The sequence below is a fragment of the Nonomuraea sp. NPDC003709 genome (assembly GCF_040610775.1).
GTDB classification, from domain to species: Bacteria; Actinomycetota; Actinomycetes; order Streptosporangiales; family Streptosporangiaceae; genus Nonomuraea; species Nonomuraea angiospora_A.
The window spans coordinates 57,098-148,517 of the sequence record NZ_JBEXMW010000029.1 but is presented as its reverse complement, the minus strand read 5'-3'; the positions used below and the strand labels follow the sequence as shown (position 1 = coordinate 148,517).

Genomic DNA, 91,420 nt, shown 5'->3' with positions numbered 1-91,420 from the left:
ATGGACGCGGGCGCCACGGCGGTGGCGGCGATCGAGGCGTTCGAGGACGCGGGCGTGCCGGTGCCGCCGATCAACGGCGAGGACCAGCAGGACTTCCTGCAGAAGTGGAAGGACGCCAACCTCACCGCCGTTGCGCCCACGTACCCGACCTACCAGTGGCGCACCCCGATCATCGCCGCGCTGAAGATCCTCAAGGGCGAGGAAGTGCCCAAGATGTGGAACCTGCCGCAACCGAAGGTCACCAGCGAGAACCTGTCGGCCTACCTCAAGCCCAACATGCCGCCGCTGCACTACGCGCTCTGCGGCTGCGAGACCCTGCCCGGGTTCCCCGAGAACTGGGGCGGGAAGAAGAACTGATCGACACCGACCGCGAAGAGGGGCGCATGTACTCCATCGGCGTGAACACCTGGGTCTGGGTCTCCCCGCTGACCGACGACGACCTGGCGCGCCTCGCGCCCCGCATCGCCGGGTGGGGCTTCGACGTCATCGAACTGCCCGTCGAGCAACCCGGCGACTGGAACCCGGACAAGGCCGCCGCGGTGCTGGCCGAGCACGGGCTGGCCGCATCCGTGGTGCTCGTCATGCCGCCGGGGCGCGAGCTCGTGGCCGCCTCCCCACAGACGATTCGCGACACCCAGGACTATCTGCGGCACTGCGTCGACGTGGCGGTGACCGTCGGCTCCCCCGTGATCGGGGGGCCGGCGTACGCCTCGGTCGGCCGTACATGGCGGCTGTCACCCGAAGAGCGCCGCGCCGCCTACGCCGAACTGCGTGAGAACCTGCGGCCCGTCCTGGACTATGCGGCCGAGCGCGGGATCAAGCTCGCGGTCGAGCCGCTCAACCGGTACGAGACCAGCCTCATCAACACCGTCGAACAGGCCCTCGACGCGCTGCCCGAGGACTGCCACCTGGCACTCGACACCTACCACATGAACATCGAGGAGAAAGACCCCGCCCAGGCGGTGCGGGTCGCGGCGGACCGGATCGCGCACGTGCAGGTGTGCGGCACCGATCGCGGCACGCCGGGGGCCGACCGCTTCGACTGGCCCGGCTTCACCCGGGCCCTGCGCGACGTCGGCTATCGAGGGCCGCTCGTCATCGAGTCCTTCACCGCGCACAACCAGACCATCGCCACCGCGGCCTCCATCTGGCGGCCCCTCGCGCAAAGCCAGGACGCGCTCGCCGTGGACGGCCTCGCCTACCTGCGCACCCTCTGATCAAGGTGGTGCTTGAAAGTTTCATACTTATTGATGGGCTTTTCTAGTATCGGTGAGACAGAGCGGCACCGGCGACGCCGCTCACACCTGCGGATATCCAGTAAAGGCAGCAGGACCCCGGCCCAGCGGAAGCGAAAGGTGGTCTTGGATCCGCCGGAATAAGCATGCTTGACACTTAAGATTGGCCCGACCTATTTTCCTTCCGAATCGATTCGATATCGCATGGTCAGGCACCGCCGCCCGGATCGATGGGTGGGCCACTGCTGCTTCCCACCCTTCAACTCCGACCGTAGCCGGTAACCCCCCAGGAGATCCTTCATGCGAACATCCCGCCTGCTTCCCGCCCTCGTCGCAGCCTTATTAGGGCTGTGGCTGTCCGCGGTGCCGTTGGTGGCGCACGCGGCCGCCCCGCAGTTCAAGGTGCTGCTGTTCACCAAGACCGCCAGCGGCGCCTACCGGCACGACTCCATCCCCGCCGGTGTCGCGATGTTCCAGCAGATGGCGACCGACAACAACTTCCAGCTCGACCAGAGCGAGGACTCCGCCGTCTTCACGACCGCGACCCTGAACACCTACGACGCGGTGATCATGTTGCAGACCAGCGGCATGGTCTGGGACAACGACGCCCAGCGTCAGGCCTTCCAGGCGTACGTCCGCAGCGGCCACGGCGTCGTCGCGATCCACAACGCCACCGACATGAACATCGAGGCGCAGTTTCCCTGGTGGGACCAGGTTGCCCTGGCCGGCGCGCACATGACCGCGCATTCGGCGATCCTGCAGGGCACCGCCAAGGTGGCCGACAAGGTTCACCCCTCCACGAAGGGGCTGCCGGATCGGTGGGTGCGCTCGGAGGAGTGGTACAACTTCGACAAGAACATGCGGGGCTCGGTGCACGTGCTGGTGAGCGCGGACGAGACCACCTATGACGCGGGGCCGAACAAGATGGGTGCCGACCACCCGATCTCCTGGTGTCACAACCCGGAGGGCGGCCGGGTGTGGGCCACCGCGATGGGCCACCAGGCGTCCTCCTATTCGGAGTCGTCGTTCAAGCAGCACCTGCTGGGCGGGGTGAAGTGGGCGGCGGGCGCGGCGGCGGGCGACTGCGGCGGCACCGTCGCGGCCCGGTTCCAGAAGGTGACCCTCGACGGCGCACCGGACCAGCCGATGGAACTCGACGTGGCCGGCGACGGCAGGGTCTTCTACATTTCACGCTCGGGCAAGGTGAATCTGATCCCCGCCAACGGCGGGGGCACGCGCGTCATCGCCACCCTGTCGGTGTACGACGGCGGCGAGGACGGTGGCGTCGGGCTGGCGCTGGATCCGAACTTCGCCACCAACGGCTGGATCTACGTCAACTACTCGCCGTCCAACGGCGGCGAGGTGAACCGGGTGTCGAGGTTCACCTTCAACGGCACCAGCCTCGACCTGGCGAGCGAGAAGAAGATCATCGAGGTTCCGGCGTACCGCAACGTCGACGAGCCCGGCCACACCGGCGGCTACCTCGCGTTCGGGCCGGGCGGGAACCTGTACATCGGCCCGGGTGACGACACCAATCCCAACGGGTCCAGCGGCTACGCCCCGATCGACGAGCGGCCGGGCCGGGAGCATTACGACGCCCAGCGGTCCGCGGCCAACACCAACGACCTGCGCGGCAAGATCCTGCGCATCCACCCCGAGGCCGACGGCACGTACACGGTTCCATCGGGCAACCTGTTCGCGCCCGGCACCGCCAAGACGCGGCCGGAGATCTACGCGATGGGCTTCCGCAACGCGTTCCGCTTCTCGGTCGACAAGGTCACGGGCTGGATCTCGGCGGGTGACTACGGCCCCGACGCCGGCGCCGCGAACCCCAACCGCGGTCCCGAGGGCACCGTCGAGTGGAACCTGATCAAGCAGCCGGGCTTCTACGGCTGGCCGTACTGCGTCGGCAACAACATCCCGTTCAACGACTTCAACTTCGCCACCAACACCTCCGGCGCGAAGTTCAACTGCTCGGCACCGGTCAACGACTCGCCCAACAACACCGGCCTGACCAATCTGCCCGCGGCCAAGCCCGCGACCGTCTGGTACAACTACCACGCCTCGGCCGAGTTCCCCGAGATCGACTGCTGCGGCGGTGCCGCCCCGATGGGCGGCCCCTTCTACCGGTACGACGCCGCCGGCGGCTCCGACCGCAAGTTCCCCGAGTATTTCGACGGCACGCCGTTCCTCTACGAATGGAGCCGCAACTTCGTCAAGGAGTTCCGCCTGGACTCCTCGGGCAACCTCCTGAAGATCAACCCCTTCGTGGCACAGCTCGCCCCGCATGCGCCGATCGACATGAAGTTCGGTCCGGACGGCGCCCTGTACATGGCCGACTGGGGCAACGGCTTCGGCCACTCGAACACCGATGACAGCGTCTACCGGGTCGACTACGTAGCCGGAAACCGCGCGCCCCTGGCCAAGGCGAGCGCCAACCCCGACTCGGGCGCGGCGCCGCTGACGGTGGCGTTCTCCTCGGCCGGCTCGTCCGACCCCGACGGCGACGCGATCACCTACGCGTGGGACTTCGGTGACGGCGGGACCTCCACCAGCGCCAACCCGTCCCACACCTACAACGCCAACGGAACCTACACGGCCAAGCTGACCGTACGGGACTCCGGCGGGAAGACGGGCAGCGTCACATTGCCCATCGCCGTCGGCAACACCCGTCCCAAGGTCGTCTTCTCGGCTCCGCCCGACGGCGGGTTCATCAATTTCGGCGACCAGGTGGCCTACACGGTGAACGTCACGGACCCCGAGGACGGCGCCGTCGACTGCACCAAGGTCAACGTGATCACGGCGCTCGGCCATGACCAGCACGCCCACGACACCGGCCAGTACACCGGTTGCTCCGGAACGGTCACGACCACCGCGTCCGGCCATGACGAGGCCGCCAACGTCTACTACGCCCTGTCCGCCGACTACACCGACAAGGGCGGCCTGAAGGGCAGCGCCGGCATCACCCTGCAGCCCAAGCACAAGCAGGCCGAGCACTTCACCGGCTCGTCCGGAATCCGGATCGTCGACGAGTCCGGAGCCGAAGGCGGCAGGCGCCTCGGCGACATCTCCAACAACGACTGGATCTCCTTCAGCCCGATCAGCCTGTCCGGGATCGACACGGTGTCCTTCCGCGTCTCGGCACCGTCCAACACCGGGGCGTCCATCGAGTTGCACGCCGACTCGCCGACGGGGGCCCTCATCGCCTCCAGCCCCGTCCCGTCCACCGGGGGATGGAACACCTACGTGTCCCTGCCCGCGGTGCAGGTCACCGATCCCGGTGGCACCCACAATGTCTACGTCGTGTTCAAGGCGCCGTCCGCGAACTCGTTCGACGTGGACTCGTTCACCGTCAACGGCAAGGGCGTCGGGCAGGGTGACGGCTCGCCCCCTGGCAGCACCAGCGCGGTGCGGGGTGTGGGATCGAACCGGTGCCTCAACGGCGCCTCGCAGACGAACGGCACACAGGTGCAGATCTTGGACTGCAACGGGCAGCCCGGCCAGCAGTGGACGTCGACCGCCGCGGGTGAGCTGCGGGCGTACGGCAACAAGTGCCTGGACGTGAACGGGGGCGGGACGGCGGACGGCACCGCCTTGATCATCTGGGACTGCAACGGGCGGGACAACCAGAAATGGCGGTTCAACGCCGATGGCAGCATCACTGCCGTCGGAGCGAACAAGTGCGTGGACGTCAGCGGCGCCGGCACCGCCAACGGCACCAAGGTGCAGATCTGGACGTGCAACGGCCAGAACAACCAGAAGTGGACCCGCGTCTGAACGTCATGTGACGTCCGGACCCTGGAGCCGGCCCGCTCTCCTGCGGCGGCTCCAGCGGTCCGGACGGCCGCTCATTTCAGGCGGTCGAGCCGAAGCGGAACGCCGCGAGCCGAACGTCGCCGTGCACGTTCACCTGCAGATCATGGACGCCGTCCGGCGACGTCGTCAGGTCGCCGGTCACGGTCGTCCATGCGTAGCGGCTCCCGGTGGCCGGCACCGACATCTCCGCCAGCAGCCGGTCACCTGCCAGGAACTCCAGCTTCCCTGGACACACACCGGCGACCTCGGCCTCGACCCGGACCGCGCCGGACAGCTCGACGGAGCGGAACAGCAGGGTCGCGGGCTGCTCGTGCTTCGCGGGAGCGACCGCGTCGCCGGTGGTACGGGTGGCGTCGACCAGGGTGATGGCCGCGTGGTCGTCGAAGTCGACGGCCGACGTGCGCCTGTCGACGACGACGCGCGGCCCGGGGGCGGGACCGCTCACTGTGATCGGCGCCGTCAGGGTGATGTCACCGGCGGAGCGGCCCACCAGCACCTCATAGTCGCCGGGGTCAACGGTGAAGGCCCCGCCGGCCACGTCCCAATGGGCCAGGTGCTCGGCTGACAGCCGGAACGTGAGATCCAGCCTGTCGCCCGGAGACAGCGCGACCTTGCGGAAGTCGGCGAGCCGGAGCGAAGGGGCCTCGTAGCGGGCGTTCAACGCCCGGACGTAGAGCTGCACCACCTCAGATCCCTGCCGGGTTCCGGCGTTGGTCAGCGTGAGCGAGACCTCAACCGTACCGTCCTGGGGCACAGTTCCCGAGGACAGCCGCAGGTCGCCGTAGACAAACTCCGTGTAGGAGAGCCCGTGGCCGAAGGGATACAGCGGAGCGGCCCGGTGGTACTGGTAGGTCCAGCCCGCCTTGATGATGTCGTAGTCCAGGGGGTGCGGAAGCTCGTCGTCGCCGCGATACCAGGTCTGCGGCAACCGCCCGCTCGGTTCGGCCTCGCCGAGCAGGACGGCAGCCACCGCCCGGCCGGTTTCCTGCCCGCCGTGGGACGTCCACACCATGGCGGGCAGGTGCTCATCGGCCCAGTCCAGGGCGTAGGGGTAGCTGCTCATGGTGACGAGCACGGTTTCGGGGCGCACCTCGGCGACCGCGCGCAGCAGCGCTTCCTGCCCCTCGGGCAGCGCGAGGTCCCGGCGATCTTCCGTCTCGCGGCCGTTGATGAGCGGGTGGTTGCCGAGCACCACGACGGCGACGTCTGCGGCCTCGGCCGCGGACCGGGCCGCTGCCGTACCGTCATGGAGCAGTTCCCGCTCCCAGCACTCGGCGTCGGCGGGAGTTTCGGCGGTGACGCTGACCCGCCCGTCAACGGGGTCGACGACGGCGTACCGGCCGGTGCGAACGTTGCGCAGCACCACGCCATCGGCGACCGCTTCAAGGTAGAAAGTTTCGTTGATGTCCCAGGTCTTGAGCACCTCCCGATCTGCGGCGAGCGAGCCGTCCGCCTGGAGGCTGAGGTAGCGGCCGTTGGCGGCGTCACGCAGCGTGAACGCACCGCCGCCCCAGTCGACGACGTCGAAGGAGGACTTGCCCAGCAGCTCACCGGTGGAGCGTGAACGCAGGGCGATCCGGTCGGCGCCCTCCACGCGGACGACCTCGCCGAGCGCCGCCTCCAGCCCGGCGGCGACGCTGATCTGGTACGGCATGGTGCCGCTGTACCAGTCCTCGAACAACGTGTCCGCGAGCGGTCCGATGACGGCGACCCGCGGGTTGCGCTCCAAGGGCAGCAGGCCGTCGTTCTTGAGCAGCACCACCGACTCGGTCGCGGCGCGCAGGGCGAGAGCCCGGTGTTCGGCGCAGTCGATCACTTCGGGGCCGATGGCGGCGTACGGGTCGAGGTCCGGATCGAACTCCCCGAGCCGGAAGCGCACCGAAAGTTGCCGTCGCACCGCGCGGTCGATGTCGTCCTCGTCGATCAGTCCTCGATCCAGCGCCTCGCGCAGCCTGCCGACCGGAGTCCCGCTGTCCTCGCCGTGGTCGGTGAAACTGTCGATCCCGGCCTTGAGCGCGGCGGCATGGGATTCGGCGTGATCGTCGAAGTAATGCTCCAGGTCGACCAGGTTGGACGGCGCCTCCGCGTCGCTGACCACGAACAGCTCGTGTCCGGTCGGCTCGGCCCAGCGCCGCAGCTCCGTCTCGATGAGCGGGCTGACGTGGCAGGGACGGCCGTTGACCAGGTTGTACGCGGCCATCGCGCCGGTGGCCAGGCCCGAGGCGACCACTGGCCGGAACGCTGCCAGATCGTATTCGTGCAGCACCCGGGGACGGACGCCGGAGGAGGTGACGCATCGGTCGTCCTCGTTGTTGTACGCGAGGAAGTGCTTGAGCACCGGGGCCGCACGAAGGAAGGCCGGATGATCGCCGGCCAGGCCCTGGCAGTAGGCCACGCCGAGCCGTGCGGTGTGCACCGGGTCCTCGGAGTAGCCCTCCTCGTTGCGCCCCCAGCGCGGGTCGCGCAACGGGTTCACCACGGGAGCCCACGCCTGCAGGCTGTTGGCGCCGGAGCCGATCACGGGCGGGCGGTGGCGGTGGAAGGCGCGCAGCTCGACCGAGACGGCCTCGGCGACCAGCCGCACCAACTCCTCGTCCCACGTCGCACCCAGGCCAACTGCCTGCGGAAATACCGTCGCCACCCCCAGCCACGCCACGCCGTGCAGGGCTTCGCTCCCGGTGCGGAACAAGGCGATGCCCAGACGCGGTACGGCAGGCGCGTACTGGTGCAGCATCGCGATTCTTTCGTCGAATGTTAACCGTCCGAGTAGGTCATCGACGCGCTTGCGCATCGGCAGAGCGTGGTCCCTGAAGGGAAACGCGTCGGCTGCGGACGGAGACGGGGAACTCACGTGTCAGACCTCTAAGCAGGCTCGATGGGAGGGCGGTCAGCGAAGCGCATCGACGCTGTCACGAGCCTGCTGGAGTGTCAATGCTTCACAGGAGAGAAACTTTCGTTTAACAACTTCCCTTGTGCTGCCGGAAACATGTCATTAGTCTCGCGGCAACATAGAAGCGCTTCGACGACTTCGAAGGGTAACCCCCCCCATGACCCCCGAGTTGAACCGCAGAGCCTTCATCGGCGCCGCGGCGATGGTTCCCCTCCTCGCCGCCTGCAGCAACGCGCCCCAGCGGAAGATCGGCACGAACACCAAGACCGGGCTCCAGGCGGCGCTTCCGTCGTACGTGCCGAGCACCGCCGTCAAGGCGGACATCCCGTCCGTGCCAGGGCTGGCCGGGGCGACCGACCCCGCCTTTCTGGTCTACCCGTCCCCGTCCACTGCGGTAAAGACCGTCTCGGCGGTGCCGGGCAAGGGTGGCAGCTACACCGCCGTCACTCCGCTCTGGGGCACGGTCCCGCCGGCAAGGAACTCCTTCTACGAGGCCATGAACAAGGCCCTGGGCGTCACCCTCACCATGAAGCCGGCGGACGGCAACAACTACAACACCATCGTCCCGCCGATGGCGGCCGCCAAGCGCCTCCCCGACTGGATCCAGCTGCCGACCTGGTGGAACACCGCGTTCAACATCGGCGGGCTGGTCGGGACCCAGCTCGCCGACCTGACCCCCTACCTGGCCGGCGACAAGATCAAGAAGTATCCCAACCTCGCCGCCATCCCCACCGGCGCCTGGCAGGCCGGCGCGTGGGGCGACAAGCTGTACGGCATCCCCTCGTTCTCCAGCAACTTCGTCGTCGCCGGGTGCATCTACTACCGGCGGGACATCCTGGAGGCGCGAGGAATCACCGCCGACCAGGTGAAGACCGTCGATGACATGATGAACCTGGGCAAGGAGCTGACCGACGCCAAGCGCGGCGTGTGGGCCTTCGACGACGTGTTCACCTACCTCTTCACCGCCTGGGACATCCCGTCCAACTGGAAGGTCGAGGGGGGCAAGCTGCTCCACAAGTACGAGCTGCCGCAGTTCCTCGAGGCGCTCGACTGGCACTACCGGCTGGCGAAGGCCGGCTACCTCCACCCGGACACGATCGCAGGCCAGAACGCCTCCGGCGCCACCCGCTTCTACTCGGGCAAGGTGCTGATCCAGGGCGGCGGCACCGGCGGCTGGAACCTCACCGACCACGAGTCGGGCACCGCCGCCGACAAAAATTACCGGCGCGCCGCGTTCAACTACTTCACCCACGACGGCGCGGGCAAGCCGCAGGTCTTCATGGGCGCCTCCACGAACGTCTTCAGCTATCTCAACGCCGGCCTGAAGCCCCAGCAGATCGAGGAGTTGCTCGCGGTCGCCAACTATCTGGCCGCACCGTACGGGTCCGCCGAGTACACGATGGTCACCTTCGGGGTGGAGGGCGTCCACTACACGATGAAGGACGGGGTGCCGACCGCGAACGAGGACGGCAAGAAGTTCGTCCAGCCGCAGACCTTCCCGTTTCTGGCCGCGCCGCCCGGCGTGATCAGTAATCCCGGCGCCGACCAGGTCACGAAGGACTACGCGGCCTGGCAGGCCGCAAATGTTAACGCTCTCTACAAGCCGGTGTTCTGGAACATGAACATCAGCATGCCGCAGCAGCTGTCCATGGCCAACGCGCCGCAGTCCCTCGACGACGCCATCAAGGACTGCTACCACGGCAAGAAGAAGGTCTCCGAGGTCCAGGAGGTCATCGACACCTGGAAGAAGAGCAGCCTGGACCGGCTCAAGGGGTGGATGACCGAGAACGTGCTGAACAAGTACGGCACAGGCCAGTGAACGAGCGCCTGACCTGGTGGGGCAGGCTGCGCCGCGACCGGTCGCTGTTGATCATGGTGGCGCCCGCGGTCGGCCTGCTCCTGATCTTCAACTACGCCCCGATGGTCGGGGTCATCACCGCCTTCCAGTACTACGACCCGCTGGTGGGGATCTGGAGCAGTGACTGGGCAGGACTCGACCAGTTCAGCCAGCTCTTCACCGACCCGCTGTTCTGGGGCGCGCTGAAAAACACGCTCTACCTGAGTTTCGTCCAGCTCGTCCTGTTTTTCCCCGTCCCGATCGCGCTGGCGATGCTCCTCAACTCGGTGCTCAGCGAGCGGGTGCGCAACTTCGTCCAGTCGGTCGTCTACCTGCCGCACTTCTTCTCGTGGGTCCTGGTCATCACGATCTTCCAGCAGATGCTGGGCGGCGCGGGCGCGCTCAACCAGTTCCTGCGCTCGCATGACCTCCAGACCTGGGACGTGATGACCAACCCGGACACTTTCGCGCTCCTGGTCACCTTCCAGGGGGTGTGGAAGGAGGCCGGCTGGGGGATCATCGTCTTCCTGGCCGCGCTGGCCGCCATCAACCCCGGCCTCTATGAGGCGGCGGCCGCGGACGGCGCAGGGCCCTTCCGGCGGATGTGGCACATCACCCTGCCGGGCCTGCGGGGAGTCATCGTGCTGATGCTGGTGCTCCGGCTCGGCGGAGCGCTCTCCGTCGGGTTCGAGCAGTTCCTCATCCAGCGGGACGCGGTCGGCCACGAGAGCGCGGAGGTGCTCGACACCTACGCCTTCTACTACGGCGTCGCCACGGCCAACTACAGCTTCGGCGCGGCGGCCGGGCTCTTCAAGAGCGTGATCTCGCTCCTGCTCATCTGGGGCGCCAACAGGTTGGCGCACTCCTTCGGCGAGGACGGGTTGTACCGGAAATGACCAAGGTATTCACCATCGGAGGCGCCAGGCGCGCGGTGCGGGCACCGCGAGCGCGGCGGGCGACACGCCCGAGCTGGCAGGAACCGCCGACTGTCGCCGGTCAGTCGGCCAAGGGCATCACCCTCGGCGGTGTGCTGCTGGTCGTGCTGGTCCCCCTGTGGATCATCGTGGTGACCAGCCTGTCCACCAAGGGTGCCATCGGCCGGGCCGGCGGCCTGGTGATCTGGCCGGATGGCCTGACCTTCCAGGCATATGAGGAGATGCTGACCGACTCGACCGTACGTACCGCGCTGCTGGTGAGCCTCGGCATCACCGTCGTCGGCACGGCGCTGTCCATGGTGGTGTCGGTCCTGTGCGCGTACGGCCTGTCGCGGCCGCGTTCGTTCGGGCACCGCTTCATCCTGGTGCTGCTGATCGTCACGATGTTCGTGGGCGGCGGCCTCATCCCGACCTTCCTGGTGGTGACCGGGCTTGGGGGCTACGGCCAGTGGTGGGCGCTGATCCTCCCGAGCGCGGTCTCGGTCTTCAACATCCTGGTGCTCCGCTCCTTCTACTCCAGCACCGCGGGTGAGCTGATCGACGCGGCGCGGATGGACGGCGCGTCGGACTGGCGGATCCTCTTGTCCGTCGTCCTGCCCACCTCGCGGGCGGTGACCGCAGTGATCGCACTCTTCTACGCCGTCGGCTACTGGAACTCCTTCTTCAACGTCATGCTCTACATGCCGACAGAGAGCGAGAAGTGGCCGCTGCAGTACGTGCTGCTGACCTACGTCAACCGCGGAGTCGGCATGCCCGGCTCGGTCAACGCCGGCTTCGGCATGGCGCACGCGCAGACCGCCCCCCTGTCGCTGCAGATGGCCGTGGTGGTCCTCACCCTGGTGCCGCTCGTGATCGTCTACCCGTTCGTTCAGAAGCACTTCCGGACCGGTGTCCTGACCGGCGCAATCAAGGGTTGAACCGATGGTGACCATCGCCGATGTGGCCAGGGCGGCGGGCGTCTCCCCGAGCACGGTCAGCTATACGCTCAGCGGCAAGCGCCGCGTCTCCGCCGAGACCCGGCGGCGCGTCGAGCGCTGTGTGATCGAGCTCGGGTACCACCCGAACGCGGGCGCCCGGGCGCTGGCGGGCAAGCGCTCGCACATCCTCGCTCTGGCAGTGCCGCTCCGCAGCGACGTGTACGTGCCGATCATGATGGAGATCGCCACCTCCGTCACCGTGGCCGCCCGCAAGCACAGCTACGACGTCCTGCTGATCACCAATGACGAGGGCCCCGACGGTATCCGCCGCCTCGCCGCCAGCGGCCTGGCCGACGGCGTCATCCTCATGGACGTCGAGCTGGACGACAAACGCATCTCGACGCTGGGGGACCTGCGTACCCAGGCGGCGCTCATCGGCCTGCCCGAGGATCCCCGCGGGCTGTCCTGCGTCGACCACGACTTCTCCGCCGCCGGCGCGCTGTGCGCGGATCATCTGGCCGACCAGGGCCACCGCGACATCGCCTTCATCGGCTACGGCTCCGGCATCTACCGGCGGCACGCAGGATACGCCGAGCGCACCCTGGCGGGGTTCCGCGCGCGTGCGGAGGAACGCGGTCTGCGCTTCCTGCACCGTCCATGCGAGGGCACCTATGAGAGCACGGCCGGTGCGCTCGGACGGATCCTGTCGGACAGGCCCGACACCACTGGCTTCGTGGTGCAGAACGAGGGAGCCATCGGGCCGCTGCTCGACCTCCTGCGCACCAGCGGGCGGACGGTTCCCGAGGACGCGTCGGTGATCGCCCTGTGCCCCGAACATCTGCCCGAACGGTACGCGCCCGCCCTCACCGCGGTAACCGGCCCCGCGAAGGAGCTCGGCCGGATCGCCGTCGAGCAGGTCATGTCACGGATCACCGCGTCCATGCGCGGCGAGCAGCCCACCGACGAACTGGTGCTGCTCGCCCCCACCCTGACCATCCGCGAGAGCACCGGCCCGGCCCCCCGGCACAGCCTCATCTAGGAGCACTCCATATGTCCCCCCATTTTCGCGACCCCGAGGCCTGGCGCATCGAGGACGCTTTCCTGCGCGACGGAGCGCGGCTCCCGATCAGGGCGGAGGAAGCGTGATGTTCTTCGGCGGCGACTACAACCCCGAGCAGTGGGACGAAGCGGTCTGGAAGGAAGACGACGCGCTGATGCGCCGCGCCAGGGTCAACCTGGCGACGGTCGGCGTCTTCTCCTGGGCGCTGCTGGAGCCGGAGGAGGGCCGCTACGACTTCGCCTGGCTCGACGCACACCTCGACCGGCTCCACGCCAACGGCGTCTCGGTGGACCTGGCGACTCCCACGGCCTCCCCGCCACCGTGGTTCACCCTGGCCCATCCCGACGCCATGCCCGTCACACGAGACGGCGCCCGGCACATTCACGGCAGCCGGGACACCTACTGCCTGGCCTCCCCCGCCTACCGCACTGCTGCGCGAAACATCGCAAGAGCACTCGCGGAGCGGTACGGCGAGCATCCGGCGGTCGTGATGTGGCACGTGCACAACGAGTACGTCACGCTCTGCTGGTGCGACCACACCGCCGCCGCGTTCCGCGACTGGTTGCGTGACCGTCACGGGTCGCTCGAGGCGCTCAACGAGGCGTGGGGGACGGCGTTCTGGAGTCAGCGGTACGGCTCCTGGGAGCAGGTGCTGCCGCCGCGTGCCACCAACTGGCACCAGAACCCGGGCCAGCACCTGGACTTCCGGCGGTTCTGGTCCGACCTGGTGCTGGCGGCCTTCCGGGAGCAGCGCGACGCGATTCGCGAGCACAGCGACCGGCCGGTGACGACCAACATGATGCTTCCCGGCTACCAGAACGTGGACCTGTGGGCCCTGGGCCGCGAGGTGGACGTGATCTCCATCGACCACTACCCGGACGCGCCGGGCCTGGACGCCGCCGCGGACACCGCCTTCGCCGCCGACCGCGCCCGCTCCTTCGCGGGCGGGCGCCCCTGGCTGCTGATGGAACAGGGCGCCAACACCGTCTACGACGGCGACCGGATCCTTGGCAAGGAGCCCGGCGAGATCCTGCGCCACACGATCGGCCACATCGCCCGTGGCTCGGAGGGCGCCCTGTTCTTCCAGTGGCGTCAGTCCCGCGCCGGGGCCGAGCAGTGGCACTCGGCGATGGTTCCGCACGCGGGAGCCGACAGCCGGATCTTCCGCGAGGTCCAGGCGGTGGGCGAGGCCGTCGAGCGGCTCGGCGAGGTCGAGGGTTCGACGGTCACCGCTGAGGTGGCCGTGCTGCACGACGCGGACGCCTGGTGGGCGATGGAGGTCGATGGCCTGCCCTCGGCGGACCTCGACTATCACGGCAGCCTGCGCCGCGCCCACCGCGCGCTGTGGGAGGCCGGAGTCACGGTCGACTTCGCCCACCCCGAGCACGACCTGAGCCGGTACCGATTCATCGTCGCTCCGGCCCTCTTCCTGCTCTCCGACGCCGGGGCGGCGAACCTGCGCCGCTACGTCTCCGGCGGCGGGACGCTGCTCGTCCAGCACTTCACCGGCTTCGTCGACGAGTACCTCCACGCCCGCCTGGGCGGCTACCCCGCGACGCCGCTGCGCGAGGCGCTGGGCATCCGGGTCGAGGAGCACCGTCCGCTGCGGCGAGGCGAGCACATCGTCCTGTCGGACGGCACCCGAGCCACGGTCTGGAGCGAACTGCTGCGCAGCGAGGGCGCCGAGACGGTCCTCACCTACACCCACGGCATGCTCACCGGGCACCCCGCCCTCACCCGGCACCGGTTCGGCCAGGGCGAGGGCTGGTACCTGTCGACGCGGCTCGACGACCCCGGTTACGCCGCCCTGATCACCCGTATCCTCGGGGTCGGCACGGAGCCGCCCGGCGTCGAATCCGTCACCCGGCATGCCACGGACGGCCGCAGCTGGGAGTTCCTCCTCAACCACACCGCCACAACCATCAGCCTCCCCGAAAGCGCCCACGATCTGCTGACCGGCGCTCCCGTGAGCGAGCTGCCGCCAGGCGGCTGCGCCGTACTGAGGAAGAACCGATGATCACCTGGGGCCACGACGCCCTGCGACTCGAGATCAGTGACGCTCGCCTGGTCTACCTCGGCCCGCCCGGCGGCGAGCTGTACCAGGCGGCGCTCCCGCTGGTCGAGGTGACCGCGACCGGGCACGGCCGCCATTGGTCGACCCACCGGCTCGTCGACACCACCATCGGTGCGCGGATGCGCTACCGGCGACACCACGCCACCGCGGACGTGCTCACCGTCGAACTTCACGACCCGCAAACGGGGCTCGCCGCGGAGGTGATCTACCGGTCGCCGGAGGGCCTGCCCGTGCTCCGCAGTGAGGTGATCCTCCGCAACGAGGGTGAGGAGACGCTGCTGCTGGAGTCGGTCACCTCCCTGACGGTCGGCGGGCTCACCGCCGACGTGGACAGCGCCGACGTGCTGTGGGCCGACAACGACTGGCTCGCCGAGTACAGATGGCAGCGCCGGCCGCTGCGAGTCACCTCCCCCCAGCTCAACGGCCGGGTCAGGTACGGCAACGGCAAGTGCTGCTTCACCCTGGCCGGGCAGGGGGTCTGGTCGAGCTGCGGCAACCTCCCGATGGGCGGCCTGGCCGACCGCGAGACCGGCCGCACATGGCTGTGGCAGATCGAGCACAACGGCGGTGGCTGGCGCTGGGAGTGCGGAGAGCGCGAAGGCGCCGCCTATGTGGCGCTGTCCGGTCCCAGCGACGCCCACCACGGCTGGCGTCACCCGCTGGCGCCCGGCGAGGTCTTCCGCTCCGTGCCCGTCGCGCTCGCCGTGGGCGACCACGACGGAGCCTTCGCCGCGCTGACCCGATATCGCCGGGCCATCCGCCGCCCGCACCCGGACCACCAGTGGCTGCCCGTCATCTTCAACGACTACATGAACTGCCTGATGGGCGATCCCACGACGGAGAAACTGCTTCCCCTGATCGACGCGGCGGCGGAAGCCGGGACGGAGTACTTCGTCATCGACGCCGGCTGGTACGCCGACGCCGACGAGGACTGGTGGGGCTCGGTCGGGGCGTGGGAGCCGTCCGCCTCGCGCTTCCCAGGTGATCGGGGCATCCACGAGGTCCTGGATCGCATCAGGCTACGCGGCATGGCCCCCGGCCTGTGGCTGGAACCTGAGGTGATCGGCGTCCGCAGCCCACTGGCGAAGTCCCTGCCCGACGAGGCGTTCTTCCGCCGCGACGGCGTCCGTGTCACCGAGAACCTCCGGCACCACCTGGACCTGCGCCACCCGGCGGCCCGCGGACACCTCGACCGGGTGGTGGACCGCCTGGTCAGCGAGTGGGGCATCGGCTACCTCAAGCTGGACCACAACATCGACCCCGGCTCCGGAACGAGCAGCCATGACGGCGAGGCCCCCGCCGCCGGGCTGCTCGGCCACAACCGCGCCCAGCTCGACTGGCTCGACGGCATCCTGGACCGGCACCCGCACCTGGTGCTGGAGAACTGCGCCTCCGGTGGCATGCGCTCCGACAACGCCCTGCTCTCCCGGCTCCAACTGCAGTCCACCAGCGACCAGCAGAACCTCCAGCTCTACGCGCCCATCGCGGCCTCGGCCCCCACCGCCGTCCCGCCCGAGCAGGGCGCCGTCTGGGCCTATCCGCAGCCTGGGGACTCCCCGGACGAGGTGGCGTTCACCATGGCCGGCGCGCTGCTCGGCCGGATCCACCTGTCCGGCCTGATCACGGAACTCGGCCCCGAAGCCCGCGACCTCGTCCACGAGGCCGTGACCGTCTACAAGGGCCTCCGGGCCGACCTGCCGCAGGCCGTACCCGCCTGGCCGCTCGGCCTGCCGGCCTGGGACGACCCGTGGATCGTGCTGGCCATGCACGCCCCGACCGCCACCTATCTCACCCTCTGGCGACGCGGCGGCGAAGAAACCCTCTGCCTGCCGTACCCGAACAGAGCAGAACTGCTCTATCCCGCCGGCGGCAAGGCCGCGATCAGAGAGGGTCGGCAGCTCACCGTGACCCTGCCCACCGCTCCGTCCGCAGCGTTGCTCCGCCTCCGATGAAAGGACCGCGCGGCGTGTCCGATCCTCATCCGGTTATCGCCGGATTCCATCCCGACCCCAGCATCTGCCGCGTCGGCGACGACTACTACCTCGTCTGCTCCAGCTTCGAATATTTCCCCGGCGTGCCCGTCTTCCACAGCCGCGACCTCGTGCGCTGGACGCAGATCGGCAACGCGCTGGAACGGCCGAGCCAGTTGCGCCTGTCCGCCGACACCCCCTCGTCGGGCGGGGTCTACGCGCCCACGCTCCGCCACCACGACGGCCGGTTCTGGCTGATCGTCACCGTCGTGGCCGATGGCGGTGGCAACATGCTGTTCACCGCCACCGACCCGGCGGGGCCGTGGTCCGACCCGATCCGGCTGCCCGGCGTCCCCGGCATCGACCCCGATCTGGCCTGGGACGACGACGGCACCTGCTGGTGTACGGTCGCCGGGATCGCGCAGGTGCGTATCGACCCGCGGACGGGGGAGACGTTCGGGGAGCCGCACAAGCTCTGGTCGGGCACGCCGGGCGCCGCCGCCCCGGAGGCGCCGCATCTCTACCGGATCGGTGACCACTGGTACCTGCTCATCGCCGAGGGCGGCACCGAGCGGGGCCACGGCGTGTCGATCGCCCGCGGGCCCGCGCCCGACGGGCCGTTCGAGCCGTGCCCGGCCAACCCGATCCTGACGCACCGCAGCACCGGCCATCCGGTCCAGAACACCGGCCACGCGGATCTCGTCCAGGCTCCCGACGGCTCCTGGTGGATGGCCTTTCTCGGCGTACGGCCCGGCGGAGGCACCCCCGGCTGGCATGTCCTCGGCCGTGAAACCTTCCTCGCCCCGGTGACCTGGGAGGAGGGCTGGCCGGTCGTCGGCGAGATCGTCTCCGGCTCGCCGTCCGGATCGTTCATGGACGACTTCGACCTGGCTGAGCTTCAGGCTTGCTGGATCTCGATGCGGAGCCGCCCGGCGGACCTGTACACCACCAAGGAGCGGGCCGGATCGCTGACGCTCCGCGCCGACGGCGCCTCCCTCGACGAGCACGACGTGACCTTCCTCGGCCGCCGCGCGCAGCACCTGAGGTGGCGGGCCAGGACCCTGATCGACTCCGCGCAGGGGCGCGGCGGCCTGGCGGTCCGGCTCGACGAGCACCACCACTACGAGATCGAGGCGGGCGACGGCCGGGTCCAGGTCATCGCCCGCATCGGCTCGGTACGGAGCGTGGTCGCGGAACAGGCCGTCCCCGCCGGTCCGCTGGTGCTCACGGTCCAGGCCGCCGAGCCGCGGTCTCCCGGTTATCCGCGCTCAGCGCCCGACACGCTCTCGTTCGGCATCGAGGGCTCCACCGTGCTCGCCTCCCTCGACGGCCGCTACCTGTCCACCGAGGTGGCGGGCGGCTTCACCGGCCGGGTGATCGGCATGTACGCCGCGACCGGCACTGTCCACTTCGACTGGTTCGACTACGAGGTCACGCCATGAACTCCCTGCCGGCGTCGGCCGCCTGATCCTCACGCACCGCATCCACACCACGGCGCAGCAGGCGCAGTGGCGACTCATGGAAGGGAAGAAATGAGGAGAACCCCCCTCTCGCGCGCGGCGAGCCTTCTCATCGCGCTGATCACCGTACTGGGGCTGGCCAGCAGTCCCACCGCGGCCTCGACCGACAAGGGCGTCCGCAGCGCGATGGATGTCGTGGCGGCCATGCAGCCCGGCTGGAACCTGGGCAACACGCTGGACGCGATCCCCGACGAGACCTCATGGGGTAACCCGCGGGCCACCAAGGCTCTGTTCGAAACGATCCGTGCCCAGGGCTTCCGCAGCGTCCGCATCCCCGTCACCTGGACCGACCACCAGTCCGCCACCGCGCCGTACACCATCGACGCGAAGTGGATGAACCGGGTCAAGGAGGTCGTCGACCTGGCGCTCGCCTCCGACCTCTATGTCCTGATCAACGTCCACCACGACTCGTGGCAGTGGATCGCCAAGATGGCCACCGACCGCGACCAGGTGGTCGCCCGCTTCAACGCCTCCTGGACCCAGATCGCCGCCGCGTTCCGCGATGCGCCGCGCAAGGTGCTCTTCGAGAGCGTCAACGAACCCCAGTTCGACAACACCACCGAGGAGGAGGCGACCAAGCTCCTGGCCGAGCTCAACCGCTCCTTCCACGGCATCGTCCGCGCCTCCGGCGGCCAGAACGCCGACCGCATCCTGGTGCTGCCGACCCTCCACACCAACGCGTCCCAGAATCTCCTGGACGCCCTGAACGGTGAGATCACCTCGCTGAACGACAAGAACCTGGCCGTGACCATCCACCACTACGGCTACTGGCCGTTCAGCGTGAACATCGCCGGAGTCACCACCTTCAACGAAGAGTCCCAGCAGGAACTCATCGGCTACTACGACAGGACGGCCCAGACTTTCATCTCCCGCGGCATCCCGGCGATCCTCGGTGAGTACGGCCTGCTCAGCTTCGACGTGGACGTGAACGCCGTCCAGCGGGGTGAGAAGCTGAAGTTCTTCGAACTGCTGGGCTACCAGGCGCGGATCAAGAAGCTGACCACGATGTGGTGGGACAACGGCCAGCACCTCAACCGGGAGACCCTGCAGTGGAAGGACCCGGGGCTGTTCGCCCAGATCAAGTCCAGCTTCACCACCCGTTCCGGTACGGCTTCCACTGATTCGATCTTCGTGTCGAAGTCGGGCGCGATCGAGGCCCAGTCGCTCACCCTGAATCCGAACGGGACCTCGTTCCGTGGACTCTGGCATGGCGATGCCAGGCTCGCCCCGGGCCGGGACTACACGGTGTCCGGCGACAAGCTCACGCTCACGGCAGCCGCCCTCACCCGGCTGGCGGGCGATCGCGCCCACGGCGTCAACGCGACGATCCAGGCCCGGTTCTCCCAGGGCATCCCGTGGCAGATCAACGTGATCAGCTACGAGACGCCGGTGTTGTCGGGCGCGGCCGGCACCACTGAGTCCCTGACCGTCCCGGCCCAGTTCCGGGGTGACCGGGTGGCCACGATGGAGGCCAAGTACGCCGACGGCACCAACGCCGCTCCCCACGAGTGGACGTCCTACAAGGAGTACGGCAGGACCTTCTCTCCCGACTACGCCGGCAACTCCATCCGCCTCCTCAAGGACTTCCTCGGCGTCATGCGCGAGGGCGCGCCGCTGACGCTCACCTTCCACTTCTGGAGTGGCGCCAAGGTCACCTACCAGGTGACCAGGTCCGGCGACACGGTCACCGGCACCGCGTCGTGACTCTTCTGATCTGACGCCACCGCCCCGCGCATACGCGGGGCGGTGGCTCTTTGTTCAGGACGTCGGCGACAGGATGAAGGCGAAGTCGGCGGCCCTGACGCCGAGCCGGTACCGGGGGAGCGACCGGGCGGCGAGACCGAACCCCGGTGACGGCGTCCGGTCCGGGAACATGAGGCCGTCGCAGATGAAGTTCCCGCCATGCGGGTCCTCCCCGAAATCGCCGCCGTAAGCGAAGAACTCGCGGCCAAGGGCGTCGTCCAGTCGCCGTTCAGGTCGAGCTACGGGGCGTCTGAAGCGAGGACGGCGCGGTGCCGGCTTGCCGTAGCCGGGTGAGAAGTCTTCGAAAGAGCGAGGGGGCATGCCTTTTTCAGCGCAGCGCGAAAGTTTCTCGCGAAACCGTACTGTCGAACATCTCGTGCGGGAAGCCCTGCCGGTACCAGCGATGACAGCCATGCCTGGCTCTGCATGCCGACCGCGGCGACGCTCGCCCGCATGGTGCGCAAGGCGAAACCACCGTTTGCCGTCAGTGACGGAGTCCTGGCAGCAGGAAAGTTTTCGTCGGACTTGCTCTATAGTTTCCTTGGTGTAAGTGATGATTCCTGGCCTGCCGACCCGCCGTGGCGGACCCGCCGCTGATGAGGAAGGGTGAACGTGACGGACAACCGACCGGGCGAACCAGCGGCCGACGAGCAGAGCGCGGCAGGTGACGGACCGGCGTCGGTCACCATCGCGTACATCGCCGAGTCCGCGGGCGTCTCGATCCCCACTGTGTCGAAAGTGCTCAACGGACGTTCGGGAGTCTCGGAGCAGACTCGTGCCCGTGTCGAAGAGCTGATCAACCGGCACGGATACCGCAGGCCCTCAGCCAGTCGGAGCAATGTCGTGGAACTCGTGTTCCGCGAGCTTGAGCACATGTGGGCCGTGGAGATCATCCGCGGTGTGGAGCAGGTGGCGCGAAAGAGCCGCGCCGGGGTCATGGTTTCGGAGTTCGGCCTCCACGGCACGCCTACGATGTCCATCGACGACACGGTCGGCCGGCGGCCTAGCTGCGTCTTGTCAGTGGCCCAGCTCTCGCCGTCCGAGCGTGACAAGTTGAAGGCGAAAGGCATCCCGTTCGTCGTCTTCGACCCGATCGAGGAGTTGCCGGACGGCGTTCCCTTCGTGGGCGCCACCAACTGGAGGGGTGGCCAGACGGCGACCCGGCACCTGCTCGAACTGGGGCACCGCCGCATCGCCATGATCAGCGGTCCGGATCATGCCTTCTGCCGCGCCAGAGTGGCCGGCTACCTCTCCGCGCTGGCTGAAGCCGACGTGCCCGCGGATCCCGAACTCCTGGTCAGGACCCTTCTCACCCGCGATGACGGCTGCGCCGCGGCGCGCGAGCTCCTGTCCAGGCCTGACCGGCCGACCGCGATCTTCACCGCGAACGACATGCAGGCGCTCGGCGTCTACCAAGCCGCTCGCGAGCTCGGGCTGTCCATCCCCGGGGACCTGAGCGTGGTGGGCTTCGACGATGTTCCGGTCGTGGCCTGGGTCGACCCGCCTCTGACCACGGTCCACCAGCCGCTGAGCGAGATGGCGGTCGCCGCCACCGAACTGGCGCTGGCCATCGGCCGCGGGGAGTCGGTCCCCCAAGCGGGGCTGGAGCTCGCGACAACTCTCACGATCCGCGAGAGCACAGCACCGCCGAGGGGCTGAGCTGTTTCGGTGGAGCAGATTTACCAAGGCGTCCACGTCCGGGGGGACGACCTGCTCGGGGCGCCTGCTGGTGAACTCGGCCCGTTGACCCTTGGATGCCGCGCTCCGGCTCAGGCAGGCGGGAGCATGGGAGGCCCGGTGCTCTCGCGTACGACGAGTTCGGTGGCCAGCTCGACGCGGCTCTGCGGCAGTTGCTCGCCATGGGCCAGTGTCAGCAGCATCGAGGTTGCCGCGGCGGCCATCTCGGTGAGGGGCTGGCGGATGGTGGTCAGCGGTGGAACGGCCCACCGCACCGACGGCATGTCATCGAAGCCGATCACGCTGAGATCATCCGGGATGCGCAGGCCGAGCCGATGGGCCGCGTGGTAGACGCCGATGGCCTGGCCGTCGTTCGTGGCGAAGATCGCGGTTGGCCGGTCGGGCAGGCGCAGCATGCGGTGCGCCTGGGCCAGACCGCCCTCGATGAAGAAGTCCCCCCGGCCGATCAGCTCCGGGTCGACAGGCACGCCGGCCATGTCGAGGGCGGTGCGGTAGCCGTCGAGACGGGCCCGGCTGGACAGCGCGGAGTCGGGCCCCGTGATGATGGCGATACGGCGATGCCCGAGCTCCAGGAGGTGGTGGGTGGCCGTGAGCCCGCCGTTCCAGTTGCCGGCGCCGACCGATGGGATGTTCCGCGCGGGAGTGTCGGCCGGATCCAGCAGGACCAGCGGGATCTCGCGGCGGGCGAGTTGTTCGTGCTGGGTCTCGGTCAGGCCGGAGAACACCGCGATCACGCCGCTCGGGCGGCGCCGCAGCACGCTCTCCAGCCAGGCGTCTCCGGCGGTGTGGTCACGGTGCAGGTCCGATATCCCCACCATGAGGTCGTGCTGACGGGCGACCTCCGCCACACCTTTGGTGATCTCGACGGGATAGTCGCCCTCCAGAGCGTGGAAGACGAGCTCCACCAGGGCCGTCGGCATGGAGCGGCGGCGCTGGCGGCGGTAGCCGTGCCGGCGGATCAGCTCCTCCACGGCGGCGCGGGTTTCGGACGACACCTGGGAACGACCGTTCACGACCTTGGAGACCGTCGCGGTGGAAACTCCGGCCAGCTCGGCGAGCTGAGCGAGGGTGAGAGGAGACGACTCCGTGGGCATGGCGGCAGTTTAGTCACGGAGTGCGGGGAGACGGGCAGCCGCTGACGGAGGGGCGGCCCGGATCGCCGGGCCGCCCCGAAACGGTGTTCCTAGCCGGAGGGCCGTCTCGCGGAAGGGCGCGAGCAGGGCGGCCCTGCCACGCCGGCTCCGACCGGACCCGTGTCACGTCATCAGCGCTGCAGTGTCAGCAGACCGGGCCGGTAGGGCAGGAGGCCGTAGTCGCCGCCGGAGTTGGGGTTGCGTCCCTGGTAGAGCAGCTGCAGGTTGCAGGGATCGACGGTCATGGTCTGATCGGCGCTGGCACGGACCAGCTCGCCGTGGCTGATGTCGTTGGTCCAGGTGGCGCCGCTGTTGGCCTTGCCGGCGAAGGGGTTGCTCTCGGTCGCGGCCTGCGGTGTCCACGAACCGTTCAGACTGGTGGCGGTGAACGAGCGGAAGTAGCGGCCCTGCGAGCCGATCGCCTCGACGAGCATGAGGTATTTGTTCTGGCCCTGGAGCTTGTAGACCTGAACGGCTTCGAACAGGTTGTTCGTCGTGTCGCTCATGATCACCGTCGAGGTCGAGCCGAAACTGCCCGGGAAGTTCCCGATGGGCATGCCGGCCCGGTAGATCTTGCCGTTGTCCCCGGCGAAGAACAGGTACATGTTCGTGCTGTCACCGATGACCGTCTGGTCGATGGGGCCTGTTCCGGAGCCGGAGATGCTTCCGGAGAAGAGCACCTGCTGCGATGACCAGCCGTTCGGATTGGTGGGGTCGCTGGAGGTTCGGTAGGAGAAGGCGGTCCCGCCCCACTGGTAGGCGAGCACCCAGATGTTCTTCGGGGCGAAGTAGAAGAGCGTGGGCGCGACAGTGGAGGAGGACATCGTGTTCTGGCTGGCCGAGGCCATGTCGGACCAGTTGGTGAAGAGGCCGAAGTTCATCGAACCCCAGCTCGTCCCCGTGTCGTGCGTCGTGGCGTAGACGAGGTGCTTGCCGTTGTAGGGGGCGACGGTGAAGTCCTTGAGCGAGACCCACCCCGACTTCGGGTTCGCCAGCGCGCCGGTCGATGTCCAGCGGTACGTCGACGGAAGATCGCACTGACCGGGGTTGCCGCCGCCGTCCACCCGGACGAGCTGCCACTGCTGGTTGTTGCCGCCCCAGTCGTCGTACTGGACGATGTTGGCGCCGTCGGCGGTGGAGGCGCCCTGGACCTCCAGGGCCTTGTTGCTGTGGCGCGAGATGAACCTGACATAGCCGTCCGAGCTGTCGGCCAGTCGCCACTGCTGGTTGGTGCCGTTGCCGTCGGCCCATTGCACGATCGCGCCGCCGTTGGCGGTGGAGAAGTTGTAGACGTCGAGCACCTTGCCGGAGTGGCGGGACTTGATGCGGTAGTAGCCGCCGCCGGAGTCGACGAACTGCCATTGCTGCTGGTTCTGGTTGTTCCTGGTCCACTGGGTGATGCGGCCGCCGTCGGCGGTCGAGAGGTTGTAGACGTCCAGGGCCTTGCCGCTGTTGCGGTTGACCAGGACGTACCAGGCGTTGGTGTCGACGGTGGCCGCGTTGGCGGACTGAGTCTGAAGGGCGACGAACAGGCTCGCCAGTAAGGTGACCACCGTCGCGAGGACGGATAGCGATCTGAATTTCATGATGTGCTCCGATTTATCCGACTTGGGCGAGTTGCCATTGCTGGTGGGTGCCTTCCCGTGTCGACGTGTGCGTCAGGGGGTGGTGAGGTCGAAGCGGCGTACGGTGACCGCGCCGCCGAGGGACTGGGTGGCGTAGTTGAAGATCCCGAAGCGGTAGCCCATGAAGAACTGCCAGGCGTTGTTCAGGGTGAAGGCCGGGCCGAGGCCGACGAAGTTGCTGCCGTCGGTGCTGTAGGAGAAGCGGGCCTGCCTACCGGAGCCGGGCCTGATGTCGGCGTTGACCCGCAACCAGATCCGGCCGCCTGAGATGTTGGCGCCGGCCGCCTCGGTGCCGGTGCCGGTGGTCTGCCAGGAGCTGTTCATGGTCAGCCCGTTGGTCATCACGACCCGGTTGACGCCGTTGTCGCGTTTGACGCCGATCCAGGCCGACTGGTCGCGCAGCATCGCCAGCCCGGCGCGGTCGCCGTTGGCCAGCTGCGAGTAGTCGAGCTCGATCGTCGCCGTCGACGACGGGCCCTGGATGCGGTGGGTCAAAGTATTCCGGGCGTTGTAGAGGTCGTTGGTGACCGTCGCGGTCTGCAGGCGCAGGCCGTTGCCGGTGGAGAAGCGGCTGGTGTCAGGGTTGTGGTTCCACTCCCAGCGGTGGCCAAGGCTGCCTGAGGTGAAGGTGTCGGGGCCGATCATGGAGGCCACGGTCCGGCTGGTCTGGATGTCCGGCTTCGGGTAGTTGACGCCCCACCCGCCGTTGACGGTCTGGATGGTCGGCCAGTCGTCGGTCCAGGTGATCGGCGCGAGCGCCGGGACCCGGCCGCCGGGGTAGGCGTCGACGAACGACATGTAGTACCAGGCGCCGTTCTGGGTCTGGACGAGCCCGCCCTGGTGGGGCACGCCGCCGCCGGAGATGGGCCCGGGCATGTTGAGCAGGACCTGGCGCATCTCGTACGGGCCCCATGGCGAGGTGGAGCGGAGCACGTACTGGCCGTTGGCGGGGCGGGTCAGCCAGATGTAGTAGTAGCCGTTGCGCTTGTAGAAGCGGGAGCCCTCCAGGGTGCCGACGTTGCTCGGGGTCTGGAACACCTGCTGGGAGCGCACCTGGCTGAGCCCGTCGGCCGAGAGCTGGGCCACGCTGATGGTGCTGTTGCCGTAGGCGACGTACATGGTGTCGTTGGTGTCGATCAGCAGGCCGGCGTCGTAGTAGCAGTTGTTGATCTGGGAGCGCTTGGTCCACGTGCCGTCGACGGCTGAGGCGGTGTAGACGTAGGTCCGGTTGAACTCGACGCAGCCGATCCAGTAGTAGGTGCTGTTGCTGGGCCGGTAGTTCAGGGTCGAGGCCCAGATGCCCTTCACGTACGCCCGGCCGCCGTTGAGGTCGTAGGCGGCGGAGTTGAAGTCGAGCCTCGGGACCGAATGTCCGGCGTACTCCCAGTCGACCAGGTTGTAGGAGCGCAGGATCGGCGCGCCCGGCGAGTAGTGCATCGTCGAGGCCGAGTAGTAGTAGGCGTCGCCGACCCGGATGATGTCGCCGTCGGCGAAGTCCTGCCAGACGACCGGGTTGGTGTAGTCGCCGCCCGGGTTCGGGTCGCTGCCGATCGGGACGAGCTGCCACTGCTGGTTGTCGCCGCCCCAGTCGTCGTACTGGACGATGCCGGCGTTGTCGGCGGTGGAGGCGCCCTGGACCTCCAGGGCCTTGGCGCTGTTGCGGTTGATCAGGCGTACGTAGCCGCCCGCCGAGTCGGCCAGGCGCCACTGCTGGTTGGTGCCGTTGTGGTCGGCCCACTGGACGATCGCGCCGCCGTTGGCGGTGGAGGAGTTGCTGACGTCCAGGACCTTGCCGCTGTTACGGGACTTGAGGCGGTAGTAGCCGCCGCCGGAGTCGACGAACTGCCATTGCTGCTGGTTCTGGTTGTTACGGGTCCACTGGGTGATCCGGCCGCCGTCGGCGGTGGATGCGTTGTAGACGTCCAGGGCCTTGCCGCTGTTGCGGTTGACCAGGACGTACCACGCGTTGGTGTCGACCGTGGCGGCCGACGCCGTGGGCGTGAGGAGCACGCCTACGAGAAGCAGAGACGAGAGCACCGCGAGCACGCGCCTCACAGGAACCTCCAGAGGTTGTTGTTCGAGCCGTTGTCGTCGGCGAGCACGACCTGCGAGCCCTGGGACGTCCCACCGAGCCCGAGGACCCGGCCGCCGTTGGCGCACTGGACGCGGAAGGCGGCACCCGACCCGTAGCGCAGCCGCCAGCGGTGGTCGTCGGTGCCGCTGTCGGCCCACTGCGTGACGCGCGAGCCGGAGGCGGTGCCGCTGTTCTCCACACTCAGCACCTTCTGGCTGTTGGAGTTGCGCAGCCGCAGGTAGCCGCCGGTGTCGACGATTGCCGTCCACAGGTGGTCGGCGGTGCCGGTGTCGCCCCACTGGACGACGAGCGCGCCGTCGGCCGTGGACATGCCGGTGACGCCGAGCACCATCCCGGTGCCCACGTTCTGGATACGCCGCGCACCGTTCGGCACGAACCGCCACTGGTTGTCCGCGCTGCCGTTGTCGGAGTCCTGGACCACCGGGGCCCCGTTGGCGGTCGAGCCGTTCTGGATGCCGAGCAGCTTGGAGCTGTGGACATTACGGATCTTGACGGAGCCGTCGCCGACGTCGCTGATCGTCCAGCGGTGGTCGGCCGTGCCGGTGTCACCCCACTGGAGCACCCGGGCGTTGTCGGCGGTCGACATGTTCTCGACGCCGAGCACCTTGCCACTGTGCACGTTGCGGAACCGCAGGCCGTCACCGTCGACGACCGGGACCCAGTCGTGGTCGGCGGTGCCGTTGTCGGTCCACTGGAGGGCCAGGCCGCCGTCGGCGGTGGACATGTTCTGGATGCCGAGGGCCAGCCCGCTGGCCGCATTGAGCAGCCGGAAGCTCGCCGCGCCGGTACCGCCCTGACCACCGGTGTTCCAGTAGACGACGTAGTTGTGGTCATGGGCGTCGTAGAACGGCCCCAGCTGCACCGACGCCCCGTTGGCCGTGGCCGTGAAGGCCAGGGACGAGGTGCTGGTCCGGGTGATCGATGAGGACGTCAGGGTCGGGGCCGACGAAAGGCTGGTGTTGCCGTAGTTGCCCGACAACACGACCGGCCCGTAGGTGACGGCTTGCACGCCGGGGTTGTCGTTGGCGGCCTTCGTGACCACCCGCATGGGCAGCCGCACGGTCACGGTGTCGCCCGACGTCCACGAGCGGGTGAGGTCGGCGTAGGTGCCTGGCGTGGTGGCGATGGTCTGCTGGACTCCGTTGACGCTGACCGTCGCGCCCTGGGTCCAGGCCGGGATGCGGATGCGCATCGCCCACGATCCGCTCACGTTGCCGGTGACCTGCAGCGACGTGGTGTCGTCGACCGGGTAGGACGTCGTCTGGGTGACCGTGATGCCGCGTTGGCTCCAGTTGAGCGTGGAGGGCGCGAACAGGTTCACGAACAGCGTGGTGCCGTTGTGGAAGTAGATCGAGTCCATCAGCTTGGTGTTGGTCTCGATGCCGGTGCCCTGGCAGCACCAGAAGGAGTTGTAGTCCGTGCTCCAGGTGCCGCCGCCCCAGGCCGGGCCGACGCCCCGGCGTCCGCTGGGGTTGAGCGGGGTGAAGTAGGTGACGTGCCCGCGTGCGTCAGCCGGGTTCTGCTGCCCGACCAGGTGGTTGAGCAGGGCGTTCTCGTAGTAGTCGAAGTAGTCGGCCCGGGTCGGCGACAGCAGCCACAGCTCCCGGGTGAGCTTGAGCATGTTGTAGGTGTTGCACGCCTCGCCGGTGTCTCTGGTCAGGTGGGCGGCGATCGCGTTGGGGGCGCGGAAGTGCTCGGCCTGGCTGTTGGAGCCGTTGGCGTACGTGTGCGCGCCGACGGTGATGGACCAGGCGTTGGCGGCGATGTCGCGGTAGCGGGTCGTGCCCGTGGCCTTGTACTCGCGGGCCGCCCCGATCCACTTGGGCACCTGCGTGTTGGCGTGCAACCCGTTGAGCTGGTCCTGGCCGGCGGCCAGCGGGTTGAACACGGCCGCGTGGTCGAACCGCTGGGCCGTGGTCAGCCAGCGGGAGTCGCCGGTCATCTGGTACACGTCCGTCAGCACGGCGTTCATGCCGCCGAACTCGGTGCCGAGCATGGCCTGCATCTGGCTCGAGCTGAGCCGCGACGTGCGGGTGTCCACCCACGCGGCCAGGGCCAGCAGCACGGTCCGGGCCTGGGTGTTGCCGATCAGCCGCCACACGTCCAGCAGCCCGGCCAGGGTCTTGTGGATGCAGTAGTACGGCACGTTGCCATTGGTCAGGGTGCGGTTCTCCACGGCCGTGATGTCCGACTCGGGAAAACCGGACAGGTAGCCGCTGGTGAATCCGGCAGCGCCGTTGTTGGCCTGGCATTTGGCCAGTTCCGCCACCATGTAATTGGCCTTGTCCCGGCAGGTGGTGTCGCCGAGCACCGCGTAGGCCTGCGCCCACGCCGTCAGGAAATGGCCCTGCATGTGGGACCGGAACGGGAAGCTGGGCGCGTCCCAGCCGCCGTTGGCCGCCGCGCCGTTGGTGGACAGGCGATGGTTGGCCCGGAAGACGTACAGCAGCCGGTCGACATCGACGAAGCGCAGGTAGCTCAGGGTGCGGTTCTGGTTGTCCAGCCAGCGGCCGGTGGTCAGCCGGACCTGGCCGAGGTCGAACTCGTAGGCCGAGACGCCGATGTCGGATCTGGCCCAGGGGAGTGCGGCCAGAGCGGAGGGCGTGCCGATTACCTGGCCGGCGGCCGAGAACGCGACGGTCGCGCCCGCGGCCTGTAAGAGCCGGCGACGGCTCAAGGACATGGGGGCTCCTTGGAGGTGGGGGGCGGTGACCGGCGTCCGCCGGTCACGTGTTCACCAGGTCAGGCCCTCGAAGGCCGTTCTTGGGCGATGTGTTAGCGTTAACACATCGCTGGTGAGCGAACCGTAGCCGTCATGGCTCCTGTGTCGTCGTGGGGGACGAGAGGGGACATCCAGGCCTCCGTTACCGAATCGCAGAGGGCAACCTGTTAGCGCTAACAGTCGATCCTTGGCCTACTCCGTTGAGCGCGTTGTCGCGGAGTACATCCGACGGTCAGGCCCGGCGTCAACGAGGGGCGCCCTCGCCGACCTGGGCGTTGCCGTCGGAATGCCTTCCCGCCTGGAGTTTTGCCTCCAGGGAGATCGCGCCGTCCTGCTCGTTCATGTGAAAGTTTCACAGAAGTTACGCGTTGGCAATAGGGTAACTTGCGGCAGATCGCGAATTAAGTTACTGACCTGGAGTCGAGGCGCGGACGATCGCCTTGGGCCTGGCGCTGCGCTCAGGTCGCCGCTCATCGGCAACATGCTGCCGGCCTATGGCTGCGCTACCGGCGCGCCCGGCACCCTAAGTGATCTTAGTTAAGTTTCGTCCCTGAGCGGTTCGCGACCACCGGGAACCCGCAGTTCTCGGTGCTGCCCGCGGCGATGGCGGTGCCGAAGTAACGGCCGCTCTGCGCGGCTGCCGCGCCGGGCGGGGCTCCGCAGCCTCCATAGGCAGATCATCGGACAGGAGCGTGCGGGAACACCCGCAGGACACGACGTCACGTTCACGGGGAACGTGCACCACAAGGGCGTCGTTACAGCGCCCCCTGTCGCGCACCACCGATCTGACAGGGAAATCGCCTCGGGAACTCAGTGTGGGAATCTCGCCGAAACTTGTCAATCGAACGGTGAAAATTTTCGGCGACGCCGTTCGACGCTTATGCCCCTTGTAGTGGTACTACGGTCGATCAGGTAGACCTGAAAGTTTCGGCCTAACCGGCCGTGCGAGACCTCAGCTGAAAGTTTCATGGCGACGCCCTCGTCGATCGACTGCGGCCTTGCCCGGGAAACGCCAGGTGAGCGCGCTCGGCCTCCGTCTCCTTTGATCCGCTGCCGGCCCGGAGGCTCTTGACATTACCTTTCTGTCTCGTATTTGCTCCGTGAGGCCACCACCTCCCACCGGCCCTCCGAGGAGGAGTTCGACGAGCAAGCTGCTTGTTAGCGCTAACAACTGGCATTGGCCGAGCGGGCGCTAACGACCGCAGCCGAGCGAGATCCGCGCAGGCACCACACACCAGGCCGCCGGACGCTCCGTGGCCGCTCCCCGTCCCGTATCGGCGCAGTCGGCTCGCGAGCGTCGGCGACTCGGAAGTACGGGCCCGTCCGACGCGTCTCCGCCAGGACGGCAGCCCCACAGAGAGGCCGAACACGTGAAGAGAAGGGCAGCGAATGAAACCGCGTCCTAAGGCGTACGCCACCATAGGAGCCGGCGTGGCGGCTCTGGTCGCTGTCGTGGCCGCCGCACTGTCCATGTTCCTCACCGTTGCGCCGCGAGCGTCGGCGGCGGCCCTGACCGAAGTGACGAACTTCGGAGCCAACCCCGGCGGCCTGCGGATGTACCTCTACGTCCCCGACAGAGTGGCCGCCCGGCCCGGCGTGCTGGTGGCGATGCACGGCTGCAACGGCTGGGCCCCGGGCTTCCACCAGGGCACCGAGTTCGCCTCGCTCGCCGACCGGTACGGTTTCATCGTCATCTACCCGCAGGCGAACAAGAGCGCCAACGGCATGTCGAACTGCTTCGACGTGTGGTCGAACGAGGCCCTGCGCCACGGTGGCGGCAGTGATCCGGTGTCGATCGTCTCCATGACGGCCTACGTGCTGCAGCGCTACAACGGTGACCCGGAGCGGGTGTTCGCCACCGGCTTCTCCTCCGGCGCGATGGAGACCAACAACCTGCTCGCCACGTATCCGGACGTGTTCAAGGCCGGCGCGCCGTTCTCCGGAGTTCCTTACGGCTGCCTCGGGCCCGCGGGATGCGGGGACAAGACGCCGCAGCAGTGGGGGGACCTGGTCAGGAACGCCTACCCCGGCTACACCGGGCCCCGGCCGCGCGTGATGGCCTGGCACGGCACCGCCGACTCCGTGCTGCCGTACACGATGCTGCAGGAAGAGGTCGACCAGTGGATTAACGTGCACGGACTGCCCCAGACTCCGGCCTCCACTGACAGCCCGCAATCCGGATGGACCCGGCGAGTCTTCGGCTCCGGGCAGGTCGAGGCGTACACCATCACCGGCGCCGGCCACGATCTGCCGCACGCCGGGATGGCCGTCTACGCCATCCGCTTCTTCGGGCTGGACGGCGGCTCGTCCACTCCGACGTCGACTCCCACCGTGCCCGGTGACGGCACCGGGCCGATCAGGGGAGTGGGTTCCGGACGTTGCCTGGACGTTCCGAACGCTGCCACCGCGGATGGCACCGCAGTGCAGTTGTGGGACTGCAACGGGCGGGACAACCAGCAATGGACCGCCACTTCGGCCGGCGAGATCAGGGTCTATGGCAACAAGTGCCTCGACGCGGCCGGGACCGGCAACGGTGCCAGGATCCAGATCTACTCCTGCTGGGGCGGCGACAACCAGAAGTGGCGCGTGAACTCCGACGGTTCCATCACCGGTGTGCAGTCCGGGCTGTGCCTGGACGCCGTGGGTCAGGGCACCGCGAACGGCACCCGGCTCCAGCTCTACACCTGCCACGGCGGCGCCAACCAGCGCTGGACCCGTACCTGACGCGCCGCGGTCCGCAATCCGGAAGGTGATCATGAAACTTCGGTTCGAAGTCTTACCCGGGCGCGGCGCGCTTGTGATCATGGCGCTGCTCTGCCTCGTGACGATGATCCCTGGCACGGCCAGGGCGGACAACCCGATCGTCCAGACCATCTACACCGCCGACCCCGCTCCGCTGGTGCACAACGGCCGGGTGTATCTCTACACGGGACACGACGAGGACGGCTCGACGTACTTCACCATGAAGGAGTGGCGGGTCTGGTCGTCCGCGGACATGGTGAACTGGACCGACCACGGCTCGCCGATGAAGGTCGCCACCTTCAGCTGGGCGAGCGCGGACGCGTGGGCCGGCCAGGCCGTCTACAGAAACGGCAAGTTCTACTGGTACGTACCGGTGAAAGACCGGGCGAGCGGTCAGATGGCCATCGGCGTCGGGGTCTCGAACAGCCCCACCGGGCCTTTCACCGACGCCATCGGGCGCCCGCTGGTCAGGAACGGTGAGATCGACCCCACCGTCTTCATCGATGACAACGGGCAGGCCTATCTGTATTGGGGCAATCCCAACCTGTGGTACGTCAGGCTCAACCCGGACATGATCTCGTACTCGGGCAGCCCCACGCAGATCCCCCTCACCACCGCGGGCTTCGGCACCCGTACCGGCAACACGAGCCGACCGACCCTGTACGAAGAGGGACCCTGGGTCTACAAGCGCAACGGCCTGTACTACAACGTCTTCGCGGCGAAATGCTGCTCAGAGTTCATCGGTTACTCGACGGCCCCCGGCCCCACCGGGCCCTGGACCTACCGCGGGACGGTCATGCCCACGCAGGGCAGCAGTTTCACCAACCACCCCGGAATCATCGACTTCAACGGCGGGTCGTACTTCTTCTACCACAACGGTGCCCTGCCGGGCGGCGGCGGCTTCACCCGCTCGGTCGCCGTGGAGAAATTCACCTACAACGCCGACGGCACCATCCCCACGATCAACATGACCACGACCGGAGCACCCCAGGTGGGCACGCTGAACCCCTACGTCCGCCAGGAGGCCGAGACGATCGCCGGGGAGTCAGGCGTGGAGACCGAGCCCTCCAGCGAGGGCGGCATGAACGTCGGCTGGATCGAGAACGGCGACCACATCAAGGTCAAGGGCGTCGCCTTCGGCTCCGGCGCGACGTCCTTCACCGCGCGGGTGGCCTCCGCGACCAGCGGCGGCCGGATCGAGCTCCACCTCGACGGTGTCAACGGCACGCTGGTGGGGACCTGCACCGTGCCGGGAACCGGCGGCTGGCAGACGTGGACGACCGTCACCTGCCCGGTGAACGGCGCGACGGGCACCCATGACCTGTACTTCAAGTACACCGGCGGGAGCGGCAATCTCTTCAACGTCAACTGGTGGCAGTTCACCGGCGGTACTGCTGCCGGCGGGAACCTGCTGACCAACGGCGACATGGAGAGCGGCACGACGGGCTGGGGCGCGTCCGGCGGAGCCCTGTCGTCTGTCACCGGCGGAGGAGGTGCGGCGCAAGGCCCGGCACCCGCCAGGACTTCAATCCCACGGTGACCGTGGCCGAGTGGATGCAGGAGTTTCTGCGGCGGAAGCGGAAGCCGCCCGCGCCGGCGGCGACCCCGAGGAGCAAGCCAAGGTCCGGTGCCGGCGGCCGGTGTCGCCAATCGAGCTCAAGCCAGTGGGGGTCCGCACTCGGATCCCGCTCGCCCCAGGGCACGCCGCCGCCCTCAACTCACGCCCGCGGAAGGCAACATGGTCGTCTTGTGGAGCCCGGGTCGAATCCACCTGGGTCACTTCGACCATGTCACCGTGCGCGGCCACCTTCGCCGCGAGCGGCGGGCCGAAGGGTGGTGTGCCCACCCAGGCCTGCCGCTCCCGGCAGGGTCAGCCCCGTCACACCCGCGATCGCGAGCAGTCGGGTCAGCACCTATGTCGGCATTTCACTCACTGACCGAGAACCCTCGTGACCGCGAGCGCGTGGATCGAACCGTCGTCGGTGAGCGCGAACAGCAGGTCGCCGCTCACCGACAGCGCTGACGCCACGCCGCCGCCCAGGTTGTACTCGGACAGCTTGCGGCCGGTCGCCCGGTCGATCGCTACCACGCGCCCGTCCCAGGTCGTCGCGTAGACCACGGTCTCGGTCACCAGCGTGTGCATCGCCGGCGACCCGGGCCCCGCCGCGGTGCACCCGGCGGCGACCCGCCACTTGTCGTCCATCGGGCTCTCGCCTGGAAGATAGCCGAGAGGTGTCTCCCAGACGGGCGTGGCGGGAGTGGCGGTGGCGGTGTCGTATGCCCTGACAACGCCGTCCACGCTCGCGACGTACGCCATCGAGCCCCTGGTCGCGGGGCTCGTCACCGGCGGCGGCCCCGGCTCACAGGCGCTCGCCGTGCCGAGCTTGGCGTGCCAGCTGACCTTGGCCCCGTCCTGCAGGTCATGTCCGCGGACGCCGGAGGAGGTCGCGGTCACCAGCCCCGTGTCGGTGAAAGCGGGCGAGGACTGGGTGAACAGGTCGCCTCCCGTGTCCACGGTGGACAGCTGCTTGCAGGTGGTCAGATCCATGGCGATCAGGGACTGGCTCGATCCCGAGTGCAGGTAGGCGGTGGTGGAACCGGGCCGCCGTACGGCGACACTGTGGAACTCGCCCCAGCCCGCAGGGGCGCCGAACCCGCCGGGCAGGGCGTCACCGGTCTTCGCGTCCCGGCAGAGCACCTTGTCCCACGCCTGGTAGACCGCCACCATACGGTCCGGCAGGTCGAAGACGCTGACCGGGCCGCCCGCCCGGCCGTAGCGCCGTACGGTCGATCCCGCGACATGCTCGTCGTCGATCGTCTCCCACACCACCTTGCCCGTTCTCGTGTCGAGGGCGTAGACGCGGCCGACGCCCGTGGTGAGATACACCTTGCCGGCGTGCACGGTGGGGAAGGACTCGGCGTCACCGTCCAGGTAGGTGCGCCACACCTCCGTGCCGGTCGCCGCGTCGTAGGCGAGCATCATGCTGTACGGCGAGTCGAACGCCTGCGAGGCGACGATCACCTTGCCGCCTGACACGGCGGCGCCGTTGAGGTGGAACTGCTCACCGGTGCTTGCCGCCCAGCGCAGGCCGAGCCGGGCGCCCGGGTCGCTCTGGGCCGATGAGCGGGCCTCCTCGTCGCCACCCTGCCTGGTCCAGTCCTGGCCGAGCCGGGGCTGGTTGAGCCGGGCGTCGGCGACCACGTCGAAGGCCGTCTTGACCGTCGGCCAAGGCTTGCCCGCTGTGTCCACGACGGCGAGCTCGGCTGCGTATGAGCCGGGGTGCAGCCCGGTGATCCTGGAGCTGACCCTCGTCCAGGACACGTGTGCCTGGGGGCATGGCTCGGTGGAGCCGCCCGGCGGCGTGTAGCAGTTGACGCGGCCATTGGGCTTGGTTTCTCGGCCGAACTCGAGGTCTCGCCCGCGCCAGGCCACCTTGCCGTTCTTGCCGCGGACGATCAGCTCCGCCGTGGCCGGGGTGCGGCCGTCGTCCTCGGCGTAGATCTCAAGGGGGACGCCGCCCTTCGCCCCGTGCACGCTGCCATCGGCCGGGCTGACCAGTGCGACGTCGTCGTCCACCTCGAACTGACGGTGCGTGCCGGCGACATAGCCGACGTCCTCGTTGCGCCGGGTGTCAGGGTCGTCGGTGATTCCGCGGAAGTCGAGGATCTTGTAGTCGGGCCTGGCGGAGTCGATGCCGTAGACGCCCATGTTGTTGACCTCGACCGACCTGGCGAACGCGCCCCTTCTGTATTCGGCCTGCTGGTTGTGGCCGGCGGCGAACATCCGCACGTCATACTTGGCCAGCTCGTCGACGATGGGCTGCATGCCCGCGCCGGGTCCCCAGCGGGTGAACAGCGAGCGGTGGGCGAACACCAGCACCTGCTTGCCTGTCGCGTGCCTGCGCAGGTCCTCGCGCAACCACTCCAGCTGCGGGGTCAGTCCTCCGGCGTCGTAGTTGTCCTCCAAGACGACGATGTGGCGTCCGTTGCGGTCGAAGCTGTACCACTCCGGGCCGAGGTTCCTGCGCCAGTACTCCAGGCTGCCGCCGTACCCGGTGGAGGTCGCCGTGCCGCCGACGTCGTGGTTGCCGATGACGGGATAGTACGGGTGGCCGAGACCGCCCTTGCGAAGGCCCTCGCGCAGAATGTCGTAGCCACCCTGGCGGCGTGGTTCGGCCGCGTAGTCGGTCACCGTCAGGTCGCCCGTGGTGATGGTCATCGTGGCGCCCTGCACCTCCGCCATCGCCTCGACCTGGCCCTGCCAGCGCGGCAGCGCGCTCTTCGCCTCGTCGTCGCTGCGGTTGCCCACCTCGACGTCGGAGACCATCAGCCACTTCTCCGCGGGGTCGGCGGCGTTGGAGTCGGGGACCAGCGCGAAGTCGAGCCCCTTCAACGGTCCCTGCCCGGCAGGAACCTTACGGAAGAAGGCCGGCACGAAGTCGTCGCGCAGGACCGGTGTGTAGCCATTCGGGGAGACGACGCTGACCAGGTCCGTCTCCCTGCGGTTACGGTCGACGGGCAGAGTGTAGCCTCCGTCCGCTCCCGTGGTCGCCCAACGGGCGCCGTCAGTGACGGACACGCCGGGCAGTCCCTTCTCATCGGCGTCCCGGACGCCGTCGCCGTCCTGGTCGGTGAAGACCGTCCCTTCGACGGTCACGACGTCGGAGCCGGCTCCGGCCAGGGTGAACGTGACCGGGGCGGTCAGGGGTACGTAGCCGTCGTCGGCCAGGAAGTACGCGGTCCACGAGCCCTCTCCCAGAGCGCCGGTGCCCAGCGTGACGGTTCCCTCGGCGAGCGGCGCGTACACCCAGGTCTTCGAGGCGACGGAGCCCGGCTTGTCATCGGCGCCGTAGATGCCCACCCAGTTGCGTGCGTTCGGCTTGTCCGTGGTGTAGCGGAAGGTGATGGGTTGGCCGGTCTTCGGATCGGTGGTGGTGAGAGCGAGGCTGCCGACCGAGGCGTTCACGCTCTGTGCCTGCGGGCCGTCCGTGGCGGCCTGCGCGGTGCTCGGGGCGAGTGCCGCGATCACGGTTGCCGCCGCCACGGCTCCCGCCCATCTCGTACGACGGCGCAGCCACACGAGTCCGAAGATTGCCGGCGCCAGGCCGAGCACCGTCAGCATGACGGGCAGCGACGGCAGGGGCGGCCAGGTCAGGGCCGGCGCGTGTGAACCGGTGCCGTCGACAATGGGTCGCGCGGGGGTCACGGTCGACGTCACGACGTCGAACTCGGCGAGGATCTGCGACAGCCCGCCCGCGCGCAGCAGTGGGCCCAAATCCATCCGATCCACCGGGCACGACCATGCCAGTTCGATGACCACGCCTTCTGGGATGCCGCTGTTCTCGCCTGACACGCCATGTGCGCTGACGGGGCAATTGCCTCCAAGCAGACCGGCCGCCCATGCGCCGGCACGGTCGGGGGAGATGACCTCTCTGTGCACAACCAAGCGACCGCTTGTCTTCCCGTCGCTGGTGCTCAGGACCAACTCGCCGTGGGTGGGAATCGGATGGGAAGAGGCTGGACCAGCGCAGACTCCTAAGGTGAAGGCCAGTGCTGCGGCGAATGCGGCGATGGCGCGGACGTATCGCGATAAGGAAAGAGACATAAGGGACATGTAAGAAAACTAGACAAGTTGCTCCTCGAGAATCGACCCTCGGCGCAGATGTTCACCCCTTTCATCCCATGGGTTCACTGGCGAACACCGGACGTCGGCCTCACCCGCGGGCGACCCGGCTCGCCTGCCTACTTGAGGGTCTTGTGCAAGAAGGTGCCGACGGTCGCGGCCGTGACCAGTCCGCCGACCGGATCGACGGCGAGTCCCATGGGGACCTGGCCACCAAGGGATTGGTGGCTGCGGGCCGTCCGGAATGTCCCTGGGCCAGGGCGGGTTGAAGCACGTGTGAAAAAGATCGGGTTTCTGAGCTTCGGGCACTGGTCGTCCTCGCCGTACTCGAAGGCGCGCAGCGCGTCCGACACCCTGCTGCAGTCGATCGAGTTGGCCGTGGCCGCCGAGGAGCTCGGTGCCGACGGCGCCTACTTCCGGGTCCACCACTTCGCCCAGCAGCTCGGGAGCCCGTTCCCCCTGCTGGCGGCAGTTGGCGCGAGAACGAGCCGGATCGAGATCGGCACGGGCGTCATTGACATGCGGTACGAGAACCCCCTCTATATGGCCGAGGACGCCGGCGCGGCCGATCTCATCGCGGAAGGCCGGCTGCAGCTCGGCATCAGCCGCGGGTCACCCGAGCAGGTGATCGACGGCTGGCGCTACTTCGGCTACGAGCCGGCCGAGGGCGAGACCGACGCGGACATGGCGCGCAGGCACGCCGAGGTCTTCCTCAAGGTGCTGGACGGCGAGGGATTCGCCAAGCCGAACCCGCGGCCGATGTTTCCCAACCCGCCCGGCCTCCTGCGCGTCGAGCCGCACTCGGAAGGGCTGCGCGAGCGGATCTGGTGGGGTTCCAGCTCGAACGCGACCGCGAAGTGGGCCGCCGGGCTGGGCATGCACCTGATGAGCTCCACCCTCAAGGACGACGAGAACGGCAAGCCGTTCCACGTCCAGCAGGCCGAGCAGATCGCGGCCTACCGGCAGGCATGGAAGGAGGCCGGTCACGAGGGTGAGCCGCGGGTCTCGGTGAGCCGCTCGATCATGCCGATCGTCAACGACACCGACCGCGCCTACTTCGGTCACGAGAGCGGCAGCTCCGACCAGGTCGGCTTCATCGACGCCACCACCAGGGCCATCTTCGGCCGCACGTACGCCGCCGAGCCCGACGTCCTTGTCAAGGACCTGGCCGCCGACGAGGCGATCGCCGCGGCCGACACGCTGCTGCTGACGGTGCCCAGCCAGCTCGGCGTGGACTACAACGCCCATCTCCTCGAATCGGTCCTGACCCACGTCGCCCCCGCGATCGGCTGGCGTTGACCTTCAGCCATTTGACGCTGACGGCGGACAACCTTCCGTGCGACACCAGCTGGGCCTTCCGTTACGTCACCGAGGAGGACGTTTTCCTAGAAGGGATGTCCGACCGGCACCGCGGCCGGGGCGTCTCCCTTGGGGTCAGAACTGGATCGGCGAGGTCGAGACGAACCGGGCGGTCAGGTGCGGGGGAGCATATGCCACCCACAGCGACGCCGGCCGGGCGAGACTGGCAAAGTCGTCGCGGCGTACGGCGCACCGCCACACGTGCAGCCACAGCCCGTTGGCACAGTCGAGCACCCCGCCAGGTCACCGGCGCCCACGGCGTGCTCGATGTCGTCCAGAGTGGCCGGCAGCGAGTCCGGACGGCGCCATCCGTATGCCCTACGGCCTCCACAGTGAGGAGACCGCCTTCCCCCACCTAGTCAGTCCCTAGCCGCCAAAGTCCTGAAATAAGGGCTGATCCAGTGGTTTACGCAGAGTTTGGCTGTTCGTCAGCTCCGGGTAAATCACGATCTTTAGATTGCCCGGGTTGGGGAATCAAGCAAAGGGGACCGACATGGCGGCGATTCCCCCCGCGGTCCGGGCCCGCGGGATCATCAAGACCTTCGGCGAAGTGCTGGCCCTTGACCATGTCGACCTCTTCGTGATGGGTGGGCAGATCCACGGGCTCGTCGGGCCCAACGGCGCGGGGAAGACCACGCTCCTTGGCCTGCTGCTCGGCCTGACGGTCGCCGACGGCGGCAGACTGGAGATCCTCGGTGCGCCGGTGGGGCGGACGCTGGCCGTACCCGATGGTGTTGCGGGTTTCGTCGACGGGCCTGGGCTGTATCCCTCGCTCACGGCTCGCCAGAACCTGACGGCGCTGGCCTCGCTGCGGGAGAGCGCCGTCGACGCGAGTGAGGCGCTGGAGCAGGTCGGGCTCACCGACGTCGCCGACGACCGGGTCCGTGGCTTCTCGCTGGGCATGCGTCAGCGGCTGGGGCTGGCCGCCGCGCTGCTCACCCGGCCGCGGCTGCTCGTCCTGGACGAACCGGCCAACGGCCTCGATCCCGCCGGCAAGCGGCACGTTCACCGGGTCATCAGCGCGCTGGCCGCCGACGGAACCGCGGTGGTCCTGTCCAGCCATCGGATGGACGACCTGGCCGCGCTGTGTTCGGAGGTGACCATCCTCGCCACCGGGCGGGCCGTGTTCTCCGGTCCGGTAAGCAAGTTGGCCGCGGAGAGCGGCGACCTGGACTATCGGCTGGTCACCACCGACCCCGATGCCGCCAGGGAGCACGCGGCGCAGACGCCCGGGCTCCGCCTCGTGCCGGGCCAGAACACCGACGTCGTCGTGCACGGATCGACGTCCTCCCTGGACGAGTTGATCGCCCGCCTGGTGACAGCCGGGGTCGCGCTCAGGGAGCTGGGACCGGTGGTGCCACCGCTCGAGGCCGCCTTCCTGAGGCTCACGGAAACGGACCCTTCATGACAGCGACCGTCGCAGAACCCCGGGCCGCCGGCCCCGCTCCCTTACGGAACGGTTACCGGTTCGAGCTGGTCAAGTTGCTCTCCCAATGGCGGATCCGGCTGCTGCTCCTGGTCTGCTGGCTCGGCCCCGCGGCGTTCGTGGCCGTGGTGAGCCTGCAGAGCTCACTCCCCACCGACACGGTCTTCGGCCGCTGGATGAACGCCACCGGCTGGGCGGGATCACTGGTCGTCCTGGACTTCGCCTGCACGTGGGCGCTCCCGCTGCTGACCTCGCTGGTCGCCGGCGACGTGTTCGCCGTGGAGGACCGGCTCGGCACCTGGCGCCACCTGCTGGTGGCCGTACGGTCCCCGCGCCGCATCTTCGTGGCCAAGAGCTTGGCCAGCCTCACCGTCATCCTGCTCCTGGTGATCGGGCTGACCGCCTCCGGCATCGCGGGCGGTCTGGCCGCCGTCGGCAACGGGCAGCTCGTCGGCCTGGACGGCCGCATCATCGCCCCGGGGGACGCGGCAAGCACGGTCCTGCTCGCCTGGGCCTGCGCGCTGGCGCCCACGCTCGCGTTCGCCGCGGTCGGTCTCCTTGGCTCGATCGTCCTCGGCCGCTCTCCCATGGGCCTGCTGATGCCCGCGCTGCTTGCCCTGGTGCTCCAGCTCGCGCAGTTGCTCCCGCTGCCCGCGGCGGTACGGCTGGCGCTGCCGAGCGAGGGCTTCCTGGCCTGGCGCGGACTCTTCACCGCCCCTGTGCAGACCGGCCCCCTCCTCATCGGCCTGGCGGTGAGCCTAGCCTGGGCGGTTGTCGCCACCGCCCTGGCGTACCGGCTGTTCCTGCGCCGGGACTTCACCGACCTGAACTACGACGGGTCGGCCAGGAACATCCTGTCCGGGGTCCTGCCGCTGACCGCGCTGACCGTCCTCGCCTACGGCGTGATCGTCGTGGCGACCCCGGCCACCGGCTCGGGTATCGAGCAGGCCAAGGTGCAGGACTCGCTCGCCACGGCCTTCGCCCACCTCTACCGGCTGCAAACCCGCGAGCTCGGCCGCCCCGACGTCACCGAGGCACAGCTCCAGGCATCTGCCTCCTGCGACAAGGGCGGCTCGCGGGTCGCGGACGAAGGGCCAGGCAACGACTGGCGGTGCGTCGTGTCCTGGCACCTGCCGGGCGCCACAGCCCTCGGCAACGCCATCTACCAGCTCGACATCACCTCGGACGGCCGCTTCATCGCAGACGGTGACGGCCCCAAAGAGGTCAACGGCTATTTCCAGGTCCGCACTCCCATCGGGGACGCTCCCAACCCCCTGTGGCAGTTCGACGTGAACATCGATCTGCTCACAAGCACCGTGAAGGGCTGATGAACCATGCACGTCACACGTCGGCGCATCACCAAGAGCCACCGCCGGCTCTTGGCGTGGCGTTCCAGCCGCCGGGCCCGCGTCGCAGTCGCGGGCTCCGTAGCCATCGCCGTCACCGGCGGCGGCATGGCCTACGCCTCCACCGAGGGGTTCGACTCCAACCTGGTCGGCACCACGTACAAGGACGGCCTGCAGCTCGCCAGTGACCAGATCGTGAAGTCGATCGGCCGCCGCCTGCTCGTGGACAACGGCAAACTGCTGGCCTCGACCATCAGTCCGGACGGCCGCTTCCTCGCCGCCCTCACCAACGACCGCTCGATCGCGCTGACCATCGTCGACCTGCGGGCGTACAAGGTGCTGCAGCAGGCGGGCACCGCCACGACCGCCGGGGTGCGCATCTCCGGCAACGACGTCGGCCAGGAAGGTCCCGCGTACTCTCCCGACGGTAAGACCCTGTGGTTGCCGCAGATCAACGGCTTCAACCGCTTCCCTGTCAACGCCGATGGAACCCTGGGCCAGCCGACGTTCATCACCATCGCCGCGCAGGGCGCCATGAAGGCGCTGCCCGCACAGGCGGTCTTCTCCACCGACGGCACGACCGTGTACGTCGCCGTCAACGGCCAGAACCGCGTCGTGGCCATGGACGCGGCCACCGGCGCGATCCAGCGGAGCTGGACAGTGGGCACGGCGCCACGCGGCCTGGCCATGGTCGGCGGCAAGCTGTACGTCAGCAACGAGGGCGGCCGCCCGGCCAAGCCCGGCGAGGCGACGATGAACTCCTACGGCACCCAGGTGCCTGCCGACCTCGTCACCGGCGCGACCACCACCGGCACCGTCAGCGTGATCAACATCGCCGATCCCGCGGCCGCGGTCACCTCCATCGACGTGGGACTGCACCCGACCGCGCTGCACGCCGCCCGCGGCGCCCTGTTCGTCACCAACACCTTCGACGACACGGTCTCGGTCATCGACACCGCCCGCGACCGGGTCGTCCAGACGATCGCCACCCAGCCGTGGCCGCAGTCGCAGGTCGGCTACGCCCCCAGCGGAGTGACCCTGACCAGGGACGGTCACCTGCTCGTCACTCTCGGCCGGGCCAACGCGGTCGCCGTCTACCGCTACAGTCGCGCGCAGGAGCCCGTCAGGTACGTCGGCCTGCTCCCGATGGATTACTACCCGGCGGAGGTGACCACCGTCGGCGACGAGGTGATCGTCACCAACATGCGCGGCATCGGCGAGCGCGGCCCGACCCGCACCATCGACAAGGGGCCGGGCACCGTCCCGGCGACCGGCCACAACACCCACGACTCCACCGGCACGCTGCTCCGCTTCAGGCTGCCCGACGACCGGGCGATCGCCAGGTCCACGGCCACGGTTTTCGCCCAGAACGGCTGGGGCGCGCACGATGTCAGGCAGGCCGAGGCGAACAAGCAGCATCCCGTCCCCGTCCCCAAGCGCCTGGGCGACCCCTCGACGATCAAGTACGTCTGGCTGATCGTCAAGGAGAACCGGACCTACGACCAGATGTTCGGCGACGATCCGCGCGGCAACGGCGACCCGTCGCTGGCGCAGTTCGGCGAGAAGGTCACGCCGAACCAGCACGCCATGGTCCGCCAGTTCGGCCTCTACGACAACACCTACGCCATCGGCACCAACTCCGCCGAGGGCCACAACTGGCTCATGCAGGCGGACAACCCCGAGTACACCGAGTCCAGCGCCGGGCTGTACCAGCGCAGCTACGACACCGAGGACGACGCGCTCGGCCACCAGCGGTCCGGCTTCCTGTGGACCGGCGCCCAGGCCGCAGGCAAGACGGTGCGCAACTTCGGCGAGTTCACCATGTTCGAGACCGTTCCTCCGGGCGCGACGTGGCAGGGTTTCTACTGCGACGCCAAGAACATGGCGGCCACCGGCCAGGACACCACCATGAAGACCGACACCCAGTCGCCGATCCCGTCGCTCAACGCGGTCACGGTGCACGAGTATCCGAAGTACGACCTGAACATCCCCGACGTCTACCGGTACGAGATCTGGAAGCGCGACTTCCAGACCAACGGCCCCGCCAACCTCAACATGATGTGGCTGTCCAGCGACCACACCGGCGGACCGCCGAACTCGGTGGCCTCGGTCGCCGACAGCGACCTGGCCACCGGCAGGATCGTCGACACCATCTCGCACAGCCCGTACTGGAAGGAGTCCGCGATCTTCGTGATCGAGGACGACACGCAGAACGGCGTCGACCACGTCGACGGCGCTCGCGGACCCGTGCAGATCATCAGCCCCTGGGCGCAGCACGGCAAGGTGGACAGCACCTACTACACGCAGATCACCGTGATCCGCACCATCGAGCAGATCCTCGGGATCCAGCCGATGAACCAGAAGGACAGCGCCGCCACCCCGATGAGCCGGGCCTTCACCAAGAAGGCCGACTACACCCCGTTCAACGTCGTGCCCAACCAGGTGCCGCTCACCGACGGCCTGGCGACCCCACCGGCCTGCGGCAACGACAATGGGACCCCCACCGCGGCGACTGCTGTGTCCTCCGACAAGCAGGACGCCATCGATAAGTGGACTGCCTGGCAGAAGGACCAGCACTTCACCGGGCCGAAGGCGATCCCCGACTACGCCAGCCCCGCGCTCATGGACCACTTCACCTGGTACCAGGCACATAACTGGGACACCCCCTACCCCGGCGAGACCAGAATCCTCACCCCGGTCGAGGTACCAGGCGGCTTCCTGCCATCACCCGAACGCGACGGTTGACCTACGCCGAACGGCGACAGCCTTGCCACCCGCAGCGGCGGGTACGGCTTCGGCCCCAAGGACAAGCAGGGCTGTCGCCAGGTCTCCCAGGAGCGTCAGCGTTCTCGATCGATGACGTCGTGGAAGACAGCCCAGGGATGGGGGATCTTGTTGCCTCGGTCGCGGTATCGGGTGACCGGGGTGGAGGCGATATCGAACAGTTCGATCCCGTCCGCCGTGGGTCTACGCCACCGGCCGGTGTGGTCGGTGAGGCGTTGGCGGACGTCGGTCCACCTCCAACGGAAGGTGAAGATCATCGACGTGGATCAGCGGAAGGTGACACGCACCCTTTTCCGGCTGTGGCATGACCCTCTACGTGCCCGTGCTGACCCGCCCCCCACCAGCACGATCAAGACCCTCGCTGTCACCCCGGACGGCTCGGCGGTCCTCGCCCTCGACGGCAGGGGCCGCCTGCGCACCCATGTGCGCTCAATTCGGCCCGCTGTCCGAAGCAGACCGGAAGGACCTTCGTTGCTGTCGGCGGGCGCCTCAATCCTCACCCCAGGTCCAGCAAGCGCACAAAGTGACCGCGATCAGGCGCGCCCGTCCGGCGTCGCGGGCGGCCAGGACCAGCGGCTCGACCTCTTCGGCGAAGAACGTCTGGAAGGCACGCATCCATGGCGGGCCGCTCGATACGAGATCGGCTCCAATCATCTTGGCCAAGGCTTCGGGCCGGCGAGGGAGCGCGGCAAGATTACACCGTCGAGACCCTGGGCCCAGGCTGCGCAACATGCTGGGAGAGGCGGTGAACGTGTCACACGTGAAAGAAGAGATCATCTTGCTCTGACCTGCAGGACAAGGCCGCCAACCCACGATAGCAATCGCAGGTGGTGGAAAGCTTGATTCTCACCTGTCGGGGTGTGCTGCAGGACCCCCGTGTCCACCGGACGGTGGACGGCAGGTACGACCGGACGGTGCTGTCGCCCGCGCACCCTGCCGGACCAGGCTTGACGCATGAGCGAACTACCCGTGCGGGCCGCGTTGTGGAGCGCCCGGCACCCCTGGCGCGCGATCGTCGGCTGGCTGATGTTCGTGGTCCTCTGCCTGGGCGTCGGCATGACGCTCGGCACCCGCGCCGCCGCCACCGAGGATTACCGGGTTGGCGAGGCCGGCCGCGCCGAGACCATGGCCGCCGAAGGAGGGCTGCAACGCAGGCCCGAGGAACAGGTGCTGATCACCGGCCGCGACGGCGCCCGGCTCGACGCCGCCGCGCGGGAGGTCAGGGCCAGGATGGAGCGGCTGCCCCAGGTGGAGGGCGTGGCGGCGCCCGCACGCTCCGCGGACGGCGGGTCGGTCATGGTCCGGGTGACGATGCGGGGCGCCGAGCTGGACGCCCAGAAACACGTCGATCCGTTGGCCGCGCAGACGGCGGCGGTCCAGGCCGCCTTCCCGGACCTGCGCGTCGAGGAGACCGGCGCCCCCTCCATCAGCAAGGGCGTCAACGCCCAGCGCGGCGCCGACCTGGCGCTGTCCGAGGCGATCACCTTCCCGGTGACGCTGGTCGTCCTGCTGCTGGTGTTCGGCTCGGTGGTCGCCGCGTCGGTGCCGCTGCTGCTCGCGCTCTCGTCGATCGCGGCGGCGATGGGGTTGTCGATGGCGGCCTCGCACGTCTTCCCCGACGCCGGCGTGGGCAACAACGTGATCATCCTGATCGGCATGGCCGTCGGCGTCGACTACTCGCTGTTCTACCTCAAACGGGAGCAGGAGGAACGCGCCCGCTCCGGTGGCGGGCTCGCCCCCGAGGCGCTGGTGAAGCTGGCGGCGGCCACCTCGGGACGGGCCGTCGTCGGCTCCGGGCTGGCCGTGATCGTGTGCGGCGCGACCCTCTACCTGGCCGGGGACGTCATCTTCTCCTCCCTGGCGACCGGCACGATCGTGGTCACGCTGGTGGCCGTGACCAGCTCACTGACCGTGTTGCCCGCGCTGGTGGTGGTCATCGGACGGCGGCGGGAGCGGCGGCGGGAACGTCGCCGCGGGCCGGACCGCTCCCGAGCGCGGCAGGGCCGTGTCCTGGGCGTGCTGCTGGGGTCCGCGAGCAGGCGTCCAGCGATCACGCTGGCCGTCTCGGCCGGGGCGCTGCTCGCCCTCGCTGCCCCGCTGCTGGGCCTGAGACTGTCGGACATCAGCCTGGAATCGCACTCGCGGGAGATCCCGGCCATGCGGGTGCGTGACCGGCTCGTCGCCGCGTTCCCCGAGACGAGGGTCACGCACCAGGTCGTCGTGCGCGCCGGCACCGAGCAGGCCGCGCAGGTGCGCCAGGCGCTCGGCGAGGTGGCGCGGCGGACGCGGGCCGACCGGCTGTTCGCCGGCGAGCCCCGGCTGCGCGTCTCGGCCGACCGCCGCGTCAGCGTGCTCGCCCTGTCCGTCCCGTATCGCAACGACTCACCGCAGGGGCGCGCGTCGCTGGCGCAGCTCAGGGACGGCTACCTGCCCGCCGCCCTCGGGCGGGTGTCCGGTGCGGAATGGGCGGTCTCGGGCGACGTGGCGCGGCTCACGGACTACGCCGCGCACCAGAAGAGCAAGCTGCCGCTGGTGCTCGTGGCGCTGCTGCTGGTCACGTTCGCGATGACCGTGGTCCTGTTCCGGTCGTTGGTGCTCGGCCTGCTCGGCATCGTGCTGAACCTGCTGTCGGCGGGTTCCGCGCTCGGGCTGCTCGTCCTGGTCTTCCAGGGGGCGTGGGCCGAGGGTCTGCTGGGGTTCGAGTCCACCGGGACGATCGGTTCGCGCGTGCCGCTGTTCCTGCTGGTGATCCTCTTCGGGCTGTCGATGGACTACCAGGTGTTCGTGCTGAGCCGGATCAGGGAGGCCGCGCTGCGCGGCGTGCCCGCGCGGACAGCGGTCCTCGACGGGGTCGCGGGCTCGGCGGGCGTGGTGACCAGCGCCGCCGCGGTGATGGTGACGGTGTTCGCCAGCTTCGTCTTCCTGCACTTGATCGAGATGAAGCAGATCGGGTTCGTGCTGGCGGCCGGCGTGCTGCTGGACGCCTTCGTCATCCGCGTGCTGGTGCTGCCGTCGGCGATGCTGCTGCTGGGCGAGGCGAGCTGGTGGCCGTCGCGGCGGGTCCGCTCCGCGGCTGGGGACGTGCGGGGGAGCGCGCCCGCCCGCGTAGGTTGAACCCTATGCCGCCTTCCTTGACGGGCCCGTTCTGGGAGAGGACCCTACAGCGCTGGAACGCCGTCTGCTGGGCGCTGTACGGCCTGCTCGCCGCAGCCATCGTGGCGCTCGACCCGCCCGGAGAGGCCAAGATCTGGTCGCTGGTGCTGATGGGCGCGGTCGCCGGCTCGTATGCGGTGGTGGTGCGCTTCCCGAGGGTGCTGCGTCCGCACGCGTACCTGGGGGTGCTGGTCGTGGCCCTGAGCGGGCTGGCCTACCTGCGCCCCGGGTACGCGGCGCTGTTCATGGTGACGCTGCCGCACTTCTGGATCTTCGCCGGGTCGTGGCGCGCTTCGGTCGTCTTCAGCGGCGCGGGCGCCGTGGGCACGCTGGCCACCAGCGTCCTGCGGGCCGGGTGGAGCGCGGAGTTCTTCACCTCCAACGTGGTCTCCACGCTGATCGTGTACGCAGCGAGCGTTCTGATCGGCATCTGGGTGCACCGGGTGGTCGAGGAGAGCCACGAGCGCGCCCGGCTGCTCGCCGAGCTGGAGCGCGCCCAGGCCGAGCTGTCGCGGGCGCACCAGCGCCAGGGCGCGGCCGACGAGCGCGAGCGGATGGCGCGCGAGATCCACGACACGCTCGCGCAGGGCTTCGCCTCGATCATCGTGCTGGCCGAGGCCGCGCGCTCCGGGCTCGGCCGGGCCGACGGCCGCAGCGCCCAGCAGTTGCGCTCCATCGAGTCGACGGCGCGCGAGAACCTAGCCGAGGCCCGCGACCTCGTCGGCTCGGCGCGGCAGTACGGCGGGGCGGCCGCCGGGTCCGTGGCGGCGACGTTGCGCCGCACCCTCGACCGCTTCACCGAGGACACCGGGCTCGCCGTCACCGCGGAGCTGGCCGAGATCGACTGCGACCAGCAAACCCGCATCGCGCTCCTGCGGTGCACCCAGGAGTCCCTGGCCAACGTGCGCAAGCACGCGCGGGCGTCCACGGTTGGCGTCGTGCTGGCGCAGCAGCCGTACGGGGTCGAGCTGGAGATCACCGACGACGGCGTCGGCTTCGAGACCGGGCGGTCGCGCGGCTTCGGCCTGGACGGGATGCGCAAGCGGCTGGCCGAGCTGGGCGGCGAGCTGGCCGTGACGAGCTCGCTCGGCGACGGCACGCGCGTCTGGGCGATGATTCCCCTAGAGAGCGAGCCCCTGACATGACAGCCCGTGACGTGACAAGGACATCTGTGGTGCGCGTCGTCGTGGTGGACGACCACGCGGTCATGCGGGCCGGGGTCGTCGCCCTGCTGGCCGCCGAGCCGAGCATCAAGATCGTCGGCGAGGCGGGCGACGGGCGGGCCGCTCTGGAGCTGGTAGAACGGCACGACCCGGACGTGGCGCTGCTCGACCTGCGCATGCCGGTCCTGGACGGCGTGGCGACCACGACGGAGATCGTCGCCGGACATGCGAGCACCCGTGTGCTGATCCTGACCACGTACGACACCGATGAGGAGATCGAGCGCGCCGTGGAGGCCGGCGCCATCGGCTACCTGCTCAAGGACACCACCCGTCAGCAGCTCGTGGACGCCATCCACGCGGCGGCCCGCGGCGAGACGGTGCTGGCGCCGAGGGTCGCCGAGAAGCTGATCGCCAAGCTGCGCAGACCCGCGCACGTCGCGCTGACCTCCCGCGAGGCTGAGGTGCTCAACGGGGTCGCCGACGGCCTGACCAACGCCGAGATCGGCGACCGGCTGGTGATCGCGGAGGCGACGGTGAAGACGCACCTGCTGCGGTTGTTCGCCAAGCTGGACGTCAACGACCGCACCCGGGCCGTGGTCGTCGCGCTGGAACGCGGCCTGCTGCGCCGCCCCCCGCACTGACGGGCTTGGATTCTCCGCGATTACTACCGGGACCCCAAACAGCCAACTCGGCCAGCCCGAGCCTGTGGGAAGCAGGACGCTTCAAGCCGGGCCGACAGGGAACAACACGCGCGGCTCCAAATCCACCAGTCCGCCGAGGTCGAGCAGGTGCTTGCTCTGGCGGTAGCCGACGATGTACTCGTCGTACGCCTGCAGCAGCCGCACCGACGGGGCCGGAACGAGGGCGTTCCCCGGCGCGGACCAGTAGATGACGTCGTCGACGCGGACGCGCGCCGACCACCTCCTGGTGCTCACCGCGCTTGAGGGACAGGACCGCGAACCTCGCGCTTATGGCTGCCCGGTTCAGCGCCGGGCCTTACCTGCCTGACAAGATCATCTCGCTCTGACCTGCGAGAAGGGGCCAAGAACCCAAGATAGCGATTGTTCGGTGGCCGACGGCGGCGTCGGTTCGCCATGTGACTTCGCGTTCGTACGACGGCTGTTCGTGGCGCGCGCGCTGCCAGGAGAGCATCGCCACTGAAGCCCGCTCCCGCCTCCTAGGAAATCTACTTTGTAAAGGGCGCCGGTTGGGACAGAACAATATCGGGAGGATCCAAAGGCACGGGCTTCGCCCGTACGTCATCCAAAATCAAGAGTTGCCCGGGCGGTCGCGCCGAACGACGGTCGTCCACGGTGTCCCCGTTGACGACCCGGCGCGTTGTCCGGCGAGAGATCCGGCTATTCCCGCCGCCCTCGGGGGCATCCAGTTCCCTTTGCTAGGCTGACTTTAGGTCTAAACTCCAAGGAGGGATGAACATGACACGCACGACAGTGGTCACCGGCGGGGGCACCGGCATCGGCAAGGCGGTGGCAGCGCGCTTCGCTGCCGACGGCGACCGAGTCGTGATCATCGGCCGCCGCGCCGACACGCTGGAGCAGGCAGCCAAGGAGATCGGCGCCACCGCGCTGCCGGCCGACCTGAGCGAGCCGGCGCAGGTCGAGCGCGTGCGCGCCGACCTGACCGAACGCTTCGCCACGATCGACGTGCTGGTCAACAACGCGGGCGGCAACGTCGAGACGCACGGCGGTTCCGACGGCCTCGCGGAGCGGTGGACGGGCAACTTCCGGGCCAACGTGCTGACGTCGGTGCTGGCGACCGAGGCGTTCCGCGAGCTGCTCAACCCGTCCGGGCGGATCGTGTTCATCAGCTCGATCGCGGCCTTGCGGGGTTCGGGCGGCACCTCCTACGGCCCGATGAAGGCGGCCCTGCACCCGTACGCGTTCGACCTGGCCACCGCTCTCGGGCCGCGCGGCATCACGGTGAACGTGGTCGCCCCGGGGTTCATCGAGGACACCGAGTTCTTCGGCGGCACCCTGGACGACGGACGCCGCGCGACGCTCGTCGCGCAGACCCACACCGGTAGGCCCGGCACGCCGCAGGACATCGCCGGGACCGTGCACTGGCTCGCCTCGCCCGACGCCGGGCACGTCACCGCGCAGATCATCCAGGTGAACGGCGGCGCCGAACGTGGCCGCTGACCCGCCGCGCGACGGCGCCGACGCCATCCAGGACGCCTGGCGGCGCGAGCTGCCGGGCGTCCCGGTGGAGTCGATCGGGGTCATCACCCGGATCTGGTGGGCGGCCAAGGTCTTCGGCGACGAGCGCCGCCGCCTCCTGGCGAAGCTGGGCGTGGACGTCGCGACGCTGGATCTGCTGTCCACGCTGCGGCGTAGCGGCCCGCCGTACCGGATGAGAGCGGGCGAGCTGGCCGAGGCGTGCATGGTGACGCGCGGCGCGATCACCCAGCGCGTGGAGCGGGCGGCCCGGGCCGGGCTGGTCGAACGGACCACCGCCGGGTCGGGCTACCACGCGCGCGCGGTCACCCTCACCGACGCGGGCAACGCCCTGCTCGACCGCGTCGTCGCCGACCTGCTCGCCACCGAGGACCGCCTCATCGGCCACCTCGCGCCCGAACGCCGCGACCAGCTCGCTGACCTGCTGCGCGACCTGCTCGCCGGACTGGACGGCACGACTGTGACCGGGCAGGTCGGGGACTGAACCCCACGTTCCGAACGTGGCCTCGATCCGTCGTATCAGCCGGCCGGCTGCTTGACCCTTATCGCGACGGCGCGACGGGCTGAGGGTGAGAAGGTCCCCTCAGCTGTGCGTGGCCCAGTAGCGGCAGTGATGTTGTGCTGCGACATCTCCGGGGGTGTGGACATCGTTCGCGCTGTTACTGGTCAGCGGCTTCCAGCGGGGCAGGCCGGGACCGTTCGGGTTGCCCGTGGCGGCGAAGTTGGTCCAGTAGCCGATCATCTGGTCGGCCAGCCGGCGCTGGCCGGATGAGGGACGGGTGTCGATGGCGGCTCCCAATCCGTCGAAGAGATAGGACAGTTCGGCGCCGTGGTAGGCACCCAGGGGAAAGGTGCGGGGGACGGGGAAACCGGCCGGTCTGGGGGCGTCGCTGTCGGCGAACTCGTACTGATAGACGGCGGTCTTGCGGGCGAGCAGGCGAGCCGTGGACGCCGGCCGGATACCTTGCCGACACCCGCTTCGCGGCCCGGCCGTAGGCGGTGCGCAGGAACTGCTGGTAGGCCTCCTGGTTCAGCGGCCGGCCTGGCCCGTCGAAATACATGGCGACGAAATACCTGGCCTCGTGCGCGGTGGTGCCGGCCATGAGCGGTACGCGGTGGAAGCTTCCCTCGGCCACCGCCCGGCCCGGCTCCTGCGGCAGTGTGTCCGTTCCGTAGGAGGGTGCCCAGGTGGCGGGCACCTTCTGCTGCGCGGCGAGCAGTCGTGAGGTGGGCACGCGGCGCAGGCAGGGCATCGTCCGCGTCGCGTCTGCGCGTCGAACAGATCCGCACCGAGGACGATCTCCAGAGCGCGGTTGCGGCCCGCCCGGGCCAGCAGGTACTGCGTGCCGCCGCCACCGGGCACGATGCCGCCCAGCACCTCCATCTGGCCGAGCCCGGCCCGGCCGATCGCCGCGAAAGTCATGTCGGCCGCCGCGACGAACTCGGCCCCTCCGCCACGAGCCATCCCGGCCAGCTTGACGATCGTCACTTGGGGCTGGGTGCGCAGGGCCTCGCCGAGCGCCTGGAAGACGTTGAGCCCGGCCGGCGCCCCGGCGGTCGGATCGGCGGTGGCGTCCTCGTCGTCCACGAGCGTCATGTCGACGTGGGCGATGAAGAACTCCGGGTCGGCGCTCTCGAACACGACAACCTTGGCCGTCTCGTCCTGCCGCAATGTGGTCAGCAGCGTCATCAGGTCGGCCATCATCGCCAGGCTGAGAACGTTCACGGGAGGGTTGTCGATGACGGCCTTGACGACGCCGCGGTCGCGCGTCACGTGCAGGGTGGAGAAGGTGGGCTGGCTCACGCCGGGGACTCCTGTCCGGAGACGGCGACGGCAATGCGACAGTGGCTGCCACGCCGCTAGGTATCTGATGTATACCTATGGTTGGGTGATCGCCCGGGGGCGTCAATAACGCACTTTTGGCATCTCAAGCATCGCGGAGGATATCTAGGTGACCGATACCAGCGAGCCGGACTGGGTCTTCCGCGCCGACTGCCCGACCCGTCCGATCCTCGACCAGATCGCGGACAAGTGGTCGATGATGACGATGGCGGTGTTGGCCGAGCCGAAACGGTTCAACCAGATCAAGCGCCGGCTCGAGGGAGTCACCCAGCGCGTGCTCACCCAGACCCTGCGTCGTCTGGAACGCAACGGCATGATCGAACGCGGTGTCCTGCCGACCTCGCCCGTAGGGGTGGAGTACTCGCTCACGCCACTCGGCGAGTCGCTGCGTGAGCCGTTCTTGCACCTCTACACCTGGGCGGTCGAACACGCCGACGACATCGGCGCCCGGCAGGGGGCCTACGACGCGCGCTCCGTAAGTGCCCACTCCAGTGATGGTTTGAGCGCTCATCGTCCGTGATCGGCACGGCGGCAGTTTGCGGTCTCGGGCTGTTTGGACAACCGTCGGTCGGCGGGCCGCCCAGGCAAGGCATTCCGGCTCCTTCGTCGAGCTGGTCGCGCCACACGTCTTCGTTCTCCTCCAAGTAGCGAGTGATCTCGCCGGGGTCGTCGGCGATGCTCTCGGGGACAACAATGCGCAGGTCCATGGCGGATTCGGCTTCGACGTACAGCTCGAACGACACATTGATGGCGGTCTCGCCGGGCTCAATCGTTATCCTGGGCTCTTGGCCCCTTCTCGCAGGTCAGAGCGAGATGATCTTGTCAGGCGTGTAAGGCACGGTGCTGAACCGGGCAGCCATAAGCGCAAGGTCGCGGCCAGACCAGACCAGCGAGGTGCGACGCAGGAGACCGGGGGAAGGGCGCCGTCCGCGAAGCGGCCATGGTGGCGGGTGCAACGCCTCTATGCCATGGTGACGGCATGTCCGAAGATCAGATCCCCACGCCGGTCCCGCTTCCCCCGCCCATGCGCTACCTGACTGAAGACGAGAATAACCACGTCAAGAAGACCGCCTCCGAACAAACCCAGAATTATGAGGTGGATGAGACAGTGGCCATGGCAGTCGCCTACGCTGCTCTGGGCGCTATAGGCCTGTTCGCGACGCAGTCGATTCTTGCGGAAAGCAACGACGAGCACTGCAACGCGCTGAGACTGGCATGGGACGCCACACGGTCAGAGGAGAGGAAGTATCTCGGGTCGTGGTGGCAGTGCGTGGGATATCCCGGCCACTACGGCCGCCACTTCGCCTACAGCATAGTTGAGTGGTCTGACGGCGAGCCCGGCACTGTGCCCGCCACCAGGACGGCCTGACGGCCTCACGGCGCGGTGCGCACCGGTGAAAGGGGCAGTGTCCCCTGGTCGGCCCGGAACTCCAAGAGCTGCAGCGAGCCGCCACTCAACCTGGTCCGCTGCGCCCGCCCCCCTTGGCCGGAGCGCCTTCCGTTCTACCGCAAAGGGGGATTGGGGTGTCGAAGGTGATCGCTACCATCGCTGAGGGCGGAGTGACGTCCAGCCGGCTGCGCTGCCAGAACTCTCCAGCCTCCAGGTATGAAGGTCCAACTGAGGCGCAATTGAAAGGACAACCGTGGGCGAAGACTATGCATCCGAAGCCACACAGTTCATCGAGTCCTATTACTCAACGTTCGATACAAATTTCAAAGATATCGGGAGCATGTACCGGGAGAGCTCGGTTCTGATCTATACAGAAAACAGGATCGACGGTTCAGGCGACCCGGCCGTAGGCGTGCGCAGCATCGTACAGAAGCTCCAGGACATCCAGTCCTGGCCCGGCGCGGCCACGGTCAAGCACGACGTCGACCTGCCCATCGACGTGCTGCCCATGGCAGACGGCTCCCTACTCGTTGTGGCGCAAGGGGAGTTCAGGCCAAGTGGTGAACTGTCACTGAACTTCGCCGACACGTTCGTGCTCATGCAGGATGGCGGCGCGTACTACATCGGCTATGCCATCATCAATATGGTTGATTTCATAGTTGATTGATAGTTGTTGCCTGAATTCTACTCCTGGTGAGTTCAGTTCCTCCTCAGGGCAGGGCCGCGCGGCAGTTAGTGGCTCTGAGGCTGTGCGGGCCAGCTATGCCATGTTGGTGAGGTTGGGAGCCACCTCGGTGGTCGCGGTGGGAATATCGGTGCGCCACTCCAAGCGAGGGAGTGCCGGTGACGCGGGCGATGTTCAGGGCCAAGCTCTACGCGGAGATTCGCCATGCGTCCCGAGCCGGGTTGCCGGGTCGTGAGATCGCGGCGAAGTTCAAGGTGAGCCGCGACACCGTCGCCAGAGCGCTGGCGGGCCGATGGCCCGTGCAGCCGCTGCTCGTCGGTGACGTCCACCGCACGATGCCCCTTTCGTCTGTCATGGCCCCAGGGGCATCGTGCTCGCGATCGACTTGGTGGTCTCCTTGAGCCACCCCATCGTTCCTCGCGGTCAGCGGACGACGCGGTAGGAGAGGTGGGTCGCCGCCGGGGTCGCCATCACCTGGGTGCGTTCGAGGGTGATCGAGGAGTCGAGCGTGCCGAACAACGGCGTACCGCCGCCGACCAGGACCGGGACCACGTGCACGCGGATTTCGTCGACCAGCCCGAGCGGGAGCGCCTGCTGCATGACGGTCGCGCCGTGCAGCCCGACGACCTTGTCTCCCGCCGCTTTCCTGGCCTGCTCGATCGCGCCGGCCACTCCGTCGGTGACGAAGGTGAACACAGGCGGGTACGACCTGGTCGGCTTGTGGTGAGTGACCACAAAGCACGGGACCTCACCCATTGGGCCACCCTCGCCCCAGCCGCCCTCCCCCTCGTTCTTCTCAAACGACTTGCGGCCCATCACCACCGCACCCCAGTCTTCGATCACCTGCTCCAGGATGGCCCGATCCTCGTCGGTCGCCTGGGCGGACATCCACTTGTGCAGCATCCAGGCACCGTCGCCGAACGGGTTCTCACGGCTGTCGTTCGGGCCGGTGACGTACCCGTCGAGCGAGATAGACATGTCACAGATCACCTGTGCCATAAGTAACGCCTCTCTCTGTCGCATCCGGAAACACGGTCGCGGTTGTGTATCGTGACCTCCTTGTTCGACCGTGTGCCGCCAGTCTGGCGGATGGCACGCATCTGGACATCCGTGCTGAGCACTGAGCCGCTACTGGGCCGCTACGGAACGGTCACTGACGTACGCCATTCTGGTAGGCGTGGATCCGGTGGCCGAGCTGGCGTGTCCGGGCGCCTTGCGCACCTCCAGGTCCTCGGGTCGGGGAATGTGGAGCCGCGCCACGGCAGCCCGCCGGGTCGCGGCCGGGCGGCGGTCGTAGCGGGCGGTGGTCGTCGGGCTCGCGTGTCCACTCGTTATCTTCGGTTCTTGGCCTCTTCTCGCAGGTCAGAGCGATATGATCTTGTCAGACATGTAAGGCACGGTGCTGAACCGGGCAGCCGCCGGCCGGTCAAGGCACTGATCGTGCGGATGGCGCGGGAGAATCCGACCCGGGGGCATCGGCGGATCCAAGGCGAGTTGGCCCGCCTGGGCTACAGGATCGCGGCCTCCACGGTGTGGGAGATTCTGCACGCCGGCGGGAACAGCCCCGGACGGGCTGTTCCCGCGTACGATGTCTCGCCGGGGCCCGATGAGGCACGGACATCGGCAGGGAGGCGCCTGCCGGCTCAGCCGGTGCGCCAGCCGTGCTTGATCAAGAGGTTGCGCGCGTCGTCGGCGATGGCCACGTCGGCCACGACAGCGTAGCGAGCGGCTACCAGCGACTGGTTGGTCAACAGGTCGCCTCGGCCGCGCGCGGCCCAGCACGCGGTCACGCCGAAGGCGGCGCCGAGCAGCGCGCCGAAGGCCATCCCCGCCAGCAGCGCCGCCCACGGGCCCGTGACCAGTAGGACCATCAGGCTGGAAGGCAGGCCAAACCAGGCGCCGAGCGCAGCGCCCATGCCCGCCGCACGGGGAGTGGTCATCCGGCCCAGAACGTTCTCCATCAGGCGCAGGTTCTCCCCGACGATGCTCACTCGGTGCGCCGGAATACCGTTGTCGGCCAGGAAGGCGACCGCCTCACGGGCCTGTTCGCAGGCTGTCGTAGGAGCCGACCACCGGCCGGTCGCCGCCCGCGGCCGCAGATGCGATCGGCGGAGCGGTCTCGATCATGACAGGGTGCCTCCCTTCTAGGTGAGTCGCTTCAGGGCCGCACGCAGTTCGCGGACTTCCTGCTCCAGTTCGAGGATGCGGCGGATGGCGTTGAGCGTCATTCCCTGGCCGGTCATCGTGGTGACGTGCTGCAGCAGCCCGATGTCGTGGCGGGAGTAGCGGCGCTGCCGGCCGGGGGAACGGTGCGGGCTGACCACGTCGTGCTGGTCGAGCCGGCGCAGGAAGGCCTGCTGCACCTGCAGCATCTCCGCGACCTGACCCAGGGAGTACAGCGGAGCGTGCTCATCGTCGAACGGCATGCCGGCCATCCGGACCTCCTCTCGAATGGCAAGGGCGGGCCCGTCGGCACCCGCCCTTGCCATGGACGTGCGTATCAAGCCCGGATGGCCTTGACGTCGCCCTGCTGGATCTCGACCTTGCGGGGCTTGGCCCGCTCGAGCACGGGGATGCGGACCTTCAGCACGCCGTTGGCGTACCCAGCGTCGATCTTGTCGCTGTCGAGGTACTCCGACAGGTAGACGCGACGGGTGAAGGTGCCCATGGGGCGTTCGCGGACGAAGACCCGCTCGCCCTCGGGGATCTCCTCCTCGCGGCGAGCGCTGACGCTCAGCACTCCGCGGTCGACGGTGACCTCGATGGACTCGGGGTCGATGCCGGGCAGGTCGAACGTCAGCAGCACGTCGTCGTCGCGGCGCAGGCCGTCCATCGGCATGAGGGCGCCAGTGCCGGTGCCGAAGGTCCGGCGGGCCAGCTGGTCGAACTGGCGCTCGAACTCCTGGATGAACGGGTCGAGGGACGTGAGCAGCATGTCCAGCTCCCTTCGCGAGCTCTCCGAGAAGAACCTCCAACTTGGTTTGTATGTTAACTCCACCTATGAATGGATTCAAGCTGCCGAAAGACGTTGAGGTGCCTCGGATGGGCCGGGCGAGAAGAAGGGTTTGACACGAGCATCAGGCCCCGGCCATGGGAGACCTGCTTTCACATCGATCATGTGGCGTGGCGGCGGGCTCTTGCCTCAAAAGCGAAAGAAAATCTGTAGTCGCCACGGTAGACATTCGCCTTGTGGGCGGCTAGAGTTCCTGACATCGCAAGGGACGGATCCACGAGGGCAGCACGAGCACCACGATGGGGCTGCCCGGACGGACGTGGACAGCAGTACAGAACACAGCAGTACAGAACGAGGTAGAGGGCAGAAGGTCGGACTGCCGCGGCCAGTGTGGTTGAGCAAGAGGGCCGGGGCGGTGGACGCGCTGCCGCTTGCAGGAAGTCGGCGCCAGCGTTCGGGGTGCCGAGGTACGGATAACTGGAAGGGAGTGTTGAACGCCATCAGGATCGCCCGTCGCCGGCCACATGTCGCCGCACGGGTACCGCAGCTCCACGAAAAGGACGGTGGTCTACGGTCACGCTTACGCGATCCCCGCACCCCCGCATCGGGCGGCTGGTGCGGCATAAGTGAACCGCCCTGCAGCACACAGGCAGGGCCGGTCGATGGTGTTAACCTCTGGGCCCCGGCGCATCATGACGCCGGGGCCCCTGTTCGCATTCGGGAAGGTTGAATGGATCAAACACCTCAGGCAACGGTCACCGCCTCCAGTCAGGAGCGGCCCCGCCCCACCGGCGCTCACCCAGCCGATCACCCGGTCCAGGCGGTCGAAGCGGCCGGCAGTCTCGGGCAGCGGCTCGATGACGAGGACTATCCCGCCTACAGCATGGGCCGGGCCGCTGAGATCCTCGGCGTCACCCCGGCGTTCCTGCGCAGCCTCGGCGCCGCCAAGCTGATCGAGCCGCTACGCAGCGAGGGCGGGCACCGCCGCTTCTCCCGCTACCAGCTGCGCCTGGCCGCCCGCGCCCGCGAACTCGTCGACGCCGGCACCCAGCTGGAAGCGGCCTGCCGCATCATCATCTTGGAAGACCAGCTCGCCGAGGCGCTGCGCATCAACGAAGAACTCCGCCAGCGCCACTGACCGCTTTCGGCCCCCGGCCACACCCGGGGGCATCAGGACCGGCCGCGCCCGAAACGCCGGGCAGCCCCACGACAGCGAGGCCCGCGCGGCGTCGGCCGTTGAAGCTGACCGCCCTTCTCCGAGAAAGACGTCCCGTGACCGAGGACCACGGCTCCCCGAGCGCTTCACCGTCTCCATCGCCGTGCACGAGGACTACAACGTGGCGCGCGCGGCCGGCGAACTCGACTACCAATTCGCCGACCTGCTGCACCACCTGGTCAAAGACTCCTGTCAGTGCGTCTGCCGATAACGCCCTGCGTCACCAGATCACCGTCCTCGAACGACAACTCGGCGTCGGCACAAGGGTGAGGTTCGCCCCGGAGGGCCGGGCCTCCTCGCCGCCCTCCTGGCACCGCTGCCCCGCGACGTCCTGCGCCTGGTCCGGGAGAACCCGTCCTAGGGCTACCGGCGGGTCCACGGAGAGCTCACCACGCTCGGCATCACGATCGCTCCGTCCACGGTCTGGGAGATCCTCAAGCAGGAAGGCATTGATTCGGCAGCCGATCGGGCGTCCACCGCATGGGCCGACTTCCTGCGCTCCCAAGCCGAAGCTCTACTGGCATGCGACTTCATCGAGACCGTCACCCTTGGTGGGCGGCGTCAGTACACCCGGGCCGTCATCGAGCACGCAACCAGACGCATCCGCGTACCGCGCACCCGACCGCGAACTGGGTCGCCCAGGCCGTTAAGAACCTGGTGATGGATCTGTAGGACGCCGGTTGCCGGCTCCGCTATCTGATCCGTGACCGGGACGGGAAATTCCCGGAGCTCATGGACGAGATCCAGACCGTGCTCACCGGCATCCGGATGCCGCGGATGAGCGCGATCATGGAGCGGTGGGTGCAATCGTGCCGCCATGAGCTTCTCGACCGCTGCCTGCTGTGGAACGAACGCCACCTGCAGCACGCCCTGCGCGAGTACGAACAGTTCTACAACCGGCACCGAGCCCACCAAGCCCTGGCCCAGGCCGCCCCGCTACGTCCCGTTCGGCAGGCGCAGGGTCCTGTGCGGTGGCAGCTCGTTCGCGTCGCCGCTCACCGCGTACGTGGTGGTGCGCGGTGACGGTGGGCACTGGTCGCCGCGCGTGCCGATCGCCTGGCGGTCCTGCGGACTGGTGTGATCAGGGGCGTAGGCCATCGAGCGTGATCGGCGAACACGGGTACGCGGCCATGGGCGGCCTCTCCTTCCGGCGGGCCGCCCAGCCGCCCTGATCCCCGCAGATCGCCCCCCGGGGGTGGAGCGTATCGTTGACAAGTGAGACCTCCCCCCGCGAGGCCGCGGTTCTTGCCGTGCCGGAAACGAGGGGTTATGGCTCATGACGCGACTCACCGGAGTCCCGCACCGACGATCGTGCGGGTCGCGGTGACCTTGACCGTAAACGGCGTCGATCATCGGCTCGACTTGGACTCCCGCGTGACCCTGCTGGACGCCTTGCGCGACGGGCTGGGGCTGACCGGCACCAAGAAGGGCTGTGACCAGGGCGCCTGCGGCGCGTGCACCGTGATGGTGGACGGCAAGCGGGTCCTGTCCTGCCTGACATTGGCCGCGCAGTGCGAGGGCCGGGCGATCACCACCGTCGAAGGCCTCGCGGCCGACGGCGTCCTGCATCCGGTGCAGGAGGCGTTCGTCCGTCACGACGCCTTCCAGTGCGGCTACTGCACCTCCGGGCAGATCATGTCGGCGGTGTGCCTGCTGGCGGAGGGGCGCGCGGGTTCGGATGCGGAGATCCGCGAGTTCATGAGCGGCAACCTGTGCCGGTGCGGCGCCTACCCCAACATCGTCAAGGCGATCCGCGAGGTCCGCGACCGGATGGGGGCGGGTGGCCGCGATGCGTGAGTTCGAGTACGTCAGGGCGGGCGAGGTGGGCCAGGCCGTGGCGACGGTGACCGCCGATCCCGACGCGTCCTATCTGGCCGGCGGCACGACTCAGATCGACCTGATGAAGGACGGCGTCCTGGAGCCGGACCGGCTGGTCGACATCACCCGGTTGCCGCTCGCCGGCGTCGCGCGCGACGGCGACGTGCTGCGGGTGGGGGCGCTGACCACGATGGAGGAGCTGGCCGCCGACCCCACGGTGACCGTGCGCCTGCCGTTCCTGCGTGAGGCGCTGCTGCTGGGTGCGTCCGTCCAACTGCGGAACATGGCGACGATCGGCGGGAACCTGTTGCAGCGCACCCGCTGCCGCTACTTCCGCGACCCCACCGTCCCCGCGTGCAACAAGCGGCACCGTGGTTCCGGGTGCGCCGCGGTGCAGGGGGCCGCCAGGATGCACGCGATCCTGGGCGCGAGCGAGCACTGCATCGCCGTGCACGCCTCGGACATGGCAGTGCCGCTCGTGGCGCTGCACGCGGTCGTGCACCTGCGCGGGACGGGCGGGGAGCGCTCGGTCCCGCTGACGGAGTTCTACCGCGTGCCGGGGGACACGCCCGACGTGGAGAATGTGCTCACCCACGGTGAGCTGATCACAGCTGTGGACATCCCGCTGCTCCCGCCGGACGCGCACTCCACGTACCTCAAGATCCGCGACCGGGTCTCGTACGAGTTCGCGCTCACCTCCGCCGCGGTGGCCCTGCGATTCGACGGCGGCGTGATCGGCGAGGCACACGTCGCCCTGGGCGGCGTCGGGACGATTCCCTGGCACGCGCCCGAGGCCGAGCAGGCCCTGCGGGGGCTGCCCCCGAGCCTGGAGGTCTTCACCGCGGCGGCCGAGGCCGCGGTCCGGGACCCGTTCACCGTGGAGGGCACCGCCTTCAAGGTCGAGCTGGCCAAGCGCACCCTGGTGCGCGCCCTGCGAACCGCCGCCGGAGGTGCGTCATGACGATCGTCGAGCAGATCGACCTGGTCGGTGAGGGAGTGGACAGGGTCGACGGTCCCTTGAAGGTCACCGGCGCCGCGCACTACCCCAACGACTTCAGCTTCCCCGACCTGGCGCACGCCGCGCTCGTGCGCAGCACCGTGGCCGCCGGGCGGATCAGCCGGCTCGACACGAGCGCCGCTCAGGCCTCGCCCGGCGTGCTGGCGGTCATCACCCACCAGAACGCGCCCTCGCTGGGGCGCGCGTCCGACACGGTGATCCTGTCGGCCCCGCCGCCGCCGTTGCAGGGGGACCGGATCCTGCACTACGGCCAGTACGTGGCCGTGGTCGTGGCGGGCACCGCCGAGGAGGCGACGGCCGCGGCCCGCCGGGTCGAGGCGGAGTACGAGGCGACCGAGCCGCGCCTCGACCTTCATGACCCCAGGGCGGAGGTGCTCACCGACCCGTTCGAGATGGACTCCAGCCGCGGCGACGTCGGGGCCGCCCTGGCCTCGGCCGAGGTGACGTTCGAGGCGACGTACACCACGGTCGACAACACCAACAACCCGCTGGGCCTCTTCACCACCGTGGCCGCCTGGGACGGCGAGGCCCTCACCGTCCACGACTCCACCCAGTGGCCCGACGCTCTGCGCACGGCGCTCGCGCAGGTGTTCGGCGTCCCGGAGAGCGGTGTGCGGGTGCTGGTCCCGTTCGTCGGCGGCGGCTTCGGGGCGGGGCTGCGCGTGTGGCCGCATGTCATGCTCGCGGCCCTGGCCGCGCGCACGGTGGGCCGGCCGGTCAAGCTTGTGCTGACCCGCCCGGAGATGTTCACCGGGGTCGGTCACCGCACGGCCACGGAGCAGCGTATCAAGATCGGCGCCACCCGCGACGGACGGCTGGCCGCGATCGACCACGAGAGCACCATGACGCTGCAGATGGAGGGGGACAACTTCGAACCGTGCGCCTCCGGCACGGCATACGCCTACGCCTGCCCCAACGTCTCCACGCGTGACCGGCAGGTCCGGCTGAACGTCACCTGGTGCAACTCGATGCGCGCCCCCGGCGAGGCACAGGGCAACTTCGCGCTGGAGTCGGCCATGGACGAGCTGGCCTACGAGCTCGGCATCGACCCGCTCGAGCTCCGGCTGCGCAACTACGCCGAGAGCCAACCGCAACTCGGCCTCCCGTGGTCGAGCAAGGCCCTGCGCGAGTGCTACGAGGTCGGTGCCGAACGGTTCGGCTGGTCGCGCCGCCTACCCGAGCCCCGCTCGATGCGCGACGGCGACTGGCTGATCGGGTACGGCCTGGCCGGCGTCTCGTTCTTCTGGTTCCAGAAGCCGTGCGAGGCGACCGCGACGCTGCGCAGGGACGGGACGGCCCTGGTGCGCAGCGCGGTAACCGACATCGGAACCGGCACCTACACCGTGATGGCCCAGCTGTCGGCCGAGCTGCTCGGGCTGGACCTGCCGCGCGTCACCTTCGAACTCGGCGACACCGACCTGCCGCCGGGGGTCGTGGAGGGCGGCTCGGGCCTGACGGCCAGCCTCGGCAGCGCGATCCACGCCGCCTGCCGCAATCTCGTGCAGGCCTTCCTGGACACCGTCCGCGACGATCCCACCTCTCCGCTGGCGGGGTGCGCCGTCGACGAGGTCAGCATCGGCCGCGGTCGCATCCACCGGACGGGATCGCCCGAGCGCGGCGAGGCATACACCGACATCCTCGTCGCGCATGGGCTGACGGAGCTCAGCGCCCACGGCGCCAGCACCCCGGCCGACTCGCGGGAGCTGGGCCTGGCGCCCGCGGGACCCTTCGGCGCGAAGTTCGTGGAGGTGCGGGTCGACCCGGATCTCGGACTGCTGCGGGTGGCCAGGGTCGTCTCGGTGATCGACGCAGGCCGCATCCTGAACGAGAAGACAGCCACCAGCCAGATCATCGGCGGCACGGTCGGCGGCATCGGCATGGCCATGTTCGAGGAGACGGTCACCGATCCGGGATCCGGGCGCATCGCCAACGCCACCTTCGGCGACTATCTGATCCCCGTCAACGCCGACATCCCCGACATGCAGGTGAGCTTCGTCGGCCGGCCCGACAGGTTCAACCCCGTCGGAGTCAAAGGCGTCGGCGAGATCGGCCTCGTCGGTATGGGTGCCGCCATCGCCAACGCGGTCCACCACGCCACCGGTAGGCGCATCCGCTCGCTGCCCATCACGATCGACAAGCTCTTCTGACAGGACGCCCTGACACTGAGCCCCTGCCGACCGGCGGCGCGCCGGCATGGTGTCCCGCTCGGAAACACGGCGCCGGACTCGGCATGGCGGCGGCCGTACGGTGGGTCGCGCGAACGAGAGCCCCGCTCGGTCGCGCCGCCCACGCGGTGCCTTGTCCAAAGGGTCCATACGCCGCTCCAGGTCGGACGGGGGGTGGCTGGGTGATGTCGTGCGCGCTTCTGTCGGGCAGCGGGGCTATCGACTGGTCCATACTACGTTGAATGTAGTATTGTTCCCGTCGGCGAAACCCATGGGGCGCCTGAGACGACGACAGACTCGGAAGGACGAAGGATGCAGATGCGCACGAAACTTGCTGCCCTGGTAAGCGCGGCCACGGTCGCTGCCTCTCTGATGGCGGGGGCCACGCCGGCCAGCGCGGCCGGTCCTTGCGGCAGTGGGTACACCAGGGTCGGCGTCTACGCCATCCCGGCGACCGGTACGCGGGTGGGCACTCTGGAGGTCCACTACAACTCCAGCTCGCGCAAGAACTGTGCCCTCACCTACGGCTACGGCTCCACGGCGGGTACCACCACCAGGAAGTCGGTGAAGATCATGGTTTCTGGTGGTGGCTGGTGGAACGACGTCGACGAGGGGAATTATGCGGAGTACGCCGGGCCGGTGTACGTCTCGGCGGCCGACAAATGCATCGATGTTGAGGCGGGCGTCAAGGGTGAATCCCGCCTCTTGTCTGGTGTGCACTGCGGCTGATGATGCCCTGGGCGGGACCGCTGACGATCGCAAGCGGTCCCGCCCGCATGTCTTATGTGTCCGGCGTACTCCCGGTCGCCAGGTCCAGGTGAATGGCGTCGGCTCGCCTGATGCCGCCGTAGCCTCATCGAGCGCGTCACCAGCACCCTCAACGAGATGAGGGCGCCCGTACCCAAGCGAGGCTGTGCCCAAGCCCGTCCGGCTTCGCGCCGAATCGGACGGACGCTCCCCAGCGACGGCGCGCCTCGTGGACGACGCCGCGGCGTTCGTACTCCAGCACCATTTCGACGTTCATCGACATCTGCGTGCCGTACGCGCGTTGAGTCAGCCACAGCGCCAGTTCCAGACCGCTGGTGACACCGGCCGAGGTGACCAGATCTCCGTCATCGACCACTCGCGCGAACTCCTTGCGGGCGATCGAGTGGGGGTTGCCGGCCTCGAAGATGGTGGCGCGGTGCATCTCCTTCATCGACGTCATCGCGGCTCGTGCGGCGGACATAGCGGCGCGGGCCAGGACGTCCTCCCAGGCAGCGCGGCAGACGATCAACCGCTCGGCGCCGGGGACGGTGACCACGACCGCGCCGCAGTCCAGGCGGCGCAGATGCCCGGTCCGGACGGTGGCCACCTCTCCAGCGGCCAGTCCGCAACCGTAAGCGAGCGCCATCAACGCCAGCGCGTCGCCTCCGGCCTGGCCGGGCAGGCGTTCTGCCCAACCGCGAAGACGGCCGAGCTGATCCGGCGGGGCTACCCGGCGAGCGGAGGGCCTTCTATGGACGCCGGTAGCCGGGGTGGACTCCGGGCGTGAGGCCCTGCTGGGCGGCCACGGCCTTGAGCATTGTGGCAAGCCTGGCGCGCTCGGACGGGTCCAACGCGGCCAGGAGATCGTCCTCGTGTGTGGCCCCAAGATCGCGTACGGCGCTCATCATCCGCGTGCCCTCCTCGGTCAGGTAGAGCGCGTAGTTGCGCCGGTCGGCGGGGTTGCGACGGCGCTCGACCAGGCCCTTGTCCTGCAGTCCGTCCAGCAGTGTGACGACCCGGCTGGGCACCACTCCCAGTTCCTCGGCCAGGGACTGCTGGCTGCGGCCGGGGGACATGAGGATCATGCGCAGGACGCCGACGTCCGAGGGTGCCACACCCAGGTCGGCGACGCGCTCGGCGAAGCGCCGGGCCGCATGCGCTCCCACCTGTGCCAGGAGGAACGCCGCGCCTGACGGAACGCTGTGGTCGGTGGGGTCCGTGGCCTGCATACGGAGACAATATCGGGATGGTATATAGTTCTCTAGCGTGAATGGTTCACCTGAGAGAACTATTGTGGAGCGCTTGCTGCGCTTTCAGCATCCCGAGAAGGTCCTGGGCTACCTGGGCCCGTTGTCCGCAGATCGCCTCGGTCCGCTGTTCGGGCTCTCCTCCGACGAGTACGAGCAGATCCGGGGACAGTACGCCGAGCAGGCCCGCCAGATCGCCGCCGATCTGCTGGCCGACCAGGAGGTCGCCGAAGCGGTGGACCGGCTGCCTTTCGCACCGGGTGCGCACGTCGCGGCCGTCGGCGAGAGCACCACCGCCGACCTGCTGTCCTGGTTCGAGATCCTGCGCCACCTGCTGGGCCTACGCCGCCCCCACGACCGGATCACCCTGGTCAACCTGGCCGTCACCGGCCAGACCACCACCCAGGCCCTGGCCGGTCTGCCCGCCCTGACCGCGCAGCCGCCCGACTGGGTGCTGTGCATGCTGGGCGGCAACGACGCCACCCGCTTCGGCGGCTCGGACACCACGCGGGTCAGCCTCGGCGAGACCGAACGCAACCTGCGCCTGCTGCGCGGGGCCTGCGCCGCCGGCTGGGCCTGGATCGCCCCGACCCCTGTGGACGAGGCGCGGATCGCCGCGTACCAGCCTTTCCAGCGGGCGGGCCTGCGCTGGGCCAACGACGACGTGGCCGCTATCGCCTCCATCCTGGCGGACATGCCGGAACCGACCGTCGCTCTCACCACTCCCGCCCACGAGGACGACGGCCTGCACCTGTCGGCCGCCGGTCAGCGGGCGTTGGCCGAGGTCGTGGTCAAAGCCCTGGCAGAGGAGACGTCGTGAGGCTGCTGCTGTTCGGCGCGACACCGGGCACCTCCGGCGCTCACGTGCTCAGCCAGGCTGTGGAGGCCGGGCACGACGTCACCGTGGTCGCCCGCACTCCGGAGGCCGTGCCCCACCGGGACGTCGTCCGGGGGGACGTCCTGCACCCGGAAACCTGGCGGGCCGAGGTCGCCGGGCATGACGCCGTACTGTCCTGCCTGGGCACCCGCGATCGCCGCCACCCGGCCACCGTCTACTCCCAAGGCGCCGCCCACATCATCGACGCCATGAGCGAACACGGTGTCCGCCGCCTGGTGTGCCTGTCGTCGGCGGGCCTGGAGATCCCGCCCGGCACTTCCCTGCCGCAGCGCCTGGTCATCAAGTACGTCATCCAGCGCCTCTACCGACACCCATACGCGGACATGGCCCGCATGGAGGCCCTGGTTCACCAGAGTGACTTGGACTGGACGATCGTCCGGCCGCCGATGCTCACCGACGGCCCGCTCACCGGGACCTACCGTCATTCCGTCGACGGCCACCTGTCCGGAGCCCGCAGCGTGTCCCGCGCCGACCTGGCCCACTACCTGCTCCACCACCTCGACGACCCATCGTGTCTGCGTCGCACGGTGGAGATCTCTTCCTAAGTTTGATCTTTAACGTGCGGGAGGAAGTACTCTGCGCGATCGTCCAAGGAACCGACATGGAGGCAGTGATGTACAACGCGATCGTCGCGCGAAGGGTGCGGACCGCTTGGAGTCATCTCAACGACCGCGACATCGAGTTCGTCCTGAGGATGTTCGCGCCGACGTTCACACACCGCTTCGTCGGCCAGAACGCCATGGGCGGAGTACGCGACAACATCGATTCCCAACGTCGGTGGTTCGAGCGGCTGTTTCGGCTGCTCACCGATATTCGGTTCACCGTTGATGATGTGCTTGTCAAGGGGTGGCCCTGGCGTACTCGGGTCGTGGCGCTCCTGCGGACCAGCGGTACGGTCGCCGGCCACCCCTTCAACAACGAGTTCGCCCAGACGATCGAGCTGCGCTGGGGCCAGATCACACGTGTCAACGTGGTCGAGGACACCGAGAAGATGGCGACGATACTCGGCCATCTCATCGAGTGCGGCGTCGAAGAGGCCAGCGCTCCCCAGATCACAGACCGTCCGGACCCACGGGATCTGGGGAGCTACTTGCCGAACCCTCGCTGAGCCCCGTCGCTCGGGAGAAGACCGCCAGATAGGCGTGCGCTCTGGTGGTCTTGGGCTGTCTACGCTCTGTGATCAGGCGGGAGTTCTGTCAGGCTGTGCGTGCGACGGTTACAGATTCAAGGTTCCGCTGAACGCACGTGCTTTCTTCCAGGGGAATGAATCGTCGTGCGCGAGGTGCGCAGGTGATCAGGAAGCGGCAGGTTTGAAGGTGCTGTCGGCTCGGAAGGCGGAGGTGTCCTGGTCCTTGTCGAGCCACAGCTGGTGGTGGCGGTGGCGGATGAACCGGCCGGGATAGTTGAGCGACTCCAGCCGCACCCTCCCCGCGCCCGAGGCCGGCCGGGCGAGGAAGGTCGCGTCCTGCTCGAACAGCTCGGTCCCGTTGTCGGCGTCGAACCGCAGCCGGTAATCCTTGTGCCGCAGGTAGCGGCCGTCCCCGTCCATGAACGAGTAGCCCTTGGCGTCGGCCAGGCCGGGCACGATCCGCAGCGGCGCCGGCTCCCCGAGCACGCCGAGAGCACCTGAGACGGCGACCCCTTCCTTCGGGAAGTTGATCGACTGGAGGGTGCGTGTCACCCCGGTCGGCAGCGCGCCGCCGCCGCCACCGCCGGAGGCGGCGGCGCGGGTGAACAGCAGGGTCCCGAAGCCGAGCTGGTCGAACCCGCCGCTGTTCGGCCCGTAGTCGCCGCCACCGCCCTCGGCCCGCACTCGCTCGGCGTACGCCTTGGTGTACGGCAACGCCAGCCCGCGTCGGTTGGCGTAGTGGTTGTAGAGCAGCTCCCACACGGGACGGTCCTGGCCGCGCGCCGCGCTCGAGATGACCGTCTGCTCCCGGGGGGCGCAGTTCTGGCCGTGGCCCCACTTGTACGTGGTGAACGGCACGTCCTGGCCCAGGTTGTACTTGGCGACGTACTCGGCCGCCTTCATGATCCGGTTGTCGGCGTAGCCGTACAGGTCGACACCCTGGTTCCAGGCCATTTCCGCGATGGTGCCGATCAGACCGATGCCCATCACGGTGTGCGCCTGGTCGCGCCCGCTCTCCTGCCACTGGGCGAGACCGCCCGGGTGGAGGAACGGGATGGCGTTCATGATGGACCCGTTGCCCTTGCCGTTCTTGAAGTAGTCGGCGGCTCGCTCGAACTTGGCCTGGTCGTCGCAGAACAGCCCGATCGCCATGACCGAGGCCATGTTGCACAGGTCCCAGTTGGCCCAGTAGTTGGTGATGCAGGCACCGTTGTGTTCACGCAGGAAGCGGTCGTTCACCGGGTAGAAGACGTTCAGCAGCATCTTCTGGAACCGCTCGACGTCGAAGCCTGGGTAGCCGCGTAGGAGCTCGGCGGCGTTGGCGAACTGGTAGCCGTAGATGCCCGCCGCCAGGAACCGGTCGGCGTTGCCGTTGATCGCCTTCAACATGCCCGACCAGGCGTTCAGGATGTCCCGGGCGGCGTCGCCGTGCGCCTTCTCGCCGGAGATCTTCCAGCGCAGCGCGTTCTGGTAGGCGGCGTGCACGTCGTTGTAGAACTGCGAGTAATTCTGCCCGGTCCCACCGCGCACCACCGTCTCCAGCGGGCGCGCCTTCCACGTGCTTTTGGAGTGCCCGTTGGCGACGAGCTTGTCCCACCCGCTCTTGTACGGCTGCGCTCCCGCCTGCACCGCGGCCGCGATCCGGTCGAAGTCCGCCTGGGTGTGCAGCAGCCCCGGGTGCTTGAACGCCGCCGCCGCCGACGACGCCCGCGCCACGGAGGGCAGCGCCGGCAGCACCGCGATCCCGGCCGCGGCCTTCAGCAGGCTCCGTCGGCTGGTGTGGAGAACCATGTGAGTCCTTTCGCGAGGCGATCTCTCGTCCCGAGGAGACTGGCTGGGGGCGACCCCATAACACTTTTCCGGATGTCCGTTCCATCCGGGGGCGCAGAATATCGCCGTTCGCCTGGTTTCTCCTGGTACTCACTGGTTTACATAGGTTGTGCCATTTCACCTTGCTGAGCTGATCGCCGAGTACGAGGTCCCCGGAGCGAGTTGGCCCGGCTGGGGTTCCCGATCGCGGCCTCCAGGGTGTGGGAGATCCTGGGCGCGGCCGGTATCGATCCGGCGGCAGTTCCCGACCGCTCAGGCCCGTGCGATCATCGTGTGTGACTTCCTGGTGGTCGAGACGCTGCTGCTCAAACGGCTGTATGTGCTGGTCTTCATCGAGCACGGTACCCGGCGACTGCACGCTTTTCGGGCGCCGTGAACTCCTGGACGGATTCTGATCCTCAATGAACGCCGCCTGGCCCTCGTGCTCCAGGAGTATCTGATCCACTACAACGGGCACCGGCCGCACCAGTCCCGGCACCAACGGCCCCCGGACACCGCAACGCAGGCCGCCCGCGACGTGACCGACCTCAACGACCTGCGATCCATCCGCCGAAAACCCGTCGTCGCGGGCATGATCAGCGAATACCGCCACGCTGCGTAACCGCAGCTCAGGACACGTAACTCGATATTCGAGCGGCACACCATGTGATGGCTGCTGGTGTGGGTGCTGGATCTCTATGAGTTCCTGCGGGTGATCTGAGCGCCTTGGCGTGGGGTGTCAGGCGGGGACGAGCAGGGTGGTCAGGAGGTCGTCCAGGGCGATGAGGCCCTCGACGTGGCCCGCCTCGGTCCGGATCAGGGCTATCTGGCTGTGCGCCTCACGTAGCCCGGCCACCGCCTTGGCGACCGAGACGCCGGGCGGTAGCACCGGAAGGCGGTAGGCGAGCTGCTTGGCCGTCGATGCAGCGTTGCGCCTGTGGGCCAGGTATGCGTCGCGTACGTGGACCACGCCTACCGGGTCGGTGATCGGGCCGACGATCAGGCGGGAGAGCTTGGTGCGCACGGCCACGTCGATCACCTGCTGGGGGGTCGCTGTGGCGGGCACGGTGACGACCTTCTCCACCGGGATGATCAGCGGGGCGATGTCGGTGCTCGGGGCGCGCAGGGCCTGGCTGAGCACGGCGTGGTCGTCGGCCTCGATGAGCCCGAGCCGACGAGACTCCTCCACCAGGTGCTGGAGCTGTGCGGGGGTGCGCGGATTGGCGCCCTCCTCACGCGGGTGGACTTTGAACAGTCGTAGCAGGCCGTTGGTGATGGCGTTCAGCGCGCTGATCAGCGGGCGGACCAGCAGGGTGAAGCCGCGGAACGGCAGCGCCAGGATGGTGGCCGAGCGTTCGGGATGGGCGATGGCCCAGGACTTGGGCGCCATCTCGCCGAGCACCATGTGGAGGAAGGTCACGAGGGCCAGCGCGATGACGAAGGCGACCGTGTGGGCGGCAGCTTCGGGCAGGCCGACGGCGTTGAACAGCGGGGTGAGCGTACCGGCGATGAGCGGCTCGGAGACCACACCGAGGCCGAGCGAGCACAGCGTGATGCCGAGCTGGGCGCCCGCGAGCATCAGCGACAGCTCCTTGATGCCCGCCAGGGCGGCTGCCGCGGCCTTGCTGCCCTGGGCGGCAGCCTTCTCCAGGCGGTGGCGCTTGGCGGCGACCAGGGCGAACTCGGCGGCGACGAAGAAGCCGTTGCCCAGCAGCAGGAGCAGGGTCAGCACCAGGCCGGTGGACAGGCTCACGACTGCTCCTCTTCGCGGTAGGGGGTCAGGCGGACGCGTTCGGGGACGTGCCGGTTGAGGGTCAGGACCTCGACGCGGGCGTGGGTGGGCGCGTCGGGGTCGAGGGTGGCGGGCAGTTCGACGGTGATGACGTCGCCGGGCGCGGCGAAGCGGCCGAGCCGGTGCAGGATGAGCCCGGCGAGGGTGTCGTACTCGTCCTCGTCGGGCAGTTGCAGGTCGGTGGCGAGGGCGATCTCGTCGATGCGCAGGTCGGCGTCCAGCTCCCATCCGCCGTCGCGGCGTACCGCTGTGGGGGTGGCGCGGTCGTTCTCGTCGGCGATCTCGCCGACGAGCTCCTCGGCCACGTCCTCCCAGGTGAGCAGCCCGGCCAGGCCGCCGTGCTCGTCGACGACGCACGCCACCTCCTCGCCGCGCTCGTGCAGCTGCTGGACGAGGTCGGGAAGCGAAAGGGAGAAGGGGACGATGAGCACGTCGTGGGCGAGGTCGGCGAGGCGGGTCTCGTGGGCCTTGTCGGCCGGGACGGCGGCCACGTCGTGCAGGCTGACCAGGCCGATCACGTCGTCGAGGGTGGTGCCGAGCACGGGGTAGTGGGTGTGGCCGTGTGCGGCGATGAGCTGGTCCAGGTCGGTGACGGTGGCGGTGCCGCTGATGGCGATCACCTCGACGCGGGGGACCATGACCTCTTCTGCGGTGTGGTCGGAGAAGGCCAGTGCCCGCTCCAGCACGTCGGCGTGGCTGCCGGGCAGGTGGCCGTGGGCTTCGGACTCGCCGATGATGTGGCCGAGCTCCTCCAGGGTGGCGCCATGGTGGAGCTCCTCGACCGGCTCGATGCCGACCGCGCGCAGCAGCTTGTTGGCCGCGGCGTCGAACAGCTTGATGATCGGGCCCGCGACGGTCAGGTAGACCAGGGTGGAGGCGGCCAGGGCGCGGGCGAGCGGCTCGGGCCTGGCCAGGGCGAGGTTCTTGGGGGCGAGCTCGCCCAGCACCATCTGGATGACGGTGGCCAGCGCGAAGCCGATCGCCAGTGCCACTGCTCCGACCATGCCCGATGGCATGCCGAGCGCGGTCAGCCCTGGCGCGATCAGTTCGGCCAGCGCCGGGCGGGCGATGAAACCGACAACCAGTGCGGTGACGGTGATGCCGAGCTGCGCCCCGGACAGCATGAACGACAGCCGCTCCATCACCTTGACGGCCTTGGCCGCCTTCTTGTCGCCCGATGCGGCCTGCGCGGACAGGGCGAGGCGGTCGGCGCTGACGTAGGCGAACTCCTGAGCGACGAAGTAGCCGGTGGCCGCGGTGAGCAGGAAAATGGCCAGCAGGCCCAGAGCTACACTCACCGGGTCGATCCCCCTTCGGGTGTGCAGCGAGACTTGCCCGGGCTCGCTGTCATCGTTCCTTCCCATCGTGCCGTGCCCCGGTCGGCACCGGATGGCGCGGGGGGCCCGCACCCGTGCGCGCTGCCATGGACGCTAGCCGATGCGTACCTACCGTAGCCAACCGGGACGTACCGGTTGGCTGTCGGAAATCGAGCCCAATGGCCCGCACCACGATGCTCGAACCTGGCGATCATCGGCCGGGGGCTGGAGTTCGTCTGCGATCATCATCGGCTGCGAGACGGGCACGTACCTGATCGACCGGATCGCGTTGGCGGTCTTCACGGTCGAGATCGTCGCGATCGGCCTGCTGGTGCTGATGATCTACCTCCGGCGTCGCCGCGTAGCTGTTCGGGAAGCTCGTGCGTGAACTCCGGCCGTGCGATCACGGCCGGATCGTGCGCGTTGGGCGTCATGGCGCTGGTCCTGGGGAGCAGACGGGTGTCGTGGTTCGCCGCCACTCAACCATCTCAAGCGCGCCTTCGGACCGCGCCGCACCCGATTTTGCCACCACGCAGGCGCCCGAACCGGCGCAGGGCCCGGAATCTTCGCCTACAGCCTCCAGCGGATGACGGTCATCAGCGGGCGAGCGCCGGGGACCTGAGGCCAGGTGCGGCACCTCCACACCCGCGCTTCACTGACATCCACGGCTATTTGATCAAGGGTCACCGCCTTTTTCAGGGCAAGTAGCTAGGTTCCCTTCTTCGCGGGCACGCACGATGAGTTCAGCGTGTCCAGCCGGCCGGATTGCTGGGTGAGCGGACGTGGCGGGCGCGTGGCGGTCGCCGTACTCACAGGGGAAGGAGAGGCGGCCTCGGCGCGGACGACCTTGTCCGAGCCGCGGGAGCGCGCGATGGCAGCCCGCACCGACTTACGGATGCGCACATAATCCGGGTAGGCCGGGTTGTAGGCGGGCGGAACGAAGTTCAGCTTGGACACCCGGGCGGTCTTGACCTGCTGAGCCAGCGGGACCAGGTCCTGCAGCAGGTCACGCGGGATGTCGGTGCGGAAGGTCTGCTTGGCCGCCCTGGCCAGGGCGTTGAACTTCAGCAGCACGTTGCTCGGGTTGAGTTGGGTGAGCATGGCGCTCATCACGCACTGCTGGCGGCGCATCCTGGTGTGGTTGTCGGCGCCCGCGCAGGTGCTGCCCGGATGGTCGCGGGCCCGGCCGTACCAGAGAGCCTGGGTGCCGTCGAGGGTGCGGGTGCCGGCCTTGACCACGCCGCCGTCGGAGCGGCCCACGCCGTAGCAGATGTCCTGCTCGACATGGATGGTGACGCCGCCGAGGGCGTCGATCAGGCGCGCCACGCCCCACATGTTGACGAGCATGTAGTAATCGACCTTGAGGCCGAGGATCTGGCCGAGCGCGCCCTTGACCGCCTCCGGGGCGCGGCTGGGGGAGTGGCCGGCGACCTCGGGGTGCGTGTCGGCGTAGGCCCAGATGCCGTTGATCAGGTCGGCGGAGCCGCGACCCTGGCCCGGCGGCAGCCAGAAGTTCTTCGGCGGCGGGAACCGCTTGGCCAGCGCGGAACCCGGCGGGAACGGCACGTTCTCCATCTCTCGCGGCAACGCGAAGACCACCGAGTCGCCCGTGCGGACATTGATGCTGACCACGTTGATGCTGTCGGTACGGATGCTCACCCCCTTGCGTGAGCCCGCGCCGTCGCCGCCCAGCAGCGCGATGTTGAGCCGATCGCGCCCCTGCCATGGATCCTTGTGATCGATCGGCCGGGTCGGCGAGGACTTGAAGACCTCGCCGAGCGCGTCGTCAGAGGTGTGGGCGGTCGTGGCGATCAGTCCGAAGGGCAGCGCCACGGCCACCGCCAGCACGCCTGCGACGGCGCCCGTGCCGAGTTGACCCCGGCTGCCCAGCCTGCCGGGGCGCAGCACTACATAGGAGCTGATCACGACCCCGGCCCAGGCCAGCCCGCCCACCACGCACAAGCCTATGACCACGCCCAGCCAGGTCGGATCGAGCAACAGACCAGCCAGTGCCTGGGCGTTGACCAGCGCCACCACGGCACCGATCAGCAGCACACCGAAGATGCCCACCATGATCAGACCGGTACGCTTGCGCCCGGCGCGCAAGTGCGCGGCACCCGGCACAACGATTGACGCGAGCGTCCAGCCGATCACGGATGGGGCAGTCCATCTGCGCATCCGCCCTCCCCTAAGCAACATTTGCCACATTGCGCCAGGAATTTAGCAAATCGGGGCGGGGCGGACCCCGACATAGATCGAAGTGGCTTCTTGCCTGGCGATGTGGAGGAGGGCTCGCAGGGGAAATACGCCGTGCTCCGGCCCGGAACAACGGGACGGAGCCGAACATCCGAGTAGCCGCCCTGCTCGTCCCTGCGGAGACAGTGGGAGCTTGTCGTGTGCACGCGCTGCTGCGGCTCGATCACTGGTTACAGACGTTGCCCGACCCTTCCGCGCTGGCCACCGATCTGAGCCAGATTGCACGCCTGGCGGCGGCCTTCCGCCTCTGGGACAGCGTCCCGGAGAATCGCCGACATGATGGGCGCGGCCCGCGAACTGACCGCGTGGCCCCAATCAAGATCAACAATGGCCTGTTCGCCATCGCCGAGTTCATGACCTTCCTGCTCGACAACCGCGAGGAAGCCCAGCGCGTTCTCGGCTCCGCACCGTGGGATCACCTCGATCCGGCACACCCAGCGACCTGGGCCCCACCTCATCCGGTCCTGAACGAGGGCAACTACATCGACGATCACGCCTTGGCCCACATCACTGCGTACCTGCCGGTGCTGGGCGCCGCCGACGAGACGGTGAGGGTGACCATCAGCGGACAGCAGTACGAGCTGGCCGGGCAAGGCAGCTGAGGGAGAGCAGGTCGCGCGCTTCCACTACGCGCAGAGCAAGATCGGGCGGGCGCCCGACACGATCCTCGTCGGCGACGCCGAGGTTGTCGCCCTCATCGAGGAGCAGCAGGACTGGGTCCGTCGGCACCTCCGTGCCGAAACCCGTTACCTCTTCCCTCGGCGCAAGGCCAACGCGGGCGGCACCAAAGCCTTCCCCCGGGCTTCCTACAACCAAGCCCTTGCCGCTTTCAGTGACCTCGCCCAGATCACCGACAGCACCGGACGGCGAGTGCATCTCAGCCACACGCACCGCTTCCGGCACACCCGGCTGACCCGCCTGGCCGAACTCGGTCTACCCATCCACGTCCTGCAACGCTATGCCGGCCACGCCAGCCCCACCATGTCGATGCACCACCTCGCTCACCGGCACGAACATGCCGAACAAGCCTTCGTGGCCACCCGCAAGTTCAAGGCCGATGGCACGCTGATCGCCTTCACCCGCGAAGACCACGATGGCCTGCACCTGTTCAACCGAGCCGACCGCTTCCTGCCCAACGGCTTTTGCCTCCTGCCGCCGCTGCAGCAGTGCGACAAGGGCAACGCCTGCCTCACCTGCGGCGTCTTCGTCGCCGACGGCAGCCATATCGACTCCCTGCAGAGGCAGCTGGCCGAAACCAACGAGCTCATCGAACGTACAACGGCCGCGTTCGAGGTCCGCCACGGCGTGCCGATGCCGGCCGACAACGTCTGGCTTGGCCAGCGCTCGGCCGAACGCGACGCCCTGGTCAAGCTCCTGGCCGCGATGGCACCGCAGGAGCGCGCCATGACCGCGACACCATCCGCGGCCGCCGAGCAGCGGCGGCAACGCCGCATCGACGCGCTCGGCGCGGCGGCCCGGCGCAAGTCCGAGACCAAGGTGAAGGCCGCCGAGGAGGCCATCAAACGGCTTGTCAGGGACGGCGCCGCAGTGACATTTCAGGCCGTGCAGCGGGAAGCCGGGGTGTCGCATTCCTTTCTGTACGGCCGTCCCGTCCTGCGTCGGCGGATCGAGCAGCTGCGCGTGCGGCAGGCTCCGGCAGGCCCAAACGCTCTGGATCGCACAGCGTCCGAGAAGGCGGACAGTGACCAGGTTGTGCCGTTCTGACGGCGGAGATCGCGCGGCTGAAGCGTGCTCACCGGGGGCAGATCGCCGCGCTGCGCGAGGCTCTGGAATGCGCCCATGGCGAGAACCTGGAGCTGCGTCGGCAGCTTGTGTACCGGAGCGCAGGCAGCAGCTGAAGTGGTTTGTGCATCCTTCTGTCTAGCTCCATGCCGGACTAAATGAAGGTTCTGTCTGGTATGGCCTCTAAGGTCTGTTTAGTTGAAGCGTTGAGTAGGGTGGTTACGGACGCCCGCGTTCGCGTCTTCGTACGACTCTTGAACCAGGTAGGAAAATAAGCTCAGCGGTAGGCGCCAGGCCGGCGCGACCGGCTCGATCCGGCTTCGGCCGTCCGACCTGACGCCGCGGCGCCGCCCGGCGGACCGGTCTATTTCACGATCAGCACCGACTCGGCGCGGGGAACGAGCTCGCCGATGATCGGGTGGCCCGGGATCTCTCCGGCGACGAGCAGCCCGCCCGAGGTCTGCGCATCGGCCAGTAGCAGGCGTTCGTCTTCTGGAACGTCACCGAAGTCGCAGTGGGGCGCCACCCAGTCCAGGTTCCTGCGGGAGCCGCCGCTGACGTATCCGTCACGGACGGCCTCACGGGCGCCCGCGACGTACGGTATCGCGCCGCTGTTGATGACGGCGGTGACCCCGCTCGCGCGGGCGAGCTTGTACAGGTGGCCCAGCAGGCCGAAGCCGGTGACGTCGGTGGCGCAGCGCGCCCCCGACGCCACGGCCGCGCGGGCGGCGTCACGGTTGAGCGTCGTCATCACGGCGACCGCCTCGGCGAACACCTCACCGGTGGCCTTGTGCCGGGTGTTCAGCACTCCGACGCCGAGCGGCTTCGTGAGGGTGAGCGGGACACCCGGCGCGCCGGCGTCCACGCGCAGCAGGCGGTCGGGGTGGGCGCGGCCGGTGACGGCGAGGCCGTACTTGGGGTGCGGGTCGTCGATGCTGTGACCGCCCGCGAGATGGCAGTCGGCGGCCTGGGTGACGGCGAAGCCGCCGCGCAGCACCTCGCGAGCCAGTTCGAGGGGCAGGACCCCGCGAGGCCAGCCGAGCAGGTTGAGCGCCATGACCGGCTCGCCGCCGACGGCGTACACGTCGGACAGCGCGTTGGTGGCGGCGATCCGGCCGAAGTCGTAGGCGTCGTCGACGACAGGAGGGAAGAAGTCGGTTGTCGCCACCATGGCGTACGGGTCACCCGGCACCTGGACCACGGCCGCGTCGTCCCCGTGGTCGATGCCCACGAGTAAGTCCCCCGCCGGGGATCCGCCGGAGCCGGTGCGGGCGAACCCGGCCACCAGCGTCTCCAGCTCGTTGGGGGGTATCTTGCAGCTACAACCACCGCCGGTGCCGTACTGCGTCAGTCTGAACTCTGTCATGAAACTATGATCACCTCTGGAGGCGTTTAGGTGCCTGGTGGCCCTCCTGGTCTTCAAAACCAGTGGCGTTGAGGATCTCAGCGCGGCGGGTTCGATTCCCGTCCGCCTCCGCTCATCGAGCAGCGGGGGAAGCCGTCAGTGGATCTACGCAGTCGCGTGCCGCGAACCGACAGCATGCTGTCCGACCCGCGGCTGGTCGCCGCCCAGGAGGCACTCGGTCGCGACCTGGTCAAGGCCGCTGTGCGGACGGCGCAGCAGCGTGTTCGCGAGAGCGTCCTCAAGCCGGACGAGGCGGTTGACGCGGTGCTGACGCTGCTGCCGGCGACGGCCAGTGGCATCGGCTCCGTCATCAACGCCACCGGCGTGATCGTGCACACCAACCTGGGCCGGGCGCCGTTGTCCCGTGCCGCGGTGGCGGCGATCGGGGCCGCCGCCGACTACGCGGACGTGGAGTTCGACCTGGCCGAGGGCGGGCGGGCGCGACGGGGCCGTACGGCGCTGGCGGCGCTGGCGGCGGCGGTCCCGGAGGCGGCGGCGGTCCATGTGGTCAACAACAACGCGGCGGCGCTCGTGCTGACCGCGACCGCCCTGGCCCAGGGCAAGGAGATCGTCATCAGCCGCGGCGAGCTGGTGGAGATCGGCGACGGCTTCCGCATCCCCGAGCTCCTCCAGTCGACCGGCGCCAGGTTACGCGAGGTCGGCGCCACCAACCGGACGTCCCTGCGGGACTATCTGGACGCCTGCGGTCCGGAGACCGGCTTCATCCTCAAGGTGCACCCGTCCAACTTCCGCATCGAGGGCTTCACCTCGGAGGTGTCCGTCGCGGAGCTGGCCACGGCAGGCCCGCCGGTGGTCGCCGACATCGGCTCGGGGCTCCTGCGAGCAGAGCCGCTGCTGCCCGGCGAGCCGGACGCCGCCGGCACCCTGCGCGCGGGAGCCGCGCTGGTCACCGCCAGCGGCGACAAGCTGCTGGGCGGCCCGCAGGCGGGTCTGCTGCTGGGCGACGCGGCACTGGTGGACCGGCTGCGCCGCCACCCCCTCGCCCGGGCGCTGCGGGTGGACAAGCTCACCCTCGCCGCGCTGGAGGCCACGCTGCGCGGCCCGCGCCCGCCGGTGCAGGTCGCGCTGCACGTACCCGCCGAAGAGCTCGCCGAGCGCGCGCGGCGGCTGGCCGCGCGCCTGGGCGACCGCGCGGAAGCGGTCGAGACCGTCGCCAGGGTCGGCGGTGGTGGCGCTCCGGGAGTGGAACTGCCCAGCGCGGGCATCGCCGTGGACGGGAAACTCGCCGTGCGGCTGCGCACCGGCCACCCCCCTGTGGTGGGCCGGGTCACCGGCGGGCGGCTGATCCTCGACCTGCGCACGGTCGACCCCGGCCAGGACGAGATCATCGCCGCGGCCGTGGAGCGCGCGTGCATGTGATCGCCACCGCCGGCCACATCGACCATGGGAAGTCGACGCTGGTCAGGGCGCTGACAGGGATGGAGCCCGACCGCTGGGCGGAGGAACGGCGCCGCGGCATGACGATCGACCTCGGGTTCGCCTGGAGGACGCTGCCCGGGGGTGAGCGGATCGCGTTCGTCGATGTACCGGGGCATGAGCGGTTCGTCACCAACATGCTGGCCGGGGTGGGGCCGGTCCCGGCGGTGATGTTCGTCGTCGCCGCCGACGGCGGCTGGCAGGCTCAGTCCGCCGAGCACCTGGCCGCGCTCGACGCCCTGGGCGTGCGGCACGGCCTCGTCGTCGTCACCCGCTGCGACCTGGCCGACCCCACGCCCGCGGTACGGCAGGCACGGGAGCACCTCGACGGCACCGGGCTGGCGGGGGCCGAGATCGTGACAGTGAGCGGGCTGACCGGCGCGGGCCTTCCCGAACTGGAGAGAGCCCTGGCCGAGCTCGTCGCCGGGCTTCCCGGCCCGGACATCGAGGGAGCGGTCCGGCTGTGGATCGACCGGGTGTTCACCATCAAGGGCGCGGGGACCGTCGTCACCGGGACGCTCGCTCAGGGGACTCTCCGCACCGGCGACGAACTGGACGTCGACGGCCACCGGGTCAGAGTCCGCGGGCTGCAGACGCTCAACCAGGAAACGGACGTGGTCCACGCGACCGCGCGGGTCGCCGTGAACCTCCGCGGCGTCGACCGTGCGGACCTGTCCCGCGGCATGGCGCTGGTAACGCCTGACGCCTGGCTGCGGACTCAGGTCGCCGACGTCCGGCTGGCGCCGGACGCGGGCCGGCGCGGTGCGGCCACCCTGCATGTCGGATCGGCGGCCGTGCCCGTCCACGTCCGGGCGCTGGGGGCCGGCACGGCCCGGCTCACGTTCGACCGGGCCCTGCCGCTCAGGACGGGCGATCGCGCCTTGCTCCGCGAACCGGGACTGCGCGAGATCATCGCCGGCGTGCACGTGCTGGACGTGCGCCCGGCTCCGCTGCGGCGCCGGGGGGCCGCCGCCGCGCGGGCCGCCGAGCTCGGCGAGGCCGGCCTGCCCGACTTCGTCGCCCTGTTGCGCTGGCATGGCGTGCTGTCGGGGGCCGAGCTGGCCGCGATGGGCTGCCCGCCGATCGGCGAGCCCGTGACCGGTGACTGGTTCGCCGACCCCGAGCACTGGTCGGCCCTGCGGCGCCGCCTCGCCGACCACGTCGCGCGCCGGCCCCCGCTCGATCCGGGGATCACGCTGGAGGCCGCCGCGCAGGTGCTCGGACTGCCGGACCGCAAGCTCGCGGAAGCGCTGGTCGCGCCGCCGCTGGCGCTCCGGTCGGGCCGCGTGGTGTCGGCCGGCGGCACCTTGCCCGCGCCCGTCGTCAAGGCGGTGACCGAACTGACCGCCCACCTCGGCGAGCATCCGTTCGACGCCCCGACACCCGAGCGGCTCGCCGAGCTCGGCCTCACCGGCAAGGCGCTGGCGGCGGCGATCCGCTTCGGCACGCTGACCTCGGTCGGGAAGAACGTCGTGCTCCTGCCCGATGCGCTGGACCGGGCCGCCGACACGCTGGCGCGGCTCGCCTCGCCGTTCACCGTCAGGGATGCGCGGCTCGTCCTGGCGACCAGCCGCCGCGTCGCCCTCGCCCTCCTCGAACACCTCGACGCGCGAGGCGTCACCCGGCGCATCAGCGACGACCTGCGGATCTTTCAGGCCCGTCACGGCTCGGCGAAGCCTCCGGCACGTACGGACGACGGCCCGCGCTGAGGGCGCCGGGAACGGGGCTTTCGGTCGGCTGTCAGACTTTTTGGACACCATATTGACAGCCATGATCAAGGCGGCTCACACTGAATTCGCGCGCCGGGCGGCGTACCCAAATTTCCGGATATCCCGTGAAATGCCCGGTGATGTTTCGTTTACGGCGGAGGCCTTATGTCAGGTGAGCAGCGACGTTTCCTGTCCAGACGAAACCTTCTCAGAACCGGCACCGTGGCGACGGTCTCCACAGTGGCCGCCGGGGCTCTGGCGAGCGAGGCGCTCGCGTCGGCCACGACGGTCGAAGAGACCGCCAGAGTGACCGAAATCGCGTCCGGCACGGTTACCGCCGTGGCCGAGCGCGACGGCCGTACCTTCAAGAGCGTCTCCTACACCGGGTTTCCCGAGGGCGTGCTGCCGCGCGTCGGGGACCTCGTCACCGTCACCGACCGGGTCTCCGAGCTGGGGCTCGTGGCCCTGCCCCTGTGCGCATGGACCACGGGTACGCCGAGCCGCGACAGCAAGGGCGTCGTGAGCCTCAACGGCGTCAAGGCCGCCCCCTCACAGCAGCTCAGCGCCGCGGGACAGAGCTCCGTCCTCGTCGCGCTCATGGGCACGACACTGCCGGACGCTCAGGTGCTCGACGTCAGATCGCCCAGCACCGACTGATGCCGGAACTTCTCTCCCTCCTGGTCCGGTTCGCCGCGGCCACCCTCCTCCTCTACGCCGGAACCCGAAAACTCGCCGAACCACGCGACTTCCGCCTTACCCTGGCCGCTCTTGCGGTTCCCGGGAAAGGTGTACTGGCGTACGCCGTGCCGTTACTGGAAATCGCGACCGCGATGATGCTGGCAGCAATGCCATGGCCCATGCTCACCGCTTTCATGGTGGGCGTTCTCGGGCTTTCCTTCGCGGGCGCGGGCGCCATCGCGCTGCTCGGCGGCAAGAACATCGGGTGCGCCTGCCTGGGCCGTTCTTCGCGGCCGCTGGGCGTCAGGCAGATCGCGTACCTGCCCCTGTGGGGCGCCCTGGCCGTGCTGGTGCTGGTGGACCAGAGCGGGCTGCGCGCCGAGCAGGGATTGTGGACTCTGGCAGCCCTGGCACTGGGCCTCGCCGTCCTGGCCGGGCTGCGAGTCCTCCCCCTCGCCCGGGAGAACCACGTGTTCACCCAGGCAGTCATGAACAAGGACATCTCGTGATCGCACTCACCATAGCCGTGTGCATTCTCACCATCGTCGTGTTGATCTGCGTCCTGGCGCTGGTCGACCAGTACCGCACACTCGAAGTGGTGCGCTCCGAACTGGGGCTGAACGACACCCCCGAGGCGATCGCCCTTCCCGAGGGACTGGCGACGCCGCCGTCCGCGGCCGGGCTGCCGGCCGAGTTCGACGGGCACGAGCGCCTGATCGTGCTGATCCTGTCAACGATGTGCTCCACCTGCCAGACCATCGCCAAACGGCTCCGCGGCGAGGTGCCGCACGGCGTGCGGCTCGTCATCGAAGCACGTTCGCACGAGGACGCCGAGACCTGGCTGGTCGCGGCGAGGATGCCCGCCGACAGGGTCATCGTCGACGAGGAAGCTAAGATCGCCACCGCGCTCGACATCACGGTGGCGCCCTCGGCCGTCGTGTTCCAGGACGGGAGGGCCGTGTCCGCCCAGACCATCCCGTCGTTCCGGCAACTAGAAGCGCTCCTGGCCGCGCCAGAAATCGTCACCGTCCCTGAGAGACAAGCAGGAGTGGCATGACCACCATGCAGAACGCCGAGCCGGAGACCATCCGCACGCTCAAGGACCCGCTACGCCGCGCCGGAATCTACACGGCCGCGGGCGCCATCATCGCCGGGCTGGCCACCCTCCTCCAGCCGAAGGAGGCCAAGGCCGACCCGCTCGGCTCGCCGTGCTGCGCGCTGGCGACGAGCCGGTGGTGCCCGTACCCGGTGGACCGGCCCCGCTGGTACTGCCCGTCCGGATACAAGCGCACCTACTGGACCTGCAAGGACGGCAGCAACCGCACGGTGTACTGCGGCGAGTGCACCACGTCCTCCTCGTGCTGGTCCGGCTCGTACTACTGCTCCATCTGGTACTACTGACCCCGGCATGCTGACCTACTGGGTTCTCTCCCTCGCGGCTGTGGCGGGCTTCGCCCAGCTGTACAGTCCTTGAGGCCAGTCATTCATCGGAGTGATCCGCCCCTTCGTGCAAGGGGATTCTGAACTCGGCCGGCAACGAGCCCGGTCGTTCATCCTCATCCTCACCGCCGCGCATGTCTCGACCGCGACTCTGACGGTGTTCGTCCTGTCGCAGTTGGGTCAGCTGGTCTCCGGTGTGCTTTCCACCTTCGCGGTCACCGTCATCCTGGGCGTCGCGAGTGTGGCCGGGCTGGTGGTCGACATCGTCGCGGCCGCGCGGGGACGCATGTCCTTGGGCCTGCGTCGTCAGACGGCCAAGGAACTGGCGCACACGACGGACACCTGGTGGGTGACACCGTTGCTGTGGGGCGGGGACACGGGCATCATCGGTACGACCTACCGGGTCTCGTTCACGTCGTGGGTCCTGCTGCTAGCGGCCCTGACGGGAGCGGCGCCTCCATGGCTGGGCGCGGTCTACGGCCTGGCCTTCGCGATACCGCTGATCCTTTCCGTCAGCCTCGGCGACCCGACCAGCACGGGGCTCATGCGCAGCCAGCGCATGTGGACCAACGTTCGAGGTGCGCAGATGCTCGGAATCGTCGTCATGCTGGCCCTGCCCCTGTGGACGGCCTGGACATGGTGACACGAAGTTTCCGGTCGATCATCCGAGTCGCGGCATCCGTGGCCGTCGCCGTTCTGTGCGGCGGCGGGTGCGGTGCCGCGGCCCGGCCCGACGCCGAAAGAGAGGCACCGGCGGTGTGTGACGACACCATCCGCGCGGCGAAGGAGGTTCCGCGGGAGCTCCTGGACGACGGCATCGAACGGGCCGTGGGCGAATCCGATATCTGGTTCATCGCGCCGGACGACGCCACCTGGGGCGCTTCTGTGGAACCGGCCGGCAACGGGTTCTACGCCAAACGCCCGCTATGGACATCCAGCGACAAGCCGCCGTCCGTGACGGTCACGGCGGTCGGGACGAGCGCCAAGGGAGAGGCCACGCTCAGCCCCACGTCGGAGGGACTGCCGGGGCCGCTGCCGATGGGCGTCCGCTTCCCCTCACGCGGCTGCTGGAAGATCACGGCCACCTCGGAGAAGGGCCGCGCGGAGATCATCGTCAAGATCTGACATCCCTCGAGGGCTCTCGGGGAACGAGGGTGACGCCCTCGTGCCTGAGGTCCTCGCTGATGCCGTCCAACACGCGGATGGCGACCGTCTCCGCCCAGATCCCACCCCTGGAGTCTCGTGAGCATCGACACGCTACTGGCTCGGGCGCGTACCGGGCTGCGCCGCCTATCTCCTGCCGAGGCCTGCGCCGCGGCGAGCCGTGGCACAGGCCTCATCGTGGACACCCGGCCGGAATTCCAGCGCCGCAGCGGCGGCGAGGTGCCCGGCGCCATCGTGATCGAACGCAACCATCTGGAGTGGCGGCTCGATCCGCGCTGCGACGCCCGGATCCCCGAGGCCATTTCGGCGGACATCCGCTGGATCATCCTGTGCGACGAGGGATACTCCTCCAGCCTCGCCGCCTCGTCCCTCAGGCAGATCGGGCTGGCGAACGCCACCGACGTGATCGGCGGCTTCCAGGCGTGGACCGCCGCCGGGCTCCAGGTCAGCCGGCTCGCCGCCCCTGCCCGGCCGCGAGGTCCGGGCGAACCCGGCATCGACGCGAGGCTGACATCCGCCGAGCACGCGGGTAGGTGATCGCCAACGCCCCGCACGTGGATCACGGGCGCGCCCGGGAGACCGCGGCGCGGAAACCGCCGACGAACGCGTCGTCAAACGCAAGCTGAAGAAGATCCAGTACCGGCCCCATCCGCTCACCGGGTGCCTGGCCCAGACCGGGCTCACCCTCGACACCTCGGCAAACCCATGACCGACTCTACGAATTCAACCTGTGTATCTGATCCGTGACCGGGATGGGAAGTTCCCCACTCGGATGGAGGAGATCCTCGCCGGGGCCGGCATCCAGACCGTGCTCACCGGTATCCGGATGCCGCGGATGAACGCGGTCATGGAGCGGTGGGTGCAATCGTGTCGCCGTGAGCTTCTCGACCGCTGCCTGCTGTGGAACGAAACGCCACCTGCGGCACGCCCTGCGCGAGTACGAACGGTTCTACAACCGGCACCGCGCCCATCAAGCCTTGGCCCAGGCGGCCCCGCTGCGTACCGTCCCGGATCCGATCACCGATCCAGAGCGAATCGCCGGCTTGAACATACGCCGACGAGACCGGCCACTGACATCTTTGAGTTTGTCGCAGCGTCGGCACGCCGGAGTGACCATCTGGCCTCCGGTTGACCTCGAGTCGACTCTAGGACGAATAATTCCGCCCGAGGCCCGACGTGGATGGGCAGCAGGAGAGGATGTCGCATGAAGTACCGCACGATCGGCAGCGATCCGAAGACCCGCCGTGATGTCAGTGTGCTGAGCCTGGGGGCGATGCTGTTCGGCACTGCCATCGACGAGCCGACGTCGTTCGCCATTCTCGACCGCTTCGTCGAGGCCGGCGGCAATTTCATCGACACCGCCAACAATTACGCCTACTGGGTCAATGGCACGCAGGGGGGCGAGAGCGAAGCGCTGCTCGGCCGCTGGCGGCGTAGCCGCAACGTCACCGATGAGATCGTCATCGCCACCAAGCTCGGAGGGCGGCCCAACGCTCCGGCGACCGGCCTCAGCCACGACCTTGAAGGCTTGTCCGCCCAGGTGATCCGGGAGTCTTCGGAGCGAAGCAGGGAACGGCTCGGCGTGGACAAGCTGGACCTGCTGTACGCGCACGCGTACCTCGAAGGTTCTGCGGTGCCGCTGGAGGAGACCGTCGAGGCTTTCGCGGATCTGGTTCAGGGAGGCGCTGTGGGTCTTCTCGGGGCGAGCAACCACTGGGCCTGGCGGCTCGAGCGGGCCCGGAACTTGGCGACCGCGGCAAGTCTGCCCGGTTATGAGGTCCTGCAGTATCACCACTCCTACCTGCGTCCGCGCACCGATCTGCCGACGCTGCGGTCCAAGGACGGAAACTTCGGCGTGGTCGAGGGGAACCTGCTCAGCTATCTGAGAGCCGAGCCTGGGCTCACGCTGGTCGCCTACTCGCCCCTGCTGGGCGGTGGCTACGTACGTGAGGACAAGCCGCTCGACACCGCGTTCGACCACCCCGGCACGCCCCGGCGGCTGGCGGCACTGCGGGAAGTGGCACAGGAGACCGGAGCGACCGTCAACCAGGTGGTGCTCGCCTGGCTCATGGGTGGCGAGATTCCGATGATCCCGCTGGTCGGCGCTTCGTCGGTCGAGCAGTTGGAGGAGAGCATGGCCGCGGTGGACCTGGAGTTGACGGCGGACCAACGCGCGAAACTCGACGCCGAGTACTAAACACGACTTGAGGGGAAGTAGAGCGGCGGTGCTGTACCCCGATGTCGCCATCCGCCTCTGGCCCTGTGCGCCACGGCTCACCTCGGAGTGCATTGGCAGATCACCCAACTGGGCTGGGAGACGATTCAGGGCAAGCCCAAGACCGAGGCCGGCGATCGCACCATCGCGCTGGACGCCGACACCGTCGCCGCCTTGCGTGTCCACCGCAAAGCCCAAGCGTCCGAGCGCCTGGCCGCTGGAGAAACGTGGGTGGTCAGCGGATTCGTGTTCACTGACGAGGTCGGACGGCCGTTGCACCCCAGCACGTCAGCGACCAGTTCTACCTCCTGGCCTACGAAGCGGGCCTGCTACACGACCTCCGGCACAGGGCCGCTTCACTGATGCCGGCGGCCGGGGTCGACCTGAAGATCGTGCAAGAAACCCAAACGCTCGGCAGGCTCGCCTGATCACCTTGCCGGCCCGTACCTGACGCCACTCGGCAGCCAGGCGGGCCCGCGGCTCATGTCGCGGGCCTGCCTCGTCTTGCGGGGCGAGCAACCAGCGGACTGAAAGTCTGCTCGGTCACGAGGGGAGCGCGGACGAAGCAAGCGCAGAAACCGATCTTTGACCACACGCCAACTACGGCTTGGTTGGGCGGGCCCTCGAGGCGTTCTGACTTGATCTTCGCTTGATCGTCACGCGGGTCTGGCGTGACGTTGGCGGACTAAACGATCTACCGCATCGCGCAACCCGCGCCAATGAGCAACCACCGAGCAACCAACCGTGATCAACAACGCGATCCGAGGCCGGCGAGAACCGAGGAACCCCAGGTCGAACGCGGTATTGAAGAGTAGGGCGGGTGGGACTTGAACCCACGACCCACGGATTATGAGTCGGTTCGCTTGGTGCCGCTCAGTGTCGCAGGATGACGCGCTTCGAAAGTGATGCAGAGCCTGCTTGACGAGCATGGATGTGGGTTTCGGCAGGCGCAGAGTCATAGGTCGGATTCCAGGAGGTTCAGGTCCGGCGGAACCAGGGTCGTCGACTCCACCAGGCCCCTGAGGAGGTTGTGCAGGAGCTGGTTGTCGTACGGCCGGCCGGCGTCCTTGTCGTGGAGCAGCGGGTACGGGAAGCCGCCGGCGTCGAGGCGGTGGCGGACGATCTCGATCCTGTTCTCGATGGTGCGTGCCCGCCAGCCCTCCTCCGGGCGGAGGTAGGCCAGCCGCTCCGCGGCCTGCTTGTACGTCAACGGCCGGGGCGACTCCTCGTACAGCAGATAGTGCTCACCCAGGACCACCAGGAGCAGGCGTTCCGCGTTGCTCAGATCCCAGATCCTCGGCGGGATGGTCTCGGCCCGGTGCCGGTTCGTCTGGGGCTCGCCGTCCTCGCCGGTGACGTAGAGCTCCACCAGGTGCTGCCGGTAGCCGGAGCCCCTGATGAACAGCGGGGTGTAGCCGTCGGCCAGCGGGATGGGGTCGGTCGAGGAATGCACCAGCCGGCCGCGCGGCAGGCGCAGGAGCTGCCAGCCCACGTTACGCAGCCACCACCGTTCGTCCCGGTAGGTCACCTCGGCGTGCAGGCGGCTCACCGACTGGTCGTCCACGCCGACGCTCAGGTCGACGTCGGGGCGTTCGGCGCGGCCGAAGCGCACGTTGCGACCGGGGGTAGGTCGTACCCTGATACCGCCCATGATCGTACGGGCGTGCAGCGTGCCGGGCAGGGCCGAGCCCACGCCGTGCGCGAGGCTGCCACTCATCGTTTCGCCTCCATCGGCGCTGGTCGGATGTGCGCACAAGCAGGGTCTCAGGGTTCGTCCGGACCGGTCCCAGAGATCACGATCCGCGGAGCTGGGCAGCGGCGGAGCGAGCGAGGTCGGTGGCCATCCGGCACAGCCGGTCCGTGGGGAGCGAGCCGTCGACCACGATCCGCACCTTCTCCACGGCGGTCTCGCCGCGCTGGTCAGTGTACGACCGGTAGACCACCTGGAGCAGGCAGGTCCCGCCGCCCTCGCCCTTCGGCGTGACGAAGGCCCGGTAGCCGTTGACGCGGGTGGGCGTCCCGTCGTCCTCGGTGTTTCGCAGGAGTTCGCGGTCGAACTGCAGATACACCGACGTGTCGTCGGTGGTGCTGTCCCAGGAGCACTGCCACCCACCGAACCCGGGATCGAGGTTGGCGGCGTCGATGTGTGCGTCGCCGCGCAGCAGCGCGCAGGCGTCCTTCTGGGCCAGGGAGCCGGCGGGCGGTGGCGGGGAGCGGCGTTTGATCGGGCCGCCGGCGAGCACCTGGGCCGCCGTGGTGGTGGCGGCGTCGGCGATGGCGCACAGGTCGGCTTCGCCGTCCTCCACCATGTCCGCGAAGATCTTCACGACGGTGTCATGGACGCCGGGCAGCAAGAGCGTGCGTGAGCACACCGTGCTCTCGGCGGGGTCGTGGACGATCTCGATCGGGCCCACGGTCCTGGCCGGCCGGGCCCGCTCGGGTGGCGGGTCGCGGTCGAGCAGCACCTTGACGTCGACGACGCCCTTGGCGGGCGGGAGGACGATGACGTCGCACCGGTCGAAGTTGCCGTAGTCGACGTCGAGCTCCGTCCTGCCGAACCGGCTGAGCGCGGTGGGGTCGGTCAGGGCGCACGGGTCGGCGGTGCGCGGGTCACCGATCAGGGAAGCCGATGGGCTGACCGATGGAGCGACCGTGCCGGCCGGGTGCCCTGCCGGGCCGGCTGAGGGCCTGGCCGAACTGGCCGAGCTTGCTGTGAGCGCGTCTGGGTTCCTTTCGCCCGGCGGCCGGCTCACCGTGTGGTACACCGCGTAAGCGGCGACGACAACGACCAACGCCGCGCCCGCCACGATGAACGGCCACCGCCGGGGACGGGCCGCCGCGGATCCCGCGATCTTCTCCAGCCGCCGCTGGACCTCAGCGGCGCTCGGCCGCTCCACGGGGTCACGCTGCAGCATGTCTGCCAGCAGGCCCTCCAGCGGCCCGACGTCGGCCGTCATATGGACGGCGCCACGCGCGGCCTCCCACGCAGTGACGTACGTGTCGGACTCCTCCTCGTCCGCCCCCGGCCGCGGCGGCCGCCCGGCGACCAGCGCATACAGGGTGGCGCCGAGGGAGAACACATCCGAGGTCGGCTCCGGCCGCCCCAGGACCACCTCGGGCGAGGCGTAGTCGACGGTGTAGCTGATGGCGCCGTTGGGCGTGATCGTCTCCCTGCCGCCGACCCGGTACGCGGCGCCGAAGTCGGCCAGCTTGGTCACCCCGTCGTCGGTAAGGATGATGTTGCCTGGCTTCACGTCCAGGTGCACGATGCCCTTGCCGTGCAGGGCGGCCAGCGCGCCGGCGATCTGCGCGCCGAGCCGAGCCGCCTGCTGCGGCGGCATGGGCGGGTGTTCGTCGAGGCTTCCGCCGGGCACGTGCTCCATCACCATCCACGATGCCGCCTCGCCCTCGTCCTGCACGGCGTCGTACAGGGTGACCACGTGCGGGTGGTTGAAGGCGGCCAGGGCGCGGGCCTCGGCCTGGAAACGGCTGAAGCCGGCGTTGTCCACGAGCATGCGTTTGAGCACGACATCCCGGTTGAGCAGCAGGTCGCGGGCCACCCAGACCTCTGTGGCGCGGCTGCTGACAAGGCAGGTCTCCTGGCGGTAGCGCCCGCCGACCGTCCCGCCCTGGCGCACCGTCCGTTCTCCCCTCGCCGATCAACGGGAACCTCGAATTTACTGGGTGAGCGGGGAAATACACAGCGTCTTGGTCGCCCATTTTGACGGCCTATGTCACCCGAAGTCAGCCCCGTACAGCCCAGACTGCTACGCCGGCCTCGACCCGCACCAGCTGCGCCACAGCGCCGCCACCCACCTCGGCGAAGCCAACGTGCCCCTGCAGGTCATCACCAAGGCCACTGAGGCCCTGACATCACGGCGGTGAAGACGCCGCCGCGGATGCCGAGCGCTGGGTCCGGACGGTGGGAGTCGAGTGCACCGACCGCATGCCGATCTATGGCGAGCGTCACGTGCGGTCGGAGAAACCCCAGCTCAACCATGCGCGCGAGATTTGACGCGCTACAGCACCGCGATTCCCCCTCACCGGCCGTACGGAACACCGCGCGCTCCGAACTTACGGACGTCCATGGTCGAGGGGTCAGACACAAGACGGGACCGGTCCCGAAGGTGTGGCGCTACCTTGCGTCGAACAGCGGCGATCAAGCGGGAAGGGACGTGCGGACGTGGGACTGCTGAGTTCCATAAGGGCGCAGGTACGGCAGCTACGTCACTCGAAGGAATTCCGCATCCACGCTGCGGCCTGGCCTGAGGATGCCCTGGTGGCGT

The 91,420-nt window shown here is 68.8% G+C and carries 72 protein-coding genes, 1 tRNA gene and 3 pseudogenes; 50 read left to right on the top strand and 26 right to left on the bottom strand.

Annotation, left to right across the window (positions count from 1 at the left end; translation table 11 throughout):
- The 3 genes and pseudogenes from ABZX61_RS55055 to ABZX61_RS55045 form a co-directional block, all read left to right on the top strand.
- Positions 1 to 357: pseudogene (locus ABZX61_RS55055) on the top strand (ABC transporter substrate-binding protein); the annotation flags it as partial.
- 26 nt (positions 358 to 383) lie between these two features.
- Positions 384 to 1,217, top strand: a complete 834-nt coding sequence (locus ABZX61_RS55050) for a sugar phosphate isomerase/epimerase family protein (protein WP_355208454.1) — start codon at positions 384 to 386, stop codon at positions 1,215 to 1,217.
- 318 nt (positions 1,218 to 1,535) lie between these two features.
- A complete protein-coding gene (locus ABZX61_RS55045) occupies positions 1,536 to 5,012 on the top strand; it encodes a ThuA domain-containing protein (protein WP_355208451.1) in 3,477 nt (1,158 codons plus the stop codon).
- A gap of 76 nt (positions 5,013 to 5,088) precedes the next feature.
- Here the strand turns inward: ABZX61_RS55045 and ABZX61_RS55040 are convergent, their stop codons facing one another.
- Positions 5,089 to 7,785: a glycoside hydrolase family 3 C-terminal domain-containing protein gene (locus ABZX61_RS55040; RefSeq protein ID WP_355208448.1), complete on the bottom strand. Its 2,697-nt coding sequence runs from the start codon at positions 7,783 to 7,785 to the stop codon at positions 5,089 to 5,091.
- Between the two features lie 313 nt (positions 7,786 to 8,098).
- Here ABZX61_RS55040 and ABZX61_RS55035 point away from each other — a divergent pair, with 313 nt between their 5' ends.
- The 8 genes from ABZX61_RS55035 to ABZX61_RS55000 all read left to right on the top strand — a co-directional run bounded on the left by ABZX61_RS55035 (position 8,099) and on the right by ABZX61_RS55000 (position 19,958).
- Positions 8,099 to 9,760 carry a hypothetical protein gene (locus tag ABZX61_RS55035; protein WP_355208446.1) on the top strand — a complete coding sequence of 554 codons (1,662 nt, stop codon included), beginning with the start codon at positions 8,099 to 8,101 and terminating at the stop codon, positions 9,758 to 9,760.
- A complete protein-coding gene (locus ABZX61_RS55030; protein WP_355208443.1) occupies positions 9,757 to 10,674 on the top strand; it encodes an ABC transporter permease subunit in 918 nt (305 codons plus the stop codon). The genes ABZX61_RS55035 and ABZX61_RS55030 overlap by 4 nt, the downstream gene beginning before the upstream one ends.
- Positions 10,671 to 11,630: a carbohydrate ABC transporter permease gene (locus ABZX61_RS55025; RefSeq protein ID WP_350742881.1), complete on the top strand. Its 960-nt coding sequence runs from the start codon at positions 10,671 to 10,673 to the stop codon at positions 11,628 to 11,630. The genes ABZX61_RS55030 and ABZX61_RS55025 overlap by 4 nt, the downstream gene beginning before the upstream one ends.
- Before the next feature lie 4 nt (positions 11,631 to 11,634).
- Positions 11,635 to 12,669, top strand: coding sequence for a LacI family DNA-binding transcriptional regulator (locus ABZX61_RS55020; protein ID WP_355208440.1), 1,035 nt, complete (start codon positions 11,635 to 11,637; stop codon positions 12,667 to 12,669).
- A gap of 106 nt (positions 12,670 to 12,775) precedes the next feature.
- The gene (locus tag ABZX61_RS55015; RefSeq protein ID WP_355208469.1) at positions 12,776 to 14,707 is read left to right on the top strand and encodes a beta-galactosidase; all 1,932 of its coding nucleotides are present in this window, start codon (positions 12,776 to 12,778) and stop codon (positions 14,705 to 14,707) included.
- Positions 14,704 to 16,716 carry an alpha-galactosidase gene (locus ABZX61_RS55010; protein WP_355208438.1) on the top strand — a complete coding sequence of 671 codons (2,013 nt, stop codon included), beginning with the start codon at positions 14,704 to 14,706 and terminating at the stop codon, positions 16,714 to 16,716. Before ABZX61_RS55015 ends, ABZX61_RS55010 begins: the two co-directional genes overlap by 4 nt.
- Positions 16,717 to 16,730: 14 nt before the next feature.
- Positions 16,731 to 18,176, top strand: coding sequence for a glycoside hydrolase family 43 protein (locus ABZX61_RS55005; RefSeq protein WP_355208435.1), 1,446 nt, complete (start codon positions 16,731 to 16,733; stop codon positions 18,174 to 18,176).
- Positions 18,177 to 18,266: 90 nt separating this feature from the next.
- Positions 18,267 to 19,958, top strand: a complete 1,692-nt coding sequence (locus ABZX61_RS55000; protein ID WP_355208432.1) for a cellulase family glycosylhydrolase — start codon at positions 18,267 to 18,269, stop codon at positions 19,956 to 19,958.
- Between the two features lie 54 nt (positions 19,959 to 20,012).
- Here the strand turns inward: ABZX61_RS55000 and ABZX61_RS54995 are convergent, their stop codons facing one another.
- Positions 20,013 to 20,318: a glycoside hydrolase family 2 TIM barrel-domain containing protein gene (locus ABZX61_RS54995; protein ID WP_355208466.1), complete on the bottom strand. Its 306-nt coding sequence runs from the start codon at positions 20,316 to 20,318 to the stop codon at positions 20,013 to 20,015.
- A 291-nt stretch (positions 20,319 to 20,609) separates the two neighbouring features.
- On the opposite strand from ABZX61_RS54995, the gene ABZX61_RS54990 reads away from it, so the two are divergent.
- A complete protein-coding gene (locus ABZX61_RS54990; RefSeq protein WP_355208430.1) occupies positions 20,610 to 21,656 on the top strand; it encodes a LacI family DNA-binding transcriptional regulator in 1,047 nt (348 codons plus the stop codon).
- Between the two features lie 110 nt (positions 21,657 to 21,766).
- On the opposite strand, the gene ABZX61_RS54985 is transcribed toward ABZX61_RS54990, so the two are convergent.
- The 4 genes from ABZX61_RS54985 to ABZX61_RS54970 all read right to left on the bottom strand — a co-directional run bounded on the left by ABZX61_RS54985 (position 21,767) and on the right by ABZX61_RS54970 (position 29,231).
- On the bottom strand, positions 21,767 to 22,789 hold the full coding sequence (locus ABZX61_RS54985) for a LacI family DNA-binding transcriptional regulator (protein ID WP_355208427.1): 1,023 nt from the start codon (positions 22,787 to 22,789) through the stop codon (positions 21,767 to 21,769).
- Between the two features lie 170 nt (positions 22,790 to 22,959).
- On the bottom strand, positions 22,960 to 24,414 hold the full coding sequence (locus ABZX61_RS54980; RefSeq protein WP_355208424.1) for a non-reducing end alpha-L-arabinofuranosidase family hydrolase: 1,455 nt from the start codon (positions 24,412 to 24,414) through the stop codon (positions 22,960 to 22,962).
- Positions 24,415 to 24,486: 72 nt separating this feature from the next.
- Positions 24,487 to 26,508 (bottom strand): family 43 glycosylhydrolase, encoded by a 2,022-nt coding sequence (locus ABZX61_RS54975; protein WP_355208421.1) that lies wholly within the window; start codon positions 26,506 to 26,508, stop codon positions 24,487 to 24,489.
- Positions 26,505 to 29,231: a beta-L-arabinofuranosidase domain-containing protein gene (locus ABZX61_RS54970; RefSeq protein WP_355208419.1), complete on the bottom strand. Its 2,727-nt coding sequence runs from the start codon at positions 29,229 to 29,231 to the stop codon at positions 26,505 to 26,507. The genes ABZX61_RS54975 and ABZX61_RS54970 overlap by 4 nt, the downstream gene beginning before the upstream one ends.
- 1,428 nt (positions 29,232 to 30,659) lie before the next feature.
- On the opposite strand from ABZX61_RS54970, the gene ABZX61_RS54965 reads away from it, so the two are divergent.
- Complete coding sequence (locus ABZX61_RS54965) at positions 30,660 to 31,994, top strand: PHB depolymerase family esterase (protein WP_355208416.1); 1,335 nt, start codon at positions 30,660 to 30,662, stop codon at positions 31,992 to 31,994.
- Between the two features lie 31 nt (positions 31,995 to 32,025).
- A complete protein-coding gene (locus tag ABZX61_RS54960; protein ID WP_355208414.1) occupies positions 32,026 to 33,552 on the top strand; it encodes a glycoside hydrolase family 43 protein in 1,527 nt (508 codons plus the stop codon).
- A 390-nt stretch (positions 33,553 to 33,942) separates the two neighbouring features.
- Here the strand turns inward: ABZX61_RS54960 and ABZX61_RS54955 are convergent, their stop codons facing one another.
- Positions 33,943 to 37,293 carry a PQQ-binding-like beta-propeller repeat protein gene (locus tag ABZX61_RS54955; RefSeq protein ID WP_355208411.1) on the bottom strand — a complete coding sequence of 1,117 codons (3,351 nt, stop codon included), beginning with the start codon at positions 37,291 to 37,293 and terminating at the stop codon, positions 33,943 to 33,945.
- 618 nt (positions 37,294 to 37,911) lie between these two features.
- Here ABZX61_RS54955 and ABZX61_RS54950 point away from each other — a divergent pair.
- Positions 37,912 to 38,934, top strand: coding sequence for an LLM class flavin-dependent oxidoreductase (locus tag ABZX61_RS54950; protein WP_355208408.1), 1,023 nt, complete (start codon positions 37,912 to 37,914; stop codon positions 38,932 to 38,934).
- Positions 38,935 to 39,069: 135 nt separating this feature from the next.
- Here the strand turns inward: ABZX61_RS54950 and ABZX61_RS54945 are convergent, their stop codons facing one another.
- Complete coding sequence (locus tag ABZX61_RS54945) at positions 39,070 to 39,228, bottom strand: hypothetical protein (RefSeq protein ID WP_355208406.1); 159 nt, start codon at positions 39,226 to 39,228, stop codon at positions 39,070 to 39,072.
- Positions 39,229 to 39,487: 259 nt separating this feature from the next.
- On the opposite strand from ABZX61_RS54945, the gene ABZX61_RS54940 reads away from it, so the two are divergent.
- The 3 genes from ABZX61_RS54940 to ABZX61_RS54930 are packed head-to-tail and all read left to right on the top strand — an operon-like array spanning position 39,488 to position 44,511.
- Positions 39,488 to 40,402, top strand: coding sequence for an ABC transporter ATP-binding protein (locus ABZX61_RS54940; RefSeq protein ID WP_355208400.1), 915 nt, complete (start codon positions 39,488 to 39,490; stop codon positions 40,400 to 40,402).
- Positions 40,399 to 41,748, top strand: coding sequence for an ABC transporter permease (locus ABZX61_RS54935; RefSeq protein WP_355208398.1), 1,350 nt, complete (start codon positions 40,399 to 40,401; stop codon positions 41,746 to 41,748). Before ABZX61_RS54940 ends, ABZX61_RS54935 begins: the two co-directional genes overlap by 4 nt.
- A gap of 6 nt (positions 41,749 to 41,754) precedes the next feature.
- The gene (locus ABZX61_RS54930; RefSeq protein WP_355208395.1) at positions 41,755 to 44,511 is read left to right on the top strand and encodes a bifunctional YncE family protein/alkaline phosphatase family protein; all 2,757 of its coding nucleotides are present in this window, start codon (positions 41,755 to 41,757) and stop codon (positions 44,509 to 44,511) included.
- 528 nt (positions 44,512 to 45,039) lie between these two features.
- Here ABZX61_RS54930 and ABZX61_RS54925 read toward each other — a convergent pair.
- Positions 45,040 to 45,165, bottom strand: coding sequence for a hypothetical protein (locus ABZX61_RS54925; RefSeq protein WP_355208392.1), 126 nt, complete (start codon positions 45,163 to 45,165; stop codon positions 45,040 to 45,042).
- Positions 45,166 to 45,504: 339 nt separating this feature from the next.
- Between ABZX61_RS54925 and ABZX61_RS54920 the strand changes: the two genes are divergently transcribed.
- Genes ABZX61_RS54920 through ABZX61_RS54910 form a run of 3 tightly spaced genes read left to right on the top strand, consistent with a single transcriptional unit; the run spans position 45,505 to position 49,507 of the window.
- Positions 45,505 to 47,664, top strand: a complete 2,160-nt coding sequence (locus ABZX61_RS54920) for an MMPL family transporter (protein WP_355208389.1) — start codon at positions 45,505 to 45,507, stop codon at positions 47,662 to 47,664.
- 5 nt (positions 47,665 to 47,669) lie between these two features.
- Positions 47,670 to 48,848, top strand: a complete 1,179-nt coding sequence (locus ABZX61_RS54915; protein ID WP_355208386.1) for a sensor histidine kinase — start codon at positions 47,670 to 47,672, stop codon at positions 48,846 to 48,848.
- A gap of 29 nt (positions 48,849 to 48,877) precedes the next feature.
- Positions 48,878 to 49,507 carry a response regulator transcription factor gene (locus tag ABZX61_RS54910; RefSeq protein ID WP_355208383.1) on the top strand — a complete coding sequence of 210 codons (630 nt, stop codon included), beginning with the start codon at positions 48,878 to 48,880 and terminating at the stop codon, positions 49,505 to 49,507.
- An 81-nt stretch (positions 49,508 to 49,588) separates the two neighbouring features.
- Here the strand turns inward: ABZX61_RS54910 and ABZX61_RS54905 are convergent, their stop codons facing one another.
- Positions 49,589 to 49,801 (bottom strand): hypothetical protein, encoded by a 213-nt coding sequence (locus ABZX61_RS54905; RefSeq protein WP_355208380.1) that lies wholly within the window; start codon positions 49,799 to 49,801, stop codon positions 49,589 to 49,591.
- A gap of 501 nt (positions 49,802 to 50,302) precedes the next feature.
- Between ABZX61_RS54905 and ABZX61_RS54900 the strand changes: the two genes are divergently transcribed.
- Together ABZX61_RS54900 and ABZX61_RS54895 are read left to right on the top strand one after the other, a co-directional pair.
- Entirely contained in the window at positions 50,303 to 51,025 is a 723-nt protein-coding gene (locus ABZX61_RS54900) for an SDR family oxidoreductase (protein WP_355208377.1), read from the top strand.
- On the top strand, positions 51,015 to 51,545 hold the full coding sequence (locus ABZX61_RS54895) for a MarR family winged helix-turn-helix transcriptional regulator (protein ID WP_355208374.1): 531 nt from the start codon (positions 51,015 to 51,017) through the stop codon (positions 51,543 to 51,545). Before ABZX61_RS54900 ends, ABZX61_RS54895 begins: the two co-directional genes overlap by 11 nt.
- Positions 51,546 to 51,644: 99 nt before the next feature.
- Here ABZX61_RS54895 and ABZX61_RS54890 read toward each other — a convergent pair whose 3' ends face one another.
- The 3 genes and pseudogenes from ABZX61_RS54890 to ABZX61_RS54880 form a co-directional block, all read right to left on the bottom strand.
- Positions 51,645 to 51,998 carry a carboxylesterase family protein gene (locus ABZX61_RS54890; RefSeq protein WP_355208463.1) on the bottom strand — a complete coding sequence of 118 codons (354 nt, stop codon included), beginning with the start codon at positions 51,996 to 51,998 and terminating at the stop codon, positions 51,645 to 51,647.
- A 163-nt stretch (positions 51,999 to 52,161) separates the two neighbouring features.
- Positions 52,162 to 52,314 (bottom strand): annotated as a pseudogene (locus ABZX61_RS54885) (hypothetical protein); the annotation flags it as partial.
- Between the two features lie 26 nt (positions 52,315 to 52,340).
- Positions 52,341 to 52,835, bottom strand: a pseudogene (locus tag ABZX61_RS54880) (enoyl-CoA hydratase/isomerase family protein); the annotation flags it as partial.
- Between the two features lie 178 nt (positions 52,836 to 53,013).
- Here ABZX61_RS54880 and ABZX61_RS54875 point away from each other — a divergent pair.
- The 3 genes from ABZX61_RS54875 to ABZX61_RS54865 all read left to right on the top strand — a co-directional run bounded on the left by ABZX61_RS54875 (position 53,014) and on the right by ABZX61_RS54865 (position 54,961).
- Positions 53,014 to 53,424: a helix-turn-helix domain-containing protein gene (locus tag ABZX61_RS54875; protein ID WP_355208372.1), complete on the top strand. Its 411-nt coding sequence runs from the start codon at positions 53,014 to 53,016 to the stop codon at positions 53,422 to 53,424.
- A gap of 459 nt (positions 53,425 to 53,883) precedes the next feature.
- Positions 53,884 to 54,273, top strand: a complete 390-nt coding sequence (locus tag ABZX61_RS54870; protein ID WP_355208369.1) for a hypothetical protein — start codon at positions 53,884 to 53,886, stop codon at positions 54,271 to 54,273.
- Between the two features lie 274 nt (positions 54,274 to 54,547).
- Positions 54,548 to 54,961, top strand: a complete 414-nt coding sequence (locus tag ABZX61_RS54865) for a ketosteroid isomerase family protein (protein ID WP_355208366.1) — start codon at positions 54,548 to 54,550, stop codon at positions 54,959 to 54,961.
- Positions 54,962 to 55,402: 441 nt separating this feature from the next.
- Here ABZX61_RS54865 and ABZX61_RS54860 read toward each other — a convergent pair whose 3' ends face one another.
- From ABZX61_RS54860 to ABZX61_RS54845, 4 genes are all read right to left on the bottom strand, one after another.
- Entirely contained in the window at positions 55,403 to 55,978 is a 576-nt protein-coding gene (locus ABZX61_RS54860) for a dihydrofolate reductase family protein (protein WP_355208461.1), read from the bottom strand.
- A gap of 644 nt (positions 55,979 to 56,622) precedes the next feature.
- Positions 56,623 to 56,970 (bottom strand): hypothetical protein, encoded by a 348-nt coding sequence (locus ABZX61_RS54855; RefSeq protein WP_355208364.1) that lies wholly within the window; start codon positions 56,968 to 56,970, stop codon positions 56,623 to 56,625.
- A 153-nt stretch (positions 56,971 to 57,123) separates the two neighbouring features.
- Positions 57,124 to 57,414, bottom strand: a complete 291-nt coding sequence (locus ABZX61_RS54850) for a MerR family transcriptional regulator (protein WP_355208361.1) — start codon at positions 57,412 to 57,414, stop codon at positions 57,124 to 57,126.
- A gap of 65 nt (positions 57,415 to 57,479) precedes the next feature.
- Positions 57,480 to 57,914: an Hsp20/alpha crystallin family protein gene (locus ABZX61_RS54845; protein ID WP_344985638.1), complete on the bottom strand. Its 435-nt coding sequence runs from the start codon at positions 57,912 to 57,914 to the stop codon at positions 57,480 to 57,482.
- Positions 57,915 to 58,815: 901 nt separating this feature from the next.
- Between ABZX61_RS54845 and ABZX61_RS54840 the strand changes: the two genes are divergently transcribed.
- From ABZX61_RS54840 to ABZX61_RS54815, 6 genes are all read left to right on the top strand, one after another.
- A complete protein-coding gene (locus tag ABZX61_RS54840; RefSeq protein WP_225966405.1) occupies positions 58,816 to 59,070 on the top strand; it encodes a MerR family transcriptional regulator in 255 nt (84 codons plus the stop codon).
- 810 nt (positions 59,071 to 59,880) lie between these two features.
- Entirely contained in the window at positions 59,881 to 60,171 is a 291-nt protein-coding gene (locus tag ABZX61_RS54835; protein WP_355208358.1) for an integrase core domain-containing protein, read from the top strand.
- Positions 60,172 to 60,417: 246 nt separating this feature from the next.
- Complete coding sequence (locus tag ABZX61_RS54830; protein ID WP_355208355.1) at positions 60,418 to 60,945, top strand: (2Fe-2S)-binding protein; 528 nt, start codon at positions 60,418 to 60,420, stop codon at positions 60,943 to 60,945.
- Positions 60,938 to 61,927: a xanthine dehydrogenase family protein subunit M gene (locus ABZX61_RS54825; protein ID WP_355208352.1), complete on the top strand. Its 990-nt coding sequence runs from the start codon at positions 60,938 to 60,940 to the stop codon at positions 61,925 to 61,927. The genes ABZX61_RS54830 and ABZX61_RS54825 overlap by 8 nt, the downstream gene beginning before the upstream one ends.
- Positions 61,924 to 64,131, top strand: a complete 2,208-nt coding sequence (locus ABZX61_RS54820) for a xanthine dehydrogenase family protein molybdopterin-binding subunit (RefSeq protein WP_355208350.1) — start codon at positions 61,924 to 61,926, stop codon at positions 64,129 to 64,131. The genes ABZX61_RS54825 and ABZX61_RS54820 overlap by 4 nt, the downstream gene beginning before the upstream one ends.
- Positions 64,132 to 64,461: 330 nt before the next feature.
- On the top strand, positions 64,462 to 64,878 hold the full coding sequence (locus ABZX61_RS54815; protein WP_355208348.1) for a spore-associated protein A: 417 nt from the start codon (positions 64,462 to 64,464) through the stop codon (positions 64,876 to 64,878).
- Between the two features lie 148 nt (positions 64,879 to 65,026).
- Here the strand turns inward: ABZX61_RS54815 and ABZX61_RS54810 are convergent, their stop codons facing one another.
- Both ABZX61_RS54810 and ABZX61_RS54805 read right to left on the bottom strand, forming a co-directional pair.
- Complete coding sequence (locus tag ABZX61_RS54810) at positions 65,027 to 65,542, bottom strand: hypothetical protein (RefSeq protein WP_355208345.1); 516 nt, start codon at positions 65,540 to 65,542, stop codon at positions 65,027 to 65,029.
- A 103-nt stretch (positions 65,543 to 65,645) separates the two neighbouring features.
- Complete coding sequence (locus ABZX61_RS54805) at positions 65,646 to 66,125, bottom strand: MarR family transcriptional regulator (protein WP_355208342.1); 480 nt, start codon at positions 66,123 to 66,125, stop codon at positions 65,646 to 65,648.
- Positions 66,126 to 66,198: 73 nt separating this feature from the next.
- On the opposite strand from ABZX61_RS54805, the gene ABZX61_RS54800 reads away from it, so the two are divergent.
- Genes ABZX61_RS54800 through ABZX61_RS54790 form a run of 3 tightly spaced genes read left to right on the top strand, consistent with a single transcriptional unit; the run spans position 66,199 to position 68,149 of the window.
- Positions 66,199 to 66,963 carry an SGNH/GDSL hydrolase family protein gene (locus ABZX61_RS54800; RefSeq protein WP_355208339.1) on the top strand — a complete coding sequence of 255 codons (765 nt, stop codon included), beginning with the start codon at positions 66,199 to 66,201 and terminating at the stop codon, positions 66,961 to 66,963.
- On the top strand, positions 66,960 to 67,586 hold the full coding sequence (locus tag ABZX61_RS54795; RefSeq protein WP_355208336.1) for an SDR family oxidoreductase: 627 nt from the start codon (positions 66,960 to 66,962) through the stop codon (positions 67,584 to 67,586). Before ABZX61_RS54800 ends, ABZX61_RS54795 begins: the two co-directional genes overlap by 4 nt.
- 56 nt (positions 67,587 to 67,642) lie before the next feature.
- Positions 67,643 to 68,149: a nuclear transport factor 2 family protein gene (locus tag ABZX61_RS54790; RefSeq protein WP_355208334.1), complete on the top strand. Its 507-nt coding sequence runs from the start codon at positions 67,643 to 67,645 to the stop codon at positions 68,147 to 68,149.
- A 186-nt stretch (positions 68,150 to 68,335) separates the two neighbouring features.
- On the opposite strand, the gene ABZX61_RS54785 is transcribed toward ABZX61_RS54790, so the two are convergent.
- Positions 68,336 to 69,961 (bottom strand): AbfB domain-containing protein, encoded by a 1,626-nt coding sequence (locus ABZX61_RS54785; protein ID WP_355208331.1) that lies wholly within the window; start codon positions 69,959 to 69,961, stop codon positions 68,336 to 68,338.
- A gap of 460 nt (positions 69,962 to 70,421) precedes the next feature.
- Between ABZX61_RS54785 and ABZX61_RS54780 the strand changes: the two genes are divergently transcribed.
- The gene (locus ABZX61_RS54780) at positions 70,422 to 70,601 is read left to right on the top strand and encodes a hypothetical protein (RefSeq protein ID WP_355208328.1); all 180 of its coding nucleotides are present in this window, start codon (positions 70,422 to 70,424) and stop codon (positions 70,599 to 70,601) included.
- A gap of 117 nt (positions 70,602 to 70,718) precedes the next feature.
- On the opposite strand, the gene ABZX61_RS54775 is transcribed toward ABZX61_RS54780, so the two are convergent.
- Positions 70,719 to 71,732 (bottom strand): hemolysin family protein, encoded by a 1,014-nt coding sequence (locus tag ABZX61_RS54775; protein ID WP_355208325.1) that lies wholly within the window; start codon positions 71,730 to 71,732, stop codon positions 70,719 to 70,721.
- Positions 71,729 to 73,069: a hemolysin family protein gene (locus tag ABZX61_RS54770; protein ID WP_355208322.1), complete on the bottom strand. Its 1,341-nt coding sequence runs from the start codon at positions 73,067 to 73,069 to the stop codon at positions 71,729 to 71,731. Before ABZX61_RS54770 ends, ABZX61_RS54775 begins: the two co-directional genes overlap by 4 nt.
- A gap of 139 nt (positions 73,070 to 73,208) precedes the next feature.
- Here ABZX61_RS54770 and ABZX61_RS54765 point away from each other — a divergent pair, with 139 nt between their 5' ends.
- Positions 73,209 to 73,475 carry a hypothetical protein gene (locus ABZX61_RS54765; RefSeq protein WP_355208319.1) on the top strand — a complete coding sequence of 89 codons (267 nt, stop codon included), beginning with the start codon at positions 73,209 to 73,211 and terminating at the stop codon, positions 73,473 to 73,475.
- Positions 73,476 to 73,795: 320 nt separating this feature from the next.
- On the opposite strand, the gene ABZX61_RS54760 is transcribed toward ABZX61_RS54765, so the two are convergent.
- Positions 73,796 to 75,160: an LCP family protein gene (locus ABZX61_RS54760; protein ID WP_355208316.1), complete on the bottom strand. Its 1,365-nt coding sequence runs from the start codon at positions 75,158 to 75,160 to the stop codon at positions 73,796 to 73,798.
- A 323-nt stretch (positions 75,161 to 75,483) separates the two neighbouring features.
- Here ABZX61_RS54760 and ABZX61_RS54755 point away from each other — a divergent pair, with 323 nt between their 5' ends.
- Both ABZX61_RS54755 and ABZX61_RS54750 read left to right on the top strand, forming a co-directional pair.
- Complete coding sequence (locus ABZX61_RS54755; RefSeq protein ID WP_355208313.1) at positions 75,484 to 75,945, top strand: hypothetical protein; 462 nt, start codon at positions 75,484 to 75,486, stop codon at positions 75,943 to 75,945.
- A 40-nt stretch (positions 75,946 to 75,985) separates the two neighbouring features.
- Positions 75,986 to 77,068 (top strand): DUF6262 family protein, encoded by a 1,083-nt coding sequence (locus ABZX61_RS54750; RefSeq protein WP_355208457.1) that lies wholly within the window; start codon positions 75,986 to 75,988, stop codon positions 77,066 to 77,068.
- Positions 77,069 to 77,450: 382 nt separating this feature from the next.
- Here ABZX61_RS54750 and selD read toward each other — a convergent pair whose 3' ends face one another.
- Complete coding sequence (selD, locus tag ABZX61_RS54745) at positions 77,451 to 78,452, bottom strand: selenide, water dikinase SelD (RefSeq protein ID WP_355208311.1); 1,002 nt, start codon at positions 78,450 to 78,452, stop codon at positions 77,451 to 77,453.
- A gap of 18 nt (positions 78,453 to 78,470) precedes the next feature.
- On the opposite strand from selD, the gene ABZX61_RS54740 reads away from it, so the two are divergent.
- From ABZX61_RS54740 to ABZX61_RS54690, 11 genes are all read left to right on the top strand, one after another.
- Positions 78,471 to 78,564 (top strand) — tRNA-Sec (locus tag ABZX61_RS54740).
- A 44-nt stretch (positions 78,565 to 78,608) separates the two neighbouring features.
- Positions 78,609 to 79,871, top strand: a complete 1,263-nt coding sequence (gene selA, locus ABZX61_RS54735; RefSeq protein ID WP_350738626.1) for an L-seryl-tRNA(Sec) selenium transferase — start codon at positions 78,609 to 78,611, stop codon at positions 79,869 to 79,871.
- On the top strand, positions 79,862 to 81,637 hold the full coding sequence (gene selB / locus ABZX61_RS54730) for a selenocysteine-specific translation elongation factor (protein ID WP_355208308.1): 1,776 nt from the start codon (positions 79,862 to 79,864) through the stop codon (positions 81,635 to 81,637). Before selA ends, selB begins: the two co-directional genes overlap by 10 nt.
- Before the next feature lie 222 nt (positions 81,638 to 81,859).
- Positions 81,860 to 82,294: a hypothetical protein gene (locus ABZX61_RS54725; protein WP_355208305.1), complete on the top strand. Its 435-nt coding sequence runs from the start codon at positions 81,860 to 81,862 to the stop codon at positions 82,292 to 82,294.
- Positions 82,294 to 82,824, top strand: a complete 531-nt coding sequence (locus ABZX61_RS54720) for a MauE/DoxX family redox-associated membrane protein (RefSeq protein ID WP_355208302.1) — start codon at positions 82,294 to 82,296, stop codon at positions 82,822 to 82,824. Before ABZX61_RS54725 ends, ABZX61_RS54720 begins: the two co-directional genes overlap by 1 nt.
- The gene (locus ABZX61_RS54715) at positions 82,821 to 83,372 is read left to right on the top strand and encodes a hypothetical protein (protein ID WP_355208299.1); all 552 of its coding nucleotides are present in this window, start codon (positions 82,821 to 82,823) and stop codon (positions 83,370 to 83,372) included. The genes ABZX61_RS54720 and ABZX61_RS54715 overlap by 4 nt, the downstream gene beginning before the upstream one ends.
- A complete protein-coding gene (locus ABZX61_RS54710; RefSeq protein ID WP_350738640.1) occupies positions 83,369 to 83,716 on the top strand; it encodes a hypothetical protein in 348 nt (115 codons plus the stop codon). The genes ABZX61_RS54715 and ABZX61_RS54710 overlap by 4 nt, the downstream gene beginning before the upstream one ends.
- 91 nt (positions 83,717 to 83,807) lie before the next feature.
- On the top strand, positions 83,808 to 84,398 hold the full coding sequence (locus ABZX61_RS54705) for a hypothetical protein (RefSeq protein ID WP_350738643.1): 591 nt from the start codon (positions 83,808 to 83,810) through the stop codon (positions 84,396 to 84,398).
- A 113-nt stretch (positions 84,399 to 84,511) separates the two neighbouring features.
- Positions 84,512 to 84,880, top strand: coding sequence for a hypothetical protein (locus ABZX61_RS54700; RefSeq protein WP_350738645.1), 369 nt, complete (start codon positions 84,512 to 84,514; stop codon positions 84,878 to 84,880).
- Positions 84,881 to 84,997: 117 nt separating this feature from the next.
- The gene (locus tag ABZX61_RS54695) at positions 84,998 to 85,456 is read left to right on the top strand and encodes a rhodanese-like domain-containing protein (protein WP_319713232.1); all 459 of its coding nucleotides are present in this window, start codon (positions 84,998 to 85,000) and stop codon (positions 85,454 to 85,456) included.
- Positions 85,457 to 86,123: 667 nt separating this feature from the next.
- Positions 86,124 to 87,116: an aldo/keto reductase gene (locus ABZX61_RS54690; RefSeq protein ID WP_355208293.1), complete on the top strand. Its 993-nt coding sequence runs from the start codon at positions 86,124 to 86,126 to the stop codon at positions 87,114 to 87,116.
- Between the two features lie 973 nt (positions 87,117 to 88,089).
- On the opposite strand, the gene ABZX61_RS54685 is transcribed toward ABZX61_RS54690, so the two are convergent.
- A complete protein-coding gene (locus ABZX61_RS54685) occupies positions 88,090 to 88,851 on the bottom strand; it encodes an FHA domain-containing protein (RefSeq protein ID WP_355208290.1) in 762 nt (253 codons plus the stop codon).
- 76 nt (positions 88,852 to 88,927) lie between these two features.
- Positions 88,928 to 90,772, bottom strand: coding sequence for a serine/threonine-protein kinase (locus ABZX61_RS54680; protein ID WP_355208287.1), 1,845 nt, complete (start codon positions 90,770 to 90,772; stop codon positions 88,928 to 88,930).
- Between the last annotated feature and the right edge of the window lie 648 nt (positions 90,773 to 91,420).

Coding starts and splice junctions, on each gene's coding strand:
- ABZX61_RS55050 (WP_355208454.1), top strand. CDS start 384: ATGTACTCCATCGGCGTGAACACCTGGGTCTGGGTCTCCCCGCTGACC.
- ABZX61_RS55045 (WP_355208451.1), top strand. CDS start 1,536: ATGCGAACATCCCGCCTGCTTCCCGCCCTCGTCGCAGCCTTATTAGGG.
- ABZX61_RS55040 (WP_355208448.1), bottom strand. CDS start 7,785: ATGCTGCACCAGTACGCGCCTGCCGTACCGCGTCTGGGCATCGCCTTG.
- ABZX61_RS55035 (WP_355208446.1), top strand. CDS start 8,099: ATGACCCCCGAGTTGAACCGCAGAGCCTTCATCGGCGCCGCGGCGATG.
- ABZX61_RS55025 (WP_350742881.1), top strand. CDS start 10,671: ATGACCAAGGTATTCACCATCGGAGGCGCCAGGCGCGCGGTGCGGGCA.
- ABZX61_RS55020 (WP_355208440.1), top strand. CDS start 11,635: ATGGTGACCATCGCCGATGTGGCCAGGGCGGCGGGCGTCTCCCCGAGC.
- ABZX61_RS55015 (WP_355208469.1), top strand. CDS start 12,776: ATGTTCTTCGGCGGCGACTACAACCCCGAGCAGTGGGACGAAGCGGTC.
- ABZX61_RS55010 (WP_355208438.1), top strand. CDS start 14,704: ATGATCACCTGGGGCCACGACGCCCTGCGACTCGAGATCAGTGACGCT.
- ABZX61_RS55000 (WP_355208432.1), top strand. CDS start 18,267: ATGAGGAGAACCCCCCTCTCGCGCGCGGCGAGCCTTCTCATCGCGCTG.
- ABZX61_RS54995 (WP_355208466.1), bottom strand. CDS start 20,318: ATGCCCCCTCGCTCTTTCGAAGACTTCTCACCCGGCTACGGCAAGCCG.
- ABZX61_RS54985 (WP_355208427.1), bottom strand. CDS start 22,789: ATGCCCACGGAGTCGTCTCCTCTCACCCTCGCTCAGCTCGCCGAGCTG.
- ABZX61_RS54980 (WP_355208424.1), bottom strand. CDS start 24,414: ATGAAATTCAGATCGCTATCCGTCCTCGCGACGGTGGTCACCTTACTG.
- ABZX61_RS54970 (WP_355208419.1), bottom strand. CDS start 29,231: ATGTCCTTGAGCCGTCGCCGGCTCTTACAGGCCGCGGGCGCGACCGTC.
- ABZX61_RS54965 (WP_355208416.1), top strand. CDS start 30,660: ATGAAACCGCGTCCTAAGGCGTACGCCACCATAGGAGCCGGCGTGGCG.
- ABZX61_RS54960 (WP_355208414.1), top strand. CDS start 32,026: ATGAAACTTCGGTTCGAAGTCTTACCCGGGCGCGGCGCGCTTGTGATC.
- ABZX61_RS54955 (WP_355208411.1), bottom strand. CDS start 37,293: ATGGATTTGGGCCCACTGCTGCGCGCGGGCGGGCTGTCGCAGATCCTC.
- ABZX61_RS54940 (WP_355208400.1), top strand. CDS start 39,488: ATGGCGGCGATTCCCCCCGCGGTCCGGGCCCGCGGGATCATCAAGACC.
- ABZX61_RS54935 (WP_355208398.1), top strand. CDS start 40,399: ATGACAGCGACCGTCGCAGAACCCCGGGCCGCCGGCCCCGCTCCCTTA.
- ABZX61_RS54930 (WP_355208395.1), top strand. CDS start 41,755: ATGCACGTCACACGTCGGCGCATCACCAAGAGCCACCGCCGGCTCTTG.
- ABZX61_RS54925 (WP_355208392.1), bottom strand. CDS start 45,165: ATGCGTGCCTTCCAGACGTTCTTCGCCGAAGAGGTCGAGCCGCTGGTC.
- ABZX61_RS54920 (WP_355208389.1), top strand. CDS start 45,505: ATGAGCGAACTACCCGTGCGGGCCGCGTTGTGGAGCGCCCGGCACCCC.
- ABZX61_RS54915 (WP_355208386.1), top strand. CDS start 47,670: ATGCCGCCTTCCTTGACGGGCCCGTTCTGGGAGAGGACCCTACAGCGC.
- ABZX61_RS54900 (WP_355208377.1), top strand. CDS start 50,303: ATGACACGCACGACAGTGGTCACCGGCGGGGGCACCGGCATCGGCAAG.
- ABZX61_RS54870 (WP_355208369.1), top strand. CDS start 53,884: ATGTCCGAAGATCAGATCCCCACGCCGGTCCCGCTTCCCCCGCCCATG.
- ABZX61_RS54860 (WP_355208461.1), bottom strand. CDS start 55,978: ATGGCACAGGTGATCTGTGACATGTCTATCTCGCTCGACGGGTACGTC.
- ABZX61_RS54850 (WP_355208361.1), bottom strand. CDS start 57,414: ATGGCCGGCATGCCGTTCGACGATGAGCACGCTCCGCTGTACTCCCTG.
- ABZX61_RS54845 (WP_344985638.1), bottom strand. CDS start 57,914: ATGCTGCTCACGTCCCTCGACCCGTTCATCCAGGAGTTCGAGCGCCAG.
- ABZX61_RS54840 (WP_225966405.1), top strand. CDS start 58,816: ATGGGCCGGGCCGCTGAGATCCTCGGCGTCACCCCGGCGTTCCTGCGC.
- ABZX61_RS54835 (WP_355208358.1), top strand. CDS start 59,881: ATGGACGAGATCCAGACCGTGCTCACCGGCATCCGGATGCCGCGGATG.
- ABZX61_RS54830 (WP_355208355.1), top strand. CDS start 60,418: ATGGCTCATGACGCGACTCACCGGAGTCCCGCACCGACGATCGTGCGG.
- ABZX61_RS54825 (WP_355208352.1), top strand. CDS start 60,938: ATGCGTGAGTTCGAGTACGTCAGGGCGGGCGAGGTGGGCCAGGCCGTG.
- ABZX61_RS54820 (WP_355208350.1), top strand. CDS start 61,924: ATGACGATCGTCGAGCAGATCGACCTGGTCGGTGAGGGAGTGGACAGG.
- ABZX61_RS54815 (WP_355208348.1), top strand. CDS start 64,462: ATGCAGATGCGCACGAAACTTGCTGCCCTGGTAAGCGCGGCCACGGTC.
- ABZX61_RS54810 (WP_355208345.1), bottom strand. CDS start 65,542: ATGGCGCTCGCTTACGGTTGCGGACTGGCCGCTGGAGAGGTGGCCACC.
- ABZX61_RS54805 (WP_355208342.1), bottom strand. CDS start 66,125: ATGCAGGCCACGGACCCCACCGACCACAGCGTTCCGTCAGGCGCGGCG.
- ABZX61_RS54790 (WP_355208334.1), top strand. CDS start 67,643: ATGGAGGCAGTGATGTACAACGCGATCGTCGCGCGAAGGGTGCGGACC.
- ABZX61_RS54785 (WP_355208331.1), bottom strand. CDS start 69,961: ATGGTTCTCCACACCAGCCGACGGAGCCTGCTGAAGGCCGCGGCCGGG.
- ABZX61_RS54765 (WP_355208319.1), top strand. CDS start 73,209: ATGCGTACCTACCGTAGCCAACCGGGACGTACCGGTTGGCTGTCGGAA.
- ABZX61_RS54760 (WP_355208316.1), bottom strand. CDS start 75,160: ATGGTGGGCATCTTCGGTGTGCTGCTGATCGGTGCCGTGGTGGCGCTG.
- selD (WP_355208311.1), bottom strand. CDS start 78,452: ATGACAGAGTTCAGACTGACGCAGTACGGCACCGGCGGTGGTTGTAGC.
- ABZX61_RS54720 (WP_355208302.1), top strand. CDS start 82,294: ATGCCGGAACTTCTCTCCCTCCTGGTCCGGTTCGCCGCGGCCACCCTC.
- ABZX61_RS54710 (WP_350738640.1), top strand. CDS start 83,369: ATGACCACCATGCAGAACGCCGAGCCGGAGACCATCCGCACGCTCAAG.
- ABZX61_RS54690 (WP_355208293.1), top strand. CDS start 86,124: ATGAAGTACCGCACGATCGGCAGCGATCCGAAGACCCGCCGTGATGTC.
- ABZX61_RS54685 (WP_355208290.1), bottom strand. CDS start 88,851: ATGAGTGGCAGCCTCGCGCACGGCGTGGGCTCGGCCCTGCCCGGCACG.